Here is a 113,361-nt window from a genome sequence, read left to right as displayed (position 1 = left end):
CTTCGCACCGCTGACAGGTTGCCGGTAGCGCCGGAGCGTCTGGAGAAGGGCCAGCAGGCGCTCCGAGCGAGCGACAGTCATGAGATTTGAATCCTCCAGCCCCCGCTTAAGCTCAGGGCGTTCCTGCTGCAATCGATTCGCCGGATCGATTGCTCAGGCTGCGCCTGACCGCTCGTCACCCCACTCGATCCAGTCACGCAGCAACCGATGAGCTATCGCGCCTTCGACCGGCGCGAAGTACGGACTGCCGGGGCCGGCATTCAGCATGACAGCCGCCTCCGCCCGTCCGAACCAGCGGACGTCCTGCATTTCCTGGGTATCGATCTTGATCTCTACCGATCTGGCCTCGGCATAACATCCGATCATCAGCGAATGAGGCATAGGCCAGGGCTGCGACGCATGGTAGCGGACACGGCCAATCTCGATTCCCGCCTCTTCAAAGGTCTCGCGGCGCACGGCATTCTCGATCGTCTCACCAGGTTCGACGAAGCCTGCCAGGCAGGAATACATGCCTTCCTGAAAATGGTGGCTGCGGCCCAGCAGGCAACGATCCCGCTCCACATCGATGGTCAGCATGATGACAACCGGATCGGTCCGCGGAAACATCATGTGATCGCACTTTGTGCAGGCCCGCTTATAGCCGCCGAGCTTTATCTCCGTCGGTGAACCGCATTTGCCGCAGAAAAGATTGGCGGCATTCCAATTGAGAAGCGCGACCGCCTGGGCTACTTCCCCCAGCAGCTCACCTTGAATAAGGGAATCGCGAAAAAGCGCCCGCGCCTCCGTCGGTTTGTAATGACTTGCCAGCTCTTCCGCTGGAATGAGGACCGGCACCGCAATCCGGGGCTCCCCGTTTTCCTTGTAGCCGAGCAGGACCGCGGCATCGAAATCGGGCTTCAGTTCCGCAAGCTCGTAGGCCGAAAACAGCGGATCGAGGATCTGGCCGTCATGCTTGAGGATCAGCCGGCTGCCGCTGAAGGCGAGAATATGCGTACCTTCTACGGCCAGCGCCTTTTCGACGCAGTCATCCGCACGATATTCCGCCTGCCTGTCGAGCTTGTTGCCGGAAAAAGCCGTGAGCTCGCTTGGCTCCGGGTGGGGTGCATCGGTATCGAAAAGGGTAGCGGTCATGAAAGGGCTTCAACCAGTTTCTTGATGAGGTTCTGCTTCTGCGATTGTTCGTAGGGCGTCGCGTGGCCAAAACCCCAGATGGGGCCTGGCCAATTTGGATCGCCTTCGAAGCGGGCGATGACGTGGACATGCAGCTGGCGCACGATGTTGCCGAGGGCGCCGACATTGATTTTGGTTGCCCCTGTGGCCTGCTTGAAAGCCGCCGCCACGCGATTGATCTCAGCGGAAAGGAGAGCCTGATCGGAGGGGGAGAGGTCGAAGATCTCGCTCATTCCGTTTCTCTCAGGCACCATGACCAGCCAGGGCCAGCGGCTGTCGTTCTGGAGACGCAACTGGCAGAGGTCCAGCGTTTTCACAAGCTCGGAATCCCTGTCGATTCGTCCGTCCAGTTCGAATGCGCTCAAGCTTTCCTCCCGTCGTGTTTTCTGTTCGATAGCAGTTTTTTACAGGTCTGGCTTGCATTTGGAAGCGTTATTGACGATATGTGCGGCGGGAGGTTGGTGGTGGACGAGCCACTCGCCAACCGGGTCAGGTCCGGAAGGAAGCAGCCCTAACGAGCCCGGCACGGGTCGCCGTGCCAGCCTCCCACCCTTGCTTTCAACAGCATCTTGGTCAAAATCCGGTCCGGTCAAGTGGCCGGTCGCGGCCCGCCAGGATTGTGAGGACTCGATTGAGCGATACCGGGCCGACATCGAACAGCACTACAACTGGTAGCGGCTACCGGGTGCTCGCCCGCAAATACCGTCCGAAGGATTTCTCCGACCTGATGGTCGGGCAAGAGCCGATGGTGAGAACCCTCACCAATGCCTTCGAGACCGGCCGCATCGCCCAGGCCTATATGCTGACCGGCGTTCGCGGGGTGGGCAAGACGACCACAGCCCGCATCCTTGCCCGTGCGCTGAACTACAAGACGCCCGAGATCGATAAACCGACGATCGACCTCCGCATCCCCGGCGATCACTGCCAGGCGATCATGGAAGGCCGGCATGTCGACGTCATCGAGATGGACGCGGCCTCCCATACCGGCATCGACGACATCCGCGAGATCATCGAGCAGGTGCGGTACCGTCCCGTCTCGGCGCGCTACAAAGTCTATATCATCGACGAAGTGCACATGCTTTCGACGCAGGCCTTCAACGGCCTCCTGAAGACGCTCGAAGAGCCGCCGGAGCATGTGAAATTCATCTTCGCAACGACGGAAATCAGAAAAGTCCCGATCACCGTCCTTTCCCGCTGCCAGCGGTTCGACCTGCGCCGCATCAGCGCGGCCGATCTCGTCGGGCTGTTCACCACAATCCTGGAAAAGGAAGGCATTCCGGCGGAGCAGGAAGCCTTGTCGATGATCGCGCGAGCCGCCGAAGGTTCGGCCCGCGACGGCCTGTCGCTGCTGGACCAGGCAATCGCCCATGGCGGCGGCAGTGTCCTCGCCGACACCGTGCGGGGCATGCTCGGGCTCGCCGACCGGGCCCGCATCGTCGATCTGTTCGAACATATCGTGCGGGGCGATGTCACGGCTGCGCTTTCAGAATTCGGTGCGCAGTACGAGGCCGGCGCCAATCCGGTGGTGGTGCTGACCGATCTTGCCGACTTCACACATCTCGTCACCCGTTTCAAATACATTCCCGATGCGGCCGACGATCCGTCGCTGAGCGAAGTGGAACGCCTGCGCGGCCGGGAATTCGCCGAGAGCGTTGCCGTAAGCACGCTGTCGCGCATCTGGCAGATGCTGCTCAAAGGCATTCCGGAGGCAGAGAATTCTTCGCGGCCATCAGGTGCCGCCGAAATGGTCCTGATCCGTCTGACCCATGCGGCTCATCTGCCCTCACCGGAAGATGCCGCGCGAAGGCTCTCAGATCTGTCCGGCGGCGACGGCCAGCGCTCCGCACCCTCACCGAACGGCGGGGGACGGGCGGCCTCGCCGTCCCAGCCTCCGGTCAATGCACGCGGCACCGAGATGTCGACGCCCCGCGTCCCTGCTGGAGGACCGACAGCAATGCTGCGTGCCGTTCCTTCACCGGAAACCGCACAGGAACCACTGGAGCGCCCCGCACTCCAAGCGGCGGCCGAACCCCAGCCGGAGCCCAAGGTTCACGTGCGGTCGCTGGAAGACATCGGCGACCTCTGCGCCAAAAATCGCGAACCCGTGTTGCGCGCCCGCATCCGGCAGTCCGTGCATCTGGTCAAGCTCGAGCCGGGGCGACTCGAAATCAATCTTGAACCCGATGCGCCCAAATCCATCGTCAACGACCTTACGTCGAAGCTTCGGGAATGGACCGGGATCACCTGGTGGGTGACACTCTCCAATGAGCGCGGCGCCCCGACGCTGGCTCAGGCGGAAGAGCAGGCCAAGGAGCAGCGCAAGACCGATGCCCGAGCCGATCCGGACGTGGCGGCCATTCTTGCGCAATTCCCGGGAGCCAGGATCATCGACGTCCGTATCCGGGCGGAGGAAGAAGAAGACGAGGCGGCAGAAATTGCTGCACCGGCAGCAGCGGAATCCGAAGAGGGCGACATACTGCCCGGCGACGACATCGAATTGTAAAAGAAGAGGATTTTCGACATGCGCGACATCATGGGCATGATGGGCAAAGTCAAGGAAATGCAGGCCAAGATGGAACAGATGCAGGCGGATATCGCCGCTCTGGACGTCGAAGGCACATCCGGCGGCGGCCTGGTGACCGTCCGGCTGAACGGCAAGGGCGAAATGCTCGGCTTGAAGATCGATCCATCGCTCTTCAAGGAAGAAGAGGTCGAAATCCTGGAAGACCTGATCGTCGCGGCCCACAAGACCGCAAAGGAGCGCGCCGAGGCGATCGCTGCCGAAAAAACGAAGGAACTGACTGCCGGCCTGCCGATCCCGCCCGGCTTCAAGATGCCGTTCTGATCCGTCTATAAAGGAATTGGTAGGTTCCGATGACGCTTACATCGCTTCTGGTTTTTGCAGCAGCGCTTTTCGTTGCCGCCGGTTCGCCCGGGCCGAGCATCGCTGCGCTTGTCGCCCGCGTCCTTTCCAAAGGCTACCGCGACGTGCTGCCTTTCCTGACCGCCATGTGGATCGGTGAAGCGGTATGGCTTTCCTTTGCAGTCGCAGGCCTCGCCGCCATTGCCGAGAGTTTTCACCTCGTCTTCGTCGCGATCAAGTGGCTCGGGGTCATCTACCTGCTCTATCTCGCCTGGAAGATGTGGGTCGCAGAGCCTGCCGGTTCCGACAAGGAACTGCCGGAAAGCCGATCGGCGCTGAAGATGTTTCTGACCGGACTGACGCTCACGCTCGGCAATCCGAAGATCATGATGTTCTATGTGGCGCTGCTGCCCTCGATCATAGACCTTGGAGGCGTGACGCTTGCCGGCTGGCTGGAGCTGATTGCCGCGATGTTTGTCGTGCTGGTCGTTGTCGATCTTGCATGGGTTCTGCTTGCCGCCAAGGCCCGGCAATTCCTGAAAAGCCCGCGCGCCGTGAAGATCGCCAACCGCATTTCGGCCGGGACGATGGCGGGTGCGGCCGCAGCAATCGCCACGCGCTAAGCCTCGAATGCCGGCCTCCATCGGTGGCCTATGGGAGCTGAGAGGAAACGAGCTCGTTCCGCGTCCGAGAGGCTTCTGCCGACGGCCGCCAGCATTTCCGGGATGGTGACGCGCTCGCCGGCATAACGTTCGTGGCGGACGGGATCTCCCCGCGAAACCATGCCGGGCACGATCACACGGCAATAGATGCCTGGGCGACCGGCTCTGGTATAGGCCTTCACGAATGTCGGGTCGCCCATCTTCACCGCAAGCGTGTTACAGGGCGAGCGGGCGCAACTTGCCTCAAGCACGACCTCGCCCACATGAAAGCGGTCGCCGGCGGCAACGTCCCGGTTATCGAGGCCGTCGATGATCAGGTTCTCGCCAAACGTGCCCGGCAGAAGATCGCGGCCGAGCTCTTGAGCCCACCAATCCCGGGTCAACGAACCTTCAAGCAACACCGCCTGATCCTCGCCGCCGTGATGTTTGGTGTTGCAGACAGCGTCGCCGACCAGGCCGAGCCTGTCGATCATGACGGCAGAGTTGACGGCGGCCTTGTAGATGCCGGTCTTAAAGCTCTTACCCGGCAGCTTCTCGGGGTGGCCGAGACAGATGGCGAGAAGTTTCATGGAGCCATTCCTTCCGCGATTCCGTTTCGGAAGCATATGGGCTAAAGGGAAAATATGGCAAAGCGAGTCACTGGTCCCGAAATCGAAAAACTCATCCAGCTTCTGGCAAAGGTTCCGGGGCTGGGGCCGCGCTCGGCGCGACGGGCGGCGCTGCACCTCATCAAGAAGAAAGAGCAAATCCTCGGGCCGCTTTCCCACGCCATGGGTGAAGCATATGACAAGGTGAAGATCTGCTCGCGCTGCGGCAATGTGGACACGGTCGACCCCTGCACCGTCTGCACCGATGTCAGCCGCGACCAATCCCTGCTGATCGTCGTGGAGGATGTTTCCGACCTCTGGGCGCTGGAGCGGGCGGGCGCAATGAATGCCGCCTATCACGTGCTCGGCGGCACGCTCTCGCCGCTCGACGGCATCGGGCCTGACGACCTCAATATCCGCGGGCTGATCGACCGGGTGAACGAGGGTACGATTCGCGAAATCATCATCGCGGTTAACGCGACCGTCGAAGGCCAGACGACGGCACATTATATCACCGACCAGCTTTCCGGCATCGAGGTGAAGATCACCCGGCTAGCGCATGGCGTGCCGGTCGGTGGCGAACTCGACTATCTCGACGAGGGAACGCTGACGGCGGCCTTGAGGGCGAGGACCGTGATATAGCGTTGAAGAGGATGATGATGAGCAAGCGTACCGTCGAGCGAGCGATCGCATTGGTTTTCGCCATGATCGTGGCCCTCCTCTCCGTCCCCGCACTCGCCCAGAACCGCCCCGATGTTGAAAAACAGTTCCAGGGATGGATTGTCAGCGATCTGGGACCGGCAGCCAAAAAAGCCGGTATCTCCGAAAAGACGCTGAGGGCAGCGTTTCAGGGCGTCACGCTCAACTGGGATCTGCCTGACCTCGTGCCTCCCGGTACAACTCCGCCGAAGCACCAGGACCAAACTCAGGCGGAGTTTTCCTCGCCTGGCGCCTATTTCTCGGAGAAACGATTGCAGGGACTGGCCGCCACAGGCCGAGGCCTCGCCTCCACTCATGCGGCGGTGCTGAAGAAGATCGAAGCGACCTATGGCGTTCCCGGAGAGATCGTCGTCGCCATCTGGGGCCGCGAATCCGGCTTCGGAAGGGCGAAACTGCCCTATTCCGCCGTTCAGGTTCTTGCAACCAAAGCCTTCATGTCCACCCGCAAGGAGATGTTCCGCGACGAACTGATCGCCGCGCTGAAGATGATCGAACGGGGCGATGTCGATGCCGCGACCATGAAGGGCTCGTGGGCCGGCGCACTCGGTCAGCCGCAGTTCATGCCTTCCAGCTATCTGAAATACGCCGTCGATTTCGACAGGGACGGCGATCCGGACATCTGGAATTCCGTGCCGGATTCCCTCGCCTCGATCGCCCACTATCTCCAGAAGGAAGGATGGAGCCGAGCCCGTGACTGGGGTTTCGAGGTGACCATCCCCGAACGGGTCTCGTGCGCCCAGGAAGGCCCGGATCTCGCCAAGCCCATTTCGCAATGGGCCGCAACGGGAATTACCCGCATTTCGGGGAAAGACTTCCCCGCCGCTGATCTGAAAGCCTCCGGCATGATGCTCGTACCGGCCGGTCGGCACGGACCGGAATTCCTCGTGACCCCGAATTTCTACGTGCTGAAGGAGTACAACAACTCCGATCTCTATGCGCTATTCATCGGCAATCTTGCCGACCGGATCGCCTCGGGGGCCGGCCCCTTCGCGGCACAATGGGACGACATAGGCAAGATGTTGCGTTCGGACGTGCTCGCCATGCAGAAGGCGCTGGTCGCCAAAGGCTATGACGTCGGCAATGTGGACGGCCTGCCCGGTTACAAGACCCGTCGTTCGCTCGGCGACTGGCAGGTGAAGAACGGCCTTGCACCCACCTGCTACCCGCACCCGTCGCTCAAAGGCAAAATCCGCTAGAGGTTTCGTTTCAGGCCTTCGTGGCTGGCGACAAAGCCAAGTTTTTCGTAGAAGCGGATGGCATCCGGCCGCGCCTTGTCCGAGGTGAGTTGCACCAGCTTGCAGCCGCGTTCCCGAGCCATTTCCACTGCCCACTCGATGAATTGCGAGCCGAGCCCGCTGCCTCGCTCCCCGACCGAGATGCGCACGCTTTCAATCTGGCCGCGCCACATGCCGGTGCGGGACAGGCCCGGAATGAAGGAGAGCTGCAGGCAGCCGATCACCTGATCCGCCGCATCCACCGCGACCGCCAGAAGCTGGTTCTCATCGGCATCGATTGCCGCAAAGGCACGCTCATAGCGCGGATCGGTCGGGTGAGAGAGGATCTCCCGCGATTGCCCGAGCGGGTCGTCTGCCAGCAACGCGACGATAGCGGGAAGATCAAAATGGCGGGCTTTTCTGAAAAGGAACATGGTGGGCCGGTTAATGATGCAGGTCGGGGGGTGACTTGTGAAATACGTCGTCGTCTGGCGGTATCGTTTGCCGTTCGATCAGGCGATGGACCCGCGGGCCTTCTTTTTCGTGATGGAGCGCGCGGATCGCGTCCCAAACCTCGGCATCCGCCTGCGTGCGCCGCTGGTTGTGCCGCACGTAATCGGCCCAGGTCGCCGTGTGGTAGGTCTCGGTCCAGATCTCCGGATGCTCGAGGTCGCGCATCAGGGCCCATTGCCGGGCGCCGTCGCGAATGCGGATCCGCCGCCTGCGTGACATCAGGGCAAGGAATTCCGGCACATCCTCGTCAGCGATGATGTAATCGATCAGCGACACGATCGGGCCGCTGCGAGGCTGCAGGTCGAGCCTCAATAGCGGCTCGTTGAACCGGTTGAGCGGATCGAGATTGAGGTCGCTGAGCTGCGGTAGGGGCGCCCGCATGCCGATCGCCGCACCGAACAGCATCGCGAGGCTCGACAATGATAAAGCAACCGATACGTCAAAGCCTTCCGAGAGGATGCCCCATAGCCAACTGCCCCCGGCGATGCCGCCAAAGGCGGCCGTCTGGTAGAAGGAGAGCGCCCTGCCGACGACCCAGCGTGGCGTCGAGAGCTGCACCGTCGTGTTGAACAAAGAGAGCGCCATGACCCAACAGGCACCGGGAACAAGAAGCACCGCAGTGCTGAGCCAGGTATTGGTGCTGAGCGCGAGAATGGCGGCGCTTGCGGCAAACCCCAGAAAGGAGAGGCGTACGATCGACTCGCTCGACAGTTTCTCGCGCAGCCTCGAGTTGCCCATCGCTCCTGCAATCGCCCCGACCCCGAAAGCACCCAGCATGACGCCGTAGGTGAGCGGGCCTCCCGCCACCAGATCGCGCGCCACAATCGGCAGAAGGGCGAGAATGGCGCTCGCCGAAAGGCCGAAGACCAGTCCCCGGAACAGGACGTTCAGGATGTTTGGCGACATCGCCACGTAGCCGAGCCCGGCCGAAAGCGCACGCAGCAACGTTTCCCGCGGCAGGGCATTGTCGCGGACAGGGGGCTTCCAACGAAAGAGCGCGTAGATCAGCGCGAAATAGCTGCATGCATTGACGGCGAAGGCGGCGGCGGCGCTTGCCGCTGCAACGATCGCGCCGCCAATGGCCGGGCCAAGGCTGCGGGTGATATTGAAGCCCACGCTGTTGATCGTCACGGCCGCAGGCAGCACCTCGCGGGGGACCATGTCGCCGACCGATGCCTGCCAGGAAGGGTTATTGAGCGCTACTCCGCAGCCGAGCAGGAAGGTAAACGCCAGGAGCAGCCAGGGCGTCAGCAGGTCGAAATAGGCACAGAGCGTGAGTATGACCGAAACCACAAGCATGAAGATCTGCGCCGTCAGCATCAGGTTGCGCCGATTGAAGTTATCGGCGAGAGCACCCGCGACCAGGGAGAAAAGCATGATCGGCAAGGCCGTCGAGGCCTGAACCAATGCGACCATATCCTGCGAATCGGAAATCGAGGTCATCATCCAGGCGGCGCCGACCGCCTGTATAAGCCCTCCGAAATTGGAGGCCAGGCTTGCTATCCAGATGGTCCTGAAGGTCTCGTGCCTGAAGGGTGCCAAGGTCGATATCCGGTCAGGCAATTTCCGTCCTCGTTTTTGCTGCGTCGTCACGCAACGTTATAGACGGGGCATATTCAAATTCCAGCAGCCAGGGGCAAAGAAACAGGCGACTCTTGCAATCCAGGGCATGAGGGCGTATATGCAGGCCATATTCTTGATCGTCCGATGAAGAGTGGGCCCGACCGGACCCGCTCTTTTTTGTTAGGCGGTCGGTTCAACCCGAATCCCGGCAAGGCCGGATTCGGCAATGATGCCGGAGAGCTTATGCCGCAAACCGAACACGAGCCGCGGCTCATCATCGAGACCGGGCTCGACCTCAGGATCGCCGAAATCATCGAGCCCGTGCTGATTTCCATGGATTTCCGGCTGGTTCGCGTTCGCCTGCTGAACCAGAACGGCCTGACGCTGCAGATCATGGCCGAGCGCAATGACGGGACCATGGATGTCGAGGGCTGCGAGGCCGTGTCCATGGCGATTTCGCCGGTCCTAGATGTGGAAGATCCGATCGATAAAGCGTATCATCTCGAAGTATCCTCGCCGGGCATCGACCGCCCGATGGTCCGGAAATCGGATTTCACCCATTGGAAGGGCCATCTGGTCAAATGCGAAACGTCGATCATGATCGACAACCGCAAGCGGTTCCGCGGCAGGATCACGGAAGCGGACACGGAAGGGTTCACCCTCGAGCGGGACCAGGTCGCCTATGGCGAGGAACCGCGGGTGACAATCCCGTTTTCGGCACTGGCTGAGGCAAAGCTCATTTTGACCGACGATCTGATCCGCGACGCCCTTAAGGCAGACAAGCTTGCCAAAACTCAGGCAGCGAACCAGAACGACGAAGACGACGAATAACAGAAAAGATTAAGGGGCCTCGAGGAGAGGCCATACCTTTCGACCTACGGAGACCAACGACAATGGCAGTGAGTGCGAACCGGCTTGAACTTCTGCAGATCGCGGATGCAGTGGCGCGCGAAAAGGTCATCGACCGCGAAATCGTGCTGGCCGCGATGGCCGACGCCATCCAGAAGGCTGCCCGCTCCCGTTACGGCTCGGAAACAAATATCCGCGCCGACATCAACTCCAAGACCGGCGAAATCCGTCTGCAGCGCCTCTTGGAGGTGGTCGAGGCCGCTGAAGATTACGGCACGCAGATTCCGCTGGCGCTGGCCCGCGACCGCAATCCAGATGCCAAGATCGGCGACTTCATTGCCGACCCGCTGCCGCCGATGGATTTCGGCCGCATCGCCGCGCAGTCGGCAAAGCAGGTTATCGTGCAGAAGGTTCGCGAAGCCGAGCGCGATCGGCAGTTCGACGAATTCAAGGACCGTGTCGGCGAAATCGTCAACGGCACCGTCAAGCGCGTCGAATACGGCAACGTCATCGTCGACCTCGGCCGTGGCGAAGGCATTATCCGCCGCGACGAAATGATCCCACGCGAGAACATGCGCTACGGCGATCGCGTCCGCGCCTATGTCTACGACGTGCGCCGCGAGCAGCGCGGCCCGCAGATCTTCCTGTCGCGCACCCATCCGCAGTTCATGGTGAAGCTCTTCACCATGGAAGTGCCGGAAATCTACGACGGCATCATCCAGATCAAGTCGGTCGCCCGCGACCCCGGTTCTCGCGCCAAGATCGCCGTGATCTCCAACGACTCGTCGATCGATCCGGTCGGCGCCTGCGTCGGTATGCGCGGTTCGCGCGTCCAGGCAGTTGTCGGCGAACTGCAGGGCGAGAAGATCGACATCATTCCCTGGAGCCAGGACCCGGCATCGTTCATCGTCAACGCGCTGCAGCCGGCAGAAGTCGCCAAGGTGGTCCTCGACGAGGATGCCGAGCGCATCGAAGTCGTGGTGCCGGACGAACAGCTGTCGCTCGCCATCGGCCGCCGCGGCCAGAACGTCCGCCTCGCGTCGCAGCTTACCGGCTGGGACATCGACATCATGACCGAGCAGGAAGAGTCCGAACGCCGCCAGAAGGAATTCAACGAACGCTCCAACCTTTTCATGGAAGCGCTCGACGTGGACGAAATGATCGGCCAGGTACTGGCGTCCGAAGGCTTCGCGCAGGTCGAGGAACTGGCTTATGTCGAGCTCGACGAAATTGCCTCTATCGAAGGTTTCGACGAAGACACGGCGACCGAAATCCAGACCCGCGCCCGGGAATATCTGGACCGCGTCGAGGCGGAGAACGATGCCAAGCGCAAGGAACTCGGCGTCTCCGACGAGTTGCGCCAGATCGACGGCCTGACGGCGCAGATGATGGTCGCCCTCGGCGAGGACGGCATCAAGACGATCGAGGATTTTGCCGGCTGCGCCGCCGACGATCTGGTCGGCTGGAGCGAACGCAAGGACGGCGAAACGAAGAAGTTCGAGGGCCTTTTCTCCAAGTTCGACGTTTCACGGGTGGAAGCTGAAAACATGATCGTCCAGGCGCGTCTGCTGGCTGGCTGGATTACCGAAGAGGATCTTGCGCAGCAGCAGGAGGAGCAGGTCGAGGAGGCGGATACCGCCGAACAGGAATGATTCCGCTCGCAGGCGAGCCGGACAGCGACGATGACGGGCGGAGCGAGATTGTCGTGAATGACCGCACCTGCATCGTGACGCGCGAAAGCGGTTCGCCGGAGACGCTGATCCGCTTCGTTGCCGGCCCGGACGGGCGCGTCGTGCCCGACCTGAAGCGTCAGCTTCCAGGGCGCGGCTGCTGGGTCAAGGCTGACCGGGCTTTGGTTGACCGGGCGGTTCAGAAAAAGCTTTTCGCCCGGGCGCTGAAGACCGAGGCGAAAGCCGATGCCGATCTGGGTGCACTGGTGGACAGGCTGCTCGCAGCCGATCTTGTTGGCATGATGAACATGGCCCGCAAAGCGGGTCAGTTCGTTTCCGGCGCCATGAAGGTGGATGCCGCCGTTCGTGCGGGTGCCGCGCTTGCCGTCTTTCATGCGGCGGACGCTGCTGCCGACGGGGTGAGAAAGATAGACCAGGCCCGCAAGGCCTGGAAGCTCGGGACCAATGCCGGGGAAGATATTCCGTCCTTTTCGCTCTTTTCCGGAGCTGAATTGGACGAAGTGATGGGCCAGAATGCTTTTATCCATGCTTGCGCGCTTGCAGGGCAGGCGGGTGAGGGTGTAGTGAAGCGCGCAAACCTACTTGAACAGTACCGCACAGGCGGCCTGTCCCAAAAAAAGGATGTCGCCGACATGCCGAAGCAATGACGCGGTCACCGGCTTCAGCCGGACGCATAATCGAAATACATGAATTGAACGACAGGTTCTGATGGCTTTCATCTGTTCCTGTCCGAAGGAACAGGAACGGAATGACCGATAACAAAGACGACAAGACACTCGGCGTTAAGAAAACCCTTACACTGAAGCCAACGGGCGTAAGCCACGGTACCGTGCGCCAAGACATGGGTCGCGGTCGCACAAAAGCCGTCGTGGTCGAGACGGTGAAACGCCGGCCGACCCGGCCGCTCGATGAGAAGCCGGTATTTGCGCCCGCAGCTCCGACGCCGAAACCTGTCGAAGCGGCACAGCCCGCGCCGCAGCCCGTCAATCCTCAGCCACGGATCCATCAACCCGCCCCTCAGGGTGGCCAGCGTCCGCTTCCCCAGCAAGGGCAACGCCCTTCGGCACCGCCGCCGCGTCAGCCGCAGCGTCCACAGGTGCTGCACGACCTCTCGGCAGGTGAAATGGAAGCCCGCCGCAGAGCGCTGGTTGAGGCGCAGGCACGCGAGGTCGTCGAAGCCAAGCGCCGCGCCGAGGAAGACGAGCGCCGCCGGCTCGAAGATGAACGCCGTAGGGTCGAGGAGGCAGCCGAGGCCGCTCGCCGCGCAGCGGAAGCCGCGGCCGAACCGGCGAAGGAAGAGCCTGCCGCAGCTGCGGCTCCCGCCCCTGCGGTTGCCGAAAGGCCGGCAGAACGTGCCGCCACTCCGGCGGGTCGCCCGCAGGAGACGCGTCCATCGGCTCCCCGCCCATCTCCGGCGGCACCACCTGCAGGTCAGCCCGTCGTCGGTCGGGGCCGCAGGGCCGGCGAGGACGAAGAAGAGGAACGGGCTCCGGCTCGGGGCGCTCCTGGCCGCGGCCGCGTTGCAGCGCCCGCACCAGCCAAAGTTCCTGCCCGACCGAAGGGCGAGGAAGACCGCCGCCGCGGCAAGTTGACGGTAACTACCGTCAGCGAGGACGACGAGGGCGGTGCTCGCGGTCGTTCGATGGCAGCCATGCGGCGCCGGCAGGAGAAATTCCGCCGCAGCCAGATGCAGGAACCGCGCGAAAAAGTCGTGCGCGAAGTCATTCTGCCTGAGACCATCACCATTCAGGAACTGTCGCAGCGCATGTCCGAACGCGCCGTGGACGTCATCAAGTACCTGATGAAGGAAGGCCAGATGATGAAGCCGGGCGACGTCATCGACGCCGACCTTGCCGAACTCATCGCCGGCGAATTCGGCCACACCGTCAAACGCGTTTCGGAATCCGACGTCGAGGAAGGCATCTTCAACGTTGCAGACGACGAAGGCGAAATGGTTTCGCGCCCACCGGTGGTCACCATCATGGGTCACGTTGACCACGGCAAGACCTCGCTGCTCGACGCCATCCGTCACGCGAACGTGGTGGCAGGAGAGGCCGGCGGGATCACCCAGCATATCGGCGCTTACCAAGTCGAACAGAACGGCCAGAAGATCACGTTCATCGACACCCCCGGCCACGCCGCCTTTACGGCAATGCGTGCCCGTGGTGCGCAGGCGACCGACATCGCAATCCTCGTGGTTGCTGCCGACGACAGCGTGATGCCGCAGACGATCGAATCCATCAACCATGCCAAGGCGGCAGGCGTTCCGATCATCGTGGCGATCAACAAGGTGGACAAGCCGACGGCCGATCCGCAGAAGGTGCGCACGCAGCTTTTGCAGCACGAGGTTTTCGTGGAATCCATGGGTGGTGAGGTGCTCGATGTCGAAGTTTCGGCGAAGAACCACACCAACCTCGACAAGCTGCTTGAGGCGATCCTGCTGCAGGCCGAAATTCTCGATCTGAAGGCCAATCCGAACCGGACGGCCGAAGGTACGGTGATCGAAGCCCAGCTCGACCGCGGCCGCGGTTCCGTCGCAACGGTCCTCGTCCAGAAGGGCACTCTGAGACCCGGCCAGATCATCGTGGCCGGCGACCAGTGGGGTCGCGTCCGGGCGCTCGTCACCGACAAGGGCGAACACGTCAAGGAAGCCGGTCCTGCCATGCCTGTCGAAGTGCTTGGTCTTTCCGGCACGCCGGCGGCAGGCGACAAGTTCGCCGTCGTGGAGAACGAAGGCCGCGCCCGCGAGATCTCGGAATACCGCCAGCGTCTCGCCCGCGACAAGGCCGCGGCACGCCAGTCCGGCTCGCGCGGATCGCTCGAGCAGATGATGACGCAGCTGCAGGCCTCTGGCCTGAAGGAATTCCCGCTGGTCATCAAGGGCGACGTGCAGGGCTCTATCGAAGCGATCATTGGTGCGCTCGACAAGCTCGGCACGGACGAAGTCCGCGCCCGTGTCGTTCACTCGGGTGCAGGCGGGATCACCGAGTCGGATATCTCGCTTGCCGAGGCATCCAATGCGGCGATCATCGGCTTCAACGTCCGTGCCAACGCACAGGCGCGCGCCTTCGCCGAGCGTTCGGGCATCGAAATCCGCTACTACAACATCATCTACGATCTGGTGGATGACGTGAAGGCAGCGATGTCGGGCCTGCTGTCTCCGGAGCGTCGCGAGACCTTCCTCGGCAATGCCGAAATACTGGAGGTGTTCAACATCACCAAGGTCGGCAAGGTCGCTGGTTGCCGTGTCACCGAAGGCAAGGTCGAGCGCGGTGCGGGCGTACGCCTCGTGCGCGACAACGTCGTCATTCACGAAGGCAAGCTCAAGACGCTCAAGCGCTTCAAGGACGAAGTGTCGGAAGTGCCGGTCGGCCAGGAATGCGGTATGGCCTTCGAGAACTACGAAGACATCCGTGCCGGCGACGTCATCGAGTGCTTCCGCGTCGAGCACGTCACGCGCACGCTGTGACACCCGGCAACGAGCCTCAGCAATTTCAGGAGCCGTCCGTGACCTTCACGGGCGGCTTCTGGCATTTTGAGGACTCGGTGCCGCTTGAGGAACTGGTCGCAGCGTCTAGCTGCCGGCCTGACTTATGGAGAGCAGACGAAGCGGGCCTACCACCGAGTCTTCTGCCGCGGCGACCTCTCCCTATGATGAGACTGCAGATCGATACAGGCTGTTTATTCGGGCCCGATACGCCGCCGCTGGATCAATCCTTTCAGAGATGCCAGTTCGAGCCCTTGACGGCACCGGCCGAGGCTCTGGCAAAAATTTTCAGCTTCTACCGGAGCGCTCGTAACGGTAAGCAGGCCGTATCTGCATTTTCCGGCTTTTGAGGAGAAGGACATGGCTGTTTCATTCGATCTGAGCGGCAAGACGGCAATCGTCACCGGCGCCAATACGGGGCTTGGACAGGCGATAGCCGTAGCACTCGCCGGCGCGGGAGCGGACGTGGCGCTGGTGGGACGATCCTCGATGTCGGAGACGGAAGCGGCCATCGCCGCCGCGGGTGACGGGAAAAGCCACACCATCAAGGCTGACCTTTCGACGATCGAACCGGTTCAGGACGTGATCGACCAGACGATTGCCTGGACCGGCCGCGCCGACATCCTCGTCAACAACGCCGGTATTATCCGCCGGGCCGACGCAATCGATTTCAGCGAAGCGGACTGGGATGCGGTGATGGATGTGAACCTCAAAACCGTGTTCTTCCTCTCCCAGGCTTTCGCGCGTCGTTTGATCAGCGAAGGCAAGAGCGGCAAGATCATCAATATCGCTTCGCTTCTCTCATTCCAGGGCGGCATTCGTATTCCCTCCTATACGGCCTCCAAGAGCGGCCTGGCCGGGCTGACGCGCCTGCTCGCCTGCGAATGGGCCGGCAAGGGTATCAATGTGAACGCCATTGCGCCGGGCTATTTCTCCACCAACAATACCGAAGCGCTTCGCAATGACCCCGACCGCAATTCGGCCATTCTCGGCCGCATCCCCGCGGGTCACTGGGGTCAGCCCGAAGAACTTGGCGGTGCGGCCGTTTTTCTGGCGTCACCGGCAGCGGATTACATCCATGGCGTGGTTCTGCCGGTCGATGGCGGCTGGCTGGCACGTTAAGGCATCCGCGCGGCCGCCGGGAGCAACCGGCGGACCAATAATCTCCAACTTAACGCCACCTACCCCGATGGGACAACGGTCCACAGCGATTGCTGTCTCATCGGTCGCTGACGGCAATTGTTGCCTCAGATCGATTTTCTCAAGATTTATTAGTTGCCATTTCTAGTCATGTTTATTATCGGATAGCAGCATAATCGCGAAGTCAGGCGGCGATGGTCGCCCGCTTCCGGTGTGCCCTTTGTGGCGACGCCGATTCGCCCTCCGCCGATCGCGTTGTCGAACAGTCCGGAGTACCGCCTGCCATGCCTGTTACCCTGAAGCTCGCTTTTCACACGCGCCAGCCGAACAGGAGCCGGCTTCCCCTAACGCTGGCGATGCTGGTGCTGGCAGCTTCGACCGGCATGGCGCAAACTCCTGCCCCTGAGCCCCAGGCGCAGCCGGCACCTTCGCAGGCAACCACGGCAGCGCCGCCGCCCCAAGCACCCGCGGATCCGGCAACCGCAAGCCAAACCCCTCCAGTTCCCGCCATGCCGGCTTCCGAGGCCGGCGTGCCCGCCTCGCCTGCCACTCAGGCACCCACCTCCGCCGGGACTGCGCCCACCGCACCTGCTTCACAACAGCCGGTCGATATGCTCACCCAGTTCCTGGAGCCCGAACGCCGCCCGGACCTGCCTCATGACCTTTCTCCCTGGGGCATGTTCATGGCAGCCGACTGGGTGGTCAAAGGCGTGATGCTCGGCCTTGCCTTCGCCTCGCTGGTGACCTGGACCGTGTGGCTCGCCAAGACGCTGGAGCTTGCCGGAGCGCGCGCCCGTGCAGCCAGGACGCTGAAGACCATCCGCTCATCCCGCACGCTTTCCGAGGCGGTCAACGCAGCCAGGAGCCGTGGCGGCCCGGCCGCCCTCATGCTGCGTGCGGCAGCCGAGGAGATGGAGCTTTCCGAAGCCGCGCTGGACCACGTCCATGGCGAGGGCGTGAAGGAACGCGTGGGATCGGCACTGTCGCGCATCGAAGCCTATGCGGGCCGCCGCATGTCGCGCGGTACGGGCGTACTCGCGACGATCGGCTCCACTGCGCCGTTCGTCGGCCTCTTCGGCACCGTCTGGGGCATCATGAACTCCTTCATCGGCATTTCTCAGTCGAACACGACCAATCTCGCGGTCGTCGCACCGGGCATTGCCGAGGCTCTGCTCGCGACCGCGATCGGCCTGGTCGCCGCCATTCCGGCCGTGGTCATCTATAACGTCTTCGCGCGGTCCATCACGGGCTACCGGCAGCTTCTGGCGGATGCTGCGGCCGGCGTCGAACGGCTGGTCAGCCGCGATCTCGACTTTCGAAAAATCCCTCCGGAAGGCCGCAAAGTTCCCGTGTCACTGGTGGCTGGAGGCTGATCGATCATGGCCGGCGGCATCCGCGAACATCACGGCGACGAGCTTTCCGAGAATCACGAGATCAACGTGACGCCGTTCATCGACGTCATGCTGGTCCTGCTGATCATCTTCATGGTGGCCGCCCCGCTCGCGACAGTCGACGTCAATGTCGATCTCCCAGCCTCCACAGCCAAGCCTGCCGAGCGCCCGGACGAACCGCTTTATCTGACGGTCAAGGAAGACCTTAGCCTCAACATCGGCAACGATGCAGTGGCACGCGAGCAGCTTGCTGCATCACTCGACCGGATGACGGAAGGCAACAAGGACACGCGCATCTTTCTGCGCGCCGACAAGGCGGTCGACTACGGCCAATTCATGGAGGTCATGAACCTGCTTCGCGATGCCGGCTATCTTAAGATCGCGCTGGTCGGTCTCGAAACCCTGCCGGCGCCACAAGCTCCGGCGGCTTCTCCGACCGGCGACGGGCAAGCGCCGGTCGCAGTTCCACAGGCGCAGCCCACCGCTCCCGCAGCGGGAGGCAATCCATGAGCCTCGTCGTCTCGCAGACAGGTCCTGGCGGACGCGTCGGCGAGCTGGCGCTCTGGGCTGTCGCCGGGCTGATCATGCTCACCGTGCATGTCGGCAGCGCAGCCTATCTGCTCAAGGAAGAGCCGGATGCGGCGGCCGACAACTCGCCGCCTGCTGCGATCATGATCGAGCTGGCGCCAGAGCCGGAAGCCGTCAAAACCGAAGAAGAACAGATTTCGCCGGATACTCGGGATCAAGAGATAGTCGAGAGCGAGCAGGTGGAGCCGGTCGAGGAACCTCAGCCCGAGCCCGAGCCAACGCCGGAACCAACCGTGGAACAGGCTCCGGAACCGGTTGAGCTTCCGCCGCAGGAGATTGCGGAGCCGGTTGAACCCGCGCCCCCCGAACCTGTGATCGAGGAACCTCTGCCGGAGCCACAGCCTACGCCCGAGGTTACCGAAACCATTCCCGAGCCGATCCCGGAGCCGATCGAGGAGATCGACCCCATCGAGCAGCAGATGACCGCGGCGCTGGAAAATGTCGAAGTGCCTTTGCCAATGATGCGGCCCGAACCGCCTCCGGCCGAAAAACCGGAGGAGGCAAAGAAGCCTGAGCCGAAGAAGGAGCCGGTCAAGAAGGTTGAGAAGCCGAAGCGGCAGCAACAGCAGGCGCGTCAGGAAATGGCCGAGGCAAAGATTCAGGCCAAGGAGTCCGACCGGACGGCCGCGAGCCAAACCTCTACCGGATCCATAGCGCCGTCTGTCTCGCCGGCGAAGTGGAGATCTCGTGTAGAGGCGAGACTCGCTCGTTTTGTGAGACGCTGCCCGCGCGAGGAATTCGGGATAGCATGGGTGAGATTTGATTTTGACGCCAATGGTAGCATCACCAGTGTCAGGCTGACCCGCCCCTCCGGAAACGAATCTGTGGATGAGTACGCAGTTTCCGCTGTCCGCAGAGTTTCGTCTATCCCGGCCCCGCCTGCCGGTGTTGCCAATTCCTTTGATCAGCAAATACAGTGCCTCGAGAAGTAGGCACTAGACACCATTTCCCGGATCATCTGCTACTGATGCGCTTGACCATAAAAGAAACCGAAGCGCTGATCCAACGCGTCTTCGAAGCCAATGATGTCCTGCCGGAAACCGCCACATCGGTCGCGCATGCGCTGGTGCATGCCGAAGCCGCTGGACAATACGGGCATGGCTTGCGGCGGGTCCCCGTCTATGTGGGCCAAGCCCGTAGCGGCAAGGTGGACGGGAAGGCTCAGTGTGCCGCTTCTCGCCCCCGGCCGGCGGTGCTCACGATCGATGCCGCCCTTGGTTACGCCTATCCGGCCTTCGACCTCGCCGTGGAGCGGCTCCCGGAGATAGCCAGAGAGCAAGGGATTGCCCTTGGCCTCATCCATCGCTCGCATCATGCCGGCGTGATGGCGCTGACGGTGGAACGTTTTGCCCTGCAAGGCCTCACAGCGCTGATGTTTGCCAATGCCCCCGCTTCCATGGCCGCCTGGGGCGGAAAGAAGCGGCTCTTCGGCACCAATCCGATCGCATTCGCGACGCCCGTCGCAAATGACGATCCGCTGGTCATCGATCTGGCGCTTTCCACCGTTGCGGCAGGCAAGATCATGGCTGCGCGGCAGAAAGGCGAGGCCATTCCCGAAGGCTGGGCTTTTGACGCCAAGGGCATTCCCACCACGGACCCGAATGAAGCATTAAAAGGCTTCATCGCACCTTCCGGAGGCGCCAAGGGAGCAGCGTTGGCGCTGATGGTGGAAATCCTGGCAGCCGGGCTGACCGGATCGAGCTTTTCCTTCGAGGCGAGCTCGTTCATGGAAGAGAAGGGCTCACCGCCTTCTGTCGGCCAGATGCTTGTTGTCATCGACCCGGCCGCCGGAAGCGCATCGGCCGGAGAAAGGATCGCTGAACTGGCGAGAGAAATGGTCTCGGAAGAGGGCGTTCGCCTGCCAGGCCGTCGGGGCCAGAACGCCCGCCGCGAGGCGATTGAACACGGCCTCCATATCGATGACGAAGTCCTCGCCTCGATCACGTCGCTACTTTAGGCGCGAAAACGGCAAGCCGGAAGAGATCGAAGGAAGCGGGAGGCTGAAAATGAAAAAGCCTGGCGCGGGAGGAGGTGCGCCAGGCTTTAAACTTGATCAACAACTGGGAGGAGGAGGATGTTGTCGATCCGTACCAAGCGACACTGGGAGGAGGAGTGCGTCGCTCGATGACCAAAGATATAGGCTAATCGTTTAAGTGCGCCAAGTCATCTTGTTGCAATGCAGCAATGCGCCTAACGCAGAGCTGAGCATTTGCTCTTGCTCCAGACTGTCGCTCACGAACCTTGAAAGAAACCGCTGCACTCCGAGCCTCTGGACATCGTAGCGCCGCTCTCGAAAACATGATGTATAGCGAATCGACGAAACGGAAAGGCGTACGGAGGCAGCAATGGCGGAAATTCGATATCACGAGGGAGATATTTCCCCGGCAGACGCGGCCCGTTATACGGGATCAATTGCTATCGACACGGAAACATTAGGCCTCGTACCCCGCCGCGACCGCCTCTGCGTCGTACAACTCTCTCCTGGGGACGGTTCGGCAGACGTAATCCGCATAGCGGCCGGCCAGACAGAGGCGCCCCACCTCGTCGCACTGCTCGCGGATCCGGTTCGCCAGAAGATCTTCCACTACGGCCGGTTCGATATCGCCGTCCTCTTCCAGACGTTCGGCGTCACGACAACACCCGTCTTCTGCACCAAGATCGCCTCCAGGCTGACGCGCACCTATACCGACCGGCATGGCTTGAAGGACAATCTCAAGGAACTGCTCGATATCGACGTTTCCAAGGCGCAGCAGCAATCCGACTGGGCCGCTGAGATATTGTCCGTGGCTCAACTCGAATATGCCGCATCCGACGTGCTGCATCTGCACGCACTGCGCGACAAGCTGAACGAGCGGCTCATCCGCGACAACCGAAGTGAACTGGCCAAAGCCTGCTTCGAATTCCTGCCGACGCGGGCCAAGCTGGATCTGCTGGGCTGGGAAGAAACGGATATCTTCGCGCATAGCTGATGGAGCAGCACGTTCCAGAACGCCGGCCGCAGCACGAGACCGGTCCTTATCTCGAGCCGCTGCGGCTGGCCATCCGCCGGGCGTTGGCCCCTCTTCCGTGGTGGCTTTCGGAATTCATACTGTTCGGGCTGAAACAGGCATGGGCATGCCTCTTCGCCGCGATCATGCTTGGCCTGATCCTGTTGACGAAGCTCGCGTGGCAGCCCGAATGGCCGCTTCATCGTTACGACTTCCTCTTTCTTTCGGCCATGGTAATCCAGGTTCTTTTCCTGCGCCTCAAGATGGAAAGCCTGGATGAGGCCAAGGTCATCCTGGTCTATCACCTCACCGGCACTGTCATGGAAATATTCAAGGTGCAGATGGGATCGTGGGCCTATCCGGAACCCTCGATCATCCAGATCGCCCGCGTGCCGCTGTTTTCCGGCTTCATGTACGCTTCGGTAGGCTCCTTCATGGCCAGGACGATCCGCGTATTCGACATGCGGTTCACGCACTACCCGCCCATGTGGCAGACATATCTGCTCGCACTTGCGATCTACATCAACTTCTTCAGCCATCACTATCTGCCCGACATTCGGTACGTGCTTTTCGCAATGACGGTGATCGTCTTCCGACGGGTGAACATCCACTTCACGACCGACCGGACGACACTCCATATGCCGCTGGTCGCTGCCGCGTTCTTCTCATCGATCTTCCTGTGGTTGGCGGAAAATATCGGAACGATCACCGGCACATGGATCTACCCGACGCAGAAGGCCTGGCATGTGGTCTCGTTCGGAAAGCTCGGATCCTGGTATCTGCTTCTCTTCGTCAGCTTCGTGCTGGTAACCCTTGTCGTGAAGCCGCGGCCGCCAGCAGTGTTGGAACACACGCCGGATCGGTAGCTTCTCGTTAACCCTCTAGAGCTATTTTCACCGACGGTGTATCTTCCAACGAGACCGGACTCGGCCAATGTTGCTTCCCACCCAGCAGAGCTATGGGCTTGCCGCGACCAACGTGATGCAGTCGATGCTCGAAAGCGTCGAGGAGCAGCGCAGGAAAGAGGAAGCGGAGCGCACCGGCAAGGAGCGGGATCCGATCGCCGAAGCGCGCATCAGCGCCAGCGAGGACGCCAAGCGCACCAATGAAAAGATAGCTTCTGCACTTTTCGGCGCCAATCGGACCGACCCAAACGAACTGAAGATCGAACTCATCGACCGTCTGGCTGCCAAGCTCGGTATCGATACCGAGGAAGCACGCTCCTCCTACCGGCTCGGCAAGGCGCTGGAGGACGCGCTCAAATCCATGATGCCGGACGAGGTCAGCGGGCTTGCGGATTACCTTGGCCTGGACGATCTGGGTATCACCATGGATACCCTGCTCGCCGCGATCAAGAACCCCTATGGTGACGCCAACGCACGATTGGTGGAAGGCCTGACACGAAAAGCCAATGGCGGCAAACTGGGCACAGAGGTCGAGAGGGTTGTTCAGCGTCTTGAGGATGTGGCGGACCCGAAGACGCTTGAAGAGCTGAAGCTCGGCCCCCAGGGTTACGATCCCACGCGGGTGGAGGACCAGGAAACCCGGGCAGAACGAGCGGAAGACATCGAGGCAGCAGAGGCCGGCAAGAAGCTCGAGGACATTCAGAAAGTCCAGGACCTCATTGAGGAGAAAAACGGCAAGACTGCCGAAGAGCTCGATAGCGATAGTTCCCAGCCCGCTACGGGAACGGATGACACCACCCTGCTCGCCGTTTTTGCCGCCGCGGCGGAGCAGATCGCCAATTCCGATGTGGAAGACACGGGGGAAAATTCCGCCGACGCGGAGAGCACCTCCACCACCAAAGCTCTGAAGGACGAGGCTCCCGCGAGTGAAATTGCGGCCGATGCGGCCCTCGAGGCTATCAGCGAGAAGACCCTCGAAACCTCCGCCGACATCCTGTCCATTCATGTCGACGATATCGGCATTTACGAACTGTTGAAAAAGAAGTTGGCTGCGTGACCTTCAACTAATCCTTATTTCCCCTCAATTGCATCGGTTGGGATCATTTCATTCATCACGCATGAATGAAATCGTCGAATCGTTAGCGAAACGTTAACCCTTTAGCTTCAAACTATCTTCCATATATCGGCATTGGAAACGCCATGAGGCGTTACGGTCGCAGCGCCGCTACGTTGCGAAAACACGAGAACCGCTTCGCCGAGCTGCCCTGTCGTCGCAATCAGACATGGAGGGGACGATGCTGCCTCCGGTTCGTGCCGCGTTAAGCTCATCCGTCGACTATCACGCGCCATCGCAACAGCCGTTGCAGCGCCAGCGGATCGACGTCGCCAACAGTTCCCCCAATATCGATCCGCCCGTCTCGGCACCTTTGTCCGGTGGCCGCCTGGACATCCTGTCGCTCTCGGCTCAACTTCAGCTCGCTCAGGGCTTCTCCGTCTTCGCCGAAACCATCGGCAAATTGATCAAGCTGCCCCGCCGCGAAGGGGAAGCTCTTCTCGATTATGCGCAACGCCTTTCCGAAGCCGTCAGGGCCATGAATCCCGCCGAGAGAGCGGCCCTGGAACGTATCCTCAATCAGCTCGTCAAAGGCGTCACGCTTCGCTTGCTGGCGGAAATTCTCAACAACCCTGCCGGACCGGACGCAGCGCGTTTCGCCATGCGGATGGAGGCTGCGCAGCTGCTCGACCGCGACCTCGCTGCCAGGGCGGTGGTGAGTTCCTATCGGCAGAACGCCGGCGTCGAACAGCCGCCCGGCCTGCTCCCGCAACAAGCAGCTCCGGCACAGGTGCCTGCCGAACCTCCGGCATCCACATCAACGGCAGCGGAGGAACAACGGACAGCGCAGGATGACGCAAACGGGACCCTGGGCGCTGCCGAGGTTGCAGAGGCGGACATCTTACAAAGTTCGGAGGCGGACAGGCCGGAAGGATCCGCGCAGATCGCAGGGGAACCCGACGCCGATGCGGCCGAAGTCCATGAGGGACTGGCTGCGCTTGCTTCCGAGACAGAGGAACTCCGGCAGCCCCCTGCGGACGGCGATAGCCTCGCCATCCATACCGACACCGAGATTGAACAGGAAATCCTGCTGGAGCCCGCCGAAGGCGATACGCCCGATCTTGCGACACCCTTTCCGGAAGAAGAAGCCGCAGTGTCGAGGGGTAGCCGGCGATCCGAAAGCCCTCAATCAAGCGCGCGGCCCGAAACCCTGGGGGACAGGCGCGGGTCCGTGCCTGTCTTCTATGACGGCCCAGCGCTCGCCCGACTTTCCCAAAGAGATCCGAGGCAGCCGGCGCCCGCGGATACGCCCCGCAGCGACAGGACATCAACCGCAGCCGTGACAGGGTGGCTTGCCGAAATCTTTGCTGAAGGCAATACCGGTCTTCTGAAGCTTCTACCGCTTGCTGCCGAGCCTTCCCCCGAACAACAGGCATTGGAGGAGCTGCTCGACAGCGAAATCTCAGCGCAATCTCCAGCCGAGGCGGACGAGACGGCCAGCGGGTTCCCGGCCGGACGGACAAACCGGACTTCCGAGATCCGGGAAGACGCTGCTCCTGCCGGCAAGCCGGCAGCCGCACCTTCGAACGCCAGCACTCAAGCTGCCGATACTGCGGCAGATATCGCCGACCAAATGTCACTTCCATTGGTACAGCCACAGGTTTTCCGCGACGGCGTGCCGCTTCCCTACGTCCCTTATCCGCCAGAGGAACGCGAGCGAGATCCCGAAGAGCGCAAGACCCGCGCCGTATCGGCAACGGACGAGGATGCCGAGCAGCAGCATTCGCCGGGCGAACAGGCTTTCGAGGATGACCGTGAGACGGAGGAAGAGGCCGAAGACGATAAGCCCAGGGACGATGCCGAGGACGAAGGGCGAGCGAACGACCTTTACTGGCGTATGGCCGGCTGGGCCTGATCCTCGGATTCATCCCGGGACGAGATGACAATTAATGGGCATAAAAAAGCCGCCGGACTTTCGATCCGGCGGCTTCTTATATTCTAAGAGGCGTCGATTACTCGTTGTTGCCGCGGTTCTTCAGAGCCGCGCCGAGAATATCGCCAAGCGAAGCACCGCTATCGGACGAACCGAACTGAGCAACGGCTTCCTTCTCTTCTGCGATCTCGAGAGCCTTGATCGACAGCATCACCTTGCGGTCCTTCTTGGACCAGTTGACGACGCGGGCGTCGAAAACCTGGCCGACCGAGAAACGCTCCGGACGCTGATCGTCGCGATCGCGTGCCAGGTCGTTGCGGCGGATGAAGGAGGTGATGTCTTCGTGGTTGACGAGCTTCACTTCGACGCCACCGTCGTTGACGGCGATGACTTCGCACGAAACGACAGCGTTCTTACGCAGTTCGCCGGAAGCGGCAGCTTCGCCGACCGCATCACGGCCGAGCTGCTTGATGCCGAGCGAGATGCGCTCCTTGTCCACGTCCACATCAAGAACGACAGCCTTGACGACGTCGCCCTTGTTGTACTCCTCGATAACCTGTTCGCCCGGACGGTTCCAGTCGAGGTCGGAGAGGTGAACCATGCCGTCGACATCGCCTTCGAGGCCGATGAACAGGCCGAATTCGGTCTTGTTCTTGACTTCGCCTTCAACTTCAGTGCCGGCCGGATGGCTGTAGGCGAATGCCTGCCACGGGTTTTCCAGCGTCTGCTTGAGGCCGAGCGAGATACGGCGCTTGGACGGATCGACTTCGAGAACGACAACGTCGACTTCCTGGCTCGTGGACAGGATCTTGCCGGGATGTACGTTCTTCTTGGTCCAGGACATTTCGGAAATGTGGATCAGGCCTTCGATGCCCGGCTCCAGTTCGACGAATGCACCGTAGTCGGTGATGTTCGTGACGGTGCCGGAAATCTTCTTGCCGACCGGGTACTTGGCCGAGATGCCATCCCACGGATCCGACTCGAGCTGCTTCATGCCGAGCGAGATACGGTGGGTTTCCTGGTTGATGCGGATGATCTGAACCTTGACCTGCTGGCCGATGTTCAGGATTTCCGACGGATGGTTGACGCGGCGCCATGCCATGTCGGTGACGTGCAGCAGGCCGTCGATGCCGCCGAGGTCAACGAACGCACCGTAATCGGTGATGTTCTTGACGACGCCGTCAACAACCTGGCCTTCTTCGAGGTTCTGAACGATTTCAGAACGCTGCTCGGCACGCGACTCTTCGAGAACCGTGCGGCGCGAAACAACGATGTTGCCGCGGCGCTTGTCCATCTTGAGGATTTCGAAGGGCTGCGGGTTGTGCATGAGCGGGGTAACGTCGCGGATCGGACGGATGTCGACCTGCGAACGCGGCAGGAAGGCAACGGCGCCGTCGAGATCGACGGTGAAGCCACCCTTGACCTGGTTGAAGATGACGCCTTCGACACGTTCGCCAGCTTCGAACTTGGCTTCGAGCTTGACCCAGCTTTCTTCGCGGCGAGCCTTCTCACGGGAAAGAACCGCTTCGCCGAGAGCGTTTTCGATGCGCTCGACATACACTTCGACTTCGTCGCCGACCTTCAGCGAACCGTCTTTGCCCTTGGCGCCAAATTCCTTCAGCGCGATGCGGCCTTCGACCTTGAGGCCGACGTCAACGACCGCAACATCCTTCTCGATCGCCGTCACAATGCCCTTGGCAACATAGCCTTCGGCCAGATCGGTCTTGGAAAAGGATTCTTCGAGGAGGGCTGCGAAGTCCTCCCGCGTGGGGTTAGATACTGCCATGAAATCTCCTAGAGTGCCTTGTTCTCAAGGCACATAAGCGCCGGGGGTTGGTGTTGTTCATGCCTGGGCATCAGGTCCGCCTCTCTGTTTCAAGAGGCAAATCCGGCGCGGGGACCGATCTCCAGACTTTCCGGTCTTTCAGGGACGAAGCCGGCCAAAGCCGGCTTGCATCGTCAATTCCTCTTCAGTGCGGCGTCGATGATGACCTTCGCTGCCTGAAACGCGGCCTCTATACTCATTTCCGAGGTATCAAGCAAGTGCGCATCCTCGGCAGGCCTCAGGGGGCTGTCAGCCCGGCCCATGTCGCGCTCGTCGCGTTTCTTCACGTCCACGAATATTTCCGCGTAGTCGGCGGACTGCCCCCTGCCGACGATCTCGTCGTAACGGCGCCTTGCACGCACTTCCGGCGAGGCGGTGACGTAAAACTTCACGGGCGCCTCGGGGCAGACGACGGTGCCGATATCGCGACCGTCGAGCACTGTTCCGGGCTTCCGTCGCGAAAAAGCGCGCTGCGCCTCGACCAATGCCCGGCGGACAGCCGGCATCACGGCGATCTTCGACGCCGCCTCACCGATCGCATGGACAGACAATACATCGCGATCGAGACCGGCAAGTTCCACCTCGCGCGCCATCTTCTCCGCAATTTTCTCGTCGTCGAGCGGCAGGCCTGCATCGAGAAGCGCCTTGGCCGCGGCGCGGTAGGTCAGACCGGTATCGAGGTGATGGAAGCCATAGGCGTCCGCAATCCGGCGGGACAGCGTCCCTTTTCCAGCGGCCGCCGGGCCGTCAATGGCGATGATCATTCCTGGCGTCAATTATTCCCACTCGTCTCTTGGCTTCAGGCGTTCCGCATGGCGCCGTACTGGCGAACCAGTTGCGCCATATCGCCCTGTCCGGGAATTTCATCAAGCCCCGCCGCCACGCCCTCGCGATCGGCGATGGGCCGGTTCTGGCTCACCTTCCACTTGCCTTCGATCTCGGCGATCTCGATCTCGACACCGACGATACCCTTGAGCTGAGCGCGGACGAAATCCTCCGGCGCGTCGCTTACGGACCAAGGAAGCACGCGGTTGCCTTCGTGCTGGCTGGTGATGGCGTTGATCTGGGACAGCAGCCAGTCGGCATCCTCGACGATGCGGGCAGATCCCCTCGCCTGTACGGTCGCATAGTTCCAGGTAGGCACGACCTTTCCGGTCTCGCGCTTGGTTTGGTACCAGGACGGGGTGACGTAGGAATCAGCGCCCTGGAAGACGGTGAGCACGGAGGCACCGTCGCGGATATCCTTCCACTGGCCGTTGGCGCGGGCCAGATGCAGGCGGAGCGTACCCTTCTTCGACGCTGCCGCATCGAGATGGAACGGGACGGGATTGGCGAGCAGGCCGGATGCGCCGGCGGTAATCAGCAGACCCAGCGGATGGGCGCGGATCAGGGCATGCTGGGTCGCGAGATCCTCTTCCCTGAAATGTGGCGGCTGGTACATCGGACGGCTCCTTCAATGGCAGGCGTGTCCATATCACAAACCATCCCGGCGATCACCTGCGGCGCATTGATGGGACGCATGAAAGTTTGTCTTTGACATCAAAGGGCACAGGCCTTATGGGGACCGGCTTAGATTTTTCACCCAATAGAAGCCGCGCAGGCGGCGAGCCGATCTATTCGGCCATCCTCATGAGGCTCTGACTGTGGCAAAAGCGGAACTCGGAACCAAGCGCACCGACCCCGATACCGGCAAGAAATTCTACGACCTGAACCGCGATCCCGTGGTATCCCCCTATACCGGCAAGTCCTGGCCGCTGTCCTTCTTCGAAGAAAACAGCGTGGCCAAGAAGATGGAACAGGCCGAGGAAGAGGACGTTCAGGAAGTCGATACCGAAAATCCGGAAGTCGAACTCGTCTCTCTCGAAGAGGGCGACGAAGCCGCCGGCGGCGACGATCTGCCCGACATCGGCGATGACGACGTGGATCTCGGCGATGACGACGACGACACCTTCCTGGAAGCCGACGAAGACGATGAAGACGACGATATGTCCGGCATCATCGGCGTGACCGGCGACGACGACGAAGTCTGATCGTCAACCATGATAAAGCCCGGCAAATCCATAAAAATTGCCGGGCTCGAAATTTTCGGCTTGCACTCTCCGTAAACGGGAAGTAATAAGCCGCCACTCCGCTAGGCCCAACCGCCTCGGAGTTCCCAGGACCGGAAGATGCCGGACCACCCTGATGGGGCTATAGCTCAGCTGGGAGAGCGCTTGCATGGCATGCAAGAGGTCAGCGGTTCGATCCCGCTTAGCTCCACCAAACCTAATCCCTACATATAGTTGTTGATCGACCGGGCCACGGCGCCTGCTCGGCGCCGCGCTACCTCGTTATCAAACTGGTGTGCGGGTGACGGGCCAGCCGGTTATGGACGCGCTTGCGGGAGATCATTGTTGGACGGCTGGGATGTGCCTTTTGACGTTCGGCCCTCTGCTCCAACTCCGGCAGGCTCGTGCAGGCCGAGCTGTCGGCGGCGACCTCGTCCAGATATTGCCGGCGACGCGCGACGGCCATCTGCCGGATGAGGGTTGCGAATATGCCGGCCAGAACGGCAACGATTGCCAAAACGGACATTAGAGCGACCATGAACGCCTCCTGTCACCGCAATAACGCGCGCAGATGGAGAAAGTTCGGCAATTATAGTCCGACGTCGTTCACATCGCATCACATCCCTTTGCTCAGGGGGCCCTTGCTTAAGGATGTCTCCAGGAGCGGCCGTGACGCCGGTCGAGCCAAGAAGTCCCTTGGAGCGCCGCCAGGATGATGATCACGCCGATCACCACCCTCACCTCCGGCACCTCACCGAAGAAGACATAACCCGTGACGGTGACGAAGACGATCGAGAGGTAACCGACGGGCGCAAGCACGCTCGCATCGGCGATCCGATAGGCTCGCAGGAAACAATATTGTCCGAGCTGGGCAAGGAAGCCGATGCCAAGCAGTGGGATCCAGTCCAAGGGCAAAACTGGCTGCCAGGTGAAGACCGCCGGAACGGCCGTGATGACCGTAAGGCCAACCGTGTAGAAGACCATCATGACCGTGGTGTTCTCGTCCTTGAGCGCGCGGGTTTGAATAATCGCCAGTGAGCCGAAGACGACCGAGACCAGTACGACCAGCACTTCGACCTCGAAACTCGACGTGCCGGGCGCCATGACGATCAGCACGCCGACGAAAGCAAGGCCGGCGCCGAGCCAGCGGATGCGGCTCACCGTTTCGCCGAGCATGGCGACGGCCATGGCCATTGTGATCAGCGGTCGGGAGAAGCCGACGGCATTGACCATGGCGAGCGGCAGCATGGTGATGGCGAAGAAATTGCTGGTCAGCGCCACCGCATTGCAGGAGATACGAAAAATGTTGCGCCACGGGTGCTTGACGCGGCGCATTTCGGCGCGGTGCCGCCAGATCAGCGGCAGGATGAACAACAGCCCGATCATCGCCCGGATGAAAACGAGCTGGAAGGCGGGATAGGTCGCTCCTTGCGCCTTTACCAGCGCCGTCATGCCGCCGGAGACCAGCGTCATGTCGAGAAGCAGCCAGCCGATGCCGATGCGGGCGTTCGAGGCCTGCTCGCTTTCCGCTTCCGGCGCGTGTTCCGTCGTCACGCCGGCTGCACGAGGTTCGCCATCAGCCGGAAGGCGCCTGGCACGAGCTTTTCGAGCTGGTGATGCAGCACCAGGCTTGTATGGGTATGGCGGCCCTCGCCGATGGCGCCGGAGATCAGCGCACCCTTCAGCGGCTGTTCGTGGACATCGTGCATGGCCAGAAGCGGTTCGTAGGCATCATCCCAGCGGGAGACGAAATAGAGGCCGCGCTCCTTGTCCCACCCCTGCCAGTCCTGCTGGCCAATCATGTTCGGTCCCTTGAGCAGCAGATGGTCGGGTGCAAGCACGGTGACTTCCGCCTTTGGATCGGTGACGCGCCAGCGCAGCGACGGCGAGCCGATTTCGATACGGCGGACCGGCGTCTCATTCGGGCCCCAGCCGTCCGTCGGACGGTGATAGAGGGTGACGAGGTGGCCGCCTTCTTCGACGAAGCGGTGCAGGCGTTGGGTCGCAGCTGCAAGGTCCTTGCGGAGGCCGAAGGCGAAGATGCCGACGACGATGGTGGTGAAGCGCGACAGATCACTGCTTAGCGCCTGAGCGTCGAGTTCGGTTACGTCGAGGCCCATGCGGGCGAGCCACAGACCGACGCGATCGGCACCGCCGCCGACATAACCGATGCGGGCGCCTTGGGGCAGCTTCAGATCGAGCGACAGGATCTTCAGGGCGGCAGGGGCGCGAAAGCTGGTGCGACCGATATGGCGGTAGGCGATCGGCGTGACTTGGAAGGCCGGGCCGCCGCCGATCTGCGGTTCGAGCTCGACGATACCGGGCTTGGCCGCATCGGTCGGAGAGACCGTCCAGCCGTCATCGTTTTTTTTCATCACCCAGCCGGCAGGCGTCTTGAAGGAGACCGGCGCGTTAACGCCGGACACGTTGGCCTTGATCGGCCATTCGGTCTGCTTCGTGCCGAGGGGTACGAGCAGCGCATCCGGCAGCAGGGTCAGCGACTGGGCGGGCGTCACGGCAAACGGCTCTTCGAGGTCGAATGTGCCGGAGACCAAACGTTTGCCGATCTCGGCCGAGATTTTTACATGCGCATGGCCATTGCCGCCGAGAGCCGACCAGGCGGGCAGGTAGAGGCCGGAGAGCGGCGCGTCCGATGCCGCGGTCAGAGCGAATACGCGGTCTTGGGCGAGCGACTGGACGGCGGACGATACGCCGGCGGGGAGAACCGGGGCGACATCGACCTTGTGGTTCGAAGCGCCTTCGCCAAGCTCCACGGTGAGCGCCGCAGCGCCGCCGGGGGAAATGGCTGAGGGATCGGCATAAGCGCGTTCGAAGATCGCCGCGGCATCGAGGATCGCGGCATCAACTTCGGCCTGCTTGCGCGCGATGCGATGACCATGCAGGGCCATAAACTCCTCTGATGCCATGGACGCGACGATCTCCAGCCAACCGGCGGCCTCGGTCAGCGCCGCAATGATCGCATCACGATCCGGGAACGCCGCCATAGCCACCGCGGTAGCCTGATCGGCTGAGCACAGTGCATTCTTCGTATTTGCCGCAAGGCCCGGAAAATCCGAAAGCACGGTCAGCGAGGCCGGCAGACCCTGAAGGACCGACTGCTCCGCCTTCGCCCCCCCGACGGAGAGTTTCAGATGCAGGGGCCACTCCCTTTCCGCCTGTTTCGGCCAATGCCCCATGCCCTGGGAGGCGTGGTAATAACGCGACCATTCGCCGATTCGGTCGTATTCCACGCCAGTCGCCGGATCGCGACCCTCCGCATGAACCGTCACCGTCGTATCCGGCGGCGGTACCTCGTCGTCATAGGTATTACCCCCACCGGACCAGGCAGGTAGATAATATTTCGCGCCCCTCCATGGTTTCAAGCCTTCCTCGATATGCTCAGGATAAGCATTCGGGTCCGCGGCGAGCGCAATCGCCGTCTCGGCGGCGCGGGTCATGGCGCGGTGGTGGCCGTGCTGGCCGGGCACGTCGAGGAAGGTCGGGATGACGATGTCTGGCCGCTCCATGCGATAGGCTCGCACCAGCCGTTCCACGGTTCGCGCCTCACCCCAGCGCGTGAAGGTCCCGTCGCCATCCTTGGAAAAACCGAAATCGTGCACCGGGTCGCAGGGGCCGTGGCCGAGCCAGGATATATCGGCGTCAATGACCCGGGCCGCCTCTTCCAATTCGCGGGAACGCAACACGCCAAGCGGGCCGAGGCGTTCCGGTCCCAGCGCATTCTGTCCACCCTCCCCACGCGTCGAGCAGGCGACGATGACCCGCATGCCAAGGCCAAAACGGAACCAGGCGAGCATCCCGTTCTGCTCGTCGTCCGGATGGGCACCGGTATTCATTACCGTGACCGTCGATTTCAGACGCGAAAGCCTCCGATGAAGCCGCACGAGCGAGGGGTCGGCCATTTGCCGTTCGATGCGTTCCCGAGCGGTCAGCATGAAAGTTCTCCAAAAATATCAGGTAGGAATATCGGCAAGCACGGCATGTGAGGTTTCGAGCTTGGGCGTCACCACATCGAAGAGCGGAAGTGCTGCCGCGCCGAGTGCGGCGGTCAGTTGTCCGGTCTGGCCGCGCAAGACACGCGGCAGGTCTCGCTGGCGCCGACTAGCGACCGAGGTGGGGAGATTGCCCATGCGGCCGATGATATCGCCGATGACGGCGTCCGGCAGCGCCCCCCCGAGGATCACGGTCTGCGGATCAAGGATGTTTTCGAGCATTGCAACCATCGGACCGAGATAGGTGGCTGCCTCGTCAATCCATTCCTCGATGACGGGATGCCGTTCGGCATGCAATTTCTCGATGTCGGAAAAGCCGCAATCCGGAAGGCCGGCACAGCTGAGCTTTTCCTTCAGCACATAGACGGAAGCATAACCCTCCAGGCACCCGAGCTGGCCACAGGAAGGGCAAGGCTTGCCTTTCGGCACGACCGTGACGTGGCCAATTTCACCTGCATTGCCGAAGGCACCGCGATAGGGCGCGCCATCCTGAATGATTCCCAAGCCAATGCCGACGCCAAAATAGATCATGCCGAAATTGGAGATCGCAAGGCCTGCCCCGAAAAGCCGTTCGCCGACTGCCGCGGCCGTGGCATCGTTCTCTATGAGCACCGTATGGCCGCAAGCCTCGCTCAGTGATTGTGCCGCGTCCAGGCCTGCCCAGCCCGGCAGCGTGGTTGGACCAACCGATGTCATGCCGTCGATCCCGAAAGGACCCGGCATGACGACGCCCGTGCCCAGGAGCTTTGCGCCGACCGATCGACTGACGGTGGAAAGCTCGTCCGCAAATGCGGGAAGAATGTGCTCCGGTGTCGCATCCCGAAGCGACACGATGCGCCTTGCCCGGAGTTTTCCGGAGAGGTCGAGCGCCACGGTCACCATATGGTCGGTGGCGATTTCCACGCCGATCGTGGCACCGCCTTCGGGGTTGACGGCGAACTGAACCGGCGGTTGACCCCGGCCGGACCGCAGGCGCCCCATTTCCATCAGCAAGCCCTCGCTCGCCAGCTCATCCACGATATTAGCGACCGCCTGCGGTGTGAGACGGGTGAGCTTTGCAATGTGGGCGCGACCGAGGGAACCATGCCGCCTCACCACATCCAGCACAACGCGCCGGTTGTGATCGCGGCTTCGTTCGGGGTTCTTCCCGATGGCCACCGGATGGGTGCCGATCGTGTGTATGGTCATCTCGCCCGTCCTTGGTTCGAGGGAAATTCATAACGCCGCAGGGCGGCAGGGGGCAATACAATAATTCAAGTAAATTATCTTATTGACAAACGATGCCGGGCGGGAAACCGTAAGGGAGTTGCGGCACCGAGCCGCAGCACTTCGGCGGAAGCATCTTTTCGCAGATCGGCAAGGCGTCCAACGTCAATCGACGGTGGAATGCAGGGAACAATCGGCCCTAAAGACCGGGAGATCCGGCGGGGTAAACGGAGGCTCACATGCGCAAGGCAACTTTGTTCGCCGGTCTCGTCGCCGGATTCAGCACATTTGCATTCAATGCCGCGCAAGCGGTCGAGATCGAATATTGGCAGTATGTCTTCGAGACGCGCGTGAAGGCGATGGACCAGCTCATCGCCGAGTTCCAGAAGGCCAATCCGGGCATCACCGTCAAACAGGTCACCTTCCCTTATGCCGATTATCAGACCCGGGTGATCGCCGCCAACATGGCGGGTCAAGGTCCGGACGTCATGCAGCTCTTCTACGGCTGGCTCGACAAGTTCGTATCCGGCCAACTTCTGCAGCCGCTGCCGACCAATATGTTCCCGCACGACAAGATCGAGAGCGAATTCTTCCCGATCGTCAGCGCCATGAAGCGCGGTGAGGATTATTACGGTTTGCCCACCGCGGTGCGCTCGCTTGCACTTTTCTACAACAAGAAGCTCTTCACGGAAGCCGGCCTCGATCCTGCGAACCCGCCGAAGACGCTCGATGAGTTCGTCGCCGCAGCCGAAAAGATCGCCAAGCATGATGCCTCGGGCAACCTTACCGTTGCAGGCTCGACACTCGATATGGGCGGGCAGGACCACCAATGGTGGCGCGAAGTGCTGATCCGCCAGTTTGGCGGCACCCCCTACACGGACAACGACGCGAAAGTTGCCTATGATAGCGAAGCCGGCATCAAGGCGCTGACGTTCTATACCAGTCTTCAACTCGAAAAGAAGATCGGACAGGCCGGCTTCATGGACGAGGGCCAGGCTGCATTTCGCGGCGGCAAGGCCGGCATGACGATCGACGGCACTTTCCGCCTCGGCTCGTTCAAGACCATCAAGGACTTCGAATGGGGCGTGACCGAACTTCCGGCCAATGCCCAGGGCGTTCGTTCCAACTATGCGAGCTACTTCGCCAACGGCATCAGCTCCAAGACCAAGGGCGAAGAGCTGGAGGCTTCCAAGAAGTTTCTGGCCTATATCACCTCGCCTGCCGCGATGGAGATCTGGCTAAAGACAGTCGGCGAATTGCCGGCAAGGCGTTCAGCGGCGCTCACCGAAGCCAATCTGAAAGACCCCGTCTATGGGCCTTTCCTGAAAGGCCTGGAATACGCTCACACCACGCTGTTCAAGGATGAAGCCGCCCAGCGCCAGAACGCCATCGATATGGCGAACCGCGTCCTGCTCGAAGGCCAGTCCGTCAAGGACTCCATCAAGCAGGCGGCAGAAGCCGAACAGGAAATCATCGACGCGGCTAAGCCATAACCGGCGGAGCCAATCATGGCAGCGATCGAACAACGGGGGGCGGCATCCGACCGTCCCGGCAGATCCTTTGGAGACCGCATTTCCATGCGGACGAAGCGGCTGCTCTGGGTTTGGGGATTTCTGGCGCTGCCGATCCTCTTCTACACAGTGATCCGCTTTTATCCGACATTCCAAGCCTTCTACCTGTCGTTTACCAATTGGGACCTGCTCCGCCCCGCGAAGTTCATCGGCGCCGCGAATTACGTGAAGCTGTTCAAGGATCCGCAGTTCTGGAAGGTGTTCAAAAATACCTTCACCTATCTGATCGTCGGCACTCCTATCAGCCTGGTTCTGGCCTTCGTCATCGCCTTTTTTCTCGATCGCGTTCGCCTTCTACACGGCTTCATCCGGGCGCTTTATTTCCTGCCCTACCTTACAACTGCCGCGGCCATGGCCTGGGTCTGGCGCTGGTTCTACCAACCGCCGCCGATCGGCGTGATCAACGACGTCTTCGGCATGCTTGGCATCCCGCAACAGCCCTTTATCCGCTCGGTGGACCAGGCGCTGTTTTCGATCATGGTAACGGCCATATGGGCGGGCCTCGGCTTCCAAATCATCATCTTCATGGCCGGACTACGCGCCATTCCGACTACTTTCTATGAGGCTGCCCGCATCGATGGGCTCGGCGAATGGGCAATCCTGCGCAAGATCACCCTGCCGCTCCTGAAGCCCACCACCGTCTTCCTGGTGGTCTTCTCGTCGATCGGTTTCCTGCGCATCTTCGATCAGGTCTACAACATGACCACCAACGATCCCGGCGGGCCGCTCGGATCGACCAAGCCGCTAGTGCTGATGATCTACCAGACCGCCTTCAACTCCTACGCCATGGGATATGCGGCCGCACAGACCGTTGTTCTGTTCACCATTCTGCTAGTGGTTTCGTTGCTGCAGCTCTTCATCCTGAGGGACAAGAAATGAGCGAAGCGCCAGCCTTTTTCCATTCCAACATCCGACCTGGCCGGATCATCGCCTGGACATTGCTTCTGATCGGCGGCCTCATCATGGTCTCGCCACTTGCCTTCATGTTCTCGACATCCTTCAAGACGGCCGATCAGGTCTACGACCTGCGCCTTGTACCGGCTGCGCCTACACTTACGAATTACATCACCGTACTGGCCGACGGCCGATTCACGCGCTGGTTCTTCAATTCCACGCTGGTTGCGGTCATCGTCACCCTATCGAACTGCTTCTTCGACAGCCTGGTCGGCTATACGCTCGCGAAATTCCAGTTTCGCGGCCGCTATTTCATCTTTCTCGCAATCCTCTCGACGCTGATGATTCCGACCGAGATGCTGGTCATTCCGTGGTATCTAATGTCGAGCCAGCTCGGCTGGCTGGACAGCTATTGGGGCATCATGTTTCCCGGCATGATGACGGCCTTCGGCACCTTCCTGATGAAGCAATTTTTCGAGACTGTGCCGAACGATTTCATCGAAGCCGCGCGCGTCGACGGGCTCAATGAATTCCAAATCTGGTGGAAAGTGGCGCTACCGCTGGTGACGCCGGCGCTTTCGGCGCTTGCGATCTTCACCTTCCTCGGCAACTGGACGGCGTTCTTCTGGCCGCTGATCGTCACCACCAGCAAGGAACTCTATACGTTGCCGGTCGGACTTTCGAGCTTCGCGGTCGAGCAATCCATCCAGTGGGAAATGATCATGACAGGTGCGGCAATCGCCACCCTTCCCACGCTTCTCGTCTTCCTCGTCCTGCAGCGCTACATCGTCCGCGGTGTGATGCTGGCAGGCCTGAAAGGATAAAACCATGGCGGATATCAACCCGCGCCTTTCCGACACCAGCAAGTTCCCCGATCCGGTCTACAAGGAAACGGTGCTGCGGCCGCTCTTCGACGGCGCCAAGAGCCATCACGTTGACGGCTTCCGCCGGATCGACCGCGCGCATCTCGTCATGCTGGTCGAAACCGGCATCCTTGAGAAGAGTCTTGCGTCCAAGATCGCTGATGCGCTCGTGGCGATCGATCGGGAAATCGATCCTTCGACCCTCGTTTATACGGGCGAGGTGGAAGATTTCTTTTTCCTCATTGAGAAGGAGCTGAAGGCCCGCATCGGCGTTGATATCGCCGGGCGCCTGCACACGGCCCGTTCGCGCAACGACATCGACCACACGCTCTTCAAGCTCGGCCTCAAGGACAGGATCGATGCGCTGATGGGTAAAGCTCGACGCCTGCTTGCCACGATGATCGATGCCGCCGAGCGGGAGAAGGCGACTTTGATCGTCGCCTATACCCACGGCCAACCGGCCCAGCCGACCACGTTCGGACATTATCTCTCCGCTGCGATCGAGGTACTGATCCGCGATATAGAACGATTTGCCGAAGCCCGCCGGATCGTCGATCTGTCGCCGATGGGCGCTGCGGCGATCACCACGTCCGGCTTCCCGATCGACCGCGCCCGTGTCGCCGAACTGCTCGGCTTCTCGGCGCCGCTCAGAAATTCCTATTCCTGCATCGCCGCCGTCGATTATACGACTTCGACCTATTCGGCGATCGAGTTGATGTTCCTGCATCTCGGTCGACTGATCCAGGATTTCCAGTTCTGGACGAGCTTCGAAGTCGGCCAGATCTACGTGCCGAATGCGCTGGTGCAGATTTCCTCGATCATGCCGCAGAAGCGCAATCCGGTGCCGATCGAGCATCTTCGCCATCTCGCGAGCCAGACGATGGGCCGAGCCCGGACTGTGCTCGACGTGATGCACAACACGCCCTTCACCGACATGAACGACAGCGAGGGCGAGACCCAAGGCATGGGCTACGAGGCCTTCGCCTCCGCCGCCCGTGTGCTCGACCTGCTTGCCGCGCTGATCAGCCAGATCAGCATCGATCCGGAACGGGTGGACCAGAACATCCGCCGGTCCTGCATTACCATCACCGAGCTTGCGGACTCCCTGGTCAGGATCGAAGACCTTTCCTTCCGCGAGGCGCACGAGATTGCCGCCGCGACCGCCAAGAGCGTCGTCGCCGCCAAGGGCAGCCTGAGCGATGACGGATACGAGCCCTTCCTGAAGGCGTTTGAGCATCTCACGGGCCGCAAGCCCTCGGTCGATCTCGTCAAGTTCAGGGAGATCGTCTCGCCGGAGCATTTCGTTTCCGTGCGCGCCCGCTTCGGCGGCCCCGCGACCGCGCCGATGAACGCGGCGTTGACCAGCTATCGCGAGACACTTTCCGCTTTCGAGGCGCATGCGAGGAAGGCGGCGGAGCATGAAGCAGCCGCCGCGGCCGAACTCGAGGAAAAATTCACCGCCCTCGTGGGAGCCTGCTGATGGCAACGATCGAACTTGAGAAACTCGTGAAGAGCTACGGCAAGGTCGAGGCGGTCAAGGGCATCGACCTTTCGATCGCCGACGGTGAGTTTATTGTCTTCGTCGGTCCGTCCGGCTGTGGAAAATCGACCACGCTCCGAATGATTGCAGGGCTCGAAGAAATTTCCGGCGGCACGCTGAAGATCGGCGAGGCGGTGGTCAACGAACGCGAACCGAAGCAGCGCAACATTGCGATGGTATTCCAGAACTATGCGATTTATCCGCATATGACGGTGCGCCAGAATATCGGCTTCGGGCTTTATACCTCGAAATTCAGCAAGGCCGAGAAGAACAGAAGAATCGAAGAGGCCGGCCACATCCTCGGCCTCGAGGCCTTACTCGACCGACGCCCTGCGGCGCTTTCCGGCGGCCAACGGCAACGCGTCGCGATCGGCCGCGCCATGGTCCGCGATCCTGCCGCTTTCCTGTTCGACGAACCGCTTTCCAACCTCGACGCCCAGCTTCGCGCCCAGATGCGCATCGAGATCAAGCGCTTGCACCAGCGGTTGAAGACAACCACCGTTTACGTGACGCATGACCAAATCGAGGCCATGACCATGGCCGACCGGATCGTCGTGATGAAGGACGGCAATATCCTTCAGGTCGGAACGCCCTCGGAGCTCTATGAAAGCCCCGTCGACGTGTTCACCGCGCGTTTTATCGGCAGCCCTTCGATGAACCTCGTGCGTGGCAGGAGAACCGGCAGCGGCGTGGAGGCACAGGACGGCGGCGATGTCCTGATCGGCATCCGGCCCCACGACCTGATCGTTGCCGACGATGATAAGGTGTCCCCTGCCGCATTCCGGTTGCGCGGCACCGTGATAGCCGTTGAGCCACTGGGGCCGGAGACGCTCGTACATCTGGATGTTGCCGGAACCTCAATCATTGCGACCGCGCGAAACAAGTTCGTGCCGGCCGTCGGAAGTACGCTCAGCTGCGACGCCGCTTCCGGTGGCCTCTACCTCTTCGATGCCAGCACAGAGAAATTTCTGGAGCGTTCATGATGACGCATACAGAGACAAGATCCGCGGTGCTCAGCATCGGGCGGATCTATTGCGACCTTATCTTCACTGGCCTCGACCACCTGCCGGTGCTGGGGCGCGAGCTTTTTGCAAGCGGGATGGAGATCGCGGCCGGCGGCGGAGCCTTCATCGCTGCGGCGCATCTCGCCCATGCGGGGCGCAAGGTGGCGCTCGCTGCCCGGCTCGGCACGGACTCTCTGTCGGCGGGCGTCGAAACGCAGATACGTGAAAGCGGGGTCGACCTTCAGTTCATCGAACATTCGGAAGACGCCGGACCGCAAGTGACCGTGGCGGCCGTGGTCGGGCAGGACCGCGCCTTCTTGACCCGCCGTGCGGGACAAGCCCTTCCGGCGACGCTCGACGCCGCCTTGGACTGGGAAGAGGCGCGCCACCTCCACATCGCCGAATACGCAACGCTGCACGAAATCCCGGATCTCGTTTCCCGCGCTAAGGAAAGAGGCCTCACCGTCTCGCTCGACCCCAGTTGGGACGCGACGCTGATTTACGATCGCGGCCTGCTCCGCGCCTGCGAAGACGTCGATCTGTTCATGCCGAACCTGGAAGAGGCAGAGGCGATCACCGCCTCTGCCGATCCACAAGCTGCGATCCGCAAACTGTCGCTTGCGTTTTCGACGGTCGTGGTGAAGGGAGGCGCGAAGGGCGCATGGGCAATGTCGAATGACCAAGTGCTGCATGAGCCAGCCGAGACGGTACCGGTTATCGATACGACGGGGGCAGGCGATGCTTTTAATGCGGGCTTCATCAATGCGTGGCTGAGCGGGGCCTCTGACGAGGCTTGTTTGCGTGCCGGCATCCGCTTCGGCAGCCTTGCGGTTCAGGCTGCCGGCGGCGCCAGGCTGCTTCCGGCTGCGAATTAGGCAATCGCCCGATCGTTCGTGTCAAACCGATGAAGGCTCGCCTTGTCCGGCGTGGCATAAACCACGTCATCGGGCGCATAACGATGCTCGCCGAACAGTCGAACGGTCAGAAGTCCCGTCACTTCCGTTTCCAGATAAACGATCGTATCGGCGCCGAGGTGCTCCACGTGAATCACCCTGCCTTTCCAGGCGCCGTTTTCGCGGGACAGGGCGATGTGCTCAGGACGGACACCGATCGTTTTCGCGCCGGACTGACCGAGTTTTTCTGCGGGGATAAAATTCATCTGCGGCGAGCCGATGAACCCGGCAACGAAGATGTTGGCCGGCCTGTTGTAAAGCTCCATCGGCGAGCCGATCTGCTCGATCGCGCCGGCATTCAGCACGACGATCTTGTCGGCCAATGTCATAGCCTCGACCTGGTCGTGGGTGACGTAGATCATTGTCGCCTTCAGCCGCCGGTGAAGGCCGGCGATTTCCAGCCGCGTCTGGACGCGTAGTGCCGCGTCGAGGTTCGAGAGCGGCTCGTCGAACAGGAAGAGCTTCGGTTCGCGCACGATGGCGCGGCCGATGGCAACGCGCTGGCGCTGGCCGCCGGACAATTCGGCCGGTCGGCGGGCAAGATAGGGATCAAGCGACAACATGGCCGACGCCTTGGCGACGCGAGTGTCGATCTCCGCTCTTTCGGTGCCCGCCTGCTTGAGGCCAAGACCCATATTGTCCTTGACGTTGAGGTGGGGATAAAGCGCGTAGGACTGGAAGACCATGGCGATGCCGCGCTTTGCCGGCGGCGTGTTGACGACTTCTGCACCGTCGATCCGCACGCTGCCGGAGGTGGCATCCTCAAGCCCGGCAATCACCCGCAGGAGCGTGGATTTGCCGCAGCCGGACGGCCCGACGAAGATGACGAACTCACCGTCCTTGACCTCAAGGTCGATGCCTTTCAGCACCTCGTGCGTGCCAAAGGCCTTGCGGATGGATTTCAGCTCAAGAGAACCCAAGGTACGTTTTCCTTATAAACGGATCGGCTTGCCGGTGCGTACGCTCTCATCCGCCCCGAGGCAGATCCTGAGCGACTGGACGGCATCGTCCATGTGCCGGGTGAGATCGATGTCCCCTCGGATGGCTTTCAGAACATAGGCCTGTTCGAGATCGCAGAGTTTCTGGTGATCCGGCTCACCGGACATGGAAAGATCTTCATCCGGCCGAATAAACCGGCCATCCGGGCCGGTCTCGGCGGTGTGGACACGGATGACCGAAGTCTTGGTATGCGTGTCGATGTCGTCGGACTTGGCCTTATGATCGACGAGGATCGACACCGATCCCCTGGGCGACATGACGTCCTTCACGAAGAAGGCCGTCTCCGACATCATTGGACCCCAGCCCGCCTCGTACCAGCCGACGGAACCGTCCTCGAACATCACCTGGAGATGGCCGTAGTTATACATGTCCGGCGCAATCTCTTCGGACATGCGCAGGCCCATGCCGCGCACCTCGACCGGCCTGGCATCGGTGATCTGGCACATGACATCGACGTAATGCACGCCGCAATCGACGATCGGCGAGGTGGTTTGCATCAGCGCCTTGTGGACGTCCCATTTTTCGCCCGACGACTGCTGGTTCAGGTTCATGCGGAAGACGAAAGGCGGACCGAGCTTGCGCGCCTCCTCGATCAGCCGCATCCAGGACGGATGGTGGCGAAGGATATAACCGATCACCAGCTTGCGGCCATGCTTCTTCGCCGCCGCGACGACGCGCTCGGCATCGGCGACGGTGGTCGCCAGAGGCTTTTCCACGAAGACGTGGCAGCCGGCTTCAAAGGCCATGACCGCATAGTCCGCGTGACTGTCCGAATAGGTGTTGATCGAGCATAAATCAGGCTTCAGTTGATCGAGTGCCTGCCCGAAATCCGAGAAGACCGGATAGGCATCGAGCTCCGTCGGCAAATCCCGTTTCGTACGGTTGACGAGCCCGACGATCTCGAAGCTCGGATTGTTGTGATAGGCGAGCGCATGGCTGCGGCCCATGTTACCGAGGCCTGCGACGACAACGCGGACAGGAGGAGTGGATGTGTTCACTTGACGGCTCCCGAGGTGATGCCGCGGATCAATTGCCGCGAGAAGATGACGTAAAGCACCATGACCGGCAGGATCGCCAGCGACAGCGCCGACAGCACTGCATTCCAGTTGGTGACGAACTGGCCGATAAACATCTGGGCGCCGAGCGTGACCGTCTTGGTGGCCTCGCCGGGAGCCAGGATCAACGGGAACCAGAGATCGTTCCAGATCGGGATCATGGTAAAGACCGCGACGGTCGCCATGGCGGGCCTGACCAGCGGCAGGACAAGGCGGAAGAAGATCGCATATTCCGAAAGCCCATCGATCCGGCCGGCATTCTTCAGATCGTCTGATACGGTGCGCATGAATTCCGAAAGGATGAAGATCGCGAGCGGCAGCCCTTGCGCGGTGTAGACGAGGATCAGCGAGGTCAGCGTGTTGACGAGGCCGGCGGCCACCATGCCCTGCAGGATCGCGACCGTGCCGAGGCGGATCGGGATCATGATGCCGAGCGCCAGATAGAGGCCGAGCAGCGTGTTTCCGCGGAAACGGTATTCAGACAGGGCGAATGCGGCCATCGCGCCAAACAGCAGGACCAGAGCGATGGAGACAACCGTGACGACAAGGCTGTTCTGGAAATATCCGATGAAATCGCCCTGCTGCAGAACCGTCTCATAGCCGACGAGACTGAAGGTCGAGGGCGTCGGCACGGCCATCGGCTCGCGGAAGATGGCGTTGCGGCTCTTGAACGAATTGACGACCGTCAGGAAGACCGGGAAAAGCGCAACCACGGTATAGGCAATCAGCGCGAGGTGGATGAGCGCGGTGCGCAACGGAGCGGCGCGGGCTTTCGACATCTTTGCGCTCCTAGAATTGATAGCGACGCATGCGCCGCTGGATGACGAAAAGGTAAAGGGATACGCCGGCCAGGATGATGAGGAACATCACGGCGGCGATGGTGGCGCCCATGGAGCGGTCTCCCATCTGGTTCTGGAAACCGAAGAAGGTACGGTAGAGGAGCGTGCCCAGGATATCAGTCGAGCCGTTCGGCCCGGCGAGAGCGCCCTGCACCGTATAGATCAGGTCGAAGGCGTTGAAATTGCCGACGAAAGTCAGCACCGAGACGATGCCGATCGAAGGCAGGATAAGCGGCAGCTTGATCTTCCAGAACTGGCTCCAGCCGGTGATGCCGTCGCATTCGGCCGCTTCCAGAACTTCATCGGGAATATTCAGGAGCGCCGCATAGATCAGCATCATAGGGATACCGACATATTGCCAGACCGAGATGAGGGAGACCGCGAGCAGCGCAGTATCCGGTTTGCCGAGCCAGGGCGCGAAGAAGGATTTAAGGCCGACAAGGTCCATCAGGCCCGGCGCAATACCCCAGATCGGCGAAAGGATGAGTTTCCAGATGAAGCCGACGATAACGAAGGACAGCAGCGTCGGCACGAAGATTGCCGAGCGGTAGAAAGCGGCGAAGCGCAAATTCGGTACCGACAGCATGGCGGCGATCGCGATGCCGACCGGGTTCTGCACCAGCATATGGATGATGAAGAAGACGACGTTGTTGCTCAGTGCATTCCAAAAGTCGGCGGAAAGCCGCGGATCGCTGAAGAGCACCTTGAAATTGTTGAGACCCACGAAGGCGAGCTGGCCCTCGACCATGTTGAACAGCGACAGGCGCAGGGTCTCGATCAGAGGCAGGATCATTACGGCCGTATAGACGAGAAAGGCCGGCGCCAGAAAAACGGCGATGTGCCAGCGGGTCGACCGTTTGACAGGAGCCGCTTCGATATCGGCAATTTCGGTATCGCTCATGGCTCGGTTCCAAGTGTTCATAGGGTGTCGGCGGAAAGGTTATGGCATGCTTACATCCAGCTACAGCAACCTTCTCCCCGTCTATTGGAGATAAGGCCGTGTTCTGCGGCAACTTCCTCGACGTCGTGGTCGAGCAGGGTCCATTCCCTCCCCCGGCTTGCAGGGAGAGGGTTGGGATGAAGCGCTTCTTTCGAAGAGGGCGCCTTCAGCTCACTTGGCCGGCTTGTACCAGCTGTCGAGACCCTTCTGGGTTTCGGCGGCGGCCTGTTCCGGCGTCTGGGTGCCGTTGATCACGTTCGCCGAAACACGCCACATCTCCAGATCGAGGTTCGGCTGCCCACGGCCGACGATCGCAGCGCTTGGACGGATGGTCGTCTTGCAGTTCTGGCGCCAGGATACGAATTCCTGAGCCAGACCATCGGTCATCTTGACCGGCTTGGAGTTCAGGCTGAAGAAGCCCGGCAGCGAGTTTGCATAGAGTTCGGCGAACTCTGGCGAGGCCACCCAAGCCAGGAATTTCTTCGCGGCCTCCTGGTTCTTGCCCTTGGCGTTCAGGCCGAGCCCAATGTCGTTATGGTCGGAGATGTAGCAGGTATCGCCGGCCTTCTTCACCGGTGGCGGGAAAGCGCCCATCTCGAAGTCAGCCTGCGCCTTGAACGGCGCGATTTCCCAGGAGCCAGCCGGATAGATCGCAGCACGACCGAGCGTGAAGAGGTTCTGGCTGTCCGGGTAGGTTTGCGCTTCAAAACCGTCGCCCAGATAAGACTTCCACTTCGCCAGCGCCTTGTAAGGCTCGACCCATTGCGCATCGGTGAGCTTTTCCTTGCCCGATATCAGCGCCTTGCGGCCTTCCTCGCCCTTCCAGTAATTGGGGCCGATGTTGTAATAGCCCATCGTCGCTGCTTCCCACTGGTCCTTGGTGCCCATGGCGAGCGGGATGTAGTTGCCGTCCTTCTTGAACTTTTCGAGCATGGCGAAGAACTCGTCCTCCGTCTTGGGGACCTGAACGCCGGCCTCCTCGAATGCCTTCTTGTTGTAGATGAAGCCGTGGATGACGGAAGCCATCGGCACGCAGAAGGTCGTTTTGCCGTCGTCCGTCGTCCAGGCAGACTTCGCCACGTCGGAGAAGTTTTCCATGCCCGGCAGATCGCTCAGCGGAGCAAGCTGGCCCTTCTGGAACATGGCGAGCGAGAGGTCGAACGGGCGGCAGGTGATGAGGTCGCCGGCGGTACCGGCTTCCAGCTTGGCGTTGACCGCGGAATTGTATTCCGTCGGCGCCATCGGTGCGAAGCTCACCTTGATACCGGGGTTCTTCGCCTGGAAAGCCGGAATGATCTTTTCGTGCCAGATCGCCAAGTCGTCGTTCCGCCAGCTTTCGATCGTCAGCTGCGCATCCGCCGCGTGAACCAGGCCAGCAGGCGCGAGCACGGTCGTGGCAAAAAGCATGCCTTTCAATATACGGGTCATGATGTTCTCCCTCTTTTTTTGCGCCTTCAGGCGCGCTTCATGGAACTCTTATTTGCCTGCAGTTCGCTCAGCGCGACACGCAGCACCTCGCCTGAGCGGGCGAGCAGCGCCTTCGCGACTTCGGTGCCGGGAGCGCCGGCGGCCAGCAGGACCGCGACCTTCACCGAACCCTGGGCAGACCCCATCAAAATGCCCGCCTCGTCCATATCGATGCCGGCGATCTCCGCCACCATACGCGCGGCGCGGGCGCGCAGCTTGTCATTATCGGGGCGCAGGTTGACCATATGACCGTCATGAACATGGCCGAGCTTCACCGCAGCGAGCGTCGAGAGCATGTTGAAGGCCATTTTCTGGGCGGTGCCAGCACCCATGCGCGTCGAGCCGGCCACCACTTCCGGCGGCGTCTCCAGCAGGATCGCGACATCGGCTCTTTTGAAAAGCTCAGCGCCCGCGTTGTTGGCCATGGCGACAATCCTGGTTCCGCGCCTGTGGGCAATGTCGGCAACCGCGCACGCATAAGGGGTCGAACCGCTTGCCGAAACAGCAATGACGCAATCGCCCGAACCTATGACCGCAGCGTCCTTTTCCGCAAGCGCAACGTCGTCTTCCGGCGCGCCTTCCATATCGGTGAGACTCGATATGCCGCCGGCGAGCAGAAGCACGATCTGCTCGCGCGGGATACCATAGGTGCCCGGCAGCTCAAGCGCGTCGGCCATGGCCATCAAGCCGGAACTGCCGGCGCCCGCATAAACAAGCTTGCCTCCGGACCTCAAGGTCGACGCAACAATATCCGCAGCCTGAGCAATGGCGGGAATGGCATCATCGACGGCCTTCGCCGCCTGCTGCTGGCCGGCCGCCAGAAGGCGCAGGATCTCAGCAGGCTCACGCGTATCGAGCCCTTCTGCCTTCCCATGCCTGGCTTCGGTGGCGTTACTGCTCATCCGGTTTCTCCCTCTGCCAAAATGATGCCAAAAAAATACCAATTGTCCAGAAGGAAAATTAACTTTTATGAAGAAAGAGGCTCACCCTTTGAATGAACTTGTAAAAAACGGCTTTATTTCAATGATATGTGGCGGTGGCTCCGAAAAATTCCGAAATGGCCTTGGTTAATGGTATTTTTTTGGTATCATCAGTTACGGAGGTATCCATGGGCGACTATTTTATCGGAATCGACGGTGGAGGAACGAGCTGCCGTGCGGCATTGGCCAACGGTGCAGGCGAGATCATCGGGCGCGGGAAAAGCGGCGCCTCCAACATTTTGACCGATCCCGATACCGCGCTCAATCACATCACGGAAGCCGCGCGGTTCGCGTTCGAGAATGCGGGACTTGTCCCCGATCTCGCTTCCGTTGCCGCCACCCTCGGCCTTGCCGGCAACAATGTCGGCGACGCGGTTAGCTACGTCCAGGGCCGCCTGCCCTTCAAGAAGGCGGATATCGTTTCCGACGGCGTCATCGCCTTGCAAGGCGCGATTGGAGACGATGACGGCGCGATCGGCATAGTCGGTACAGGCACGGTTTACATCACCCGGCATGAAGGAGTGCTTCGCTCCGTCGCAGGCTGGGGATTTCAGGTCAGCGATCTCGGCAGCGGTGCACGTCTGGGCCAGCTCGCACTGCAGGAGAGCCTGCTCGCCTACGATCGGATTCACCCGATGACAGAGTTCTCGAAGGCGATCCTCGCGGAGTTCGGCGACAATCCGGAAAATATCGTCGACTTCGCGCGCCTTGCCAAACCTGGCGACTTCGGCCGCCATACGCCAAAAGTGTTCGAATTCGCGGGGCGGGGCGACGAAGCGGCAATACGCATACTGGAGACGGGGGCCTCGGACATAGACCAGGCGCTCGATGCAGTGAATGCCATCACCAAAGGAAGGGGCCGGCTCTGCCTGCTGGGCGGGCTGGCGCCGCTTTATCCGCAGTATCTTGCGGAACGGCACCGGTCGCGACTATCCGAACCGCTTGCGGACGCCCTTACGGGCGCTGTCGCACTTGCCGTCAAGACCCATGGCCACGCGGCGGAGGTGCGCGTATGAACGAGACGCTTGCCACGATCCTTCCGCTCGACGGCCTGCAGTCAGCCGGGACGGGGCCGCTCTACATGAAGCTGCGGCAAAGCCTGGAAGATGCGATCCGTACCGGCAGGCTTGGCCATGGAGACGCACTGCCGGCGGAACGCGATCTTGCCGACTACGCCAATGTCAGTCGCGTCACCGTCCGCAAGGCCGTGGACGACCTCGTCAAGGACGGATTGCTTACCCGCAAGCATGGCTCGGGCACGTTCGTGGCCAAACCGTTGTCACGCGTCGAACAACCGCTAACCCGACTGACATCGTTCACGGAGGATATGGCCCGACGCGGCCTGGTGACGAGGTCGGAATGGCTGGAGCGCGGGCTTTTCCACCCCTCTCCGGAAGAAATGATGATGCTGGGGCTGGCCCCAGGAACCAAGGTCGCCCGTCTCGGCCGTCTTCGCATTGCGGACGACATGCCGCTTGCCATTGAGCGGGCCAGTATTTCCGTCGAGTTCCTCCCGGACCCTTCGGTCGTCACCAACTCTCTTTATGCGGAGCTGGAAAAGAAGAACGCCCGCCCCGTGCGCGCCATCCAGCGAATATCAGCCTGCAATATGAAAGACCCGGATGCGGGGCTTTTGGCGGTGCCGATCGGAGCGGCCGGCCTGTCCATCGAGCGCGTATCCTATCTGGCGTCCGGCCGTGTCGTCGAGCTGACGCGGTCCCTATATCGGGGCGATGCCTATGATTTCGTGGCCGAGCTTTCGCTCGGCGAAAAATAACGTTCGAGGACAAGATGATGCAGACACACATGCGGCAGGAGATTGATGAGATACCGGAGGCCGTCCAGCGCCTGCTCGACGGGTCGAAATCCGAGCTTGCCGCCGCAGGTCGTGCACTTCGCGAGAAAGACCCGGCTTTCCTGATTACGATCGCCCGCGGCTCTTCCGATCATGCCGCAACCTTCATCAAATATGCCGTCGAACTCACCAGCGGCAGACCCGTCGCTTCGCTCGGCCCCTCGCTTGCATCCATCTATGGCGCAAGACTCGAACTCGGCGCCGGAGCCGCGATCGCCATTTCCCAATCGGGCAAGAGCCCGGATATCGTGGCGATGGCGGAGGCGGCAACCAAGTCCGGTGCGGTAACGATTGCGCTCACCAACACGCTGCCTTCGCCGATCGCTGACGCCTCTGCCCACGCCGTGAACATCAATGCGGGGCCGGAGCTTGCGGTCGCCGCGACGAAGTCCTTCGTCAACTCCATCGTCGCGGGTCTGGTTTTGCTTTCGGAATGGGTGGGCGACGAGAGCCTGAAGGCGGCGATCGGCAATCTGCCGTCACATTTCGAAACCGCAGTCAAACTCGATTGGAGCGAGCTCGCACAGGAACTCGGCGAAGCGGACTCCCTCTACATGCTTGGGCGGGGCCCGGCGCTTGCAATAGCGAGCGAAGCGGCGCTGAAGTTCAAGGAGACATCCAATATGCATGCGGAAGCCTATTCCGCGGCGGAGGTCTTGCATGGTCCGGTTGCGTTGGTCGAAAAGCGGTTTCCCGTCGTAACCTTTGCTGCACGGGATGCCGCTGAAGCCTCTGTGGCCGAGATCGCCGACAGCTTGGCGAATAAGGGCGCGCTTGCTTTTGCCACTTCGGACAAGGTGAAGAAAGCCAGGCAGTTGCCGTTTGTCGCGACCGGCCATCCCCTGACCGATGCGCTCGCCCTGATCCTGCCTTTCTATGGTTTCGTCGAGGCATGGTCGCGCGCCAAGGGCTTCAATCCGGATGCGCCGGTTGCACTCAAGAAAGTGACAGAGACATTATGACGACACGCAAGGCCATCACCGGTGCCCGCATTTTCGACGGCACCATCTGGCATGACGGTGCCGCGCTCATCATCGCAGACAGCAAGATCGAGTCCGTGGAGCGGGCAACGCACCTGCCATCGGACGCGGAAATGATTGATGCCGAGGGCGCGCTGATCGTGCCGGGCTTCATCGATCTTCAGGTTAATGGCGGCGGCGGGGTGTTGCTGAACGAGGAGCCGACAGCGGAAGGCCTGAGACAGATCTGCGCAGCGCATGCGAAATTCGGCACCACCGCGCTGTTGCCGACGCTGATCACCGATACGCCGGAAATCACGGCCAAAACGGTGGCGGCCGGCAAGCAAGCAAAAGAGCAGGGGTTACCCGGTTTCCTCGGACTGCATCTGGAGGGGCCACATCTATCGGTCGCGCGCAAGGGAGCTCATGACCAGACCCTGATCCGGCCGATGGAAGAGAAGGATATGGAACTCATCCTGACCTGCCGGGGGGAGTTCGAGGCGATGATGATCACAATCGCGCCGGAAAACGTGACGGTCGATCAAGCGCGGCGTCTGGCCCAAGCCGGTTTCACCGTCAGCCTCGGCCATACCGAAACAAGCTACGAAACAGCGAGAACCTATGCAGCGGCAGGGGCGCGGACGGTGACGCATCTCTTCAACGCGATGAGCCCGCTTGGCCACCGCGAACCGGGTCTCGTCGGAGCCGCGCTGGACACCGGCTCGCTCTATGCAGGACTGATTGCCGACGGCATTCACGTGCACCCTGCTTCGATGCAGGTCGCCCTCCACGCCAAGACAGGGCCTGGCAAGATCTTCATCGTGACGGATGCCATGTCCACCATCGGAACCGATTTGAAGAGCTTCACCCTGAACGGCCGGGAGATTCTGCGTCGGGACGGCCGCCTGACGCTCGCCGATGGGACGCTCGCCGGCGCCGATATCGACATGATATCTTCCGTGCGTTTCGTACACCGGACCCTTGGACTGCCGCTCGAGGAGGCACTCAGGATTGCCTCGGCCTATCCTGCGGAAGCGGTCCGTATTTCGGATCGAAAAGGATTGCTGAAGGCAGGGTACGACGCGGACTTCGTAATTCTCACACGTGACCTCGGCATGAAGAGCACCTGGATTGGCGGCAACAAGGTCTATCAAAACCACTAGCCGGCTATCGGAATGGCGACCTGCACTTTTAGGCCCCTCCCTTCGCGGCCTTGCGCGAGGGACAATGCCGCGCCGTGGAGGCGGGCGATCTCTTCCACGATCGGCAGCCCGAGGCCTGTGCCGGATTTTTCCGTCATCCCTCCGCGTTCGAAGCGCTTCAGCACCTGCGTCTGCTTGTCCGGGGGAATACCGGGGCCATTGTCCTCCACCTCAAGTACGGCCATGTCGCCCTTCTGGTTGACCCGGACCGTTACCTCTGCACCGGCGCCCGCATAGAGCAGCGCGTTGCCGATCAGGTTTTTCAGGAGTTCGCCGATCAGCAGGGGTTCGGCGAAGACCGTGGAATCCCCCTCGCCCTCAAAACCGAGATCGATGTCAGCTTCCGCGGCGAAGGGCACATGCTCGGCCGTGACCCCTTGCGCCAAGGCCGTCAGGTCGATCTTCTGCATCGACGTCGACCGCTTCGTCGCGTCGATCCTCGCCATCAGCAGGAGCTGTGCCAGGATGCGTTCCGCATCGGCAACGGCTTCGTCGGCCTTGCGGGTGGCTTCCCTTGCCACTCCAATATCCGTGGCACGGCCAGCAAGCGCCAGCTGCGTGCGGATGATGGCGAGCGGCGTACGCAGCTGATGGCTCGCATTGCCGGTGAAATGCCTGAGCGCCTCCAGCGCTCCCTCGAGCCGCACCATGAAGGAATTCACGGTATCGACAAGCCCCTGCACCTCATTGGGTACCCGCTCGCTGATCGGATGCAGATCGTCGGGACTGCGTTCGGCGATTGCCTCGCTGAAACGGTAGAGCGGACGCAGCGACAGCGTCACCGCCACCCAGACGATCACGGCAGCACCGGCGATCATGAAGAGCAGTCGCAAAGCCGATCGGATGAGGATCGTCCGCGTCAGATGCTGGCGGGCGATGGTTGTTTCGGCGACGGTAACGATGAAGGGTACCGAATTGATGCCGGTTGAGGCCGACCGGGCGAGCGCCGCGACACGGATCGGCTCGCCGCGGAAGGTGGCATTCTCGAATGCGGCGGCCTGTCCCTCGCGACGCGGTATCGACGGGAGGTTCTGATAGCCGGTAATGAACGTTCCCGGCGGCCCGTCGACGCGGTAGAAAACCCGGTCCTGCGCGGCTGAAGTCAGCATTTCGAGCGCGACATAGGGAATGTCGACTTCAAGCGATCCGTCCTCGGCAACGATCACCCGTTCCGCGATGGCGAGCGCCGAACCGGCAAGAACCCGATCGGAAACCTCATTGGCCGTATCGACCGCCTCGTCCCAGGTATCGATCATGGCGGCCGTGCCGATGACGGCAGTGGCAAGCAGGAGCCAGGCGAGCAGCCGGCGCCGAAGCGAATAGGCAGCGGAGGGCGTCATGAGCCAGGCGCCAGGGTTTCAAGATAGTACCCGATGCCTCGGGCGGTCTTGACCGTCAGCCCGTAAGGCGCCAGGCGGCGGCGCAAGCGGCTTACATATTGCTCAATCGCATTGGCCGACAGATCGTCGTCAAAGCCGCTCAAAGAACCGATGATGGCATCCTTGGAGACGACTTTGCCCGCCCGCAGGAACAGGAGCTCCAGGAGTGCGACCTCCCGAGCCGGGATATCGAGCGGTACGCCCTGGCTGGAAAAGGTTCGGGACGTGAGGTCGAGAGTAATGCCGCCGTAATTGACAATCGAGCTCCTCAAGCCCGCTTGCCGGCGCAAGAGCACCCGGATGCGGGCTTCGAATTCGGAAATATCGAAGGGCTTGATCATGTAGTCGTCGGCACCAAGGTCGAGACCTCTTACCCGCTCCTCCGGCGTACCGCGCGCGGTCAGGATCATCACGGCAGCCTTGTTCGCTCGTGCGCGCATGGCGCGAAGAACGTCCAACCCATCCATTTCCGGAAGGTTCAGGTCGAGGATCACCAGATCATAAGTCTCCGCCGCCGCAACAGCCTCGGCGGACGCACCATCGGCCACCGCGTCGACCGCATAACCGCTGCTTCGCAGGATGGCCGACAGCCCCTCGGCCAGTGCCTGATTGTCCTCGACCAGAAGAATGCGCACGAACTCCCCCCACTTCAGGACGCGATTATAAACGCGCGGAAGCGGGGATGTCACGGAGGCGCTTGAAGGGTGGTTACTGCGACCGGCCGATATAATCCATCTTGCCGATGGGAACGCCCTTGTGGCGTAGAATCGCGTAAGCGGTCGTTACATGGAAGTAGAAATTTGGAATGGCGAAGCCCAAAACATAACTTCTTGCGGTGAAGGTCGTGGAGCCCGTGCGGGTCTTCAGTACCACATCGGCCTCATCGCGGCCTTCCATGCTGGCCGGGTCGACGCTCTTCAGAAAAGTCACCGTTTTTTCAATGCGCGCATGCAGATCGGCGAAGGTCACTTCGTCATCGGCCATCGGTACGTTTTCCAGCTGGGCCACGCGCACGGGCACGAACTTGGCCGTGTCGCTTGCCCGCTGGACCTGGGCGGGAAGCGAATACATGTCTTCGATCAGCCGAGCCTCCAGCAATTCCTTGTGCGCCATGCCTTTTTCATCTGCAAATCTCTCCGCTTTCATGAGGATTTCACTGAGATTGCCGAAAGCGCGAATGAAGACAGGTACCGAAATATCATAGAGCGAAAGCGACATGGATCTGACCTTGCTGACGAGTGGCGCCCGAAGGCGAAAAGACCGAACGAACGTAAGGACGCCGGATTATAAAACAAGCAGATGCAGGCTGCATTCGCGTGACCGTGACGGGAATGCCACGCGCCTGCCGCCGCCTTGTCCCCACGCCATCGGTGAGGCATTGTTGACGGATGAAAGGTCCGCTCGTCTCCTTGCTCTGTCTTGCTCTTTCCTCCGGTCTTGCAGCCGCAGGCACGACTACGTTTCCGGCTCTTTCCGGCCGCGAGGACGCGCCGGTTCTGCATGTTTATTCCTCGCTCGATGAACCGCTCGCAAAACCTATGATCGCCGGCTTCCAGCAGGCCAACCCGGACGTGACGGTTCGTTACGAGGATATGCTGACGGGCGAGATCTACGACCGGATCGTGCGGGAGACCGATTTAGGCAAGAAGACCGCGGACTTCGCCTTTTCCTCCGCCATGGATCTGCAGGTGAAGCTCGCCAACGACGGTTATGCCCAACGCAGCGACCTGCCCATGAGCGGCCAGTGGCCGGCATGGGCCAACTGGCGCAACACCGCCTATGCATTGACCTTTGAGCCTGCCGTATTCGTCTACCACAAACCCAGCTTTAAGGATTTTCCTCCTCCTTCGACACGGGCGGAATTCGTGGACTTCCTGCAAAAGCAGGGAGATGCGATCTACGGGCGGATCGGCACCTATGACATCGAGCGGTCCGGCGTGGGTTTCCTGTTCATGGCCCGCGACCAGGAACAATTCGGCGACATCTGGTCGGTGATCCAGGCGATGGGCGCCGCGGGCGTCAAGCTATATTCGACCAGCGAGGCCATTCTGGAACGCGTGGCTGACGGGCGTTTCGCGCTCGGCTATAACATTCTCGGCTCCTATGCGGCCGACTGGGCCTCCCGATATCCCGATGTCGGAATTGTGCTGCCGAAGGACTACACGGTCGTCATGTCGCGCATCGGCCTGGTGCCGCAGGCTGCCAACATGCCGGATCTGGGCAAAAGATACCTGCAATTCTTTATGTCCAAGGAAGGCCAGACGATCATGGCGCGTGAACTGCAGATCCCGGCCGTCAGTCCGGAAGTTGCCGGCAACAATACCGCCACGACGATGCGGGAGATGCTCGGCGGTCAATTGAAGCCGGTGCCGGTCAGCCTCGGACTGATGGTTTATCTCGATCAGGTAAAACGGGCGCGGTTGATAGCCCGATGGAACGAGGTCCTCAGGCTGCAATAACCACAAAAATTCCGACCGAATGCCCGTTAACCTCTTGCCAAAAGTCAAGATGGCGAAATCTGTCAGGTAGATGTCAGCTTGATATGTTGGCTTATGTCTAATCGGCCCCGTGGAGGCGGGACCCGATCAACGACGGGAGGAGTTCAGGTTGGCGGTTTCCGCACACCCTTTCCATCCCTTCGTTTCGCCTGAGAAACAATTCGCGTCAGATCAGGACGCCAACGGAGGATTTACCCTTGAAACACTTCTTTCTCGCTTCCATTCTTGCTGGAGCACTTGCACTGCCAGCCTATGCCGCGGATTACACCATCATGGCGCCGGCAGCGCCGGGCGGCGGCTGGGACCAGACCGCCCGCTCGCTGCAGACCGCCATGCAGCAGGAGAAGATCTCCGGCAATGTGCAGGTCATGAACGTGCCGGGCGCTGGCGGCACCATCGGCATTGCCCAATTCGCCAGCCAGCAGAAGGGCAAGCCTAATGCGCTGATGGTCGGCGGTTATGTCATGGTCGGCGCTATCCTCACCAACAAATCGCCCGTCACCCTGAAGGACGTCACCCCGATCGCCCGCCTGACCGGCGAATATGAGGCGATCGTCGTGCCGGCTTCGTCGGACATCAAGACGATCGGCGATCTCGTTGCCAAGCTGAAGGCAGATCCAGGCGCCGTGTCCTGGGGCGGCGGTTCGGCCGGCGGAACCGACCATATCCTTGTCGGCCTGCTTGCCAAGTCTGCAGGCGTCGATCCCACCAAGATCAACTACATTGCATTCTCCGGCGGCGGCGAAGCGCTCGCGGCTATTCTGGGGAGCCAGGTGACCGCGGGCGTCTCGTCCTACGGCGAATTCGAATCGCAGGTGAAGGCCGGCACGCTTCGCCTGCTGGCTGTGTCCTCCGAAAAGAAGATCGAAGGCGTCGACGCTCCGACGCTCAAGGAATCCGGCTTCGACGTGGTGCTGCAGAACTGGCGCATGATCGCAGCCGCTCCCGGCCTTTCGGCAGAGCAGAAGAAAGCTGTTGAGGCGGATGTCGAAAAGGTCGTGAAGTCGAAGACCTGGCAGGAAACGCTGAAGACTAAGGGCTGGGCCGATACCTATCTGTCCGGTGAGGCATTCGACGCGCAGCTCGCCAAGGACATTTCCGCGACCGAAGCCGTCCTGAAGGACATCGGACTGGTCAAATGAGCCTGGACAACAAAACAAGCACCGAACAGCGCCGCCCTGACAGGGCGGCGCTTGCTATCGCCGCCGTTCTTGCCGCAATTGCCGCAGTCATCTTCTTAGACGTTTCTCGCCTCAAAGAGATGGCCGGCTATTCGCAGGTTGGTCCGGCCACGGTTCCGAACTGGATCGCCTTCGCCCTGATCGGCTTGGCCATCTGGACCGTCGTCGAGGCTTTCCGGGGAGATTTCCCCGAGCGGGAAAAGCAGGAATTCGGCCCTGTTATATGGATTGTGGCAGGCCTTGCCGCGCAAATGCTGCTTCTGACGACCGCCGGCTTTTCCATTGCAACCGGCATCCTGTTCGCGCTTACGGCGGCAGGTTTCGGAAAGCGCAAGCTCTGGATCACGATTCCCGTTGGCATCCTCCTCTGTCTCGTCATCTGGCTGATCTTTGCCGGACTGCTGCAGCTCTCGCTTCCGGCAGGCCCGCTGGAACACCTCTTCCTGTGATCGGCGCCGGAGAAAACGACCATGACGACATTTGAATTTCTTCTGCAGGGGCTTCTCGCTGCCGCACAGCCGCTCAACCTCCTTTACGCGCTGATCGGCGTTACCCTCGGCACGGCCGTCGGGGTGCTGCCAGGTATCGGCCCTGCGCTCACGGTGGCACTCCTGCTGCCGGTCACCTATCGACTCGACCCCACGGGATCACTCATCATGTTCGCCGGCATCTACTACGGCGGCATGTATGGCGGATCGACGACGTCGATCCTCCTCAATACCCCTGGCGAAAGCGCCTCCATCGTCACCGCCCTCGAGGGCAACAAGATGGCGCGCGCCGGACGCGGCGGGCCGGCGCTGGCAACCGCGGCGATCGGCTCCTTCGTCGCCGGCCTCATCGCCACCCTGCTGCTGGCCTTCATCGCCCCCTACATCGTCAAGCTGGCGCTGGTCTTTGGTCCTCGCGAATATTTTGCGCTGATGGTGCTTGCCTTCGTCACCGTCTCGTCGGCCTTTGGCGACTCGACGCTGCGTGGCCTGACCTCGCTGTTTATCGGCCTCGCTTTCTCCGTCGTGGGGATCGACCAGTTGACCGGTCAGAACCGGCTATCCTTCGGAATTCCGGATCTGTTGGACGGTATCGAGGTCACGACCATGGCCGTCGCCATGTTCGCGATCGGCGAAACGCTCTTCATCGCCGCCCAGGGCGACAAGGGACCGGACAAGGTCGAAGCAGTGCGCGGATCCATCTGGATGAGTGCGCAGGATTGGGCACGCTCCTGGAAAGCCTGGCTGCGCGGGACACTGATCGGTTTCCCGATCGGTGCCATGCCTGCCGGCGGCGCCGAGATCGGCACCTTCCTCTCCTATGCGACCGAAAAGCGCTTGACCAAGCATCCCGAAGAATTCGGCAACGGCGCGATCGAAGGCGTGGCGGGTCCCGAAGCCGCCAACAATGCCTCGGCAGCGGGGACGTTGGTGCCTCTCCTGACACTCGGCCTGCCGACGACGGCAACCGCCGCAATCATGCTCGCCGGTTTCCAACAATATGGCCTGCAGCCCGGCCCGCTGCTCTTTGCGACCAACCCGCAGCTCGTCTGGGGCCTGATCGCGTCGCTGCTCATCGCCAACCTGATGCTGCTGGTGCTGAACCTGCCGCTGGTCGGCCTCTGGGTAAAACTGCTGACCATTCCAAAACCATGGCTTTACGCGGGTATCCTGCTGTTTGCGACTCTCGGCACGATCGGCGCCAATCCGTCCGTATTCGAGCTCGGCATGCTGCTGACCTTCGGCCTGCTCGGCTATGCCATGCGGATCTTCGGTTATCCGATTGCGCCGGTAGTCGTCGGCTTGATCCTCGGTCCGCTTGCCGAACAGCAGCTCCGTCGGTCCCTCGCCATCAGCCAGGGCGACGTCACGACGCTCGTGCAGTCGCCGATCGCAGCCGGGCTGCTCCTTCTCGCAGCCCTGGCGTTGATCATTCCGCTGATCCTCAGGGCACGCGGCCGCGGCGAAGTGCTCTCGCAGATGGCAGCCAGCGAGGACTGATCACAACGCTGCCACCTACTTCAAGCCCGGCTTCGGCCGGGTTTTTTTATGGATTTAATGACCGAAGACGGACCAACCGGTCCTGGTTGCCAGCATTTCCAGCGCCAGCGACCCTAGAAGCGAATTTCCGTTGTGGTTCAGGCCTGGCGACCATACCGCAACCGAGGCGCGGCCTGGAGCAACGGCCAGGATGCCGCCGCCGACACCGCTCTTGCCGGGCAAGCCTACGCGGTAGGCGAAATCGCCCGAGCCATCGTAGTGGCCGCAAGTCAGCATCAGCGCGTTGATGCGGCGTGCCCGCTGCTTGGAGACAACCGTATGTCCGGTCAGCGGATTGCGGCCTGATGCCGCGAGAAAAAGGCCCGACTTGGCCAACTGCATGCATGTCATAGCCAATGCGCAGTGATGAAAGTAGACGCCGAGTACATGCTCTACCGGATGATCCAGCTTGCCAAAGGAGCGCATGAAATTCGCCAGCGCGAAGTTGCGATAGCCGGTCGCCTGTTCCGACTTCGCCACATCCGGATCGATGGCGATTGATTCATCGTCGGCGAGATAACGCACAAAGCGGACGATCTCGCCGATTGCCTCCCGCGGCGTATGCCCGGCCAGCACCAGGTCACTCACGGCTATTGCACCGGCATTGATGAAAGGATTTCGCGGCTTTCCTTCCTCATGCTCCAGCTGAATGATGGAATTGAAAGCGGAACCTGAAGGTTCGCGGCCCACACGGTTCCAAGTCGTTTCGCCGTGCTTGCCGAGAGCCAGGGTCAATGTGAAGACCTTGGAAATACTCTGAATCGAAAAGGGAAGATCGGCATCGCCAACCTTGACCACCTCGCCGTCAACCGTGACGATCGCCATGCCGAATTTCTTGGGATCCACGTGCGCGAGCTGGGGGATATAATCGGCGACCTTGCCTTCGCCCAGCCGCGGCGTCAGTTTTTCATGGATCTCATCAACGATCGCCTGCAGGTCTGCCATCTCTCACCCGAAATATTTTGCGCAGACGATCCTTACTATTCGAAGGCCGCGCCGGAAAGATGGTTGCTGGCGGAGGCCTTTACCGCCCCTATCTCCGACCATAACGATGCGATCGTGTCCGGATCGACATCCCCCATGATATCGCGAAGCCAGCCTTCATGGGCTGCCGCCATGGCGACAAAGAGTTCGGTCCCGGCGGGGGTCAGCTTGGCGACGGTGACGCGTCGGTCCCCATCCGGCGTGACACGCTGCACCAGGCCGTCCGCCTCAAGCCGCTCGACGAGGCCCGTGACATTGCCATTGGTGACCATGGTGCGCTTGGAAAGCTCACCGAGGCGTAGGCCATCCTTCTCGCGGTAAAGCTGGGCCATGAGGTCGAACTGTGGCAGCGTCGCGCCAAACTCGGCACGAAGCCGGCGGCGGATTTCGTTGGTGATCAATTTCGTCGTGGAGAGCATACGCAACCAAAGCCGCGTTTCCGGCTTGCTGCGCCCATGCGGTCCATGAGCGATCAGTTCCAGATCGGCACTCGTTGCTTCACCACTCATCGTTCACACCCCGAGATATCGGTCTTGCAGCTCCATCGTCAGATCGGCGGGCTTGCCGCTCCAGGCGCTTCGTCCGTTTTCCAGGATGACGCCACGGTCCGCAACCGGCAAAAGCTCGGAAAGCGTCTTATCCACCACCAGGATCGACAGGCCTTCGGCCTTCAGCCGGCGTATGGCCTTCCAGATATCCTGGCGAATGACCGGGGCAAGTCCTTCGGTCGCCTCATCAAGGATCAGCAGCCGCGGATTGGTCATCAATGCGCGCCCGATCGCCAGCATCTGCTGCTCTCCCCCGGAAAGCGAACGCGCCATCTGGGTCTGCCGCTCCCTCAGTCGCGGAAACAATTCGTTGACGCGGTCGAGGGTCCACTGGCCCGGCCGCGCGGCGGCCACCAGGTTTTCATATACAGTGAGATTGGGGAAGCAGCGCCGTCCTTCCGGCACCAGGCCAATGCCGAGCCTGGCGACATGATGCGGACGCCTGCCCTTGAGATCCGCGCCGCCAAGCCTGACCACTCCCGCACGCGGAGGGTTGAGGTTGCAGATGGCGCGGATGGTCGTTGTCTTGCCCATGCCATTGCGGCCCATCAGCGCCACGACCTCGCCTTCCGCCACGGCAAGATCGACTCCGAACAGTGCCTGGCTCGCGCCATAGAACGCTTCGATCTTCGATACCTCGAGCAACATCAGGCGTGATCTCCGAGATAAGCGGTACGCACGGCCGGATCGCTGCGGATTTCTTCTACGGTGCCTGTGGCGATGATGCGGCCGTAGACAAGAACCGAAATGCGATCGGCGAGCGCGAAAACAGCGTCCATGTCATGCTCGACCAGCAGAATCGGGGCTTCATGGCGCAGGGTATCAAGGAACCGCGTGAGCGACTTCGAGCCCTCCGGCCCCATGCCCGCCATGGGCTCGTCGAGCAGAAACGCCTTGGACTGCAGCGCCAGCGCCATTGCGATTTCGAGCTGTCGGCGTTCGCCATGCGAAAGTTCGGCAGCGGGGACGCGGGCTCGCGCGGCAAGCCCGACACGCTCCAGGATGGTCATGGCCGCGTCGATCAAGCCCTTGTCCCGCATGACCGGTTTGAAGAAACGGAAGCTCGATCCCTGCTTGGCCTGGACCGCCAGCATCACATTGCGAAGCGCGGAAAAATCCGGTGCCAGCGACGAGACCTGGAATGTCCGCCCGAGCCCCAACCGCGCGCGTTGGGCGACACCGAGACCACCAATGTCCTGGCCGGCAAAACGGATCATGCCGCTGTCCTGCCTGAGCGTGCCGCATATCTGGTGGATAAGGGTCGATTTTCCAGCGCCGTTCGGGCCGATCAACGCATGGATTTCTCCTGGACGCAGATCCAGCGTCACGCCGTCGGTCGCGCGCAACGCTCCAAAATTCTTCACCAGACCGGAGATTTCGAGAACCGCATCAGCCATGGCGCGCCCTCCCCGCCAGGAGGCCGAGCAATCCGCCACGCGCAAAGAGCACCACGAGAAGCAGGATGAGACCGAGGAAGAATTGCCAGCGCTCGGTAATCCCGCCGAGTGCATATTCGAAGGCAACGTAGAGCGCTGCACCCGCCAACGGCCCGAACAGGCGACCGGTGCCGCCGAGGATGATCAGCACGATCAATTCACCGGACATATGCCAGGAAAGCATGGACGGACTGACGAAACGATTGAGATCGGCAAACAGCGCTCCGGCCAATCCGGTCATCATCGCCGAGACGATGAAGCCCGTCAGCCGAATGCGATAGGGCTGGATCCCGACCGTCGCTACCCGCACCTCGTTCTGCCGCGCCGCCTGCAGCGCCGAACCGAAACGCGAAGCACGGATCACCGCGAAAAGGCCGATACCTGTAAGCAGGATCACGTAGCAGATCAGGAAGAAGCTCATCGGCCGCATCGTCATCACGCCGGGGAACTGGTTGCGGACGAGAATGGAGAGCCCGTCCTCGCCGCCATAGGCCGGCCAGGAAACCGCGAAATAATAGACCATCTGCGCAAAGGCGAGCGTGATCATGATGAAATAGACGCCTGAAGTCCTCAAGCTGATGGCGCCGATCGCCAGCCCGACCAATCCCGCAAGGACGACCGCCACCGGCCAGATCACCCACATCTGGTTTGTGCCCGAGAAGCCGAAGACGAGCGGCTCACCGGAAAAACCATGCGACGCCAGAATGCCGGCCACGTAACCCCCAAGCCCGAAGAAGGCCGCGTGGCCAAATGAGACGAGACCGCCGAGGCCCAGTGCCAGATTGAGACCGGTGGCAGCGAGCGCCAGAATGGCCACACGGGTCGCAAGCGTGACGTAAAATGGCTGGCCGAGCCAGTTTGCCGCGACGGGTACGGCAAGCAGGAGCATGGCCAGAATGAGGTTGATAAGGTTCTCGCGGGTCACGATCCTGGCCTCACGCATGCGCAGCCGGGAAAAGGCCGCGCGGCTTCACCGCCAGGATGAGCGCCATGACGATATAGATGAGCATGGAGGCCGCCGCGCCGCCGATCATGCCAGCCTGAGCCGGCGGCACGAAGAGCGCCAGGATTTTCGGCAGAAGGAAACGACCCATCGTATCGGTGACGCCCACCAGAAGAGCACCGAGAAGCGCCCCCTTGATCGAGCCGATGCCACCGATAACGATGACCACGAAGGCGAGGATCAGTACGGGCTCGCCCATACCGACCTGCACCGACTGCAGGGCACCGACCAGCGCCCCCGCAAGGCCGGCCAGCGCGGCACCAAGTGCAAAAACCACCGTATAGAGAGTGCGGATATCGACGCCGAGCGCGCCGATCATCTCGCGATCGCTCTCGCCAGCGCGGATGCGCATGCCGAGCCGGGTCCTGGATATCAGCATATATAGCCCGAATGCTACGGCCGCGCCGGCGGCGATGATCGCCAGACGATAAACCGGATATTCCGTGCCGCCGGGCAGCGGCACCGCCCCCTGAAGCAGCGGCGGGATATCGAGATAGAGGGGGAAAGAGCCGAAAAGCCAGCGCATGCCTTCCGAAAACATCAGGATCAGCGCGAAAGTGGCGAGCACCTGATCGAGGTGGTCGCGATCGTAAAGCCTGCGAATGATCAGAAGTTCCACCAACGCGCCGGCCGCCGCCGCGCAAGCGAGGCTTGCGACAAGCCCGATCCAGAACGAGCCGGTCCAGGCAGCCACGGTGGCGCATGCGAACGCACCCACCATGTAAAGCGAACCGTGAGCGAGGTTGATCAGGCCCATGACGCCGAAGATCAGCGTCAGCCCGGCAGCCATGAGAAACAACATGACGCCGAGCTGCAGGCCGTTCAACAATTGCTCAAGAGCAAGTGCGAGGGTCACCGGATAGCCTTAGATCTTGCAGTCTTTGGCATAGGCGTCCTTGTGATCGGTAAAGATCTTTTCCACCGTCTTGTTGGTCAAGACACCATTCTGCTTCACCACTTCCGTCAGGTAGATGTCCTGGATCGGATGCTGGTTGGTATTGAACTTGAATTTTCCGCGCGGAGACTTGATGTCGGCCTTGCGAAGTTCGGCACCGAAGGCATCGGCGTCCTTGACGGTTGCCTTTGCGGCCGCCGAGAGGATGAGCTGAGCCGCATCATAAGCCTGGACAGCGTAAATGGACGGCAGCCGGCCGTATTCCTTCTGGAAATCCGCGAGGAATTTCTTGCTCGCCTCGTTGTCGAAATCCGGTGCCCATTGACCGGAAGCCTTCGCACCGAGCGCAGCATCGCCGATCGCCGGCAGGACGTCCTGGCTGAAGGAGAAACCCGGGCCCATGACCGGGATTTTTACGCCCGACTGAGCGAACTGCTTCATGAAGGCGATGCCCATGCCACCCGGCAGGAAGACGAAGATGCCGTCAGCGCCGGAGGCACGCATCTGGGCAATCTCAGCCGCGTAATCGGTCTGGCCGACCTGCGTGTACACTTCCGAGGCCAGCTCGCCCTTGTAATAGCGCTTGAAGCCGGTCAGCGAATCCTTGCCGGCCGGATAATTCGGGGCGAGGATGAACATCTTCTTGTAGCTCTTGTTGGCGTATTCGCCCATGGCCTCATGAAGATTGTCGTTCTGATAGGCGGCATTGAAATAGAGCTTGTTGCAGTTGGCGCCGGCAAGCGCCGCCGGAGCGGCATTGGTCGAGACGTAGAACTTGCCTTGCGCGACCGCGCTCGGCGCCACCGCCATCAAAAGGTTCGACCAGACGATGCCGGTCAGGATATCGACCTGGTCGCTCTGGATCATCTTGTCAGCGATCTGCACGGCGAGTTCCGGCTTCTGCGCGTCGTCCTCGGTGACGACCGTGACGTCCTTGTTGCCGGAATTCTTGATCGCCAGCATGAAGCCGTCACGGGTATCGATGCCGAGGCCGGCGCCGCCACCGGAAAGCGTGGTGATCATGCCGATCTTCAGCGGCTCTGCGAAAGCGAGGCCGGAGGTGCTGACGCTCAGCGCCAAGGTGGCAGCCGCAAGCAGTTTCTTCATGTGACGAACTCCCGTTGTTGTTGTGTCGTTCCCAGTTTTATTACGTCGGCGGAAAGCGACCCGCCAAGCCTTTTCAATACCTTCCACATTTGCGCGGAAACTTCCACTCTACATTCGTTGCTCGAAGCAACCGGTGTGAGCGGTGCTTACACCGCCGGTCTCTGCTTCAGGCGAAAGCGCTGGATTTTGCCGGATTCAGTCTTCGGCAGCGCGTCGGTGAAGACGATAGACCGTGGATATTTGTAAGGAGCGATGATGTTCTTCACGTGCTCCTGAAGGAGCCTGACCATGGCCTCGCAAACCTCGGAACCGGGGACGAGGACGACATGCGCCTCGACAATCATTCCCCGCGCCTCGTCCGGCACGCCGATGACGGCACATTCCAGCACCGACTCGTGTTTCAGAAGCGCCGCCTCGACTTCGGGGCCTGCAATGTTGTAGCCGGCGGAAATGATCATATCGTCGGAACGGGCAGCGAAATGGAAATAGCCTTCTTCGTCTTCGATGAATGAATCGCCCGTGATATTCCATCCGTCTCTGACATAGTCTCGCTGGCGTTCATCCGCCAGAGAACGGCAGCCGATCGGGCCCTTGACGGCAAGCCGGCCAATCGTACCCCGCGGCACCTCGTTCATATGCTCGTCGACGACGATCGCCTCGTAACCCGTCAGAGGCTTGCCGGTGCAGGCGGGCTTGGCATCACCCAGATGGTTGGAAATGAAGATGTGCAGCATCTCCGTCGCGCCGATCCCGTCGAGGATCGGTTTGCCGGTCTTCTTCACCCATTCCTCGAAGACGGGTGCCGGCAAAGTTTCACCCGCGGATACCGCGATGCGAAGCGAGGAGAGATCGGCACCGTTGTCCATCGCCGCCAACATGGCGCGATAGGCGGTAGGCGCGGTAAAGCTGATGGTCGCCTTGTAGGTCTCGATGATTTCGATCATCTTCGGCGGCGTGGCCTGCTCCAGAAGCGTCGCGGCAGCGCCGAAACGCAAGGGGAAAATGGCGAGCCCTCCAAGGCCGAAGGTAAAGGCAAGCGGCGGCGAGCCCACGAACACGTCGTCCGGTGTCACGGCCAGCACTTCCTTCGCATAGGCATCGGCGATGATCAGGATATCGCGATGAAAGTGCATCGTCGCCTTCGGGACACCGGTCGATCCGGATGTGAAGCCAAGCAGGGCCACGTCATCGCGCCCCGTCTTCACCGCTTCATAACGTACCGGCTTGTCGAGCGCAGCGCGATCGAGCTCTGCGTCGTGGTTGGCCGTGCCATCAAAGCCGATCACCTGTTTGAGGAATCTGCTTTCCTTGGCGCAGGCGACCAGCTCATCCATCAGCCGGGTGTCGCAGAGCGCTATGGAGACTTCGGCCTTGTCGACGATCTTGGCGAGTTCGCCGGCACGCAGCATCGGCATGGTGTTGACGACAACGGCTCCCGCCTTTGTCGCCGCCAGCCAGCAGGCGACCATGGCGGGATTGTTGGCTGAGCGGATCAGCACCCGATTGCCCGGTTTCAGGCCGTAGTCTTCCGTGAGCGCCAGAGCGATCCGGTTCGTCCAGTCGGAGAGTTCCTTGTAGGTGCGGCGGCGGCCGTTGCCGATCAGGGCCGTGTGATCCCCGAAACCTTTCTCCACCATGCGATCGGTCAGCTCTACCGCCGCATTCAACCATTCCGGATACTCGAAGGCCCCGAGCTTGATATCCGGCCACTGATCGAACGGCGGAAGATTGTCACGGGCAAACGTATCCCGATGGCCTGACGGTCCCAGCATTTTTTCAGTTCCCAGATATTCTTGTCGATGCGGCTTTTTGCCTTTTGTCCAGAAAAGCACCGCTTTCCGCTCATGGCAAGAGAGAAATTTTAAGTTTATAATAATTTTTGCCATCGCCCCGTTCAGGGCTTCCAACCGACCGGCCGCGGTGCCAGTATCACGCCGCTTCAACAGCGACTGCGGAGAAATGATGATGCGCCACCGGATCAGCGATTGGGACAATGCCTATGCCAACGGCATCAACATTCCCCAAGGTGACCGCTGGCCGACCGCGTGGGTCGAGCCGGCGCGGCTCTATCGCGAAGCTCTTTCTGCTTTGGGACGCACGAGGCTTGGCCTTCCCTATGGGGAACGTCCGCGCAACAGGTTCGATCTCTTCCTGCCGCAGAACAAGCCCGCCGGCCTCGTTGTCTTTGTCCATGGCGGTTTCTGGATCGGGCTCGATAACAGCTATTGGTCGCATTTCGCTCGGGGCGCCGTCGAACGGGGCTACGCCGTCGTCATGCCGATGTACACGCTCGCCCCGGAAAACCGGATCGCAGACATCACGCTTGAGATCGGCAGGGCGATCGAGGCCGCGGCCAAAGAGGTGGATGGGCCGATCCGGCTGATTGGTCATTCCGCCGGTGGACATCTGGTGACGCGAATGATCTCCTCGACCTCGCCGCTGCCGGAAGCGGTATGCAGCCGTATCGTCAACGTCGTCTCGCTATCGGGCGTCCACGATCTGCGACCCCTCATGCAGGCGAAGATGAACGAGAAGCAGCGGATAGACCGGGAAGAAGCCTACCGGGAAAGTCCGGCGCTTCTCGAGCCGATGTCGGGGGCGCGGGTGACCTGCTGGGTGGGAGCGGGCGAACGATCCGAATTCATCCGCCAGAACGCGCTGCTTGCCAACATCTGGAAAGGGCTCGGCGCCGAGACTGCGGTCGTCGAAGAACCAGACAAACATCATTTCAACGTCCTGGACGGGCTAGAAGACCCCAACCATCCCCTGGTGGACGCGCTGTTTTCTTAAAGGGATGCAGCAGCGCGAGCTGCCTGATCATAGTGGCCGGAAAGCGCCCGCAGCCGCGCCGCCACCTCCGAAAGGGATTCGGCGGAGACTTCCGTCGCAAGGACCGAGCGCACCAAAAGGCTCTCGCGCATAGCCTTATACCGGGCGCAGGCATCGGCACCGGCTTCGGTCACCATGACCAGCTTTTCCTTGCCGCGCCTTCCCGATTTTATGAGTTTCATGCGCTCGAGCTTCTTCAGCGCATAGGTCACCACGTGCGTGTCCTCGATGTTCAGAACGAGGGCGATATCGGCGAGCGTCTTCGGCTTGTTGCGGCTGTTGATATTGTGCAGCACCAGGATGTCGACCGGGGAGAGGTCCGGCACGCCGGCGGCAGCCATGCAGCGGATCATCCAGCGATTGAAGGCGTGGTTCAGCATGATCATGCCGAATTCGATTTCGGAGAGAGCGGGCAAAGCGCCGGTCGCCAAATGCCCGGAGGAAACGATCGGGCCGAAACTATCCTTTTCCGATGACATGGTTTCTCTTCCCGGGAATGAGGGCGCCGGCGGCAGAATGCCGACGGCGCCTCTCAAATCACATCTTCTTGTAGGCGTCCAGAATAGCAGCGCCATCGGCTCCGGCTTTCTTCAACCAGTCTTCCGCCAGCTTTGCGCCAACCTCGCCGAGCCCTTTCTTCAGGTCGGCGCTGGGTTCGACGACCTGCATGCCATTCTTCTTGAGCGTCTCCATATAGGCCGCGGTCTTCTCAGCCCCGAGTCCCCAGCCCCGGGTTTCCGCGGCAGCCGCTGCATCGGTCACGGCCTTCTGGACGGCAGGGTCCAAAGCCGCGAAGGCCGCCTTGTTGACGAAGACGACGTTCTTCGGGATCCAGGCCTGAGTGTCGTAATAGTGGGTCAGCGATTCCCAGATCTTGGAATCGACGCCGGTGGCGCTCGACGTCATCAAGCCGTTGACTACGCCGGTCGCGAGAGCCTGGGGCAGTTCGGCCGCCTGGACCGTGACCGGCTGAGCGCCGACGATCTCGGCGATACGGGATGTGCCGACATTATAGGCACGCCATTTCAAGCCCTTGAGATCCGCTACGCTGTTGACGTCCTTCTTGGTGAAGATGCCTTGCGGCGGCCACGGCGTTGTGTAGAGCAGCTTCAATCCCTGTGCATCCAGCGCCTTTTCGATTGCCGGCCTGGAAGCCGCCCAAAGCTTCTTCGATTGGTCGAAGCTGGTTGCCAGGAAGGGCACTACGTCGATGCCGAACACCGCATTCTCGTTCTCATGCAGCGAGATCAACACCTCCCCTGCCTGCGCCTGGCCGGTCTGGACGGCGCGCTTGATGTCCGGTGCCTTGAAGAGCGAGGCGTTCGGGTGAATGGTGATATTCAACGCGCCTTTGCTCGCGGCATCCACATCGGATGCAAACTGGCTGAGGTTCTGGACGTGGTAGTTTGCCGGCGGATAAGCGGACGGCAGAACCCATGCGGTCTGTGCGAGTGCCGAGCCTGCGGCGGCAATCAGCGCCGCACCCGCAAGACCCGAAAAAATGAGGTTCGAAAGCAAGCGTTTCATGTCAATTCCCTTCCTTTTTCTATGAAGCTAATCTTTTTAGCCAAAGCTAACCCGGGAAAGCCATTTTCGGCAGGACCATCACGATATCCGGGAAAACCGTGATGATGGCGACGGTCGCCACGAGCAGGAAGAAGAAGGGCAGCGAAGCTTTCGCCACCGTCAAACTGTCTCGGCCGCTCATCGTCTGCAGCACGAAGAGGTTGAAGCCGACAGGCGGGGAAACTTCGGCCATTTCGACGATCAGCACAAGGAAGATGCCGAACCACACGAGGTCGAACCCCGCCTGTTGAATCATCGGCAGAACGACGACGGTGGTCAGAACGATCATCGACAGACCATCGAGAGCCGCGCCGAGCAGGATATACATGATGGTCAGAACCGCAATCAGCGCATAGGGGCTCAGATTGAAGCTGTCGACCCAGTTCGCGAGCGCGTTCGGGATGCCGGTATAACCCATGGCAATCGACATGAAACCGGCGCCTGTCAGGATCAACATGATCATGCAGGTGAGCCGGGTGGCACCCATGACGCTTTCCCAGAAGGATTTTCTCGTCAGGGAACCGGACCATGCGGCGATTGCGAGCGACCCGAGCACACCCCAGGCCGCGCACTCGGTCGCAGTCGCCCAGCCGAGAAGCAGGGTCGCGAAGACGAGCACGATCAGGAGCGTCACCGGAATGAGATTCGCCGATTCCCTGAGCTTCTCTTTAAAACTCATTTTCGGAGGCGCGGGCGGGGTCTTGTCCGGATTGAGGAGCGACCAGACGATGATGTAACCGGAATAGAGCGCCATGACGATCAGGGCTGGCAGGAAACCCGCAAGGAAGATCTGGATGATCGAGACGTTTGCCGCGACCGCATAGACCACCATGGTGATCGATGGCGGTATGAGGATGCCGAGCGTGCCGGCGCCTGCAAGCGAGCCGAGGCTTACCATCTCGTCGTAGCCACGCTTCTTGAGTTCCGGCAGGGCGATCTTGGCGATCATCGCCGTCGTTGCGGCCGAGGAGCCGGAGATCGAGCCAAAAAGGCCGCAGCCAAGGATATTCACGTGCATCAGGCGGCCCGGGAGCCATCCGAGCCAGGGCGACAAGCCGCGGAACATCTCTTCCGACAGCCGGGTCCGGAACAGGATCTCTCCCATCCAGACGAAGAGCGGCAGGGCTGCAAGCGACCAGGAGGCGCCGCCGCTCCAGGAATTTGTGGCAAGGACCGCGCCAATCGGGATGCCCGGCACGAACAGCATGGCGATGAAGCCGCAGATCAATAACGAGACCCCGATCCACACTCCGCCGGCGAGCAGTGCCAACAGCACAAGAAGAACCACCCCGGCTATTTCAACGAGTTCGATTGTCCCCATCAGCTCAGGCCCCGCTCTGCATGGCGCGTTCTATGACTTCCTCGGCAGTGACCGGCTCCGGTTTCTCGTAGCGCGGCGATCCGCCGAACAGGACGTGCAGGAGCTCGTCGACGAATGCGATCGCCAGGATGATCAACCCGCCGCAGAAACCAAGCTGCGGGATCCACAGCGGCACGGCGATCACACCCTGCGACAGATCGTTGAACTGGAAGGAGGTACGCGTCATATCGAAGGCAAACCATGCAAAATAGGCCGCGGCAACCGTGCCGATCGCCAATGCCGTCGCCTCCAACGCCCGTCTGGCCGGACCGCTGATCCGCTCGATCAACAGGCCGACGCGGATCATCTCGCCGGAACGAAACGTGTGAGCGAGCCCCAGGAAGGCGCTTGCAGCCATGCACCAGGAAGCGAAGTCGTCGCCGGAAGGTACATCGATGTCGAGCGGCCGGCCGGCGGAGAGCGCAAGCATAAGGAGGAAGATGGCGACGAGGAACAGGCCCGCCAACCAGCCGGAAATCAGATAGAGACCATCAAGAATTTTGCGCAGCCAATCCGGCAGCACGCTATGGCGCAGTTCAGCGGAGGACATAGGTCATCCTCCCGCAAACAGGGTAAGAGATCATGATCGGCTCCCCTCGGTTGCCGTTGTGGGCGAAGCTCTTTGCGGCTCTTTGCCCTTTATGGAGGCATGATGCTTCAAGAAGCAATTTGCTGTCAACTAATCATTGACGTTTTATCGACGAAATGTTTTCGTTAATGCAAAGCAACGAGCGACAGGGGCGGAATATGACGATTGGCAAGTGGGATTTCTGGATCGATCGCGGCGGCACCTTTACCGACATCGTCGGCAGGAAGCCGGATGGAATGCTTATTGCGCATAAGGTTCTTTCCGAAAATCCTGAAGCCTACCGCGATGCCGCAGTGCAGGGAATTCGCGAGCTGCTGGACGTTCCCGCCGGCCAAGCGATTCCTGCCGATCGGATCGGCGCCGTAAAGATGGGTACGACAGTGGCCACGAACGCCCTGCTCGAACGGAAGGGCGAGCAGACGCTTCTCGTCACCACGCGCGGCTTCCGCGACGCTTTGGCGATCGGCTACCAGGCTCGCGCCGATATCTTTGCCAAGAAGATCATCAAACCGGAATTGCTGTATCAGGCGGTTGTCGAGGTGGACGAGCGCGTCCGCGCCGACGGGACCGTCGAGGCCACGCCGGACGAAACCGCAATCCGGTTGGCTCTCCAGAAGCACTTCGAGAACGGCTTCCGCGCCGTCGCCATCGTCTTCATGCACGCCTATCGTTACCCGGCTCATGAACAATTGGCGGCGAAAGTCGCCCGCGAGATCGGCTTCACCCAGGTTTCAGTCAGCCACGAAGTTTCGCCGCTGATCAAGCTGGTTGGCAGAGGCGATACGACGGTGGTCGACGCCTATCTTTCGCCGATCCTGCGCCGGTATGTGGATCAGGTTGCTGCCGAATTGGGCTCAGACGGAAAAGATGGCCCGCAGCTGATGTTCATGCAGTCTTCGGGCGGCCTCACCGCCGCCCGGCTCTTCCAGGGCAAAGACGCGATCCTCTCCGGGCCCGCCGGCGGGGTGGTCGGCGCAGTCGAAACATCGCGCCTGGCAGGCTTCGAACGGATGGTCGGCTTCGACATGGGCGGTACGTCCACGGACGTCTCCCACTACGACGGCGAGTTGGAACGTTCCTTCGAGACCGAGGTGGCCGGGGTGCGGATGCGCGCGCCGATGATGTCGATCCATACGGTCGCCGCCGGCGGTGGTTCGATCCTGCATTTCGAAAATGGACGGTTCCGGGTGGGCCCGGACTCAGCCGGTGCAAATCCCGGCCCGAAAGCCTACCGGCGCGGCGGACCGCTGACAGTCACCGACGCCAACGTGATGCTTGGAAAGCTGTCTCCGGACCTGTTCCCCAAGATCTTCGGCGCCAACCGCGATCAGCCGCTCGACGCAGGTGCCGTGCGTACCGCTTTCGAGGAGATGGCGACGGTCATCGGGGACGGGCGCTCCCCTGAAGAAGTGGCTGACGGGTTTGTCGCGATCGCGGTCGAAAACATGGCCAATGCGGTCAAGAAGATCAGCGTCCAGCGCGGCTACGACGTAACCCATTACGTGCTGACCTGCTTCGGCGGTGCCGGCGGCCAGCATGCCTGCCTGACGGCTGATGCGCTCGGCATCTCGACGGTGCTGATCCACCCATTCTCCGGGATTCTCTCCGCCTACGGCATGGGTCTGGCGGATATCCGCGCCACCCGCCAACGCACGGTTTCCGAAGAGCTTGCGGTGGCACTCGAAGCGCTCGACACCATCCGTGACGAGCTCACTGCAAGCGTGATCGAGGAAATGGCAAGCCAGGGAGTTTCCGGAGCCGGGGTAGCCGTGCTGCACCGAGCTCACCTGCGCTATCAGGGCACCGATACGACCTTGCCCGTGGTCCTCGGCGGCGTTGCCGACATGACCTCGGCATTCGAGACAGCCCACAGGAAACAATTCGGCTTCATCTTCGAGAACCGCGAGATCATATTCGAAGCCTACGAAGTCGAGGCGATCGGCGGCGGCGCGGATTCCGCCGAACCGGAATTTTCGCTGGACAGCGCCGCTCCGACCGCGACGGAACAAACGAAATTCTTCTCCGGCGGCGCATGGCGCGAGGCGCCGGTCTATGTCCGAGCGGACATCAAGCCGGGTGCCCATGCAAAGGGGCCATGCCTGATCGTCGAACCGCACCAGACGATCGTCGTGGAAGACGGTTGGGCTTTCGAGATCACCGGGCTCAACCATGTCGTCCTGAAACGCGTTGCCGAACTTTCCCGCGCGAAACCAGTCGGCACCCAGGCGGACCCCGTCCTGCTCGAAGTGTTCAACAATCTCTTCATGTCGATTGCCGAGCAGATGGGCGTGACCCTTCAAAACACCGCCTCCTCGGTCAACATCAAGGAACGGCTTGATTTTTCCTGCGCGGTTTTCGACGAGAACGGCGCACTGGTAGCGAATGCACCGCATATGCCGGTGCATCTTGGCTCCATGGACCGCTCGGTCGAAACCGTGATCGCCGCCAACAGGGGCAAGATCCGCCCCGGCGACGTTTTCGCGCTGAATGCCCCCTATAACGGCGGCACGCATCTGCCGGACATCACCGTCGTCACACCGGTCTTCGATCAAAAAGGCGAAAAGATCCTGTTCTACGTCGCTTCGCGCGGACATCATGCGGATGTCGGCGGAACCGCTCCGGGCTCAATGACGCCGCTTGCGACGACCGTCGACGAGGAAGGCGTGCTGTTCGACAACGTGCTGCTCGTCGACCGTGGTCGGTTCGACGAGACAGGCATCACAAGACTTCTTTCCGATCACCCCTACCCGGCCCGCAACGTGGCGCAGAACGTAGCCGACCTTCGCGCCCAGATCGCCGCCAACGAAAAGGGCGTGCACGAAATGCGCAAGATGATCGCGCAGTTCGGGCTGGACGTCGTGCGAGCCTATATGGGCCATGTGCAGGACAACGCGGAAGAAAGCGTCCGGCGCGTCATCGAAAAGCTGAACGACGCGGAATTTTCCTACCCCACCGACCAGGGCAGCATCATCAAGGTCAAAATCACGGTCGACAAGGAAAAGCGGGAAGCGACTGTCGATTTCACCGGAACAAGCCCCCAGAAAAAGGACAACTTCAATGCGCCGGAACCGGTGACGCGCGCTGCCGTGCTTTATGTGTTCCGCGTCATGGTGGAAAGCTCCATCCCGATGAATGCCGGCTGCCTGAGGCCGATCCGCATCGTCGTGCCTGAAGGGTCGATGTTGAAACCTCAATATCCGGCAGCTGTCGTCGCCGGCAATGTGGAAACCAGCCAGCATGTCACCAATGCGCTGTTCGGCGCGCTCGGCGCCATGGCCGCCAGCCAAGGAACGATGAACAACCTCACATTCGGCAATGCGACCTACCAGTATTACGAAACGTTATGCTCCGGATCACCGGCCGGCCGCTTCAATGACGGCACGGGTTTTTCCGGCACGGATGCCGTCCACGTGCATATGACCAATTCGCGCCTCACGGACCCCGAAATTCTGGAGACGCGTTATCCCGTTCTGCTGGAAGACTTCCACATCCGCGAGAATTCCGGCGGCAGGGGCAAGTGGTCGGCGGGCAACGGCACCAGGCGCACCATCCGTTTTCTCGAAAAGATGGACTGCGCCATCCTCTCCTCGCATCGGACGATCCGTCCGCATGGCCTCGCTGGCGGCGAGGAAGGCGAACTGGGGCATATGATCGTCCGCCGGCTGGACGGCACGCTCGAAGAACTTGGCGGCTGCGCCCAGACCGTCGTCAACGCGGGCGAAGCCGTCACCGTCGTGACGCCGACGGCAGGCGGCTATGGAAAAGCGGAGTGATCTGCCGTAACCGGAGGTCATGACAAAACAGATCGCGATCATCGGCGGCGGGCCGACAGGACTGATGGCGGCGGAGGTCCTCTCCACCGCCGGTCATGCGGTAACGCTTTACGAGGCCATGCCGACCTTCGGGCGCAAGTTCCTGTTGGCCGGCAAGTCCGGCCTCAACATCACCCATTCGGAGGAATATCGGCGATTCACGGGGCGATTTGGCGCGGCCTCCGCTCGCCTGCGTCCCGCGCTCGATGCCTTCACGCCGGAAGATGTCCGCCAATGGGCCGAGGGCCTAGGGGCTGAAACCTTCGTCGGCACGTCCGGCCGCGTCTTTCCGACTGTAATGAAGGCTTCACCGCTCCTGCGGTCCTGGCTGCGAAGGCTTGAGGCCCAAGGCGTAAAGCTCCGCACGCGGCATCGATGGGTCGGCTTCGTCGATGGCGGCTATCGGTTCGAGACACCGGATGGCGGAATTATACTTCACCCTGACGCAACGCTGCTCGCGCTCGGAGGGGCAAGCTGGCCACGGCTCGGCTCCGACGCTGCCTGGGTGCCCTGGCTGCAAGAGATGGGAATTACCATCAATGAATTTCAGCCGGCGAATTGCGGTTTCGACGTCGACTGGAGCGATACGTTTCGTCAGCGCTTTGAAGGAGCGCCCGTCAAATCCGTATCGGCCAGATCAGCCGCGGGCACGCTCCAGGGTGAATTCGTGATTTCCAAACATGGGATCGAAGGGAGCCTAGTCTATTCGCATTCGACCGCATTGCGAGACAGGCTGAAACGCCACGGACATGCAAACCTGGCCGTCGATCTTGCTCCGGGCCGATCGGTCGAACGCCTTGAGCGGGACCTCGCTCGGCAGGATACCAAAGCCAGCTTTGCCAATCGGCTTCGCAAGGGTGCCGGCCTGGAAGGCGTAAAGGCAGCTCTCATTCGCGAACTTGTTCCCCAGGCAAATCAGCTTCCGCCACAGGAGCTGGCAATCCTTATCAAGGGTCTGCCCATCCCGCTTCGTCGCCCGAGGCCCATCGCCGAAGCCATATCGTCTGCAGGCGGGCTCGATTGGAGCGAGCTCGACGGGAACTATATGCTGAAGGCGGTACCGGGGCTTTTTGCGGCTGGAGAAATGCTGGATTGGGAGGCGCCGACCGGCGGCTACCTGCTCACAGCGTGCTTTTCGACCGGGCGGGCTGCGGCTAAGGGTATCGAGAACTGGCTGCGGACGAAATAGGACTGGCCTGCGGCCGATATTTCCGATTTCTTTCCAACTATCCGGCATCGTTCCGGAAGAACGCATCCGCAACTCGATTCGCACAAAACAAGGGGAGGAAGGGGCCTCCATGAGCAGGGCAAGACGCCGCTATATCATCAAAAGAAGACGCACAGTTACCGGTTTGGCGCTCGTCGCAGCGATTTCCTTCGTCGCCGGAATGACCGACGCGGTCGGCCTCCTTCTTTCCGGTGATTTCGTTTCATTCATGACCGGCAACACCACCCGCGCTGCCTTGTCCTTCGCAAACAGCGACTATTCCCATGCGCTGATCCTTTATTTCGCCCTATGGGTTTTCGTCATCGGCAACGCGCTCGGCATCGTGCTTGCCCACACGCTTTCGGTGCTGCGAACCTTCGTCGTCCTCACGGGCGTCGCCGTGACACTTGCCGTAGCGGCGTTCCTTCCCGAGGCTGAATATCCGCGGATACAGTTTTACCTCGTCATTCTGGCCATGGGCATGATCAACGCAACCGTCGAACATATCGAAGGGTTGCCGATCGGCCTCACCTATATCACCGGTGCGCTGTCGCGCTTCGGGCGCGGGATCGGCCGCTGGATCGTGGGGGATCGCAATCCGACAGGGTGGGTCATTCAGACGGTGCCTTGGACGGGCATGGCGTGTGGCGCCGTGTCCGGGGCGTTCGTCACAAAATATCTCGGCAACAATGCCCTTTGGGTCGTCGTGTTAGCTGTGGTTTTTCTGGCCTTCGCCACCATTCTTTTGCCACGGTCCCTGCATCTGCATTTCCACCAGCAGCCGATGGGGGCCGCAAGGCGTCGCGCATAGACACTTCCGAAGGGCCATATGTTCCTGCTTTCAAAGCTTTTTTGGGTGTTCGCCCAGCCGCTGTCGGTCGCATTTCTGTTGAGCGCCGTGGCGGCACTGCTTGCCTTTGCCGGACGGCGCAGGCTCAGCGGCCTTTCCGCGCTGCTCGCCGCTCTCGTTCTGCTCGTTACACTCTTCACGACGACAGGCACCGTGGCGCTGCAGATACTGGAAGCGCGCTTTGCGAGGCAGGCCTCAGATCCAGTGGATGTTGCCTGCATGATCGTACTCGGCGGGGCCTTCGACAACGAGATCAACACGGCGCGCGGCGGCATTGAGCTCAACCAGGCGGCCGACCGTTTTGTCGAAGCGCTGCGGCTCGCGCGAAATCATCCGCAGGCACGGCTCCTGATTTCAGGTGGAGACGGATCGATCAGCGGCGGCTACGAAGGCGAAGCCCAAACCGCCGAACGCTTCTTTGCCGCTTTCGGCGTGGCGACAGACCGGCTGGTCAAGGAGAATGCCTCGCGGACGACCTATGAGAATGCCCTCAAGACAGCCGAGCTCCTGAAAAGCGAGGGGCTCGAAAATTGCCTGCTGATCACCTCGGCCTATCATATGCCGCGATCGGTCGGTCTTTTCCGTAAAGCGGGAATCGCGTTCGCGCCCTGGCCGGTGGACTACCGTACAAGCGGTGTCGTCGCTTGGTCGGTGGATTTTACGCAACCGTCTCTCAACGCCCAACTTGCCACCACCGCCGCACGGGAATGGATGAGCCTTGTCGCCTACTATCTGACGGGGCGAATCGGGACGACTTTTCCGCAGTGACTATTTCTTCGAGATCGTCAGGAAGCGCCCGCCCTTTACACGCACACGCATCTCACATGGTTCGGCGTCGGTGCGGTCGCAATAGCGCGGGTGCATCTTCAACAGGAAGACCATATTGCCGAAATACTTGACGAAATCGTAGCCGTAGAGTTGCGCGGTAGCGATCATGAAATAGCCACCCTCCTTGGCCTGCAGGTAGAAGTTATAGGGGCATCCGTCATTGCTGCAGGCCGGGCCGCGTTTCCCGTCGCAGACGAGTTTGCCGTGGTTCGACACGAGGTCGATAATCCCGTCGTTGTTGATATCGAACCGTTCGATGAAGCCCGGATCGAACTGGGCGATCTTGCACTCGCTGCGGAAATGATCCTTTTCATAGATTTCCGGATCGCTGACGAGCTGCTGCTGCCCGTGGGCAAGAGCAGGAGCCAGGATCAGCGCCACGACCTGGGCGAGAACGATCAGGAGCCTCTTCACGGCTTTCCTCCGCAAATTCATCTGTTTACGGCGCGCAACCACCGATGGCGGGCGCGACTATCCGCGGTTATGGTAGGTTCTGCCACTTGCGCGACGCTGGAGTTTGCATGTCACTGCTGATGATGCTCGATTATGCCGGTGTCGCTCTGTTTGCGGCAACAGGTGCCCTTGCCGCCTCGCGAAAGGAGCTCGACCTCGTCGGCTTCCTCTTCTTTGCCGCCGTCACCGGGCTCGGCGGCGGCACGTTGAGAGACATCATCCTGGGGCGAACGCCGGTCTTCTGGGTTCTGGATCCCACCTATATCCTGATCTGCGTGACAACCGGCGCCTTCGTTTTCTGCACGGCGCATCGTGTGGAGTGGCGTTATCGGATGCTGATCTGGCTCGATGCGGTAGGGATTGCCGCCTACAGCGTACTTGGAGCGGCCAAAGGTCTTGATGTCTCCGGGTCTCCAACCATTGCCATCGTCACCGGCGCACTGACCGCAGCATTCGGAGGTATCCTCCGCGATCTTCTCGCCAACGAACCATCCGTCCTTCTCCGCCCTGAAATCTATATTACCGCAACTCTTGCCGGGGCTGGCACCTTTACCGCAGCGAACGCCCTCGATCTGCCGCTCTCCGTCAGCTCCGGCCTGGGGGCGGCAGCCGCGTTCCTGCTGCGCGGCGGCGCAATCCATTACGGCTGGACCTTGCCGCGATACAGACCACGGCCGGGCAGGCCTGCGTCGGAAGCCATCAAAGGGAAAAGAGGGGAGTAAGCCTTTATATCAGGCCTTCTTCTCGCGCAGGCGGATAATCACATCCACATGGGCTATTTCCATGCCCTCCGGAGCTTCCGGCAGGTTGCCGATCTCCAGGTTGCTCACGGGAATATCCATGACTTCGTTTCGGCCCTCCACGAAGAAGTGATGATGGTCCGAAATATTCGTGTCGAAGTAGGTTTTGGCGCTCTCGACCGCAAGGACCCGGATCATGCCGGCCTCGGTAAACTGATGAAGCGTATTATATACCGTGGCAAGCGACACCGGAACGCCTGCTGCCGTCGCCTCTTCGTGCAGTTCCTCGACAGTCAGATGACGGTCGCCCTTGGCGAACAGCAGGTCGGCGAGTGCCACACGCTGCCGGGTCGGACGCAGGCCAGAATGGCGCAATCTCGTCTCGATGTCAGTAATGGCTTCAGCCATAGTACCTGTCAGCTCCCACCGTGCATGTGAATATAAGGTATCTTGACTTTGCGATATAACTTTTACAGGCACCACTTTCAATACTTTCCGGAGGATACCCCTCTTAACGTGCCGAAAATCGCGTTATTTCCTCCACAAGCCTCTGGTTTGCGCTCGTAGCTTCCTATATGCGAACCTGAACAGACGGATGTTCCCGCATCTGGCCGCCATCCCCGGGCGGAATGTGGGGCGCTGTCGGCACGCTTTAAATCCGACCATTCTTGCAATAATGGTCACACAACAAAAGGTCGAAGGCTTCAACGGGGGGAACGGAATTTTATGGCAAGCAGACAGTCCAGCTTCTCTTATGAAGAACTTATTGCCTGTGCACACGGCGAGCTATTCGGGCCTGGCAACGCACAGTTGCCCCTGCCGCCCATGTTGATGGTTCACCGCATCACGGATATCTCCGAAACGGGCGGCGCTTTCGACAAGGGCTACCTTCGGGCAGAATACGATGTGCGCCCCGACGACTGGTATTTTCCCTGCCACTTCGAAGGCAACCCGATCATGCCTGGCTGCCTGGGTCTCGATGGGATGTGGCAGCTGACCGGTTTCTTCCTGGGCTGGCTCGGCGAGCCGGGCCGTGGCATGGCGCTCTCCACCGGCGAAGTGAAGTTCAAGGGCATGATCCGCCCGGACACCAAGCTTCTGGAATACGGCATCGACTTCAAGCGCGTGATGCGCGGCCGACTGGTGCTCGGCACCGCCGATGGCTGGCTGAAGGCGGATGGGGAAACCATTTATCAGGCGACCGACCTCCGTGTAGGCCTGTCGAAGGAAAAGGCAGCCTGACGGCGGCTCGTGCCGAAACAGGACAGTAAGAAAAGGTTTTGATGAGATGAGACGGGTAGTTGTCACGGGTCTCGGTATCGTATCTTCGATCGGAAGCGATGCCGCCGAAGTCACCGAATCCTTGCGTCAGGCAAAGTCCGGCATTTCATTCTCCCCAGATTTTGCCGAACACGGCTTCAAATGCCAAGTCTGGGGCAGACCGTCGCTTGACCCGACCGATCTCGTGGACCGTCGCGCCATGCGCTTCCTGTCCCAAGGCGGCGCATGGAACCATGTTGCGATGAAGCAGGCGATTGCGGATTCGGGACTGGAGGAAAAGGACTACAGCGAGAACGAGCGTACCGGCATCATCATGGGCTCTGGCGGCCCGTCCACGCGGACGCTGATCGAAGCGGCAGAAATCACCATCAAGAACAACAGCCCGAAGCGGATCGGTCCGTTCGCCGTGCCGAAGGCCATGTCTTCGACGGCCTCCGCAACGCTTGCAACCTGGTTCAAGATCCACGGCGTGAACTATTCCATCTCGTCGGCCTGCTCGACCTCCGCCCATTGCATCGGCAACGCGGCGGAGATGATCCAGTGGGGCAAGCAGGATGTCATGTTTGCCGGCGGCCACGAAGATCTCGACTGGACGATGTCGAACCTTTTCGACGCCATGGGCGCCATGTCGACGAAATATAACAATGATCCCGACAGGGCATCGCGCGCCTATGACGTCGACCGCGACGGGTTCGTAATTGCCGGCGGAGCGGGCGTTCTGGTTCTGGAAGAACTTGAGCATGCAAAGGCCCGCGGCGCAAAGATCTACGCCGAACTCGTCGGCTACGGCGCCACCTCGGACGGGTACGACATGGTCGCTCCCTCCGGCGAGGGCGCCGTGCGGTGCATGCGTCAGGCGCTTGCAACCGTAAAGGGCGACGTGGACTACATCAATACTCACGGCACCTCCACACCGGTCGGGGATTCCAAGGAGATCGGCGCCATCCGCGAAGTGTTTGGCGCAAAGATACCTCACATCCAGTCGACAAAGTCACTGACCGGCCATTCGTTGGGCGGTGCCGGCGTGCAGGAATCGATCTACAGCCTCCTGATGATGCAGGAAGGTTTCATCGGCGAGAGCGCCCATATCGAGAACCTCGATCCGGAATTCGAAGGCGTGCCGATCGTTCGCAGCCGCATCGACAATGCCAAGATCGATATTGCTCTTTCCAATTCCTTCGGGTTTGGCGGCACCAATGCCACGCTCGTCTTCCAGCGCTACAACGGATAATTCCATGACGGGAATCATGCAGGGGAAACGCGGCCTGATCATGGGGGTCGCCAACAACCATTCTATCGCCTGGGGGATTGCCAAGGCAGTCGCTGCCCAAGGGGCCGAGCTTGCCTTCACCTTTCAGGGCGACGCGCTGGGGAAACGCGTGAAGCCGCTTGCGGCGGAACTCGGTTCCGATTTCGTCGTGTCTTGTGACGTAGAGGATATCGCTTCGGTCGATGCGACTTTCGCGGCCATCAAGGAACGCTGGGGTACCCTGGACTTCCTCGTCCACGCCATCGGCTTTTCCGACAAGAACGAGCTGAAAGGCCTTTACGCGGACACGACGCGGGAAAACTTCAGCCGGACGATGGTCATTTCGTGCTTCTCATTCACCGAAATCGCCAAGCGCGCCGCCGAGCTGATGCCGAATGGCGGCTCAATGCTGACGCTGACTTACAACGGCTCCCAGCGCGTGATTCCCAACTACAATGTCATGGGCGTTGCCAAGGCGGCTCTGGAGGCGTCGGTTCGCTATCTCGCGGCCGATTACGGCCCGCGCGATATCCGCGTCAATACGATCTCGGCCGGTCCGGTGCGCACACTGGCGGGCGCCGGTATTTCCGATGCCCGCGCCATCTATTCATGGAACCAGCAGAACGCCCCGTTGCGCCGCACGCCGACCATCGAGGATATCGGCGGATCAGCGCTCTATCTTCTGTCGGATCTTTCCCGCGGCGTTACAGGGGAAGTTCATTACGTCGACGCCGGCTACAGCATCACCTCGCTGCCGACGCTCGAAAAGCTCCGCAAAGCCGACGTGGAATAATCCCGAAGCCTCAGGAATAATAAGAAAAGACCCTGCCGATGATGTCGGCAGGGTCTTTTTTTATGACTTATTTTTTTGCCCAGAGAACCTTGAACCGAGCGTTGCGGCAGGTCTCACCGTGCTCCCGGAAATCAGATGCCAGAACCGGCTCGTAGGGCAGGCCGCGATTGGCGACCAGCATCAATCGGCCACCGTTCTTAAGTGCAGCCGCCGCTGTCCGTATCATCGTCCTGCCGAGTTCCGGATCGGCGGCCTGAGCTTCATGAAACGGCGGGTTCATGATCACCAGGTCGTATTTTTCCTTCGGCGGCTCGGCGCCCAGATCCTGCCAGTAGAAGCGAGCGTTAAGGTTCGGGCAGTTGCGGGCAAGATTCTTCTTAGCGAATTCCAGCGCTTGATAATCTGCTTCGAAAAGATCGATGCGATTTACCCGCGGCGACTTTTCCGCCAGCATCACGGACAGATAGCCCCAACCGGCGCCGAAATCGGCGGCGTTGCCATCGAAATCCGTCGGCAGGCGACCGGCCAGGAGTTCCGAACCCGGATCGATGCGGTCGTGGGAAAACATGCCGGGCGCGGCTTCGAACCGGCCTTCAAATGTCACGGGCTGCTTCTTCAATGCCTTGATCGCCGCATCGGCGTTTTCCGGCCGCGCGAACCACACCGCCACACCGTGGTATTTCGGTGTGTAGTCCAGCTCGATCCCGAGCTTCAGAAGCGTGTTTCTGAGCGGTTGGATGCCGTCTTCCTTGCCGCCCGCAATAACGATCATGCCTCCCGCCCGGACCCGCTCCAGAGCCTCCGCCGTGCGGTTTTCGTTCTCGCCGCGATGCTTGCCGCAGAGAACCAACCCCACGTCATAGCCGTCGCCTTCGGCTTCGGGAAACGCACCTTCCCGCAGAGTGCGGAAAAGCGGCCGGAAGGGTTGCACGGCTGTTATCTCACCCGCGAAGCCCTCAGGCAGGATACTGCCGCCTTCTGCGCCCAGGAAGATCACGCGTTCACCGTCACGGGGCATGGGAACCGCGTCTGTGACGAAGGGATGAAGCAGGGTTTTCAAAGCGTCGCGGCTCATTGTCGTTCTCTGGGCAGGTGTCTGTTTCAGCTAAAGAAAAGGCGCGGAAGAGCTTCCGCGCCTCAATTTTCTCCCTGGGAGGAAGGAAGCTTACTCGGCGGCTTCGCCGTCGGCCTTCTTCTTCTCCTGCGGGATCTCCTGGCCGGTGGCCTGGTCGACAACCTTCATCGACAGACGAACCTTGCCACGCTCGTCGAAGCCCATCAGCTTGACCCAGACCTTGTCGCCTTCCTTGACGACGTCCTGGGTCTTGGCAACCCGCTCGGAGGCGAGCTGCGAGATATGCACTAGGCCATCACGGGCGCCGAAGAAGTTCACGAAGGCGCCGAAATCAGCGGTCTTGACGACCGTGCCTTCGTAGATCTGGCCGACTTCCGGTTCGGCGACGATCGAGTGGATCCACTTGCGGGCCGCTTCGATCTCCTTGGCGGACGAAGAGGCGATCTTGACGGTGCCGTCGTCTTCGATGTTGATCTTGGCGCCGGTCTTCTCGACGATTTCGCGGATGACCTTGCCGCCCGAACCGATGACTTCGCGAATCTTGTCGACCGGAATGTTCATCACTTCGATGCGCGGCGCGAATTCGCCGAGCTGGCCGCGGCTTTCGGTGATGGCATTCGCCATCTCGCCGAGGATGTGCTTGCGGCCGGCCTGGGCCTGGCTGAGAGCGACCCTCATGATCTCTTCGGTGATGCCCGCGATCTTGATGTCCATCTGCAGTGAGGTGATGCCGTCGGAGGTACCTGCAACCTTGAAGTCCATGTCGCCGAGATGATCTTCGTCGCCGAGGATATCGGAGAGAACCGCAAACCGATCGCCTTCGAGGATCAGGCCCATGGCGATACCGGCAACCGGCTTTGCAAGCGGAACGCCGGCATCCATCAGAGCGAGCGAGGTGCCGCAGACGGTTGCCATCGAGGACGAGCCGTTGGACTCGGTGATTTCCGAGACGACGCGCAGCGTGTAGGGGAACTGCTCGGCAGACGGAAGCATCGGGCGAATCGCACGCCATGCAAGTTTGCCATGGCCGATTTCGCGGCGGCCCGGGGAGCCCATGCGGCCGGTCTCACCCACGGAATAGGGCGGGAAGTTGTAATGGAGCAGGAAGCGCTCCTTGTACATGCCGGTCAAGCTGTCGACATACTGCTCGTCTTCACCGGTGCCAAGCGTGGCAACGACGATCGCCTGCGTTTCACCACGGGTGAAAAGTGCCGAACCGTGGGTGCGCGGCAGAATGCCGACTTCCGAGACAATCGCACGAACGGTTTCCAGATCGCGACCGTCGATGCGGCTCTTGGTGTCGAGAATGTTCCAGCGAACGATCTTTGCCTGCAGGTGCTTGAAGATGGCACCGACTTCTTCAGCCGTGTACTTTGCTTCACCCTCTTCCGGCAGGAAGTGAGCCTTGACCTTCGCCTTGACGGCGTCGACAGCGGCGTAACGCTCAGCCTTCTGGGTGTTTTTATAAGCTTCGCGGAGTTCGGCCTCGAAATGCTGGAGCATTTCGGCCTCGAGCGCGGAATAATCTTCCGGCTGGAAATCGCGCGGCTCCTTGGCGGCCACTTCGGCAAGCTTGATGATTGCGTCGATCACCGGCTGGAAACCGCGATGTCCGAACATGACGGCGCCAAGCATGATGTCTTCCGGAAGCTCCTTGGCTTCGGATTCGACCATCAGAACGGCATCTTGCGTACCGGCGACGACGAGGTCGAGGCTCGATTCATCCATCTCGTCGAGATGCGGGTTCAGGACGTATTCGCCGTTGATATAGCCAACGCGCGCGCCGCCGACCGGACCCATGAAAGGAACGCCGGAAAGCGTCAGCGCGGCCGAGGTCGCAACCATTGACAGGATGTCCGGGTTGTTTTCAAGGTCGTGCTGAACAACGGTGACGACAACCTGCGTATCGTTCTTGTAGCCTTCCGGGAAAAGCGGGCGGATGGGGCGATCGATCAGGCGGGAAACGAGGGTCTCGTTCTCGCTCGGACGGCCTTCGCGCTTGAAATAGCCGCCCGGGATCTTGCCGGCGGCATAGGTCTTTTCCTGGTAGTTGACAGTCAGCGGAAAGAAATCCTGGCCCGGCTTCGGCGCCTTGGCAGACACCACGGTGGCAAGAACGACCGTCTCGCCATAGGTTGCGAGCACGGCCCCGTCAGCCTGGCGGGCGATCTTGCCCGTTTCCAGCTTCAGCGGGCGACCTGCCCATTCGATTTCTACGGAGTGGGTATTGAACATGTCTTGTCCTTCAATGCGGAAGCACACGCACCGCCTGTTCCGGCGCAACGCATGATCGACCGCAATCAATGTGACGCATCATGGGCAAGACAACAGGAGGCTTCTGGCGGTGGTCTCTTGTTAAGAAAACCTGGCCAAAGCACTCGAGCTTTGGCCGAAAGCATCCGGCAATCCTGCCCCATGACAGGTCAGTGGTTGCTGGCGAAACCGGCCCATCCGGGTTCGCCGTAGGTTCCTGCCGTACTATTTAGCGCACAGCGAGATATTGTCATCGGGCAAGGCCCGAAAAGCAAACGGCGGGCACCGTTTCCAGGCCCGCCGGAAGAGTTCTTAGCGGCGGATACCCAGGCTGCCGATCAGCTTGGTGTAGCGCCCTTCGTCCTTCTTCTTGAGATAATCAAGAAGGGAGCGGCGGCTCGAAACCAGCGTCAGGAGACCACGACGGGAGTGGTTGTCCTTCTTGTGGTCCTTGAAGTGTTCGGTCAGGTTGTTGATGCGTTCCGTGAGGATCGCGACCTGTACTTCCGGGGAACCCGTATCACCTTCGGTGGTAGCGTATTCCTTGATGAGGGCGGCTTTGCGCTCTGCAGTGATCGACATCGTACGATCCTTTCTATGGAGAGGAATAAGGGACGCCAAAAGCCGGGATGTCGTCCAGCCTTGGCCGTGAAACCGCAAAAAGGAGCCCCAAAGGCCACCTTTATGCTGGCGCTGCCTATAAACCATTCACCGGCGGATTGGAAGAGCCGATGTTCGGGGCTTCGGAGCGGTTAGCCGAAGACCCGTTTCGGGCGGAATTCGCCCTGTCCGATCTCGCCGATTGCGACCAGTTTTCCCCGCACCGTCGCATAAGCCTCCGCTTCCGCCAGCGGAGCATCGCGGCCGCGCAGGATTACGGGATTGCCCATCTTCAGACGATGCGCCTGATCGTCGGTCACCGGCAGATGCGGCAGGTTCGAAAGCGCCTCAGCCGTATCGATCAGGAATTCATCGAGCGCGGCCAGACGTTCGTCGCGGTCCTCGATCGTTTCCAGCGCTACGAGATCGGCGAGCGGCACCATCTTGTCCTCCCCGAACGGGGCGACGAATGTGCGGCGCAGTTCGGAGATATGCCCGTAGCAGCCGAGATCACGGCCGAAATCACGAGCCAAAGCGCGAACGTAGGTTCCCTTGCCGCATTCAACCTCGAAATGCGCCTTGTCGGTGCTCGTGCCGAGCAGCGTCAGGCGGAAAATCTCCACCTCACGGGACGGAATTTCAACCGTCTCACCGTCGCGGGCGAGGTCATAGGCACGCTCGCCGGCGATCTTGATTGCCGAGAACTGCGGCGGGATCTGGCTGATCGCGCCGGTGTATTTTGGCAGGAGATCGCGGATCGACTGTTCGTCGGGTCGCGCGTCTGACGCGGCCGTAACTTCACCTTCGAGGTCGTCAGTCGAGCGCTCCTCGCCCCAGCTGACGGCGAATTCATAGATTTTGCGACCATCCATGACGTAAGGAACAGTCTTCGTCGCATCGCCGAGCGCGATCGGCAGCATGCCGGAGGCAAGCGGATCGAGCGTGCCGGCGTGCCCTGCCTTCTGGGCGTTGAAAAGCCATTTGATCTTGGAAACGGCTTCGGTCGAGCCGAAATCGATCGGCTTGTCGAGGATCAGCCAGCCGGAAACCGGCCGGCCTTTGGGTTTGCGTGGTTTGGACATGCGTTCTCTGGTTATTCCTGGTCTTCACTATCGCCGTCGAGGTCCCGCTGGACTTCCGGCGACCGCAAGAGCTCGTCGATTTTCTTGTAGTTGTCGAAACTGGTATCGTCGCGGAAACGGACTTCCGGCATGTATTTCATCTGCCGAAGCTGGCCGGCGAGCCTACCGCGGATGAATTTGGCGTTGCGGTTGAGCGCATCGATGACGGCCTTGTGGTCCGGAAGCCCAAGCGGAGTGACGTAAGCCGTCGCAATCTTCAGGTCCGGCGACATACGCACTTCGGATACCGAGATCACGGTCTTTTCGATCAGGTCGTCGCGCACGTCGCCGCGCTGCAGGACCTGGGTTATGGCGGCGCGGACCTGTTCGCCAACGCGAAGCATGCGCTGAGACGGCGCCGAGGATGTAGCCTTTGTCATTTTGTTTCTCTTCCAAAGCGCCGACGGGGCTCGTCCCATATCCGGCGCTACATCACGTAAAGGCGGTCCAAATGACGGAGACGCGGTCAAAGGTCAAGGCTTTAGGTACAGCTATCTCGATGCGGAGCACAATTCCGCAATCTCAATCGAGCTTTTCCAGATAGGGCACATCGTGCGGACTGACCTGCCGCGTCACCAGTGCGATCCGGTTGATCGCCCGTTCCTGCGAGACTTGAAGATGCCGCTTGAGCGACTCTGCAGCCTCCTCGACCCTCCCAGCCTGCAGACGCTCGACGATTTCCAGATGTTCGGCGAGGAACGGCTCGGTGCCGAAGAGCCGCGGCATCCATTGATAGAGGAACCGATGCGTCACAAGGAGCGCCTGCGGCAGGCTGATTGCCTGCATCAGTGTCCGATTTTCGCAGTTACCGAGCAGGGTGATATGTAGCTCTTCCTCCAGTCGGTCGAGATCCGGTCCTGTAAGGTCGCCTGCCTTTTCGATCGCCACTTCCAGATTGGCACGCATTCCGGCGATAAACTGCGGCGAAGTCTTCGCCGCAGCCTTTTCCAGCGCCACCGGTTCCAAGAGCCACCGCAGCTCGTAGAGATCGCCCACGTAATCAGGCGTCATAGCCGGTGCGATCCATCGCGAACGCTCATCCTTGCGGACTATGCCGCGCTGCTGCAATCGACCAACGACATCACGAGCCACGGTACGGCTGACGTCGTAGAACCGGGCGAGCTCCGTCTCGTTGACGCGCCAGCCGGCAAAGGAACACCGGGCTGCGATCTCGCTTTCGACCTCGCCGTAGATCTTTTCCCAGCTGGAGAATTGTGTCAGGCGAAGGTCCTCAATCGGCTGGACACGCGCAATGGCTTCCATGCCGCCAAAGGCGTTGGAGCGGACGGCATAACCCCGACCAAGTGATTTTTCGAGGAGACCGCGCCGTTCCAGCTCGACCAGGGCCTGCCGGGCAGGAGCACGACTGATCTTGAACTGTTCAGCCACGGAGGACTCGTTGAGACGTACACCGCTCGCCAGGCTGCCCTCAGCGATGCGGGTCGCTAGAATTTCGAAAACCTGCTGGTAGAGACGAGGGGCAGCGCCCGCCGCCGGCCTCTGCCGCTGCCGTTCCACGCTGCTCATGCGCGCCGTCTCCTGTCCGCGATCATCTTGAGGACGCGATATCTGTTTTCGGAAATTTTACCAGCTGACTCGCTACCGTTCAATTCATGCGTCCCGGCGCCGCCGCCGAAAACAATAGGTACAAAGTTCTTGATACAAGCCTTATGATGTCTAGTGTACACATGGTACATTAATTCGCGAAAACGCTCGAACAGGACGATCCTATGAACACAAAACCGGCTGCCGAAGAGGTTGTTATGCGCGTCTCCGTCGAGGAAGCTGATCGGTTCTGCCGGGCGGTACTGCTTGCCGTCGGAGCCGATGAAGCCACGACCGGTGCCGCCACGCGCGCCATGATGCATGGTTCCCGGCTGGGCGTTGACAGCCACGGGATCAGGCTTCTCGATCACTATGTGGCCGTCATGACAGGAGGACGGGTCGACCCGCGGCCCGACATGCGCATCACCCAGACCGGCGCGGCGGCTGCCTGGCTCGATGCGGGCCATGGCCATGGAGCGCTCGCCGCCTATCGCGCCATGGAAAAGGCTATCGAGCTCGCTGAAACTGCCGGCATCGGTGCGGTCTCCATCCGCAACAGTTCACATTTCGGGCCGGCCGGCGCCTATGCGTTGGAGGCGGCGGCGAAAGGCTATGTCGGCGGCGCTTTCTGCAACTCGGACAGCTTCGTTCGTCTCCACGATGGCGCAATGCGCTTTCACGGCACCAACCCGATTTCCTTTGCCGTACCTGTTCAGGGTCAAAATCCATGGCTCCTGGATATGGCAACGAGCGCCATACCCTACAATCGCGTGAAACTTTACCGCAGCCTCGGACGAGAACTTCCGCCCGCCGTCGCTTCGGATATCGAAGGCACAGACACGCAGGATCCTTCGATTGTGGAAATGCTGGCTCCACTCGGAGCGGAATTCGGTTTCAAGGGAGCGGGACTGGCGGGCCTTGTAGAAATCCTGAGCGCCGTTCTTTCAGGCATGGGGCTGAGTTTCGACCTGCTGCCGATGAACGGGCCGGATTTTTCCACGCCCCGCGCCCTTGGCGCCTTTGTTGTGGCGATAAGACCCGGCGCCTTCGTTTCCGAAGAGGTCTTCCAGGCCGGCATGCACCGTTACCTCGAGGCGTTGCGCAGTTCGCCCGCAAGAGACGGTATGCAGGTCATGGCTCCGGGAGACCGGGAGTGGGCGGTCGCGGAGGAACGCCGCCAGCGCGGCATCCCTCTCGATCCCGCAACCCGCGAGTCCTTCGCCAAACTCGCCGGGCAATACGGATTGGAAGCGCCCCTCATGGCGCCATGAGATACCGGTTGGAGCCGGTTGTCTTATATATAACTGCAGGAGAATTTCGCGTTTCCGGCGGTGACGTCAGAAGAGCGCGTCGTCAATGTCCTCGTCGGACATAACCGTTGCGACAGCGGTGACCTCCACCGGGGGGGCCGTACCCAACACCTCGGCGTGCAGTTCACGTTCCGCAACCATGGTGTAGAGACGAGCTATGCGGGCGCCGAGATCGGCGAGCGGTTCCTCAATGCCGGGCGCTTCAGACACGGGACCGTCAAGCTCAAGTTCCCTGGCACAGGAGCGCAGCACTTCCCCGAGCTCGGCATTGAAGTTGAGGCGCGCCAGCGACGCATCCATCTCGCCCACAGCCGTCTTGCTCTGGTCACCGAGTGCTGCCATCTGGGCATCCATCCGGTCACCCACCACGCGGATATTTTCGAGCGCCGCAGCCAGGCGCAGATCGAGAGATTCCTCTTCGCTTTCACCCTGAACGCCATTCAGCTTGCTGGAAGCGGCCTCCAAAGCGTGGAGTTCCGCGAGAATCTTCTCGGCCGTCTCGTCAAGCAAGGCCGCGAAATTCCGGAGCTCGGCGGTGACGACGTTGATTGCTCTGCCCTCTTCGCCGATCTTGCCGCAACGCAAGTTTGTGTTAAGCGCCATGTAGTGAATGTCGGTGCGCACAGCCCGGACGATGCCGATACCATCGAGCAATTGCTGCACCGTCCTGCCAGTCGATCGGCTAAGTTCGCTTGCCTGGCTGGCAACGTCCTCCACGTTCCGTACGGCGCTGCGGGCATCCGCCACGCTGTTTTCTAGCTCACGGATCGCGCTCTCGCCCCCACCGGAGCCGTTCTCGGCTGTCGCGGCACGCAGCGCCTCGATCTCCGACAGGTCAGAGCGAAAACTTGCAACGGTGGCGACGATTTTCGTCGTGTCCCGATCGAAATCCAAGATCGACTGATTGAGCTGCTGGGATACCAGCATGCGAATGATCAGCGACAGGCTCTCGCGCTGCTCCTCGCTCAATCCGGCGGCAGCGGGTGATCGCAGGTATTCCGACAAGATCCGGAGGCTCGACTGGCAATGCTCGATGCGCTGGCGGGTAATGTCACCGACTTGCATTGCCGAAAGCGTCGTAGCCAACTTCGTCTGGATGGCACCGGCCACGGCGCGCACTCTGACAGCGCGCTCGACCAGCGATTTGCGATGCTTGCCGATCTCCGCTGCGCCCTCCGTGAGCCCTTCCACAATGCGCGGCACCGTCTTGTCATAACTTGCCAAAGTCGCCTTGCCCTTGACCATGACGGGACCCAGGCCTTGGCCAAGTGTGCTGAGCTTGCCGGCAAAGTCATTGACCTGCCGCGTGCCCTCCTGGATTCTTTCCAGAATTTCCTCGGCGAAACCGGCAAAGTCCGAAATACCGGCCCCGGTGATCTTTGCGGTCACGGCAAAGGTTCGCAGGTAGCGCAGCGTCTCCTGCATCTCCTCGATCTGCGGCTGAAGCTTGCGTTCCGTTAGTGCGATTTCCTGAAATCCCACTTGGCGGACAGCTTCCAGTTCCGTCAGGTGCGATAGCCGGTCCACGGTATTCTTTAATTCCGCCATGGTGGCGTTCGCCGTTCCCTCATCAAGCGAGCCCGTCAACTGATCGAGCGAGCCTATCAGCTTGTTGAGTACGTCGAGAATGGACAGAAGCGCGGCACCGCCCTCAAGGAATCGTTCCTCGATACGCGACCGGGCCGCCTCCATCCGGTCAATAAAGAACAGAATGCCCTCGGAGCTTTCCGCGACCTCAAAAACTGATGCCCTGACAGCCACTTTGCCTCACCTTTCAGCCCCCGATGGGGCTTTCTCCTGCCGAAACTCGGGCGATGAACTCGCCTGCATCCTTTTGGAACAGGGCCACACCAGAAAGTCGTGGCGTGAGTTTGCCCTGCGCAGGGACTGATCTTTGGGTGAAGGGGTTAATTCCTACGAAACAGGCCGCTGGTTTTGCCGCTTGTAGTTAATTTTTCGCTCCGAAAACGGATGCGAATTACAACTTATTATAATTACGCCGCGAAATTTCGCCACGGGCCATTAACACCCCATTAACGATGTAAGGTCAGTGTTTTGCAGGTATTTCAGCTGTTGCGGAATTATATTGAGGTTCGATGTCCATCGCCGATTTTAAAGAAGATTGCTTTCATCTGCCACCGAACCTGACGGTACGCGCGATAAGTGCTATCCGGCAGGAAATGCTCCAGCTGATCGACAAGAACAGGTCCACAACCATTGCGTTTGCGGATGACTGCCAGGTGGACATCAGCTTTGTTCAGCTGATGGAAGCTGCGCGCATCTATGCCGTTTCCGCCGGGAAAAACATCGCGCTCGCCGAGCCTGCCAACGGCCCGGTTCTCGATGTCCTGGAACGCAGCGGGTTCCTCGAAGGAATGTCCGCTGACGATGCAACATTCTGGCTTCATCAAGGGGGAATTCAATGAGCGCCAGTATCCTCACGGTCGACGATTCCGCCAGCATCCGACTGACGACCCGCGTTGCCCTCAGCAATGCCGGTTATCAGATTACCGAAGCGGTGGACGGAATGGACGGGATCGCCAAGCTCAATGCCGGCCAGTTCGATCTGATCGTTACCGATCTCAACATGCCGAACATGGACGGCCTGACGATGATCCGCGAGCTGCGCAAGATGCCGGCTCACATGGGGGTCCCGGTGATCTTCCTGACGACGGAATCCGATAACGACATGAAGCAGCAGGCAAAAGCGGCCGGCGCCACCGGATGGCTGACAAAGCCTTTCGACCCGGAGAGCCTCGTGAAAATCGTCCGAAAGGTGCTTGGCAAATGAGCTTTCCCGATCCTATCGCGGTTTTCAGAACGGAAGCGGCCGAGCTTCTGGAACAGATCGAAGCCGGCCTTCTCGACCTGAACGTAAACCTCGGCGACAAGGATCGGATAGACGCGGTATTCCGCGGTCTCCACACATTGAAGGGCTCGGGAGCCATGTTCGGCTTCGACGCCCTCGCCGCCTTCACCCATCACTGCGAAACTGCCTTCGATCGCGTCCGCAAGGGCGAGGTTCCGGCGACCCAGGCACTGGTCACCGCCGTTCTTGAAGCGAAGGACCATATGCGGGCACTGGTGGAAACACCGGCCGGCGATCATGAGGCAACCAGCGAGGCATTGCTCGCAAACCTGAGGGCAGCCGTCGAAGGCGCCGATAATCCCAGCGCGGCTCAGGCCCTAAGTGCACCTGCCCGGACCTTATTCAAGATTCGCTTCAGCCTGCCGCAGAACGCGATGGCGAACGGAACGAATCCTCTTCCGTTGCTTGACGAACTGCGCGAGCTTGGCGAATGCAGGATTGTCGCCGACCGTTCCGCAATTCCGTCACTTGATCTTCTCTCCCCCACGGATCTCCACATCTCCTGGAATGTAGAGCTGCTGACGTCCCAGCCCCGCTCGGCAATCGAGGATGTCTTCATCTTCGTCATGGACGACATGCAGCTGGAGATTACCGCCGTCGAGGCCGCCACTTCCGCCGCAAGGTCCCCGGAAAGTCGGGAGACACCGGTCCAGCCAGTCGAGCCAGTCGCAACGGAGCCCGTCACGGCTTCAGCGTCGCGCGTATCGGCCCCTGTGACTGTCGCTCCACTCCCAACCGACGCCAAGGCCAGCAAAACTTCCGAAAATGTCCGCGTACCCGCCGAAAAGCTCGACGAACTGATGGACCGGGTCGGAGAGCTGGTGATTGCCCAATCCCGCCTCAGCCAGCTTGCGGGTGGCAGCGGCGATCTGCAGTTGCGCGCCGTTTCGGAAGACGTGGAACGCCTCTCCGGCGAGCTTCGGGATACCATGATGGTGCTGCGCATGGTGCCGGTCACCCAGCTCTTCGGCCGGTTCCGCCGACTTGTGCACGATCTTTCCCACGAGACCGGGAAGATGATCGAGCTCGTCACCGAGGGCGAAAGCACCGAAGTCGATAAAAGCGTCATCGAGCGACTTGCAGATCCGCTCGTCCATCTCGTCCGCAATTCCTGCGATCACGGGCTGGAAACACCGGATGAACGCCTTGCAGCCGGCAAGCCTCAGGCGGGACGGATCATGCTCTCCGCCCGCCAGCAGGCGGGCGAGGTCATCATCACCATCAAGGACGATGGCCGCGGCATCAACCGGGAGCGGGTACGGGCAAAGGCGGAAGCATCGGGCCTCATTCCGCCGAACGCGAACCTCACCGATCAGGAACTCTATCAGCTTATCTTCCAGCCGGGCTTTTCGACGGCGCAGCAAGTCACCAATCTCTCCGGCCGCGGCGTCGGCATGGACGTGGTCAAGCGGACCATCGACGCCCTGCGCGGCACGATCAACGTGGCCAGCCATGCGGGCCAGGGCTCTGAAATCTCGCTGGCGATCCCTCTGACTCTGGCGATCATCGACGGGCTGCTCGTCCGCGTCGGCGCCGGCCGTTACGTCATTCCACTCTCTGCCGTCGAAGAATGTCTGGAACTGTCGATCGAGGAAGACATGCGCTCACGCGGACGCAGCTTCATCTCGCTGCGCGACAGCCTGGTGCCCTTCCTCCGGCTCCGCGACCTCTTCCGCACCGGCACCAAACCAGATCCTTTCCAGAAAGTAGTGGTCATTTCGACCGGCTCGGAACGCGTGGGGCTGGTGGTCGACCAGATCATCGGCGACCACCAGACCGTCATCAAGGCCATGTCGAAACTGCATCATGACGTCGCGACCTTTTCCGGTGCGACCATCCTCGGCGACGGCGACGTGGCGCTGATTCTCGACGTCGGACATCTGGTGACCGAAGGACAACAACAGGAGGCGCATCTGCGGGCGGCCGGATGAACGAAGCAGTCAGAAAGATTTCGGAAGACCTCTGGAACGGCCGTAACGAGCTGGAAGTCCTCACATTCGACATCGCCGGCGAGATGTTTGCGCTGGAAGCCGTGATCGTACAGGAAATCCTGGATCTCCTGCCCGAGACCGTGGTCCCGGGGGCCAAAGCCTTCGTGGGATGCGTGATCAACTTCCGCGGCAAGGTTATTCCGCTTGCCGACATACGGCTCGCTTTCGGTATGGAAGCGACGAAACCGACCATCGACAGCCGTATCATCGTCATCGCGATCAACATCGATGGCGAGCCTGTTCTCGCCGGCATCCGTACGGACAAGGTCCACGAGGTGACGACACTCCTTCGTGCTGCGGGCGAGCCGCCGCCGAGCGTGGGCATGCGTTGGCGGCCGGATTTCATCGAATGCCTCGTCAAGCGAGGGACGGAATTCATCATCGTCCCCAATCTCAATGCGATTTTTGCCGCCGAGGCAGATCGCATCAATTCATCCATCTCCCACGGCTCAGCACAAAGGTGAGACCATGAAATTCACGATCAAACTCAAGCTTGGCCTGGCCTTCGCCGTCATGATCGTCCTGTTGCTTGCGACAGCGATCTATGGAGTTACCAGTCTCTCCGAGCTGAACAATGCGATGACGCAGATGTCCAACGGACCTGTCGCTCGCCTGGATCTCGCCCAGAGGGTCAGCGTGGCGCAGTTGCAAAGCATCCGCCAGCAGAAGAACCTGATTGCCGCTACGACTCCGACAGAGATCGATGCGGCGCGCGAGAAGGGCAACGCAGCACGCGTCGAGTTGAAGACTGCGCTCGACAAAGGGCTCAGCATTGCCACAGAGCAAGGCAAGCCTCGCTGGCTGAAGATTCAGGAATTCGCCGCCAAGGCAGATGCCGTCGACGATCGCATTCGCGCAGCCATCCAGTCAGGAGCAGCGGATCAGGCCCAACGCTTGTCTGTCACCGAAGGGCGCGAGGCAGCCAACGGACTGGACGCAGCCGTCGATGAACTGGTGGCATTGTCGAAACAGCAGCTGGCCGATGCCAACACCGAAACCGATATTCTTTACGAAACCACGCGAAACCTTATGGTCGGCGTCGCTGGCGTTGCAGTCGTCATCGCGTTGTCAGCCGCCATCTGGATTTCGATGACAATCAGCCGGGGCCTTGCTCGAGCAACTGCTGGCGTGCGCAACGTTGCAGAGGGTGACCTTACCCGCACGGTTGAGATCTCTACCAAGGATGAGATCGGCGAACTGCTTGGCCACGTCAATGTCATGATTGAACGGCTTCGGGGCGTTGTTGCCGATGCGCTGGCCGCGTCGAGCAATGTCTCGTCGGGCAGCCAGGAGCTTTCGGCAAGTTCGGAAACCCTGTCGCAGGGTGCCACCGAACAGGCATCATCGGCCGAAGAGGCCTCCGCCTCGATGGAGCAGATGGCTGCCAATATCAAGCAGAACGCCGACAATGCCGCCCAGACCGAAAAGATCGCCCGCCAGTCGTCCCGCGACGCCGAAGCCTCCGGCCAGGCCGTCAACCGCGCTGTCGGTGCCATGCGCACCATTGCCGAGAAGATTTCGATTGTCCAGGAAATCGCCCGCCAGACCGACCTCCTGGCGCTGAATGCCGCCGTCGAAGCGGCCCGCGCCGGCGAACACGGCAAGGGATTTGCGGTGGTCGCCTCGGAAGTGCGCAAGCTCGCCGAACGCTCCCAGGCCGCGGCTGCGGAAATCAGCGCGCTGTCCGGTGAAACGGTGCAGGTGGCAACGGAAGCCGGGGATATGCTCAACAGGCTGGTGCCGGATATCCAGAAGACCGCGGAACTCGTCTCGGAAATCTCCGCCGCCTGCCGCGAGCAGGATATCGGTGCGGCCCAGATCAACGAAGCCATCCAGCAGCTCGACAAGGTGACCCAGCAGAATGCCGGCGCATCTGAAGAGATGTCTGCCACATCGGAGGAGCTTGCCGCTCAGGCCGAGGAACTGCAGGCATCCATCGCCTTCTTCAAGGTCGATCAGGCTGGAGTTAACAAGCCTGCCAAGCGTAACGCACCTGCTGCCAGCATCCATAAACCCGCTCAGGCAAACCGCGCGGCGCCGCGCCAGTTCAAGCAGGACCACTCGGTGGTCAGCCAGCAGGCCCGCGCCAAGGGTTTTGCTCTCGATATGTCGATGGGCGGGCCGGACTCCGACGACGCGGATTTCCGCGAAAGCGCCTAAGAGGCGCCTGAAGAAGAAGACCCTGGGCTTCGGCCCGGGGACCGTCGTCGCATGTATGCGACGACGTCATGCCGGTTCGCCGGCCTGCAGGGGGTGAATGTATCGTCCTGACTGCGTTTACAAAGCTACCGTCTCCGGATGGAGCAGATTTGTCATCGCATTGCAATCGGGACACAATATCATGCGCTTCACCATTAAGTTCAAACTCGCGATCGCCTTTGGCCTGGTGATATTGATGTCGATCGGCATGGCTGTTCTGTCGATCATCAACCTTTCCTCGCTCAATTCCTCGATCACAAGCCTCGTCCAAGGCCCCGCAAGCCATCTTGAGAGCCTGAACGCGCTTTCGACATCGCTTGCAAATACGATCCGCGCCGAAAAGAACGCCATACTGAATACCGATCCGGCGAAGATCAGCGGATATCGCCAGAACATTGAAGTGGCTCGCAAGGAGATCGAGGAGACCCTGGCAGAGTTCGAAAAGGCGACGGATCCCCAGTTGCATTCCAAGATCGGCGAGATACGGTCGGTATATCCCTCGTTCGTCGCGGTGCAGAATGATGTGCTGACGCTTGCCACCCAGAACACTGCAGAGAGCAATCAGCGCGCCGGCGAGATTTCGATGACCGAGGGCGCTGTCCTGGTCAACCGTCTGCTCACTCTGATGGCGGATTTGACGGGCCTTATCAAGACCGATCTGCATGCTACGGACGAAGCCACCAACGGACAATACGCCCATTCGAGAAATCTGCTCATCGGCATGGGTATCGGACTCGTCGTGTTCTCTTTCCTCGTCGCCTTGTGGATTGCGCTTGGTATCAGCTCCGGTCTTCGAAAGATCATGGGTGTCGCCAGCGCCGTCTCCATTGGCGACCTCAATCAGAATGTCGAGATTAAGACGAATGACGAGATCAAGGATCTCGTCGATACGATCAATGTGATGACGTCCAACCTTCGCAATACCGCAAATATCGCAGATCAGATTGCCAACGGTGACCTGATGGTTTCGCCGAAACCGCTTTCCGAGAAGGATGTACTTGGATTGGCGCTGCAGAGCATGGTCGAACGCCTTCGCGGCGTTGTTGCCGATGCGCTGGCCGCGTCGAGCAATGTCTCGTCAGGCAGCCAGGAGCTTTCGGCAAGTTCGGAAACCCTGTCGCAGGGTGCCACCGAACAGGCATCGTCGGCCGAAGAGGCCTCCGCCTCGATGGAGCAGATGGCAGCGAACATCAAGCAGAACGCCGACAATGCCGCCCAGACCGAAAAGATCGCCCGGCAGTCGTCGCGCGACGCCGAAGCCTCCGGCCAGGCCGTCAACCGCGCTGTCGGCGCCATGCGCACCATTGCCGAGAAGATTTCGATCGTCCAGGAAATCGCCCGCCAGACCGATCTTCTGGCGCTGAATGCCGCCGTCGAGGCAGCCCGCGCCGGCGAACACGGCAAGGGATTTGCGGTGGTCGCCTCGGAAGTGCGCAAGCTCGCCGAACGCTCCCAGGCTGCGGCTGCGGAAATCAGCGCGCTGTCCGGCGAAACGGTGCAGGTGGCAACGGAAGCCGGGGATATGCTCAACAGGCTGGTGCCGGATATCCAGAAGACCGCCGAACTCGTCTCGGAAATCTCCGCCGCCTGCCGCGAGCAGGATATCGGTGCGGCCCAGATCAACGAAGCCATCCAGCAGCTCGACAAGGTGACCCAGCAGAATGCCGGCGCATCCGAAGAGATGTCTGCGACATCGGAAGAACTGGCCGCTCAGGCCGAGGAACTGCAGGCATCGATCGCCTTCTTCAAGGTCGATCGCACCGGCTCCAAGCAGCGAGGCCAGATCGCAGCAACCAAGCAAGCCCCGGCAAGATCTTCAGCACAGCCGACGCATAAAGGCTACACCACCCGGCCGGCTGAACAATCGTTGGCGGCGCAGCAGGCCCGTGCCAGGGGTTTCGCCCTCGATCTGTCCATGGGTGGGCCGGACTCCGACGACGATGATTTCAGGGAGCGTGCATAATGGCTGCAATATCTTCCGAAGCGCAATTCGTAACCTTCGCCCTCGGCGAAGAGCTCTTCGCGGTCCCCGTGGAGGTGGTCCGCGAGATCCTTGACCACGAGGAGCCGTTCAAGATCCCGCATGGCCCGGAATATCTTCTGGGGCTGCGCGATGTCCGCGGTCAGGGTGTCCCGGTTATCGATCTGCGTCTGCGTCTCGGGATGTCCAGGACCGTCAAGACGTCCCATACGCGGATCCTGGTGCTCGATGTGCCTGTCGCCGATCGCGTTCTGGCGCTCGGTCTTGTGGCAGATCGGGTTTTCGAAGTCGTGCCGTTCCGCAGCGAGCAGATCGAGACCGCACCGGACATCGGCGTGCGCTGGCGCTCGGACTACATCGCGGGCGTCGTGCGACGGGACGGCGGCTTCGTGGTCATTGTCGATCTTGCGCGACTGTTCTCGGATTCCGGTTCGGCCCTCGCAGATGTCGGGCCGCAGGCTCAGGTCGCGTAGGAACAGGGACGCGGGCCTGGAAAGTCAACATGACGGGGGTGAGTGCGTGAGCATGGCGATGAGAAGCCAGCCGCTCGACGATCGGTTGAGCAAGCGCGATTTCGACGTACTGGCGGAATACATATACAATTACAGTGGCATCAAGATGCCCCATACGAAAATGACCATGCTGGAGGGGCGGCTTCGGCGGCGCCTGCGGGTCACCGGCATGCAGACCTTCGACAGCTACTGCGACTATCTTTTCAAGCAAGGCGGCATCGAGGCGGAAGCAATCTTCCTCATCGACGCGGTCACAACCAATAAGACCGACTTCTTCCGTGAACCGAAACATTTCGAATACATGACGAAGGCGGCACTGCCGGATATCCTGCGGAACTTCAACGATCGGCGCATCCGTACCTGGAGCTCCGCCTGCTCGACCGGCGCAGAACCTTACACCATGGCCATGGTGCTGTCCGACTATCTTGCGGCCAACGCGCCGGAGAGGGATTATTTCGTACTCGCAACGGACCTCTCCACCGATGTGCTACAGAAGGCTCAACGCGGCATCTATCAGAGCGAACTTCTTCAGCCGGTCCCGTCGGAGATGATGCGGAAATACGTGATGCGGGCGTCGGACCCCCGCCGGCATGACATGCGTATGGCTCCCAAGCTCCGTTCCCATGTGGGCTTCGCACGGCTGAACCTGATGGACGACGCCTATGCTGTCGGCGATCCAATGCATATGATCTTCTGCCGCAACGTATTGATTTACTTTGATAAACAGACCCAGAACCATGTACTGACAAGGCTCTGTGACCGGCTGATGCCGGGGGGTTATCTGTTCATTGGCCATTCCGAAACGGTAACGGGGTTCGATCTGCCGATCAGACAGGTCGCGAATACGATCTTCAGGCGAGTATGAGCATGACGGGCAAAATCCGCGTCCTGATCATCGATGACTCGGCGAGCGTCCGGCAGATTTTGTCTTCAATCCTGTCGGCCGATCCCGATATCGAAGTCATGGGGGTCGCCAACGATCCCTTCATGGCGGCGCGGAAGATTCGTGAAGAAATTCCCGACGTCATCACGCTCGATGTCGAAATGCCCCAGATGGACGGCATCACGTTCCTGCGCAAGCTGATGTCTCAGCATCCGATTCCGGTGGTGATGTGTTCATCGCTGACGGAAGCCGGATCGGAAACTCTGATGCAGGCGCTGGAAGCCGGCGCCGTGGATGTCATCCTGAAGCCGAAGATCGGCGCGGCGGATCATCTCGCCGAAGCGGCCGATCGCATCCGGACTGCGGTCAAAGGTGCCGCTCGCGCCCGGGTCGGCAAGCTGCGCGCATCGCGACTTGTGGAAGGAAGCACAACCGCCAAGCTTACCGCGGATGCGATCCTGCCGCCTCCAAGAGCCGGCGCCATGGCAAAAACGACCGAAATGGTCGTCTGCGTCGGCGCGTCCACCGGCGGCACCGAAGCATTGCGCGAGCTTCTCGAGGCCCTGCCCGCTAACTCGCCGGGCATCGTCATCGTCCAGCACATGCCGGAGAAATTCACCGCAGCGTTTGCCCAACGCCTTAACAGCCTCTGCCAGGTCGAGGTCAAGGAGGCTGTCGATGGCGATCCTGTTCTGCGTGGCCACGTGCTGATTGCGCCCGGCGACAAGCATATGCTGCTCGAACGGCGTGGTGCCCGTTACGAAGTCTCCATCCGGTCAGGGCCGCTCGTCAGTCGCCATCGCCCTTCTGTCGACGTGCTGTTCCGCTCCGCCGCGAGGTCGGCGGGCGCCAACGCCATGGGCGTTATCATGACCGGCATGGGCGACGACGGCGCCCGCGGCATGAACGAAATGCATCAGGCCGGCGCCTATACCGTTGCCCAGGATGAAGCCACCTCGGTCGTCTTCGGCATGCCGAAGGAAGCGATCGCACATGGGGGCGTCGACAGGATCGTGCCGCTCGACCAGATCGGGCGGGAAATCCTAGCTGCCGATCGCCGGCGGTGAAATCTGCCAATTCAGCCTTCATGCCTCATTAACCATGTTTGGCAAGAATGACGCCACGCATCATGAGGGTGCGGTGAAGAGCAATTTGCGCTCGGCAGCCGGACGGGGACCCAAGATGCCAGTTATAACCTTTGCCAACACCAAGGGCGGTGCAGGCAAGACCACCGCCGTGCTTCTTCTCGCCACAGAACTGGTAGAGCAAGGCTATCGCGTCACGATCCTCGATGCCGATCCGCAATACTGGATCTCGCGCTGGCATCAGCTCTCGCCGGCGGACGACAGGCTCAATGTCATCTCCTATGTCACCCAGGCGTCGATCGAACGCCATATCGCCGAAAATCGGCACAAGACGGACTATTTCGTGCTGGATCTGCCCGGCGCCCAGAGCCCGCTGCTTGCCAAGGCGATCGGCCTCTCAGACCATGTCCTGATCCCCATCCAGGGCTGCGCCATGGACGCCCAAGGGGGCGCCAACGTCCTGGAACTACTGCGCTACCTCGCAGAAAAGGCCAACCTCCGCGTGCCCCATTCCGTGGTGCTGACGCGCGTCAACTCCATGGTGACCACTCGCGCCCTGCTGACGGTCAAGATGCTGCTCGCAGAGCGCAATGTCGACGTGCTCGATACGCCGATCATCGAACGTGCTGCGTTCCGCGACATCTTCGATCTCGGCGGCACGCTTTACACGATGGACGAAGCCCGGATCAGCAATCTCGACAAGGCCCGGCAAAATGCAAGGCTTTTCGCGCTGGAAATGCTCCGCCGCGTGCCATTGCACAAACGCGCGCCGCTTTCGAGCCGCTTCGTCCGGGCCGCCTGAAGCGCGACCGGAAGAACTCTGCCTGGAGGTGAGTTTATGGCCGCGTCTTCTTGATCACGGTCACCGTGCCGGCATCGGCATCGACTGTAACCCAATCGCCGGTCTCGATCACCAACAGCGGATCCCGATCGAGATCGGTGACCGCCGGCACGCGGGTGACGACCGCACCGAGCGCGATCTTCGTCGTCATCCGCGTAAAGATCATCGCCGCAGGCTGGACGCCGTTCAATCGCGTCATATGGAAATAGGCCGACCAGCCGGACGAGCCCTTGGCGCCGGGAAAGACCAGAACCTTGCCGGCGAATGAGACCCCCCTGAGCTCGTGGCGACGTTCAATGATTGCACCGCTCCGCTCGTTGATGCCGCCCCAGCCGGAAATCGTCTCTGATGTCACCAGCGCCTCGCCCTCCGAGCGGCCCCCCACCACCTTGCGCCCTTTGAGGACGATGGTTTCAGTTCTGGTTTCGGCCGCGATATCCATCAGATCCTCCCGTTCCACGTCCCCGTCAGCGCGGCATCCACGCAATCACGTACGGAGCCGAACCAACCCTGCACCCCGGTGATCGCCGGCAAGTAATGCGCCTGCTTGGCGGAATCGGTGGCGATGACGCGGGTCCCCTGCGGCAAACGGCGGGAGATGGCGGGACAGGTGTCGCTCATCACGACGCCGCCCGCTTCCTTGATGACATCGATATAGCCATTGCGTTCGGCGACCTGCTTGATGGCCCGCGGCGTGTGCACCCACAGCGCCACATCGGAGTGAATTCGCTTGCCCTCAAGGAGATGAGCGATCAGTGACATCTGATCGATGGAGTTATGCGGGCAGCCAAGCATGATGAAATCGACTTTTTTCTCGGTCGCGCTCTGCAGCTTCTCATAGGTCTCGCGACGTTGTTGAGAACCGTACCGGAACGTGCCCTGCATTTTGCGGCCACCAAAGGCTTCCTCGACCGATTCCGCTTCCGGCGTGATCCCGGGGATATGATACATCTCGACACCGCCCGACGATGCCGCGGCAGCGCCAAAATGTTTGAGCTTGACGAGATCCGGCTGGCGGATAGGGCCTTCCACGACGGGAATATCTTCGCCGATCACCTCGCCGAGGTAATAGCCCAAAAGGCCCCAATCCATCATCTCGTCGACCTCGATATCGAGCTCGACCAAATGGGTGCCGCGACGGTTTTCGGTGATGTGGAACCCCCAATAGGGAATTCGGCCCGTCAGCGCCGCGGCACCGGTACTTTCCTTTCCCTCGACATTGGTTCGGGCACCCAGCACGGAGTTGCAGTAGATCACCGCTGAGGATTCCATCCAAGCGCAATGCTCGCCCTTCACCGGCACATTGCCAACCTGATAGGGCGTGCAGGTGGCGAACATGTTGACGCCGCGGCGACCGAGGAACTTTTCGTTTTCCCGCTGCATGTCCACAAGGGATTTATCAACGCCCTGCAGTTCCCAATTGTCATTGTCGATACCGGTGATCAGCTGGCAGGTATGTGCCACCATATGCGGCACCTCCACCACCTCGTCGCTGTCGAGGTTGAGCTCGGAATAGACATGCTCCATGCCCTTCCGGGCGATCGGCTGCACAGAGGGCGTCGAGGCGTTGAAGGCACCTGCAACATTGTTGGTCTCGACCAGCCGTTCAGCGCCGAGCGCTTCGCCGTAGCGCACGAGCAGGTCCATGGCACGTGCCTTGGCACGGCCGTGCTCGCCGTCATACATAGCCTTCTCATAGTCGCTCAGCTTCATCGCTTCCTCCTCACGATGCGGCGCGCATTTCCTCGTCGGACCAGCGATAATGCTTCTTTTCGACATTATCGGAAACCCGTTCGCGAAGTGCTGCGAGATCGATCTGGTGCACGCTGCCCGTCCCGGCAAGATCGAGGGCATTGGCGGCGGCCATGCCCATGCCAATGCAAGGCCCCATGACCCTTACACTCGAAAGGGCGGCGGAATCCGCATCGATACACCGGCCGGCGGCCGCAACGTTATCGCATTCCTCCGGCGTCAGGCTGCCGAGCGGGATGTAGTGGGCATGGTCCTCGTCGAAGGTGATCCAATGATGACCGTCGCCATGATCGTGCAACTCGATCGGCCACGCCGTGCGGGCGACAGCATCGTCAAACCTGGTGCCAGCCTTTATCTCTTCCACCGTCAGATGATGCCGGCCGGCGATCCAGCGGGTCTGACGGATGCCCGGCAGGCCGAAGGAGCGGATGCGGGCATTGCCGAAGCATTCGGGAAACTCCGCCTTCAGGAACTCCACAGCACGCGCTGCCTGGTCTTTGCCTTCAAGCGCCTTCCTGGATGCCTCAACCGGATCGAGCGGCGTCTCCACATGGGTCATGTTCATTGCGGCGATGCCGCGGCCGGGAATAGTGAAGCCAAGCCCCTCGCGACGCAGGAGGCCGTAACCCGCGCCCTTGTCCTTCATCCGGTCGGCGATCTCGTAGCGCGTCGGCTGCTTTGCCTCATCGATATTCTCCAGCACCACCATCTGCGTGCCGAAGACGCCGCCCCTTTCGGGCTCGCGGCACGCAAAACCGGCTTGCCAGACGAGTGCGGCATCGCCGCTTGCCTCAACCCAGCCCGTAGCCTCGACGGATACGCCGCCGTAACGCGTCATGAAGTCCGTCTGAACGATACGTCGTCCCTCGACATGCACGTCGAGAATGGTGGCGCCAAGCACGACCTGAATACCCGCCTCAAGAACGGCATTCTCCATCCAGCGCCCGAGCGCCACTTCGTCGTAATAAACGACGGTGGTATTTGGTCCGTGCCGGTAATGGACTGCCTTGTCCTGCGTCTCGAGGTAGGCCAGCAGCTCATCGGCCACGCCGTAGGTGAATTGATAGCCGTGGGTGCCGTTGGAAAAGAGGCCGCAGAAGGTGGCGATGATCGAGTTGACGGCCTGTCCGCCAAGCGCTGCCTGTCCATCCACGATGACCACCGAACGGCCGAGCCGAGCCGCTTCGAGGGCTGCGGAAATCCCGGCGATACCGGCGCCGACGACGCAGATATCTGCCTTAAGCTTGCGAAACGGCGCCGCCTTTTCGCGCCTGACGATCCGGGTTTCCCTGCTCAGCATCTGTGACATCACGCCTCTTTCGCACGGTGCCGTATCCTACCGGCACTTATCGGTCGGATGGTAGCTGAAGATACCGTCATCGGAACCCGGCAAGTTAAGCGATCAGCTTTCGTGTTTTGCGAAAACTGGAAGGCAAACAAGCGCTGATCCTGTCAGAAGGCAGGAATGTCCTGCGTTGGAATTCCCTGCGCAAACCGTTTCTGCGCATAAGCGATGAACTCGGCGACGACGTTCCTGTTCATCTTGATGCGCGGCACCGACGCCTTGACCCATAACGGTTCAACCGGAAACTCCGGCATCACTTCCTCCAGCATACCATTGTCCAGATCCGACTGCGCGAGGAACCGCGGGAGGATCGCGAGCCCTAATCCCTGCCTGGCGGCGGCAAGCAGGATACGGCTGTCGTTCGCGGTGAAATTCGAGGTTATTTCCACGTTGAGCGCGCTTGTTTCCAATTGGAAGGTCCAGGTCGTGCCGATGGTATGGAACGTGATGCATTCATGGCCGACAAGCTCTGTCGGAGTCTTGGGCCTCCTGCGGTTTGCAAAATAACTCGGTGCCGCGCAAAGGGCTCGCGGATACGGGCAGAGCGGGTGGTCGATCACATAGGCATAGGATTGCGGCAACGCGCCCACCGCCACATCGAACCCTTCCTCCAGCGGGTTCACGGAGCGGTCGAGCAGCACGATCTCCATCTTGACCCGCGGATTGGCCGCCTGGAAGGCGGCACAGATATCGCCGAAGAACATCGACGTCAGCGTCGTCGGCGCCTTGATGCGCAGCGAACCTGTCAATCCCAGTTCCTGCGTATTGGGCGTGGCTAAGGTCTCCTCGATCTCCCCGACGAGAAGCTGCAGCCGCGGCCTTAACCGCTCCCCATCGAGCGTCAACGCCAAACGTCGCGTCGTACGCACGAAAAGCTGGGTTTTCAGATGATCTTCGAGACGCCTGACCCGCTTCGTGATGACGGAGGTCGCAACACCTAGATCGCGACCGGCCGCAGAAAAACTCCCAGCGCGGGCGGTTGCGAGAAAGGCGCCGATATCGAGAAGTATGTTCACTGTCTTCTCATTCCGAGCAAAAATCGAAGCGGGCATCAGACATGCAAATCAGAGCCTGCGCAACTTCGCCTTATTTACAAAGCGCGCTATGAAATGCGAACTCCGCCGTCACCCGTTCTGCCGCCCTGATCTCGGAGAGGCGCAATGCCATCCAGGCAGATACGGTCGCCCAGGCGGCGCGCATATAAGCGTCCGCGCGGTAAAGCGCCGCGTCAGGATCACTCTGCATCGCCATCATCCGCTCGCTCAGCGCCTCAAAGTCGTCGAGAACCGTAAGCAGCGCCTCTGACGCCTCCGGATGTTCTGCGGAATAGGCGTCCACCTCCTCCCGCGCCTTCTGAAGAAAAACGCTGAGCCCCTTGCCCTCGTCACGCCAGAGGCGCCGCGTCAGAAAATCCAGCGCCTGCATACCCGTCGTGCCTTCGTAAATTGTCATGACGCGGGAATCCCGCAGATATTGCTCGAGGGGCCAATCACGCGTGAAGCCGGCGCCGCCGAGCACCTGTATTGCCCGATGGGCGACATCGAAGCCCGTTTCCGCGCCGAAACTCTTGATCAGCGGCAGCATCCAGCCGCAAAAATCCTCCAGGCCCGGCTCGGCTTCCAGTTGAGCCAGATCCATGGCGGTCGCCAGTTCCAGCACTGCTGCGCGCATGATTTCGGTCGAGCTGCGCAACTCATGGAGCTGTCGCCGAATATCCGGATGGCTGGCGATCGGCACCGGTGGCTGGTCCGCCGGGCCACCCTGTCGGCGCTCTCGGGCATAGTCCTCGGCAATATCGGCGGCAGCGGACGCAATCCCCAGCCCCTGGCAGCCGGTGAGAAGCCGCATCAACTCGATCATGGTGAAGAGCTGCGGCAGGCCGCGCCCTTCCTTGCCAAGCAGAACCCCCCTTGCACAGTCGAACCTCATGGCGCAGGTCGGGGAACCGTGCAGGCCCATCTTCTCTTCGATGCGGTCCACCGAAACCCCGTTCGGCTGGCCGTCGACGAAATTCGGCACGAGAAAGAGGCTGATGCCGCGGGTGCCCGGCTGACTATTCGTGCGGGCAAGCAGGCAATGACCGATGCGTGTTGCCATGTCGTGATCGCCGAAGGAAATCCAGATTTTCTGGCCCGTGATAAGCCATTCTCCATTCTGCAGCTCAGCCTTGGTGCGAAGCCGGCCGACATCGGACCCGGCCTCCGGCTCGGAGATGCAGATCGTGGCCGCCCATTCGCCCGCGGCGAGTTTTGGTACCCATTCGTTTGCGGTCGCTTCGTCAGCGGTTTCGGCCAAAAGATGCGCCGCGGCACGCGTGGAGCCCGCGGCCATCATCAAGGCGACGCAGCCGCGTTCGAAGAGTGGGGCGCAAGCGGCATGAAGCGTCAGCGGCACCGCCTGCCCGCCGAATTCCTCAGGCACGTCCATTCCGAGCCAGCCGGCTTCGGCATATTGCCGAAACGCATCGGTAAAACCATCAGGAGTCTTTACCCGTCCATCAACGACCCGTGCGCCGACCCGGTCACCGACCGTATTCAACGGCGCCAGTATGCCTTCGGCAAAATTCGCCGCTTCCCCGACGATCGCCACGACCGTCTCATCGTCGCAATCTTCCCGCATCTCCTTCAACCGGTGCCAGCCCGGCGTCAGGGCCAGGAGATCCAGCGTCCGGTTTGCCTGATCCTCGAAAGACATCAACGTCACCGCGGCTGCATGCGGATGGCGCCGTCGAGCCGGATGACCTCGCCGTTGACATACTGGTTCTCGATGAGGAACCGCACCGCATCGGCAAATTCCGCCGGATCGCCGAGCCTCGACGGATAAGGAATGGCGGCCGCCAGGCTAGCCTGCGCCTCCTCAGGCAGTTCGTGGAGCAAGGGCGTCAGGAAAATGCCGGGCGCGACGGTGTTGACGCGGATGCCGAAGCGCGAGAATTCACGCGCCGCCGGCAGCGCCAGGGAAACTATGCCTCCCTTGGATGCCGCATAGGCCGCCTGACCGACCTGCCCCTCAAAGGCTGCGACGGAGGCCGTGTTGACGATCACGCCGCGCGCCTTGTCATCCCGTTCCGGCAGCGCCGCCATGCGCTCGGCCGCAAGCCGCATCATGTTGAACGTGCCGATCAGGTTGATGCGGATCACTCTTTCGAAATCGGCCAACGGCATCGGGCCTTGCTTGCCGAGGATGCGTCCGGCGGTGCCGATGCCTGCGCAGTTGACGAGAATTCTAAGACCGTCGCCAGCTCCGGCTGCGATATCCAGTGCACGCGATGCATCGCCTTCGTTTGTCACGTCGCCAAGGAGCGCCGTCCCGCCAACTTCACCCGCTACCTTCTCCGCGGCAGCCGAATTGCGGTCGAAGATATGCACGATCGCCCCAAGTCTCGCGAGCTGGCGCGCCGTCGCCTCGCCGAGCCCCGATCCGCCGCCCGTCACAACCGCGCTCGCTCCCTCGATCTTCATGCCGCAAGCTCCTTCCCGACGCGAATGACATCCACTCCATCCGCATAAAGCGCCTCCACCAGATCCTTACGTTGGGCGAGCACGGCGCGCTGGTTGATCGAACCCTTGTCGGTCACCTCGCCCTTTTCGAAACGCAACGGGTCGGTCATCAGCATCACACGCATGATGCGCGTCGCCGAACCGCTTGCCTGCCGCTGATGCTCGGCCAGGCGCGAAGCAATGGCCGCCCTTACCTTGGGGTGATCGATCACCGCCTCATCGGAAAGACCGGTCTCTCCTGCAATGATCTCCCGTAAAGCCGGCATGAACGGCACGGCAAGCGCGCCGAGTTCCGCCCGGTTCTCGCCGGTGATGACGGCATCGCGGATCAGGCCGCCGAACTGGTTGACGAACTGAGCGCGCAACATGCCGACGGCCACCCAGGTGCCGGTCTGCAGCTTGAAATTCTCCGCCGTCCGGCCGTCGAAATAGAACCCCTTGCTCGGATCGCCTGGCACCGCAAACTTGACGGCGTCGCCGATACGGTAAAATCCTTCTTCATCGAAGGCGGCTGCCGTCAGCTTCTCGTTCCGCCAATAACCGGGGGTGATGTTCGGACCCTTCAGGCGCAGTTCGAACTTGTCTTCGAAGGGCACCAGCTTCAGCGTGACGCCTTGAGCAGGTATCCCAATATTGCCTGGTTTGTCCTGAGGATCCGTGCAAAAAAGCGAAAATGGCGCCGTTTCCGTGGAACCCAGGCCCGTGCCGAGGGGAATGCTTCCCCCTACAGTCATTTCCGCAAGCTCGATCAACGCGTCCCAGGTGTGCTGCGCCATGCCGGCGCCGGCGTACATCATCATTTTCAGGTTCTTGAAGAAGTTCTGGCGGAGCGTATCGTCCTCGCGCATTTCCTGCACCAGCATCTCGTAACCGGCAGGCACGTTGAAATACCAGGTGGGCGAGATCTCTCTCAGATTGGCGATTGTCTGGCCGATCAGCTTCGGCGTCGGCTTGCCGCGGTCTATATAATAGGTGCCGCCGTGATAGATCACGAGGTTGAAGCACTTGTTGCCGCTCGCCGTGTGGTTCCACGGGGACCAATCGACAAGGACCGGCGGCTCGTCGCGGAAATAAGCATAGCAGTCAGCCACCATTTCCTGGTTCGAGCAGAGCATGCGTTGAGTCTGGATCACTCCCTTGGGAGAACCCGTAGTGCCGGAAGTGAAGAGAAATTTCGCCACCGTATCAGGGCCGACAGTGTCGAACGCCTCGTCCACGGCCGCTGTCGGCTCGGTACCGATGACGTCCTCAAACTGATATGAGTTGGACCGGTCACCCGGGAGATTGCTGATGGCAACGAATGGGATATCATCGCCGAAAGCCGTATCGACGGCTTTGCGGAAGACGGCCGCGTCATCGGCGAACACCAGGCCCGGCGTGATCTGCGCGGCAATTTCGGCAAGCTTCCCAAAGTCGGCGGATAGCGTTGCATATGCCGGCGCGATCGCAGCCGAAGGGATCCCGACATGCTGGGCACCGAGCGCCATCAGCGCGTGTTCGATCGAATTTTCGGAGAGAATGACGAGGGGTTTTTCGGCAGAAAGCTTCAAGTCGAGCAGAAACTGACCGATGCGCCTCACCCGATCGAGCGCCTCTCCATAGGTTACGGTCCGCCAGCCCCCTGTCGCGTCGCGATCGGCCATCCAGGCGCGGTCGGGCGCAGTCTTTGCCCAATGCACCAGCCGCTCGTTGAGCTTGTCCGGATAAGGACCGAGGGGATCGTCCCGCCAGACCAGGAACTCGCCATTCGGCCGCTCCTCCCACTTTACCACAGGCGACCACAGCTTTACATCACGCGCGGATTGACCGGCCATGACACTCCTCCCAGACGTCAATGCCTCCACAGGCTCCCAAAAATTTGTTTACAAGGAAACAATCTCCATGTAAACGATCAAAAACTCAAGGCGGATGAATGGGAGCGTCCGTTGCTGGAGGAGTAAGCACAAAATGGCCGATCAGACGGCAACGAGCTTCGTAACCTATGAGCTCAAGGGCAAGATCGCCCATATTGGTCTCAACCGCCCGGAAAAACGCAACGCCATCAGCGACCGCTTCGTCGAGATGATCGCCGAGGCAATAGCTCGCGCCGAAAGCGAGGCGAAGGCCGTCGTCCTGTTTGGCCATGGCGACCACTTCTGTGCAGGGCTCGACCTTGCCGAACATGTGAAGAAGACGCCGATCGAAGGCGTGCGTGGTTCGCGCCGCTGGCATGCGGTATTTTCCGGCATCGAACACGGCACCATCCCGTGGATTTCGGCATTGCATGGCGCAGTGGTTGGCGGTGGCCTGGAGCTTGCGGCAGCCACGCATATCCGCGTTGCGGATCGTTCGGCCTTTTTTGCGTTGCCCGAAGGCCAGCGCGGCATCTTCGTCGGCGGCGGCGGCTCCGTGCGGGTCGCGCGGCTGATGGGCGTGGCACGTATGACCGACATGATGCTGACCGGCCGTGTCGCTTCCGCGGAGGAGGCGGAGGGCTGGAACCTCGCCCAGTATGTCGTCGAAAAAGGCACAGCACGGCAGAAGGCGCATCAGCTGGCCGAAGCGGCCGCGAGCAATGCCGAGATTTCCAATTACGCGGTCATCAATGCGCTGCCGCGCATTCAGGATATGGCCAAGGAAGACGGCCTGTTTGTCGAATCCTTCATTTCCTCGTTTACCGCCACCAGTCCGGAAGCGGAGGAGCGGCTGCGGGCCTTCCTGGAAAAGCGGGCCGCACGCTTGAAGGCGCCGGGTTCGGCCTGAGAGGACACCATCATGGATATGCCAGTCCGCACGTCTGAAGACGTCGACCTAGACCGGCTCAGCACGGCGCTCGGCTTCCTGATGCGGCTCGCGCAGCTCAAGATCTATGAGCGGTTTTTCGAAGAAGTCGGAGAGCACCACCTGAAACCGGGCGAGTTCTCCGTTCTCTGGGTCATCCTTCACAACCCCGGCATCCGCCAGAGTGTGCTCGGCCAAAGGCTGATGATCAAACGCGCCCACATGACCAAACTCATCCGCGCGCTGGAAGATCAGGGCCTGGTCACACGCCAGGTCCCTGACGATGATCGCCGGGCGGTCGAAATCACGCTTACGCCGGCTGCCGCAGACAAAATCAGACAGGCAAGCCATTGGTTTTTCACCTACGAGGATTCCGTCGGCGAAAACCTGACCAGGGACGAACGCCAGCAACTGACGGGCCTCTTACGGAAATTCGTCGGGATTGACTGAAACAGGATCGGGAGGAGCCGGCCTTGAATATCGATGAACTGCTCGCCATCGACATCCATACTCATGCGGAGGAACCCTGCTGCGGTCCGCGCGACGACGGCTACGACGAATTCCAGGCGGGCATGGCGAAATATTTCAAGAACCCGGCCGGCCACAAGGGCATGCTGCCGACGGTGAATGAAACCGCCGTCTATTATCGTGAGCGCAAGATCGGCTGTGTGATCTTCCCGGTCGACGCCGAACGGGAAACAGGCTTTCGTCGCTACAACAACGAAGAAGTGGCGATGATCGCGGCCGAAAACAGCGACATCATGATCCCATTCGCCTCGATCGATCCCGCGAAAGGCAAGGCCGGCGCACGGGAAGCCCGCCGCCTTGTGCGGGAGTTCGGCGTCAAGGGTTTCAAGTTTCACCCGACCATGCAGGGTTTTTACCCCAACGACCGGATGGCCTACCCTCTCTACGAGGCAATTGCCGAGGAAGGCGCGATTACGCTCTTCCACACCGGGCAGACGGGTGTCGGCGCCGGGATGCGGGGCGGCATGGGCATGCGGCTCAAGTTCTCGAACCCGATGCATCTCGATGACGTGGCGGTCGATTTCCCCGATATGCCGATCATCCTCGCGCACCCCTCCTTCCCTTGGCAGGAAGAGGCGCTGTCGGTCGCGACCCACAAACCGAATGTCTATATCGACATGTCTGGCTGGTCGCCCAAATATTTCCCGCCGATCCTGGTGCAGTACGCCAACTCCATCCTGAAGCACAAAATGCTGTTCGGCTCGGATTGGCCGGCAATCACGCCGGATCGCTGGATGGCCGATTTTGCCAATATTCCAATCAAGGATGAGGTGCGGCCTCTGATCCTCAAGGAGAATGCCCGCAAGCTTCTTAAGATCTAAAAAGTCGCGCAACAGCGCGACCCGGCTGCTCAGACTTCCGCGACAAGCGGCGTTGGATCAGAAAGAGCTGTCTGCATGAGATCAGTTAAAAGAGGCGTCAAAGCCGATTGACGCCGGCAGTACCGTCAGTGACGGCGAAGCGCTGGAAAACGGCAGCAGGTGAATTCCGCTGCTTGCGGTCGGCAATGCCGATGAAATCCACCTCCGCAGACCGCTCGCTGAGACGCATGATCGCATAACCATGTTTG

Annotated in this window: 106 protein-coding genes, 1 tRNA gene and 1 other RNA gene (1 of these 108 only partly in view); 58 read left to right on the top strand and 50 right to left on the bottom strand. The window is 60.9% G+C overall.

All coding sequences use genetic code 11. The features are described 5' to 3' along the window. The 3 genes from C5L12_RS19075 to C5L12_RS19065 form a co-directional block, all read right to left on the bottom strand. Positions 1-81: the beginning of a helix-turn-helix transcriptional regulator gene (locus tag C5L12_RS19075; protein WP_105373635.1), read on the bottom strand. Its footprint begins 615 nt before the window's first position; only the first 81 of its 696 coding nucleotides appear in the window; the start codon lies at positions 79-81; the stop codon falls past the left edge of the window. 72 nt (positions 82-153) lie between these two features. Continuing rightward, a complete protein-coding gene (nudC, locus tag C5L12_RS19070) occupies positions 154-1,131 on the bottom strand; it encodes an NAD(+) diphosphatase (RefSeq protein ID WP_105373634.1) in 978 nt (325 codons plus the stop codon). Further along, positions 1,128-1,535: an HIT domain-containing protein gene (locus tag C5L12_RS19065; RefSeq protein WP_105373633.1), complete on the bottom strand. Its 408-nt coding sequence runs from the start codon at positions 1,533-1,535 to the stop codon at positions 1,128-1,130. The genes nudC and C5L12_RS19065 overlap by 4 nt, the downstream gene beginning before the upstream one ends. Before the next feature lie 88 nt (positions 1,536-1,623). Here C5L12_RS19065 and ffs point away from each other — a divergent pair. From ffs to C5L12_RS19045, 4 genes are all read left to right on the top strand, one after another. Next, positions 1,624-1,720: signal recognition particle sRNA small type (gene ffs / locus C5L12_RS19060), an RNA gene on the top strand. 81 nt (positions 1,721-1,801) lie between these two features. Then, positions 1,802-3,673, top strand: coding sequence for a DNA polymerase III subunit gamma/tau (locus C5L12_RS19055; RefSeq protein ID WP_105373632.1), 1,872 nt, complete (start codon positions 1,802-1,804; stop codon positions 3,671-3,673). A gap of 18 nt (positions 3,674-3,691) precedes the next feature. Further along, entirely contained in the window at positions 3,692-4,015 is a 324-nt protein-coding gene (locus C5L12_RS19050; RefSeq protein WP_105373631.1) for a YbaB/EbfC family nucleoid-associated protein, read from the top strand. 29 nt (positions 4,016-4,044) lie between these two features. After that, positions 4,045-4,656 carry a LysE family translocator gene (locus tag C5L12_RS19045; RefSeq protein WP_105373630.1) on the top strand — a complete coding sequence of 204 codons (612 nt, stop codon included), beginning with the start codon at positions 4,045-4,047 and terminating at the stop codon, positions 4,654-4,656. On the opposite strand, the gene C5L12_RS19040 is transcribed toward C5L12_RS19045, so the two are convergent. Continuing rightward, entirely contained in the window at positions 4,653-5,264 is a 612-nt protein-coding gene (locus tag C5L12_RS19040) for an MOSC domain-containing protein (protein WP_105373629.1), read from the bottom strand. The genes C5L12_RS19045 and C5L12_RS19040 overlap by 4 nt on opposite strands. A 54-nt stretch (positions 5,265-5,318) precedes the next feature. Between C5L12_RS19040 and recR the strand changes: the two genes are divergently transcribed. Together recR and C5L12_RS19030 are read left to right on the top strand one after the other, a co-directional pair. Further along, entirely contained in the window at positions 5,319-5,924 is a 606-nt protein-coding gene (recR, locus tag C5L12_RS19035; protein WP_105373628.1) for a recombination mediator RecR, read from the top strand. 17 nt (positions 5,925-5,941) lie between these two features. Next, positions 5,942-7,198, top strand: a complete 1,257-nt coding sequence (locus C5L12_RS19030) for a lytic murein transglycosylase (protein WP_425350812.1) — start codon at positions 5,942-5,944, stop codon at positions 7,196-7,198. Here C5L12_RS19030 and C5L12_RS19025 read toward each other — a convergent pair. Together C5L12_RS19025 and C5L12_RS19020 are read right to left on the bottom strand one after the other, a co-directional pair. Then, positions 7,195-7,650, bottom strand: a complete 456-nt coding sequence (locus C5L12_RS19025; RefSeq protein WP_105373626.1) for a GNAT family N-acetyltransferase — start codon at positions 7,648-7,650, stop codon at positions 7,195-7,197. The genes C5L12_RS19030 and C5L12_RS19025 overlap by 4 nt on opposite strands. Before the next feature lie 10 nt (positions 7,651-7,660). Beyond that, positions 7,661-9,322 (bottom strand): MFS transporter, encoded by a 1,662-nt coding sequence (locus C5L12_RS19020; protein ID WP_105373625.1) that lies wholly within the window; start codon positions 9,320-9,322, stop codon positions 7,661-7,663. A gap of 213 nt (positions 9,323-9,535) precedes the next feature. Between C5L12_RS19020 and rimP the strand changes: the two genes are divergently transcribed. From rimP to C5L12_RS18955, 13 genes are all read left to right on the top strand, one after another. Next, the gene (rimP, locus tag C5L12_RS19015; protein ID WP_105373650.1) at positions 9,536-10,123 is read left to right on the top strand and encodes a ribosome maturation factor RimP; all 588 of its coding nucleotides are present in this window, start codon (positions 9,536-9,538) and stop codon (positions 10,121-10,123) included. A gap of 62 nt (positions 10,124-10,185) precedes the next feature. Next, complete coding sequence (nusA, locus tag C5L12_RS19010) at positions 10,186-11,793, top strand: transcription termination factor NusA (RefSeq protein ID WP_105373624.1); 1,608 nt, start codon at positions 10,186-10,188, stop codon at positions 11,791-11,793. Then, positions 11,790-12,479: an RNA-binding protein gene (locus C5L12_RS19005; protein ID WP_105373623.1), complete on the top strand. Its 690-nt coding sequence runs from the start codon at positions 11,790-11,792 to the stop codon at positions 12,477-12,479. The genes nusA and C5L12_RS19005 overlap by 4 nt, the downstream gene beginning before the upstream one ends. A gap of 101 nt (positions 12,480-12,580) precedes the next feature. Beyond that, on the top strand, positions 12,581-15,301 hold the full coding sequence (infB, locus tag C5L12_RS19000; protein WP_105373622.1) for a translation initiation factor IF-2: 2,721 nt from the start codon (positions 12,581-12,583) through the stop codon (positions 15,299-15,301). A 378-nt stretch (positions 15,302-15,679) separates the two neighbouring features. Next, positions 15,680-16,441, top strand: a complete 762-nt coding sequence (kduD, locus tag C5L12_RS18995; RefSeq protein ID WP_105373621.1) for a 2-dehydro-3-deoxy-D-gluconate 5-dehydrogenase KduD — start codon at positions 15,680-15,682, stop codon at positions 16,439-16,441. A gap of 374 nt (positions 16,442-16,815) precedes the next feature. After that, a complete protein-coding gene (gene exbB, locus C5L12_RS18990; RefSeq protein WP_205839360.1) occupies positions 16,816-17,832 on the top strand; it encodes a tonB-system energizer ExbB in 1,017 nt (338 codons plus the stop codon). A 6-nt stretch (positions 17,833-17,838) separates the two neighbouring features. Next, positions 17,839-18,360 (top strand): TonB system transport protein ExbD, encoded by a 522-nt coding sequence (exbD, locus tag C5L12_RS18985; RefSeq protein ID WP_105373620.1) that lies wholly within the window; start codon positions 17,839-17,841, stop codon positions 18,358-18,360. Continuing rightward, complete coding sequence (gene tolA / locus C5L12_RS18980; RefSeq protein WP_105373619.1) at positions 18,357-19,370, top strand: cell envelope integrity protein TolA; 1,014 nt, start codon at positions 18,357-18,359, stop codon at positions 19,368-19,370. The genes exbD and tolA overlap by 4 nt, the downstream gene beginning before the upstream one ends. A gap of 35 nt (positions 19,371-19,405) precedes the next feature. Continuing rightward, the gene (locus C5L12_RS18975) at positions 19,406-20,395 is read left to right on the top strand and encodes an Ldh family oxidoreductase (protein WP_105373618.1); all 990 of its coding nucleotides are present in this window, start codon (positions 19,406-19,408) and stop codon (positions 20,393-20,395) included. Between the two features lie 388 nt (positions 20,396-20,783). Further along, a complete protein-coding gene (locus tag C5L12_RS18970) occupies positions 20,784-21,407 on the top strand; it encodes a ribonuclease D (protein ID WP_105373617.1) in 624 nt (207 codons plus the stop codon). Continuing rightward, on the top strand, positions 21,407-22,291 hold the full coding sequence (locus C5L12_RS18965; protein WP_105373616.1) for a DUF817 domain-containing protein: 885 nt from the start codon (positions 21,407-21,409) through the stop codon (positions 22,289-22,291). The genes C5L12_RS18970 and C5L12_RS18965 overlap by 1 nt, the downstream gene beginning before the upstream one ends. Positions 22,292-22,358: 67 nt before the next feature. Beyond that, positions 22,359-23,387 carry a hypothetical protein gene (locus C5L12_RS18960; protein ID WP_105373615.1) on the top strand — a complete coding sequence of 343 codons (1,029 nt, stop codon included), beginning with the start codon at positions 22,359-22,361 and terminating at the stop codon, positions 23,385-23,387. A 238-nt stretch (positions 23,388-23,625) separates the two neighbouring features. Next, on the top strand, positions 23,626-25,299 hold the full coding sequence (locus tag C5L12_RS18955; RefSeq protein ID WP_105373614.1) for a hypothetical protein: 1,674 nt from the start codon (positions 23,626-23,628) through the stop codon (positions 25,297-25,299). Positions 25,300-25,396: 97 nt separating this feature from the next. On the opposite strand, the gene rpsA is transcribed toward C5L12_RS18955, so the two are convergent. From rpsA to C5L12_RS18940, 3 genes are all read right to left on the bottom strand, one after another. Further along, a complete protein-coding gene (gene rpsA / locus C5L12_RS18950; RefSeq protein WP_105373613.1) occupies positions 25,397-27,103 on the bottom strand; it encodes a 30S ribosomal protein S1 in 1,707 nt (568 codons plus the stop codon). Positions 27,104-27,276: 173 nt separating this feature from the next. After that, positions 27,277-27,906, bottom strand: coding sequence for a (d)CMP kinase (gene cmk, locus C5L12_RS18945; RefSeq protein ID WP_105373612.1), 630 nt, complete (start codon positions 27,904-27,906; stop codon positions 27,277-27,279). A gap of 35 nt (positions 27,907-27,941) precedes the next feature. Further along, positions 27,942-28,583, bottom strand: coding sequence for an FMN-binding negative transcriptional regulator (locus C5L12_RS18940; RefSeq protein WP_105373611.1), 642 nt, complete (start codon positions 28,581-28,583; stop codon positions 27,942-27,944). Between the two features lie 202 nt (positions 28,584-28,785). Between C5L12_RS18940 and C5L12_RS18935 the strand changes: the two genes are divergently transcribed. Both C5L12_RS18935 and C5L12_RS18930 read left to right on the top strand, forming a co-directional pair. Further along, positions 28,786-29,172: a TIGR02300 family protein gene (locus C5L12_RS18935; protein ID WP_105373610.1), complete on the top strand. Its 387-nt coding sequence runs from the start codon at positions 28,786-28,788 to the stop codon at positions 29,170-29,172. A gap of 156 nt (positions 29,173-29,328) precedes the next feature. After that, a tRNA-Ala gene (locus tag C5L12_RS18930) sits at positions 29,329-29,404 on the top strand. A 60-nt stretch (positions 29,405-29,464) separates the two neighbouring features. On the opposite strand, the gene C5L12_RS28195 is transcribed toward C5L12_RS18930, so the two are convergent. The 4 genes from C5L12_RS28195 to C5L12_RS18915 form a co-directional block, all read right to left on the bottom strand. Next, entirely contained in the window at positions 29,465-29,728 is a 264-nt protein-coding gene (locus tag C5L12_RS28195) for a hypothetical protein (RefSeq protein WP_157949084.1), read from the bottom strand. 107 nt (positions 29,729-29,835) lie between these two features. Continuing rightward, positions 29,836-30,744, bottom strand: coding sequence for a DMT family transporter (locus C5L12_RS18925; protein ID WP_105373609.1), 909 nt, complete (start codon positions 30,742-30,744; stop codon positions 29,836-29,838). Beyond that, the gene (locus C5L12_RS18920) at positions 30,741-33,143 is read right to left on the bottom strand and encodes a PIG-L family deacetylase (protein WP_105373608.1); all 2,403 of its coding nucleotides are present in this window, start codon (positions 33,141-33,143) and stop codon (positions 30,741-30,743) included. Before C5L12_RS18920 ends, C5L12_RS18925 begins: the two co-directional genes overlap by 4 nt. A gap of 18 nt (positions 33,144-33,161) precedes the next feature. Further along, a complete protein-coding gene (locus C5L12_RS18915; RefSeq protein WP_105373607.1) occupies positions 33,162-34,388 on the bottom strand; it encodes an ROK family protein in 1,227 nt (408 codons plus the stop codon). Positions 34,389-34,645: 257 nt separating this feature from the next. On the opposite strand from C5L12_RS18915, the gene C5L12_RS18910 reads away from it, so the two are divergent. The 6 genes from C5L12_RS18910 to C5L12_RS18885 are packed head-to-tail and all read left to right on the top strand — an operon-like array spanning position 34,646 to position 41,153. Next, complete coding sequence (locus C5L12_RS18910; protein ID WP_105373606.1) at positions 34,646-35,899, top strand: sugar ABC transporter substrate-binding protein; 1,254 nt, start codon at positions 34,646-34,648, stop codon at positions 35,897-35,899. A gap of 15 nt (positions 35,900-35,914) precedes the next feature. Continuing rightward, positions 35,915-36,856, top strand: a complete 942-nt coding sequence (locus tag C5L12_RS18905) for a carbohydrate ABC transporter permease (protein ID WP_105373605.1) — start codon at positions 35,915-35,917, stop codon at positions 36,854-36,856. Next, positions 36,853-37,695, top strand: a complete 843-nt coding sequence (locus C5L12_RS18900) for a carbohydrate ABC transporter permease (protein WP_105373604.1) — start codon at positions 36,853-36,855, stop codon at positions 37,693-37,695. Before C5L12_RS18905 ends, C5L12_RS18900 begins: the two co-directional genes overlap by 4 nt. 4 nt (positions 37,696-37,699) lie before the next feature. Next, positions 37,700-39,214, top strand: a complete 1,515-nt coding sequence (gene argH, locus C5L12_RS18895) for an argininosuccinate lyase (protein WP_105373603.1) — start codon at positions 37,700-37,702, stop codon at positions 39,212-39,214. Then, entirely contained in the window at positions 39,214-40,257 is a 1,044-nt protein-coding gene (locus C5L12_RS18890; protein ID WP_105373602.1) for an ABC transporter ATP-binding protein, read from the top strand. Before argH ends, C5L12_RS18890 begins: the two co-directional genes overlap by 1 nt. After that, entirely contained in the window at positions 40,254-41,153 is a 900-nt protein-coding gene (locus tag C5L12_RS18885) for a carbohydrate kinase family protein (protein ID WP_105373601.1), read from the top strand. The genes C5L12_RS18890 and C5L12_RS18885 overlap by 4 nt, the downstream gene beginning before the upstream one ends. On the opposite strand, the gene C5L12_RS18880 is transcribed toward C5L12_RS18885, so the two are convergent. The 6 genes from C5L12_RS18880 to C5L12_RS18855 form a co-directional block, all read right to left on the bottom strand. Continuing rightward, positions 41,150-42,151 carry an ABC transporter ATP-binding protein gene (locus C5L12_RS18880; protein ID WP_105373600.1) on the bottom strand — a complete coding sequence of 334 codons (1,002 nt, stop codon included), beginning with the start codon at positions 42,149-42,151 and terminating at the stop codon, positions 41,150-41,152. The genes C5L12_RS18885 and C5L12_RS18880 overlap by 4 nt on opposite strands. A gap of 12 nt (positions 42,152-42,163) precedes the next feature. After that, entirely contained in the window at positions 42,164-43,228 is a 1,065-nt protein-coding gene (locus C5L12_RS18875; protein WP_105373599.1) for a Gfo/Idh/MocA family protein, read from the bottom strand. Then, positions 43,225-44,064 (bottom strand): carbohydrate ABC transporter permease, encoded by an 840-nt coding sequence (locus C5L12_RS18870; RefSeq protein WP_105373598.1) that lies wholly within the window; start codon positions 44,062-44,064, stop codon positions 43,225-43,227. The genes C5L12_RS18875 and C5L12_RS18870 overlap by 4 nt, the downstream gene beginning before the upstream one ends. Positions 44,065-44,074: 10 nt before the next feature. Continuing rightward, entirely contained in the window at positions 44,075-45,025 is a 951-nt protein-coding gene (locus C5L12_RS18865) for a carbohydrate ABC transporter permease (RefSeq protein ID WP_105373597.1), read from the bottom strand. 210 nt (positions 45,026-45,235) lie between these two features. Further along, the gene (locus tag C5L12_RS18860) at positions 45,236-46,492 is read right to left on the bottom strand and encodes an ABC transporter substrate-binding protein (protein ID WP_105373596.1); all 1,257 of its coding nucleotides are present in this window, start codon (positions 46,490-46,492) and stop codon (positions 45,236-45,238) included. 26 nt (positions 46,493-46,518) lie between these two features. Then, on the bottom strand, positions 46,519-47,433 hold the full coding sequence (locus tag C5L12_RS18855; protein WP_105373595.1) for an N-acetylmuramic acid 6-phosphate etherase: 915 nt from the start codon (positions 47,431-47,433) through the stop codon (positions 46,519-46,521). A 206-nt stretch (positions 47,434-47,639) separates the two neighbouring features. Between C5L12_RS18855 and C5L12_RS18850 the strand changes: the two genes are divergently transcribed. Genes C5L12_RS18850 through nagA form a run of 4 tightly spaced genes read left to right on the top strand, consistent with a single transcriptional unit; the run spans position 47,640 to position 51,488 of the window. Beyond that, positions 47,640-48,527: a glucosamine kinase nucleotide-binding domain-containing protein gene (locus C5L12_RS18850; RefSeq protein ID WP_105373594.1), complete on the top strand. Its 888-nt coding sequence runs from the start codon at positions 47,640-47,642 to the stop codon at positions 48,525-48,527. Continuing rightward, positions 48,524-49,288: a GntR family transcriptional regulator gene (locus C5L12_RS18845; protein WP_105373593.1), complete on the top strand. Its 765-nt coding sequence runs from the start codon at positions 48,524-48,526 to the stop codon at positions 49,286-49,288. The genes C5L12_RS18850 and C5L12_RS18845 overlap by 4 nt, the downstream gene beginning before the upstream one ends. 17 nt (positions 49,289-49,305) lie before the next feature. Continuing rightward, positions 49,306-50,328 (top strand): SIS domain-containing protein, encoded by a 1,023-nt coding sequence (locus tag C5L12_RS18840; RefSeq protein WP_105373648.1) that lies wholly within the window; start codon positions 49,306-49,308, stop codon positions 50,326-50,328. Beyond that, positions 50,325-51,488, top strand: a complete 1,164-nt coding sequence (gene nagA, locus C5L12_RS18835) for an N-acetylglucosamine-6-phosphate deacetylase (RefSeq protein WP_105373592.1) — start codon at positions 50,325-50,327, stop codon at positions 51,486-51,488. Before C5L12_RS18840 ends, nagA begins: the two co-directional genes overlap by 4 nt. On the opposite strand, the gene C5L12_RS18830 is transcribed toward nagA, so the two are convergent. From C5L12_RS18830 to C5L12_RS18820, 3 genes are all read right to left on the bottom strand, one after another. Further along, a complete protein-coding gene (locus tag C5L12_RS18830; protein WP_105373591.1) occupies positions 51,485-52,867 on the bottom strand; it encodes a sensor histidine kinase in 1,383 nt (460 codons plus the stop codon). The two genes, nagA and C5L12_RS18830, sit on opposite strands and share 4 nt — an antisense overlap. After that, positions 52,864-53,541 (bottom strand): response regulator, encoded by a 678-nt coding sequence (locus C5L12_RS18825; RefSeq protein WP_105373590.1) that lies wholly within the window; start codon positions 53,539-53,541, stop codon positions 52,864-52,866. Before C5L12_RS18825 ends, C5L12_RS18830 begins: the two co-directional genes overlap by 4 nt. Before the next feature lie 73 nt (positions 53,542-53,614). Beyond that, complete coding sequence (locus tag C5L12_RS18820; protein ID WP_105373589.1) at positions 53,615-54,124, bottom strand: DUF1993 domain-containing protein; 510 nt, start codon at positions 54,122-54,124, stop codon at positions 53,615-53,617. Positions 54,125-54,294: 170 nt separating this feature from the next. Here C5L12_RS18820 and C5L12_RS18815 point away from each other — a divergent pair, with 170 nt between their 5' ends. The 4 genes from C5L12_RS18815 to C5L12_RS18800 all read left to right on the top strand — a co-directional run bounded on the left by C5L12_RS18815 (position 54,295) and on the right by C5L12_RS18800 (position 58,573). Beyond that, on the top strand, positions 54,295-55,365 hold the full coding sequence (locus C5L12_RS18815; protein ID WP_105373588.1) for an ABC transporter substrate-binding protein: 1,071 nt from the start codon (positions 54,295-54,297) through the stop codon (positions 55,363-55,365). A 236-nt stretch (positions 55,366-55,601) separates the two neighbouring features. Next, complete coding sequence (locus C5L12_RS18810; RefSeq protein WP_105373587.1) at positions 55,602-56,546, top strand: Bug family tripartite tricarboxylate transporter substrate binding protein; 945 nt, start codon at positions 55,602-55,604, stop codon at positions 56,544-56,546. Continuing rightward, the gene (locus C5L12_RS18805) at positions 56,543-57,034 is read left to right on the top strand and encodes a tripartite tricarboxylate transporter TctB family protein (RefSeq protein WP_105373586.1); all 492 of its coding nucleotides are present in this window, start codon (positions 56,543-56,545) and stop codon (positions 57,032-57,034) included. The genes C5L12_RS18810 and C5L12_RS18805 overlap by 4 nt, the downstream gene beginning before the upstream one ends. 21 nt (positions 57,035-57,055) lie before the next feature. Then, positions 57,056-58,573 (top strand): tripartite tricarboxylate transporter permease, encoded by a 1,518-nt coding sequence (locus C5L12_RS18800; protein WP_105373585.1) that lies wholly within the window; start codon positions 57,056-57,058, stop codon positions 58,571-58,573. A 54-nt stretch (positions 58,574-58,627) separates the two neighbouring features. Here the strand turns inward: C5L12_RS18800 and C5L12_RS18795 are convergent, their stop codons facing one another. From C5L12_RS18795 to C5L12_RS18760, 8 genes are all read right to left on the bottom strand, one after another. After that, positions 58,628-59,557 (bottom strand): glutaminase, encoded by a 930-nt coding sequence (locus C5L12_RS18795; protein WP_105373584.1) that lies wholly within the window; start codon positions 59,555-59,557, stop codon positions 58,628-58,630. Between the two features lie 35 nt (positions 59,558-59,592). Next, positions 59,593-60,105, bottom strand: a complete 513-nt coding sequence (locus tag C5L12_RS18790; protein WP_105373583.1) for a MarR family winged helix-turn-helix transcriptional regulator — start codon at positions 60,103-60,105, stop codon at positions 59,593-59,595. A gap of 3 nt (positions 60,106-60,108) precedes the next feature. Further along, entirely contained in the window at positions 60,109-60,792 is a 684-nt protein-coding gene (locus C5L12_RS18785; RefSeq protein WP_105373582.1) for an ABC transporter ATP-binding protein, read from the bottom strand. Next, the gene (locus C5L12_RS18780; RefSeq protein ID WP_105373581.1) at positions 60,792-61,541 is read right to left on the bottom strand and encodes an ABC transporter ATP-binding protein; all 750 of its coding nucleotides are present in this window, start codon (positions 61,539-61,541) and stop codon (positions 60,792-60,794) included. The genes C5L12_RS18785 and C5L12_RS18780 overlap by 1 nt, the downstream gene beginning before the upstream one ends. Next, entirely contained in the window at positions 61,534-62,523 is a 990-nt protein-coding gene (locus tag C5L12_RS18775; protein WP_105373580.1) for a branched-chain amino acid ABC transporter permease, read from the bottom strand. The genes C5L12_RS18780 and C5L12_RS18775 overlap by 8 nt, the downstream gene beginning before the upstream one ends. After that, positions 62,516-63,439 (bottom strand): branched-chain amino acid ABC transporter permease, encoded by a 924-nt coding sequence (locus tag C5L12_RS18770; protein ID WP_105373579.1) that lies wholly within the window; start codon positions 63,437-63,439, stop codon positions 62,516-62,518. The genes C5L12_RS18775 and C5L12_RS18770 overlap by 8 nt, the downstream gene beginning before the upstream one ends. A gap of 9 nt (positions 63,440-63,448) precedes the next feature. Beyond that, entirely contained in the window at positions 63,449-64,585 is a 1,137-nt protein-coding gene (locus C5L12_RS18765) for an ABC transporter substrate-binding protein (protein WP_105373578.1), read from the bottom strand. A 146-nt stretch (positions 64,586-64,731) separates the two neighbouring features. Then, positions 64,732-66,357, bottom strand: a complete 1,626-nt coding sequence (locus tag C5L12_RS18760) for an AMP-binding protein (RefSeq protein ID WP_105373647.1) — start codon at positions 66,355-66,357, stop codon at positions 64,732-64,734. Positions 66,358-66,547: 190 nt separating this feature from the next. Here C5L12_RS18760 and C5L12_RS18755 point away from each other — a divergent pair, with 190 nt between their 5' ends. Then, on the top strand, positions 66,548-67,375 hold the full coding sequence (locus C5L12_RS18755; RefSeq protein WP_170109114.1) for an alpha/beta hydrolase: 828 nt from the start codon (positions 66,548-66,550) through the stop codon (positions 67,373-67,375). Here the strand turns inward: C5L12_RS18755 and C5L12_RS18750 are convergent. The 4 genes from C5L12_RS18750 to C5L12_RS18735 are packed head-to-tail and all read right to left on the bottom strand — an operon-like array spanning position 67,372 to position 70,890. Further along, entirely contained in the window at positions 67,372-67,893 is a 522-nt protein-coding gene (locus C5L12_RS18750) for a winged helix DNA-binding protein (RefSeq protein ID WP_105373577.1), read from the bottom strand. The genes C5L12_RS18755 and C5L12_RS18750 overlap by 4 nt on opposite strands. A 58-nt stretch (positions 67,894-67,951) precedes the next feature. Then, complete coding sequence (locus C5L12_RS18745) at positions 67,952-68,941, bottom strand: TRAP transporter substrate-binding protein (RefSeq protein ID WP_170109113.1); 990 nt, start codon at positions 68,939-68,941, stop codon at positions 67,952-67,954. 46 nt (positions 68,942-68,987) lie between these two features. Next, positions 68,988-70,301, bottom strand: coding sequence for a TRAP transporter large permease (locus C5L12_RS18740; protein WP_105373576.1), 1,314 nt, complete (start codon positions 70,299-70,301; stop codon positions 68,988-68,990). A 4-nt stretch (positions 70,302-70,305) separates the two neighbouring features. Beyond that, positions 70,306-70,890, bottom strand: a complete 585-nt coding sequence (locus C5L12_RS18735; RefSeq protein ID WP_105373575.1) for a TRAP transporter small permease — start codon at positions 70,888-70,890, stop codon at positions 70,306-70,308. Positions 70,891-71,087: 197 nt separating this feature from the next. Between C5L12_RS18735 and C5L12_RS18730 the strand changes: the two genes are divergently transcribed. The 4 genes from C5L12_RS18730 (at position 71,088) to C5L12_RS18715 (ending at position 77,566) form a co-directional block, all read left to right on the top strand. Further along, the gene (locus C5L12_RS18730) at positions 71,088-74,702 is read left to right on the top strand and encodes a hydantoinase B/oxoprolinase family protein (RefSeq protein ID WP_105373574.1); all 3,615 of its coding nucleotides are present in this window, start codon (positions 71,088-71,090) and stop codon (positions 74,700-74,702) included. A gap of 19 nt (positions 74,703-74,721) precedes the next feature. Beyond that, positions 74,722-75,930: a TIGR03862 family flavoprotein gene (locus tag C5L12_RS18725; protein WP_105373573.1), complete on the top strand. Its 1,209-nt coding sequence runs from the start codon at positions 74,722-74,724 to the stop codon at positions 75,928-75,930. Positions 75,931-76,039: 109 nt separating this feature from the next. Then, positions 76,040-76,759 carry a YoaK family protein gene (locus C5L12_RS18720; protein ID WP_105373572.1) on the top strand — a complete coding sequence of 240 codons (720 nt, stop codon included), beginning with the start codon at positions 76,040-76,042 and terminating at the stop codon, positions 76,757-76,759. Between the two features lie 18 nt (positions 76,760-76,777). Then, entirely contained in the window at positions 76,778-77,566 is a 789-nt protein-coding gene (locus tag C5L12_RS18715; RefSeq protein ID WP_105373571.1) for a YdcF family protein, read from the top strand. Here C5L12_RS18715 and C5L12_RS18710 read toward each other — a convergent pair whose 3' ends face one another. Continuing rightward, on the bottom strand, positions 77,567-78,040 hold the full coding sequence (locus tag C5L12_RS18710; RefSeq protein ID WP_105373570.1) for a hypothetical protein: 474 nt from the start codon (positions 78,038-78,040) through the stop codon (positions 77,567-77,569). A 107-nt stretch (positions 78,041-78,147) separates the two neighbouring features. Here C5L12_RS18710 and C5L12_RS18705 point away from each other — a divergent pair, with 107 nt between their 5' ends. Beyond that, positions 78,148-78,801 (top strand): trimeric intracellular cation channel family protein, encoded by a 654-nt coding sequence (locus tag C5L12_RS18705; RefSeq protein WP_105373569.1) that lies wholly within the window; start codon positions 78,148-78,150, stop codon positions 78,799-78,801. 9 nt (positions 78,802-78,810) lie between these two features. Here C5L12_RS18705 and irrA read toward each other — a convergent pair whose 3' ends face one another. Next, on the bottom strand, positions 78,811-79,227 hold the full coding sequence (gene irrA / locus C5L12_RS18700; protein WP_105373568.1) for an iron response transcriptional regulator IrrA: 417 nt from the start codon (positions 79,225-79,227) through the stop codon (positions 78,811-78,813). A gap of 318 nt (positions 79,228-79,545) precedes the next feature. On the opposite strand from irrA, the gene fabA reads away from it, so the two are divergent. Genes fabA through fabI form a run of 3 tightly spaced genes read left to right on the top strand, consistent with a single transcriptional unit; the run spans position 79,546 to position 82,142 of the window. Then, entirely contained in the window at positions 79,546-80,061 is a 516-nt protein-coding gene (fabA, locus tag C5L12_RS18695) for a 3-hydroxyacyl-[acyl-carrier-protein] dehydratase FabA (RefSeq protein WP_105373567.1), read from the top strand. A gap of 46 nt (positions 80,062-80,107) precedes the next feature. Beyond that, complete coding sequence (fabB, locus tag C5L12_RS18690; RefSeq protein ID WP_105373566.1) at positions 80,108-81,331, top strand: beta-ketoacyl-ACP synthase I; 1,224 nt, start codon at positions 80,108-80,110, stop codon at positions 81,329-81,331. A gap of 4 nt (positions 81,332-81,335) precedes the next feature. Further along, positions 81,336-82,142, top strand: a complete 807-nt coding sequence (gene fabI, locus C5L12_RS18685) for an enoyl-ACP reductase FabI (RefSeq protein ID WP_105373565.1) — start codon at positions 81,336-81,338, stop codon at positions 82,140-82,142. A gap of 67 nt (positions 82,143-82,209) precedes the next feature. On the opposite strand, the gene C5L12_RS18680 is transcribed toward fabI, so the two are convergent. The 6 genes from C5L12_RS18680 to C5L12_RS18655 form a co-directional block, all read right to left on the bottom strand. Further along, positions 82,210-83,217: a class I SAM-dependent methyltransferase gene (locus C5L12_RS18680; protein WP_105373564.1), complete on the bottom strand. Its 1,008-nt coding sequence runs from the start codon at positions 83,215-83,217 to the stop codon at positions 82,210-82,212. A 90-nt stretch (positions 83,218-83,307) separates the two neighbouring features. Further along, the gene (pnp, locus tag C5L12_RS18675) at positions 83,308-85,452 is read right to left on the bottom strand and encodes a polyribonucleotide nucleotidyltransferase (protein WP_105373563.1); all 2,145 of its coding nucleotides are present in this window, start codon (positions 85,450-85,452) and stop codon (positions 83,308-83,310) included. A 330-nt stretch (positions 85,453-85,782) separates the two neighbouring features. Next, entirely contained in the window at positions 85,783-86,052 is a 270-nt protein-coding gene (gene rpsO, locus C5L12_RS18670; RefSeq protein ID WP_105373562.1) for a 30S ribosomal protein S15, read from the bottom strand. A gap of 170 nt (positions 86,053-86,222) precedes the next feature. Next, complete coding sequence (gene truB, locus C5L12_RS18665) at positions 86,223-87,152, bottom strand: tRNA pseudouridine(55) synthase TruB (protein WP_105373561.1); 930 nt, start codon at positions 87,150-87,152, stop codon at positions 86,223-86,225. Positions 87,153-87,163: 11 nt separating this feature from the next. Beyond that, on the bottom strand, positions 87,164-87,571 hold the full coding sequence (rbfA, locus tag C5L12_RS18660; RefSeq protein ID WP_105373560.1) for a 30S ribosome-binding factor RbfA: 408 nt from the start codon (positions 87,569-87,571) through the stop codon (positions 87,164-87,166). 142 nt (positions 87,572-87,713) lie between these two features. Then, complete coding sequence (locus C5L12_RS18655) at positions 87,714-88,718, bottom strand: GntR family transcriptional regulator (RefSeq protein ID WP_105373559.1); 1,005 nt, start codon at positions 88,716-88,718, stop codon at positions 87,714-87,716. A gap of 203 nt (positions 88,719-88,921) precedes the next feature. Here C5L12_RS18655 and C5L12_RS18650 point away from each other — a divergent pair, with 203 nt between their 5' ends. Beyond that, the gene (locus C5L12_RS18650) at positions 88,922-90,007 is read left to right on the top strand and encodes an Ldh family oxidoreductase (RefSeq protein ID WP_245422969.1); all 1,086 of its coding nucleotides are present in this window, start codon (positions 88,922-88,924) and stop codon (positions 90,005-90,007) included. 66 nt (positions 90,008-90,073) lie between these two features. On the opposite strand, the gene C5L12_RS18645 is transcribed toward C5L12_RS18650, so the two are convergent. Further along, positions 90,074-91,807 carry a hypothetical protein gene (locus tag C5L12_RS18645; protein WP_105373558.1) on the bottom strand — a complete coding sequence of 578 codons (1,734 nt, stop codon included), beginning with the start codon at positions 91,805-91,807 and terminating at the stop codon, positions 90,074-90,076. A gap of 335 nt (positions 91,808-92,142) precedes the next feature. Here C5L12_RS18645 and C5L12_RS18640 point away from each other — a divergent pair, with 335 nt between their 5' ends. The 10 genes from C5L12_RS18640 (at position 92,143) to C5L12_RS18595 (ending at position 102,368) form a co-directional block, all read left to right on the top strand. Beyond that, a complete protein-coding gene (locus C5L12_RS18640; RefSeq protein WP_105373557.1) occupies positions 92,143-92,472 on the top strand; it encodes a hypothetical protein in 330 nt (109 codons plus the stop codon). After that, positions 92,469-92,837 carry a response regulator gene (locus tag C5L12_RS18635; RefSeq protein WP_105373556.1) on the top strand — a complete coding sequence of 123 codons (369 nt, stop codon included), beginning with the start codon at positions 92,469-92,471 and terminating at the stop codon, positions 92,835-92,837. The genes C5L12_RS18640 and C5L12_RS18635 overlap by 4 nt, the downstream gene beginning before the upstream one ends. Further along, positions 92,834-94,846 (top strand): chemotaxis protein CheA, encoded by a 2,013-nt coding sequence (locus C5L12_RS18630; RefSeq protein WP_105373555.1) that lies wholly within the window; start codon positions 92,834-92,836, stop codon positions 94,844-94,846. The genes C5L12_RS18635 and C5L12_RS18630 overlap by 4 nt, the downstream gene beginning before the upstream one ends. Continuing rightward, a complete protein-coding gene (locus tag C5L12_RS18625; protein ID WP_105373554.1) occupies positions 94,843-95,370 on the top strand; it encodes a chemotaxis protein CheW in 528 nt (175 codons plus the stop codon). Before C5L12_RS18630 ends, C5L12_RS18625 begins: the two co-directional genes overlap by 4 nt. 4 nt (positions 95,371-95,374) lie before the next feature. Beyond that, positions 95,375-97,066: a methyl-accepting chemotaxis protein gene (locus C5L12_RS18620; protein ID WP_105373553.1), complete on the top strand. Its 1,692-nt coding sequence runs from the start codon at positions 95,375-95,377 to the stop codon at positions 97,064-97,066. A gap of 181 nt (positions 97,067-97,247) precedes the next feature. After that, positions 97,248-99,068: a methyl-accepting chemotaxis protein gene (locus C5L12_RS18615; protein ID WP_105373643.1), complete on the top strand. Its 1,821-nt coding sequence runs from the start codon at positions 97,248-97,250 to the stop codon at positions 99,066-99,068. Continuing rightward, the gene (locus C5L12_RS18610; RefSeq protein ID WP_105373552.1) at positions 99,068-99,559 is read left to right on the top strand and encodes a chemotaxis protein CheW; all 492 of its coding nucleotides are present in this window, start codon (positions 99,068-99,070) and stop codon (positions 99,557-99,559) included. The genes C5L12_RS18615 and C5L12_RS18610 overlap by 1 nt, the downstream gene beginning before the upstream one ends. Positions 99,560-99,611: 52 nt before the next feature. Next, on the top strand, positions 99,612-100,463 hold the full coding sequence (locus tag C5L12_RS18605; RefSeq protein WP_105373551.1) for a CheR family methyltransferase: 852 nt from the start codon (positions 99,612-99,614) through the stop codon (positions 100,461-100,463). 2 nt (positions 100,464-100,465) lie between these two features. After that, the gene (locus tag C5L12_RS18600; protein WP_105373550.1) at positions 100,466-101,548 is read left to right on the top strand and encodes a protein-glutamate methylesterase/protein-glutamine glutaminase; all 1,083 of its coding nucleotides are present in this window, start codon (positions 100,466-100,468) and stop codon (positions 101,546-101,548) included. Between the two features lie 115 nt (positions 101,549-101,663). After that, entirely contained in the window at positions 101,664-102,368 is a 705-nt protein-coding gene (locus tag C5L12_RS18595; RefSeq protein WP_105373642.1) for a ParA family protein, read from the top strand. 34 nt (positions 102,369-102,402) lie between these two features. On the opposite strand, the gene C5L12_RS18590 is transcribed toward C5L12_RS18595, so the two are convergent. From C5L12_RS18590 to C5L12_RS18560, 7 genes are all read right to left on the bottom strand, one after another. Then, positions 102,403-102,849, bottom strand: a complete 447-nt coding sequence (locus C5L12_RS18590) for an aconitase X swivel domain-containing protein (RefSeq protein WP_105373549.1) — start codon at positions 102,847-102,849, stop codon at positions 102,403-102,405. Next, positions 102,849-104,120 (bottom strand): aconitase X, encoded by a 1,272-nt coding sequence (locus C5L12_RS18585; protein WP_105373548.1) that lies wholly within the window; start codon positions 104,118-104,120, stop codon positions 102,849-102,851. The genes C5L12_RS18590 and C5L12_RS18585 overlap by 1 nt, the downstream gene beginning before the upstream one ends. 10 nt (positions 104,121-104,130) lie before the next feature. Beyond that, positions 104,131-105,468 carry an FAD-dependent oxidoreductase gene (locus C5L12_RS18580; protein ID WP_105373547.1) on the bottom strand — a complete coding sequence of 446 codons (1,338 nt, stop codon included), beginning with the start codon at positions 105,466-105,468 and terminating at the stop codon, positions 104,131-104,133. A gap of 143 nt (positions 105,469-105,611) precedes the next feature. Next, positions 105,612-106,520 (bottom strand): LysR family transcriptional regulator, encoded by a 909-nt coding sequence (locus tag C5L12_RS18575; RefSeq protein WP_105373641.1) that lies wholly within the window; start codon positions 106,518-106,520, stop codon positions 105,612-105,614. A 70-nt stretch (positions 106,521-106,590) separates the two neighbouring features. Continuing rightward, a complete protein-coding gene (locus C5L12_RS18570) occupies positions 106,591-108,198 on the bottom strand; it encodes an acyl-CoA dehydrogenase family protein (RefSeq protein ID WP_170109112.1) in 1,608 nt (535 codons plus the stop codon). A gap of 5 nt (positions 108,199-108,203) precedes the next feature. After that, positions 108,204-108,965: an SDR family NAD(P)-dependent oxidoreductase gene (locus C5L12_RS18565; RefSeq protein ID WP_105373546.1), complete on the bottom strand. Its 762-nt coding sequence runs from the start codon at positions 108,963-108,965 to the stop codon at positions 108,204-108,206. Next, entirely contained in the window at positions 108,962-110,818 is a 1,857-nt protein-coding gene (locus C5L12_RS18560) for a feruloyl-CoA synthase (protein ID WP_105373545.1), read from the bottom strand. The genes C5L12_RS18565 and C5L12_RS18560 overlap by 4 nt, the downstream gene beginning before the upstream one ends. Before the next feature lie 133 nt (positions 110,819-110,951). On the opposite strand from C5L12_RS18560, the gene C5L12_RS18555 reads away from it, so the two are divergent. Genes C5L12_RS18555 through C5L12_RS18545 form a run of 3 tightly spaced genes read left to right on the top strand, consistent with a single transcriptional unit; the run spans position 110,952 to position 113,113 of the window. Beyond that, the gene (locus C5L12_RS18555; RefSeq protein WP_105373544.1) at positions 110,952-111,746 is read left to right on the top strand and encodes a crotonase/enoyl-CoA hydratase family protein; all 795 of its coding nucleotides are present in this window, start codon (positions 110,952-110,954) and stop codon (positions 111,744-111,746) included. 12 nt (positions 111,747-111,758) lie between these two features. Beyond that, positions 111,759-112,214: a MarR family winged helix-turn-helix transcriptional regulator gene (locus C5L12_RS18550; protein WP_105373543.1), complete on the top strand. Its 456-nt coding sequence runs from the start codon at positions 111,759-111,761 to the stop codon at positions 112,212-112,214. Between the two features lie 23 nt (positions 112,215-112,237). Beyond that, positions 112,238-113,113, top strand: a complete 876-nt coding sequence (locus tag C5L12_RS18545; protein ID WP_105373542.1) for an amidohydrolase family protein — start codon at positions 112,238-112,240, stop codon at positions 113,111-113,113. The last annotated feature ends 248 nt before the right edge of the window (positions 113,114-113,361 follow it).

It is taken from the genome of Neorhizobium huautlense (assembly GCF_002968575.1).
GTDB lineage: Bacteria > Pseudomonadota > Alphaproteobacteria > Rhizobiales > Rhizobiaceae > Neorhizobium > Neorhizobium huautlense.
This window is presented reverse-complemented; position numbering and strand designations above follow the sequence as displayed.

Excerpts from the sequence above, each read along its gene's own strand:
- nudC (WP_105373634.1), bottom strand. The coding sequence starts at position 1,131 with ATGACCGCTACCCTTTTCGATACCGATGCACCCCACCCGGAGCCAAGC.
- C5L12_RS19050 (WP_105373631.1), top strand. The coding sequence starts at position 3,692 with ATGCGCGACATCATGGGCATGATGGGCAAAGTCAAGGAAATGCAGGCC.
- C5L12_RS19045 (WP_105373630.1), top strand. The coding sequence starts at position 4,045 with ATGACGCTTACATCGCTTCTGGTTTTTGCAGCAGCGCTTTTCGTTGCC.
- C5L12_RS19040 (WP_105373629.1), bottom strand. The coding sequence starts at position 5,264 with ATGAAACTTCTCGCCATCTGTCTCGGCCACCCCGAGAAGCTGCCGGGT.
- recR (WP_105373628.1), top strand. The coding sequence starts at position 5,319 with ATGGCAAAGCGAGTCACTGGTCCCGAAATCGAAAAACTCATCCAGCTT.
- C5L12_RS19030 (WP_425350812.1), top strand. The coding sequence starts at position 5,942 with ATGAGCAAGCGTACCGTCGAGCGAGCGATCGCATTGGTTTTCGCCATG.
- C5L12_RS19025 (WP_105373626.1), bottom strand. The coding sequence starts at position 7,650 with ATGTTCCTTTTCAGAAAAGCCCGCCATTTTGATCTTCCCGCTATCGTC.
- rimP (WP_105373650.1), top strand. The coding sequence starts at position 9,536 with ATGCCGCAAACCGAACACGAGCCGCGGCTCATCATCGAGACCGGGCTC.
- nusA (WP_105373624.1), top strand. The coding sequence starts at position 10,186 with ATGGCAGTGAGTGCGAACCGGCTTGAACTTCTGCAGATCGCGGATGCA.
- C5L12_RS19005 (WP_105373623.1), top strand. The coding sequence starts at position 11,790 with ATGATTCCGCTCGCAGGCGAGCCGGACAGCGACGATGACGGGCGGAGC.
- infB (WP_105373622.1), top strand. The coding sequence starts at position 12,581 with ATGACCGATAACAAAGACGACAAGACACTCGGCGTTAAGAAAACCCTT.
- kduD (WP_105373621.1), top strand. The coding sequence starts at position 15,680 with ATGGCTGTTTCATTCGATCTGAGCGGCAAGACGGCAATCGTCACCGGC.
- exbB (WP_205839360.1), top strand. The coding sequence starts at position 16,816 with ATGCTGGTGCTGGCAGCTTCGACCGGCATGGCGCAAACTCCTGCCCCT.
- exbD (WP_105373620.1), top strand. The coding sequence starts at position 17,839 with ATGGCCGGCGGCATCCGCGAACATCACGGCGACGAGCTTTCCGAGAAT.
- tolA (WP_105373619.1), top strand. The coding sequence starts at position 18,357 with ATGAGCCTCGTCGTCTCGCAGACAGGTCCTGGCGGACGCGTCGGCGAG.
- C5L12_RS18975 (WP_105373618.1), top strand. The coding sequence starts at position 19,406 with ATGCGCTTGACCATAAAAGAAACCGAAGCGCTGATCCAACGCGTCTTC.
- C5L12_RS18970 (WP_105373617.1), top strand. The coding sequence starts at position 20,784 with ATGGCGGAAATTCGATATCACGAGGGAGATATTTCCCCGGCAGACGCG.
- C5L12_RS18965 (WP_105373616.1), top strand. The coding sequence starts at position 21,407 with ATGGAGCAGCACGTTCCAGAACGCCGGCCGCAGCACGAGACCGGTCCT.
- C5L12_RS18960 (WP_105373615.1), top strand. The coding sequence starts at position 22,359 with ATGTTGCTTCCCACCCAGCAGAGCTATGGGCTTGCCGCGACCAACGTG.
- C5L12_RS18955 (WP_105373614.1), top strand. The coding sequence starts at position 23,626 with ATGCTGCCTCCGGTTCGTGCCGCGTTAAGCTCATCCGTCGACTATCAC.
- rpsA (WP_105373613.1), bottom strand. The coding sequence starts at position 27,103 with ATGGCAGTATCTAACCCCACGCGGGAGGACTTCGCAGCCCTCCTCGAA.
- cmk (WP_105373612.1), bottom strand. The coding sequence starts at position 27,906 with ATGATCATCGCCATTGACGGCCCGGCGGCCGCTGGAAAAGGGACGCTG.
- C5L12_RS18940 (WP_105373611.1), bottom strand. The coding sequence starts at position 28,583 with ATGTACCAGCCGCCACATTTCAGGGAAGAGGATCTCGCGACCCAGCAT.
- C5L12_RS28195 (WP_157949084.1), bottom strand. The coding sequence starts at position 29,728 with ATGGTCGCTCTAATGTCCGTTTTGGCAATCGTTGCCGTTCTGGCCGGC.
- C5L12_RS18920 (WP_105373608.1), bottom strand. The coding sequence starts at position 33,143 with ATGCTGACCGCTCGGGAACGCATCGAACGGCAAATGGCCGACCCCTCG.
- C5L12_RS18915 (WP_105373607.1), bottom strand. The coding sequence starts at position 34,388 with ATGACCATACACACGATCGGCACCCATCCGGTGGCCATCGGGAAGAAC.
- C5L12_RS18910 (WP_105373606.1), top strand. The coding sequence starts at position 34,646 with ATGCGCAAGGCAACTTTGTTCGCCGGTCTCGTCGCCGGATTCAGCACA.
- C5L12_RS18905 (WP_105373605.1), top strand. The coding sequence starts at position 35,915 with ATGGCAGCGATCGAACAACGGGGGGCGGCATCCGACCGTCCCGGCAGA.
- C5L12_RS18900 (WP_105373604.1), top strand. The coding sequence starts at position 36,853 with ATGAGCGAAGCGCCAGCCTTTTTCCATTCCAACATCCGACCTGGCCGG.
- argH (WP_105373603.1), top strand. The coding sequence starts at position 37,700 with ATGGCGGATATCAACCCGCGCCTTTCCGACACCAGCAAGTTCCCCGAT.
- C5L12_RS18890 (WP_105373602.1), top strand. The coding sequence starts at position 39,214 with ATGGCAACGATCGAACTTGAGAAACTCGTGAAGAGCTACGGCAAGGTC.
- C5L12_RS18885 (WP_105373601.1), top strand. The coding sequence starts at position 40,254 with ATGATGACGCATACAGAGACAAGATCCGCGGTGCTCAGCATCGGGCGG.
- C5L12_RS18870 (WP_105373598.1), bottom strand. The coding sequence starts at position 44,064 with ATGTCGAAAGCCCGCGCCGCTCCGTTGCGCACCGCGCTCATCCACCTC.
- C5L12_RS18865 (WP_105373597.1), bottom strand. The coding sequence starts at position 45,025 with ATGAGCGATACCGAAATTGCCGATATCGAAGCGGCTCCTGTCAAACGG.
- C5L12_RS18860 (WP_105373596.1), bottom strand. The coding sequence starts at position 46,492 with ATGACCCGTATATTGAAAGGCATGCTTTTTGCCACGACCGTGCTCGCG.
- C5L12_RS18855 (WP_105373595.1), bottom strand. The coding sequence starts at position 47,433 with ATGAGCAGTAACGCCACCGAAGCCAGGCATGGGAAGGCAGAAGGGCTC.
- C5L12_RS18850 (WP_105373594.1), top strand. The coding sequence starts at position 47,640 with ATGGGCGACTATTTTATCGGAATCGACGGTGGAGGAACGAGCTGCCGT.
- C5L12_RS18845 (WP_105373593.1), top strand. The coding sequence starts at position 48,524 with ATGAACGAGACGCTTGCCACGATCCTTCCGCTCGACGGCCTGCAGTCA.
- C5L12_RS18840 (WP_105373648.1), top strand. The coding sequence starts at position 49,306 with ATGCAGACACACATGCGGCAGGAGATTGATGAGATACCGGAGGCCGTC.
- nagA (WP_105373592.1), top strand. The coding sequence starts at position 50,325 with ATGACGACACGCAAGGCCATCACCGGTGCCCGCATTTTCGACGGCACC.
- C5L12_RS18830 (WP_105373591.1), bottom strand. The coding sequence starts at position 52,867 with ATGACGCCCTCCGCTGCCTATTCGCTTCGGCGCCGGCTGCTCGCCTGG.
- C5L12_RS18820 (WP_105373589.1), bottom strand. The coding sequence starts at position 54,124 with ATGTCGCTTTCGCTCTATGATATTTCGGTACCTGTCTTCATTCGCGCT.
- C5L12_RS18815 (WP_105373588.1), top strand. The coding sequence starts at position 54,295 with ATGAAAGGTCCGCTCGTCTCCTTGCTCTGTCTTGCTCTTTCCTCCGGT.
- C5L12_RS18805 (WP_105373586.1), top strand. The coding sequence starts at position 56,543 with ATGAGCCTGGACAACAAAACAAGCACCGAACAGCGCCGCCCTGACAGG.
- C5L12_RS18800 (WP_105373585.1), top strand. The coding sequence starts at position 57,056 with ATGACGACATTTGAATTTCTTCTGCAGGGGCTTCTCGCTGCCGCACAG.
- C5L12_RS18795 (WP_105373584.1), bottom strand. The coding sequence starts at position 59,557 with ATGGCAGACCTGCAGGCGATCGTTGATGAGATCCATGAAAAACTGACG.
- C5L12_RS18790 (WP_105373583.1), bottom strand. The coding sequence starts at position 60,105 with ATGAGTGGTGAAGCAACGAGTGCCGATCTGGAACTGATCGCTCATGGA.
- C5L12_RS18785 (WP_105373582.1), bottom strand. The coding sequence starts at position 60,792 with ATGTTGCTCGAGGTATCGAAGATCGAAGCGTTCTATGGCGCGAGCCAG.
- C5L12_RS18780 (WP_105373581.1), bottom strand. The coding sequence starts at position 61,541 with ATGGCTGATGCGGTTCTCGAAATCTCCGGTCTGGTGAAGAATTTTGGA.
- C5L12_RS18775 (WP_105373580.1), bottom strand. The coding sequence starts at position 62,523 with ATGCGTGAGGCCAGGATCGTGACCCGCGAGAACCTTATCAACCTCATT.
- C5L12_RS18765 (WP_105373578.1), bottom strand. The coding sequence starts at position 64,585 with ATGAAGAAACTGCTTGCGGCTGCCACCTTGGCGCTGAGCGTCAGCACC.
- C5L12_RS18760 (WP_105373647.1), bottom strand. The coding sequence starts at position 66,357 with ATGCTGGGACCGTCAGGCCATCGGGATACGTTTGCCCGTGACAATCTT.
- C5L12_RS18755 (WP_170109114.1), top strand. The coding sequence starts at position 66,548 with ATGATGCGCCACCGGATCAGCGATTGGGACAATGCCTATGCCAACGGC.
- C5L12_RS18750 (WP_105373577.1), bottom strand. The coding sequence starts at position 67,893 with ATGTCATCGGAAAAGGATAGTTTCGGCCCGATCGTTTCCTCCGGGCAT.
- C5L12_RS18745 (WP_170109113.1), bottom strand. The coding sequence starts at position 68,941 with ATGAAACGCTTGCTTTCGAACCTCATTTTTTCGGGTCTTGCGGGTGCG.
- C5L12_RS18740 (WP_105373576.1), bottom strand. The coding sequence starts at position 70,301 with ATGGGGACAATCGAACTCGTTGAAATAGCCGGGGTGGTTCTTCTTGTG.
- C5L12_RS18735 (WP_105373575.1), bottom strand. The coding sequence starts at position 70,890 with ATGTCCTCCGCTGAACTGCGCCATAGCGTGCTGCCGGATTGGCTGCGC.
- C5L12_RS18730 (WP_105373574.1), top strand. The coding sequence starts at position 71,088 with ATGACGATTGGCAAGTGGGATTTCTGGATCGATCGCGGCGGCACCTTT.
- C5L12_RS18725 (WP_105373573.1), top strand. The coding sequence starts at position 74,722 with ATGACAAAACAGATCGCGATCATCGGCGGCGGGCCGACAGGACTGATG.
- C5L12_RS18720 (WP_105373572.1), top strand. The coding sequence starts at position 76,040 with ATGAGCAGGGCAAGACGCCGCTATATCATCAAAAGAAGACGCACAGTT.
- C5L12_RS18715 (WP_105373571.1), top strand. The coding sequence starts at position 76,778 with ATGTTCCTGCTTTCAAAGCTTTTTTGGGTGTTCGCCCAGCCGCTGTCG.
- C5L12_RS18705 (WP_105373569.1), top strand. The coding sequence starts at position 78,148 with ATGTCACTGCTGATGATGCTCGATTATGCCGGTGTCGCTCTGTTTGCG.
- irrA (WP_105373568.1), bottom strand. The coding sequence starts at position 79,227 with ATGGCTGAAGCCATTACTGACATCGAGACGAGATTGCGCCATTCTGGC.
- fabA (WP_105373567.1), top strand. The coding sequence starts at position 79,546 with ATGGCAAGCAGACAGTCCAGCTTCTCTTATGAAGAACTTATTGCCTGT.
- fabB (WP_105373566.1), top strand. The coding sequence starts at position 80,108 with ATGAGACGGGTAGTTGTCACGGGTCTCGGTATCGTATCTTCGATCGGA.
- fabI (WP_105373565.1), top strand. The coding sequence starts at position 81,336 with ATGACGGGAATCATGCAGGGGAAACGCGGCCTGATCATGGGGGTCGCC.
- C5L12_RS18680 (WP_105373564.1), bottom strand. The coding sequence starts at position 83,217 with ATGAGCCGCGACGCTTTGAAAACCCTGCTTCATCCCTTCGTCACAGAC.
- pnp (WP_105373563.1), bottom strand. The coding sequence starts at position 85,452 with ATGTTCAATACCCACTCCGTAGAAATCGAATGGGCAGGTCGCCCGCTG.
- rpsO (WP_105373562.1), bottom strand. The coding sequence starts at position 86,052 with ATGTCGATCACTGCAGAGCGCAAAGCCGCCCTCATCAAGGAATACGCT.
- truB (WP_105373561.1), bottom strand. The coding sequence starts at position 87,152 with ATGTCCAAACCACGCAAACCCAAAGGCCGGCCGGTTTCCGGCTGGCTG.
- rbfA (WP_105373560.1), bottom strand. The coding sequence starts at position 87,571 with ATGACAAAGGCTACATCCTCGGCGCCGTCTCAGCGCATGCTTCGCGTT.
- C5L12_RS18655 (WP_105373559.1), bottom strand. The coding sequence starts at position 88,718 with ATGAGCAGCGTGGAACGGCAGCGGCAGAGGCCGGCGGCGGGCGCTGCC.
- C5L12_RS18650 (WP_245422969.1), top strand. The coding sequence starts at position 88,922 with ATGAACACAAAACCGGCTGCCGAAGAGGTTGTTATGCGCGTCTCCGTC.
- C5L12_RS18640 (WP_105373557.1), top strand. The coding sequence starts at position 92,143 with ATGTCCATCGCCGATTTTAAAGAAGATTGCTTTCATCTGCCACCGAAC.
- C5L12_RS18635 (WP_105373556.1), top strand. The coding sequence starts at position 92,469 with ATGAGCGCCAGTATCCTCACGGTCGACGATTCCGCCAGCATCCGACTG.
- C5L12_RS18630 (WP_105373555.1), top strand. The coding sequence starts at position 92,834 with ATGAGCTTTCCCGATCCTATCGCGGTTTTCAGAACGGAAGCGGCCGAG.
- C5L12_RS18625 (WP_105373554.1), top strand. The coding sequence starts at position 94,843 with ATGAACGAAGCAGTCAGAAAGATTTCGGAAGACCTCTGGAACGGCCGT.
- C5L12_RS18620 (WP_105373553.1), top strand. The coding sequence starts at position 95,375 with ATGAAATTCACGATCAAACTCAAGCTTGGCCTGGCCTTCGCCGTCATG.
- C5L12_RS18615 (WP_105373643.1), top strand. The coding sequence starts at position 97,248 with ATGCGCTTCACCATTAAGTTCAAACTCGCGATCGCCTTTGGCCTGGTG.
- C5L12_RS18610 (WP_105373552.1), top strand. The coding sequence starts at position 99,068 with ATGGCTGCAATATCTTCCGAAGCGCAATTCGTAACCTTCGCCCTCGGC.
- C5L12_RS18605 (WP_105373551.1), top strand. The coding sequence starts at position 99,612 with ATGGCGATGAGAAGCCAGCCGCTCGACGATCGGTTGAGCAAGCGCGAT.
- C5L12_RS18600 (WP_105373550.1), top strand. The coding sequence starts at position 100,466 with ATGACGGGCAAAATCCGCGTCCTGATCATCGATGACTCGGCGAGCGTC.
- C5L12_RS18595 (WP_105373642.1), top strand. The coding sequence starts at position 101,664 with ATGCCAGTTATAACCTTTGCCAACACCAAGGGCGGTGCAGGCAAGACC.
- C5L12_RS18590 (WP_105373549.1), bottom strand. The coding sequence starts at position 102,849 with ATGGATATCGCGGCCGAAACCAGAACTGAAACCATCGTCCTCAAAGGG.
- C5L12_RS18585 (WP_105373548.1), bottom strand. The coding sequence starts at position 104,120 with ATGAAGCTGAGCGACTATGAGAAGGCTATGTATGACGGCGAGCACGGC.
- C5L12_RS18580 (WP_105373547.1), bottom strand. The coding sequence starts at position 105,468 with ATGTCACAGATGCTGAGCAGGGAAACCCGGATCGTCAGGCGCGAAAAG.
- C5L12_RS18570 (WP_170109112.1), bottom strand. The coding sequence starts at position 108,198 with ATGTCTTTCGAGGATCAGGCAAACCGGACGCTGGATCTCCTGGCCCTG.
- C5L12_RS18565 (WP_105373546.1), bottom strand. The coding sequence starts at position 108,965 with ATGAAGATCGAGGGAGCGAGCGCGGTTGTGACGGGCGGCGGATCGGGG.
- C5L12_RS18560 (WP_105373545.1), bottom strand. The coding sequence starts at position 110,818 with ATGGCCGGTCAATCCGCGCGTGATGTAAAGCTGTGGTCGCCTGTGGTA.
- C5L12_RS18555 (WP_105373544.1), top strand. The coding sequence starts at position 110,952 with ATGGCCGATCAGACGGCAACGAGCTTCGTAACCTATGAGCTCAAGGGC.
- C5L12_RS18550 (WP_105373543.1), top strand. The coding sequence starts at position 111,759 with ATGGATATGCCAGTCCGCACGTCTGAAGACGTCGACCTAGACCGGCTC.